The 115,343-nt window shown below is 59.5% G+C and carries 96 protein-coding genes and 6 tRNA genes (2 of these 102 running past the window's edge); 76 read left to right on the top strand and 26 right to left on the bottom strand.

The window, feature by feature from the left end; all coding sequences use genetic code 11:
- The 25 genes from pabC to I9H07_RS15745 form a co-directional block, all read left to right on the top strand.
- A protein-coding gene (pabC, locus tag I9H07_RS15865; RefSeq protein ID WP_236424729.1) for an aminodeoxychorismate lyase crosses the window boundary here: on the top strand, positions 1–183 show its final stretch. Its footprint begins 633 nt before the window's first position; the window shows 183 of its 816 coding nt (coding positions 634–816); the start codon falls outside the window, past its left edge; its stop codon occupies positions 181–183.
- A 3-nt stretch (positions 184–186) separates the two neighbouring features.
- Positions 187–1,314 (top strand): endolytic transglycosylase MltG, encoded by a 1,128-nt coding sequence (gene mltG / locus I9H07_RS15860; RefSeq protein ID WP_236424730.1) that lies wholly within the window; start codon positions 187–189, stop codon positions 1,312–1,314.
- Between the two features lie 19 nt (positions 1,315–1,333).
- The gene (gene tmk / locus I9H07_RS15855) at positions 1,334–1,966 is read left to right on the top strand and encodes a dTMP kinase (RefSeq protein WP_024674350.1); all 633 of its coding nucleotides are present in this window, start codon (positions 1,334–1,336) and stop codon (positions 1,964–1,966) included.
- Positions 1,959–2,945 carry a DNA polymerase III subunit delta' gene (locus tag I9H07_RS15850; protein ID WP_236424731.1) on the top strand — a complete coding sequence of 329 codons (987 nt, stop codon included), beginning with the start codon at positions 1,959–1,961 and terminating at the stop codon, positions 2,943–2,945. The genes tmk and I9H07_RS15850 overlap by 8 nt, the downstream gene beginning before the upstream one ends.
- A gap of 31 nt (positions 2,946–2,976) precedes the next feature.
- Positions 2,977–3,333: a PilZ domain-containing protein gene (locus I9H07_RS15845; RefSeq protein ID WP_236424733.1), complete on the top strand. Its 357-nt coding sequence runs from the start codon at positions 2,977–2,979 to the stop codon at positions 3,331–3,333.
- Between the two features lie 14 nt (positions 3,334–3,347).
- Positions 3,348–4,133, top strand: coding sequence for a TatD family hydrolase (locus tag I9H07_RS15840; protein ID WP_236424734.1), 786 nt, complete (start codon positions 3,348–3,350; stop codon positions 4,131–4,133).
- Positions 4,134–4,489: 356 nt separating this feature from the next.
- The gene (locus I9H07_RS15835; protein ID WP_236424736.1) at positions 4,490–5,140 is read left to right on the top strand and encodes a LysE family translocator; all 651 of its coding nucleotides are present in this window, start codon (positions 4,490–4,492) and stop codon (positions 5,138–5,140) included.
- Positions 5,141–5,216: 76 nt separating this feature from the next.
- Complete coding sequence (locus I9H07_RS15830; protein ID WP_058824716.1) at positions 5,217–5,879, top strand: TetR/AcrR family transcriptional regulator; 663 nt, start codon at positions 5,217–5,219, stop codon at positions 5,877–5,879.
- A 123-nt stretch (positions 5,880–6,002) separates the two neighbouring features.
- Positions 6,003–6,605, top strand: coding sequence for a DUF4823 domain-containing protein (locus I9H07_RS15825; protein WP_024645692.1), 603 nt, complete (start codon positions 6,003–6,005; stop codon positions 6,603–6,605).
- Positions 6,606–6,647: 42 nt separating this feature from the next.
- Positions 6,648–7,208: a DUF1285 domain-containing protein gene (locus I9H07_RS15820; protein WP_058392028.1), complete on the top strand. Its 561-nt coding sequence runs from the start codon at positions 6,648–6,650 to the stop codon at positions 7,206–7,208.
- 85 nt (positions 7,209–7,293) lie between these two features.
- Positions 7,294–8,307: an aspartate-semialdehyde dehydrogenase gene (locus I9H07_RS15815; protein ID WP_236424737.1), complete on the top strand. Its 1,014-nt coding sequence runs from the start codon at positions 7,294–7,296 to the stop codon at positions 8,305–8,307.
- 109 nt (positions 8,308–8,416) lie between these two features.
- Complete coding sequence (locus tag I9H07_RS15810; RefSeq protein WP_236424738.1) at positions 8,417–11,239, top strand: FimV/HubP family polar landmark protein; 2,823 nt, start codon at positions 8,417–8,419, stop codon at positions 11,237–11,239.
- Between the two features lie 159 nt (positions 11,240–11,398).
- Positions 11,399–12,223 (top strand): tRNA pseudouridine(38-40) synthase TruA, encoded by an 825-nt coding sequence (gene truA / locus I9H07_RS15805; RefSeq protein ID WP_236424749.1) that lies wholly within the window; start codon positions 11,399–11,401, stop codon positions 12,221–12,223.
- 60 nt (positions 12,224–12,283) lie between these two features.
- Positions 12,284–12,904 (top strand): phosphoribosylanthranilate isomerase, encoded by a 621-nt coding sequence (locus I9H07_RS15800; RefSeq protein WP_236424740.1) that lies wholly within the window; start codon positions 12,284–12,286, stop codon positions 12,902–12,904.
- Between the two features lie 251 nt (positions 12,905–13,155).
- Positions 13,156–14,076: an acetyl-CoA carboxylase, carboxyltransferase subunit beta gene (accD, locus tag I9H07_RS15795; RefSeq protein WP_024674340.1), complete on the top strand. Its 921-nt coding sequence runs from the start codon at positions 13,156–13,158 to the stop codon at positions 14,074–14,076.
- On the top strand, positions 14,073–15,377 hold the full coding sequence (folC, locus tag I9H07_RS15790; protein ID WP_236424741.1) for a bifunctional tetrahydrofolate synthase/dihydrofolate synthase: 1,305 nt from the start codon (positions 14,073–14,075) through the stop codon (positions 15,375–15,377). The genes accD and folC overlap by 4 nt, the downstream gene beginning before the upstream one ends.
- Positions 15,361–16,023: an SPOR domain-containing protein gene (locus I9H07_RS15785; RefSeq protein WP_236424743.1), complete on the top strand. Its 663-nt coding sequence runs from the start codon at positions 15,361–15,363 to the stop codon at positions 16,021–16,023. Before folC ends, I9H07_RS15785 begins: the two co-directional genes overlap by 17 nt.
- Before the next feature lie 118 nt (positions 16,024–16,141).
- Positions 16,142–16,729, top strand: a complete 588-nt coding sequence (locus I9H07_RS15780) for a CvpA family protein (protein WP_024645685.1) — start codon at positions 16,142–16,144, stop codon at positions 16,727–16,729.
- A 10-nt stretch (positions 16,730–16,739) separates the two neighbouring features.
- Positions 16,740–18,248, top strand: coding sequence for an amidophosphoribosyltransferase (gene purF, locus I9H07_RS15775; protein WP_024674337.1), 1,509 nt, complete (start codon positions 16,740–16,742; stop codon positions 18,246–18,248).
- Positions 18,249–18,268: 20 nt separating this feature from the next.
- Positions 18,269–19,480 (top strand): O-succinylhomoserine sulfhydrylase, encoded by a 1,212-nt coding sequence (locus I9H07_RS15770; RefSeq protein ID WP_024674336.1) that lies wholly within the window; start codon positions 18,269–18,271, stop codon positions 19,478–19,480.
- A complete protein-coding gene (locus tag I9H07_RS15765; protein ID WP_236424744.1) occupies positions 19,477–20,283 on the top strand; it encodes an SDR family oxidoreductase in 807 nt (268 codons plus the stop codon). The genes I9H07_RS15770 and I9H07_RS15765 overlap by 4 nt, the downstream gene beginning before the upstream one ends.
- Positions 20,284–20,432: 149 nt before the next feature.
- A tRNA-Val gene (locus I9H07_RS15760) sits at positions 20,433–20,508 on the top strand.
- 60 nt (positions 20,509–20,568) lie between these two features.
- Positions 20,569–20,645: transfer RNA gene (locus I9H07_RS15755), tRNA-Asp, on the top strand.
- A 115-nt stretch (positions 20,646–20,760) separates the two neighbouring features.
- Positions 20,761–20,837, top strand: a tRNA-Asp gene (locus I9H07_RS15750).
- Between the two features lie 235 nt (positions 20,838–21,072).
- A complete protein-coding gene (locus tag I9H07_RS15745; protein ID WP_236424746.1) occupies positions 21,073–21,891 on the top strand; it encodes a DUF2242 domain-containing protein in 819 nt (272 codons plus the stop codon).
- Positions 21,892–22,255: 364 nt separating this feature from the next.
- On the opposite strand, the gene ilvA is transcribed toward I9H07_RS15745, so the two are convergent.
- The gene (gene ilvA / locus I9H07_RS15740; RefSeq protein ID WP_236433073.1) at positions 22,256–23,770 is read right to left on the bottom strand and encodes a threonine ammonia-lyase, biosynthetic; all 1,515 of its coding nucleotides are present in this window, start codon (positions 23,768–23,770) and stop codon (positions 22,256–22,258) included.
- 116 nt (positions 23,771–23,886) lie between these two features.
- Here ilvA and I9H07_RS15735 point away from each other — a divergent pair, with 116 nt between their 5' ends.
- Positions 23,887–24,222 carry a hypothetical protein gene (locus I9H07_RS15735; RefSeq protein ID WP_235591747.1) on the top strand — a complete coding sequence of 112 codons (336 nt, stop codon included), beginning with the start codon at positions 23,887–23,889 and terminating at the stop codon, positions 24,220–24,222.
- 113 nt (positions 24,223–24,335) lie between these two features.
- On the opposite strand, the gene I9H07_RS15730 is transcribed toward I9H07_RS15735, so the two are convergent.
- On the bottom strand, positions 24,336–25,376 hold the full coding sequence (locus tag I9H07_RS15730; protein WP_236423263.1) for an AraC family transcriptional regulator: 1,041 nt from the start codon (positions 25,374–25,376) through the stop codon (positions 24,336–24,338).
- Complete coding sequence (locus tag I9H07_RS15725) at positions 25,373–26,506, bottom strand: nitrilase-related carbon-nitrogen hydrolase (protein WP_058824449.1); 1,134 nt, start codon at positions 26,504–26,506, stop codon at positions 25,373–25,375. Before I9H07_RS15725 ends, I9H07_RS15730 begins: the two co-directional genes overlap by 4 nt.
- A 205-nt stretch (positions 26,507–26,711) precedes the next feature.
- On the opposite strand from I9H07_RS15725, the gene I9H07_RS15720 reads away from it, so the two are divergent.
- The 5 genes from I9H07_RS15720 (at position 26,712) to I9H07_RS15700 (ending at position 33,907) form a co-directional block, all read left to right on the top strand.
- Positions 26,712–28,751, top strand: coding sequence for an NADPH-dependent 2,4-dienoyl-CoA reductase (locus tag I9H07_RS15720; protein ID WP_236423262.1), 2,040 nt, complete (start codon positions 26,712–26,714; stop codon positions 28,749–28,751).
- A 25-nt stretch (positions 28,752–28,776) separates the two neighbouring features.
- Positions 28,777–29,721 carry a 1-aminocyclopropane-1-carboxylate deaminase/D-cysteine desulfhydrase gene (locus tag I9H07_RS15715; protein ID WP_236423261.1) on the top strand — a complete coding sequence of 315 codons (945 nt, stop codon included), beginning with the start codon at positions 28,777–28,779 and terminating at the stop codon, positions 29,719–29,721.
- 147 nt (positions 29,722–29,868) lie between these two features.
- Complete coding sequence (locus I9H07_RS15710) at positions 29,869–31,206, top strand: MFS transporter (RefSeq protein WP_236423260.1); 1,338 nt, start codon at positions 29,869–29,871, stop codon at positions 31,204–31,206.
- Between the two features lie 212 nt (positions 31,207–31,418).
- Positions 31,419–32,627: an MFS transporter gene (locus I9H07_RS15705; protein ID WP_058824446.1), complete on the top strand. Its 1,209-nt coding sequence runs from the start codon at positions 31,419–31,421 to the stop codon at positions 32,625–32,627.
- A complete protein-coding gene (locus tag I9H07_RS15700) occupies positions 32,627–33,907 on the top strand; it encodes an arsenic transporter (RefSeq protein WP_024675028.1) in 1,281 nt (426 codons plus the stop codon). The genes I9H07_RS15705 and I9H07_RS15700 overlap by 1 nt, the downstream gene beginning before the upstream one ends.
- Here the strand turns inward: I9H07_RS15700 and I9H07_RS15695 are convergent.
- The 3 genes from I9H07_RS15695 to I9H07_RS15685 form a co-directional block, all read right to left on the bottom strand.
- On the bottom strand, positions 33,873–34,856 hold the full coding sequence (locus I9H07_RS15695) for a DUF1853 family protein (RefSeq protein WP_236423259.1): 984 nt from the start codon (positions 34,854–34,856) through the stop codon (positions 33,873–33,875). The two genes, I9H07_RS15700 and I9H07_RS15695, sit on opposite strands and share 35 nt — an antisense overlap.
- An 81-nt stretch (positions 34,857–34,937) precedes the next feature.
- Positions 34,938–35,372 carry a hypothetical protein gene (locus I9H07_RS24930; protein ID WP_327099117.1) on the bottom strand — a complete coding sequence of 145 codons (435 nt, stop codon included), beginning with the start codon at positions 35,370–35,372 and terminating at the stop codon, positions 34,938–34,940.
- Entirely contained in the window at positions 35,369–36,508 is a 1,140-nt protein-coding gene (locus I9H07_RS15685; protein WP_236423258.1) for a polymorphic toxin type 44 domain-containing protein, read from the bottom strand. The genes I9H07_RS24930 and I9H07_RS15685 overlap by 4 nt, the downstream gene beginning before the upstream one ends.
- A 235-nt stretch (positions 36,509–36,743) precedes the next feature.
- Between I9H07_RS15685 and I9H07_RS15680 the strand changes: the two genes are divergently transcribed.
- The 16 genes from I9H07_RS15680 to I9H07_RS15605 all read left to right on the top strand — a co-directional run bounded on the left by I9H07_RS15680 (position 36,744) and on the right by I9H07_RS15605 (position 54,480).
- On the top strand, positions 36,744–37,634 hold the full coding sequence (locus tag I9H07_RS15680; RefSeq protein WP_003382947.1) for an NAD(+) kinase: 891 nt from the start codon (positions 36,744–36,746) through the stop codon (positions 37,632–37,634).
- Positions 37,634–38,605, top strand: a complete 972-nt coding sequence (locus I9H07_RS15675; protein ID WP_058392441.1) for a metallophosphoesterase — start codon at positions 37,634–37,636, stop codon at positions 38,603–38,605. Before I9H07_RS15680 ends, I9H07_RS15675 begins: the two co-directional genes overlap by 1 nt.
- Positions 38,602–39,474 carry a rhomboid family intramembrane serine protease gene (locus tag I9H07_RS15670; RefSeq protein ID WP_025390336.1) on the top strand — a complete coding sequence of 291 codons (873 nt, stop codon included), beginning with the start codon at positions 38,602–38,604 and terminating at the stop codon, positions 39,472–39,474. Before I9H07_RS15675 ends, I9H07_RS15670 begins: the two co-directional genes overlap by 4 nt.
- A 28-nt stretch (positions 39,475–39,502) precedes the next feature.
- A complete protein-coding gene (locus tag I9H07_RS15665; RefSeq protein WP_003368468.1) occupies positions 39,503–39,763 on the top strand; it encodes a YeaC family protein in 261 nt (86 codons plus the stop codon).
- Positions 39,760–40,593: a DUF2797 domain-containing protein gene (locus I9H07_RS15660; RefSeq protein WP_024644796.1), complete on the top strand. Its 834-nt coding sequence runs from the start codon at positions 39,760–39,762 to the stop codon at positions 40,591–40,593. The genes I9H07_RS15665 and I9H07_RS15660 overlap by 4 nt, the downstream gene beginning before the upstream one ends.
- A 12-nt stretch (positions 40,594–40,605) precedes the next feature.
- Positions 40,606–43,272 (top strand): aminopeptidase N, encoded by a 2,667-nt coding sequence (gene pepN, locus I9H07_RS15655; protein ID WP_236423257.1) that lies wholly within the window; start codon positions 40,606–40,608, stop codon positions 43,270–43,272.
- Positions 43,273–43,753: 481 nt separating this feature from the next.
- Positions 43,754–44,404: a YjfI family protein gene (locus I9H07_RS15650; RefSeq protein WP_024675020.1), complete on the top strand. Its 651-nt coding sequence runs from the start codon at positions 43,754–43,756 to the stop codon at positions 44,402–44,404.
- Between the two features lie 26 nt (positions 44,405–44,430).
- Positions 44,431–45,138: a PspA/IM30 family protein gene (locus I9H07_RS15645; protein WP_236423256.1), complete on the top strand. Its 708-nt coding sequence runs from the start codon at positions 44,431–44,433 to the stop codon at positions 45,136–45,138.
- 30 nt (positions 45,139–45,168) lie between these two features.
- On the top strand, positions 45,169–45,723 hold the full coding sequence (locus tag I9H07_RS15640) for a rhomboid family intramembrane serine protease (protein ID WP_058392443.1): 555 nt from the start codon (positions 45,169–45,171) through the stop codon (positions 45,721–45,723).
- Positions 45,724–45,800: 77 nt separating this feature from the next.
- A complete protein-coding gene (locus I9H07_RS15635) occupies positions 45,801–46,466 on the top strand; it encodes a DUF2491 family protein (RefSeq protein ID WP_024675017.1) in 666 nt (221 codons plus the stop codon).
- A 13-nt stretch (positions 46,467–46,479) separates the two neighbouring features.
- A complete protein-coding gene (locus tag I9H07_RS15630) occupies positions 46,480–46,905 on the top strand; it encodes a DUF350 domain-containing protein (protein WP_024644801.1) in 426 nt (141 codons plus the stop codon).
- A 27-nt stretch (positions 46,906–46,932) separates the two neighbouring features.
- Positions 46,933–47,676, top strand: a complete 744-nt coding sequence (locus I9H07_RS15625; RefSeq protein WP_236423255.1) for a DUF1190 domain-containing protein — start codon at positions 46,933–46,935, stop codon at positions 47,674–47,676.
- A gap of 11 nt (positions 47,677–47,687) precedes the next feature.
- A complete protein-coding gene (locus I9H07_RS15620) occupies positions 47,688–48,845 on the top strand; it encodes a glutathionylspermidine synthase family protein (protein ID WP_024675015.1) in 1,158 nt (385 codons plus the stop codon).
- 564 nt (positions 48,846–49,409) lie between these two features.
- The gene (locus I9H07_RS15615; RefSeq protein WP_248957184.1) at positions 49,410–50,765 is read left to right on the top strand and encodes a DUF1329 domain-containing protein; all 1,356 of its coding nucleotides are present in this window, start codon (positions 49,410–49,412) and stop codon (positions 50,763–50,765) included.
- A 244-nt stretch (positions 50,766–51,009) separates the two neighbouring features.
- Complete coding sequence (locus tag I9H07_RS15610) at positions 51,010–52,059, top strand: YCF48-related protein (protein ID WP_236423253.1); 1,050 nt, start codon at positions 51,010–51,012, stop codon at positions 52,057–52,059.
- Between the two features lie 30 nt (positions 52,060–52,089).
- Positions 52,090–54,480 (top strand): efflux RND transporter permease subunit, encoded by a 2,391-nt coding sequence (locus tag I9H07_RS15605; RefSeq protein ID WP_236423252.1) that lies wholly within the window; start codon positions 52,090–52,092, stop codon positions 54,478–54,480.
- A 174-nt stretch (positions 54,481–54,654) separates the two neighbouring features.
- Here I9H07_RS15605 and I9H07_RS15600 read toward each other — a convergent pair whose 3' ends face one another.
- Both I9H07_RS15600 and I9H07_RS15595 read right to left on the bottom strand, forming a co-directional pair.
- Positions 54,655–55,368: a FadR/GntR family transcriptional regulator gene (locus tag I9H07_RS15600; RefSeq protein WP_024675011.1), complete on the bottom strand. Its 714-nt coding sequence runs from the start codon at positions 55,366–55,368 to the stop codon at positions 54,655–54,657.
- Positions 55,369–55,474: 106 nt separating this feature from the next.
- Positions 55,475–57,217, bottom strand: a complete 1,743-nt coding sequence (locus I9H07_RS15595) for an IlvD/Edd family dehydratase (RefSeq protein ID WP_024675010.1) — start codon at positions 57,215–57,217, stop codon at positions 55,475–55,477.
- Between the two features lie 214 nt (positions 57,218–57,431).
- Between I9H07_RS15595 and I9H07_RS15590 the strand changes: the two genes are divergently transcribed.
- The 6 genes from I9H07_RS15590 to I9H07_RS15565 all read left to right on the top strand — a co-directional run bounded on the left by I9H07_RS15590 (position 57,432) and on the right by I9H07_RS15565 (position 62,449).
- Positions 57,432–58,739, top strand: a complete 1,308-nt coding sequence (locus I9H07_RS15590) for an MFS transporter (protein WP_236423250.1) — start codon at positions 57,432–57,434, stop codon at positions 58,737–58,739.
- A 90-nt stretch (positions 58,740–58,829) separates the two neighbouring features.
- Complete coding sequence (gene araD1, locus I9H07_RS15585; RefSeq protein ID WP_236423249.1) at positions 58,830–59,822, top strand: AraD1 family protein; 993 nt, start codon at positions 58,830–58,832, stop codon at positions 59,820–59,822.
- A 147-nt stretch (positions 59,823–59,969) separates the two neighbouring features.
- Positions 59,970–60,254, top strand: a complete 285-nt coding sequence (locus tag I9H07_RS15580) for a DUF5629 family protein (protein ID WP_024675007.1) — start codon at positions 59,970–59,972, stop codon at positions 60,252–60,254.
- Positions 60,255–60,331: 77 nt separating this feature from the next.
- Entirely contained in the window at positions 60,332–61,504 is a 1,173-nt protein-coding gene (locus tag I9H07_RS15575; RefSeq protein WP_236423248.1) for a lactonase family protein, read from the top strand.
- A 176-nt stretch (positions 61,505–61,680) separates the two neighbouring features.
- Positions 61,681–61,875: a hypothetical protein gene (locus tag I9H07_RS15570; RefSeq protein ID WP_024675005.1), complete on the top strand. Its 195-nt coding sequence runs from the start codon at positions 61,681–61,683 to the stop codon at positions 61,873–61,875.
- A gap of 178 nt (positions 61,876–62,053) precedes the next feature.
- Positions 62,054–62,449: a hypothetical protein gene (locus tag I9H07_RS15565; RefSeq protein ID WP_236423247.1), complete on the top strand. Its 396-nt coding sequence runs from the start codon at positions 62,054–62,056 to the stop codon at positions 62,447–62,449.
- A 415-nt stretch (positions 62,450–62,864) separates the two neighbouring features.
- Here the strand turns inward: I9H07_RS15565 and I9H07_RS15560 are convergent, their stop codons facing one another.
- From I9H07_RS15560 to I9H07_RS15510, 11 genes are all read right to left on the bottom strand, one after another.
- Positions 62,865–63,473: a glutathione S-transferase gene (locus tag I9H07_RS15560; protein WP_058392749.1), complete on the bottom strand. Its 609-nt coding sequence runs from the start codon at positions 63,471–63,473 to the stop codon at positions 62,865–62,867.
- On the bottom strand, positions 63,470–67,117 hold the full coding sequence (locus tag I9H07_RS15555; RefSeq protein ID WP_236423246.1) for an SbcC/MukB-like Walker B domain-containing protein: 3,648 nt from the start codon (positions 67,115–67,117) through the stop codon (positions 63,470–63,472). Before I9H07_RS15555 ends, I9H07_RS15560 begins: the two co-directional genes overlap by 4 nt.
- Positions 67,114–68,358: an exonuclease SbcCD subunit D C-terminal domain-containing protein gene (locus I9H07_RS15550; protein ID WP_236423245.1), complete on the bottom strand. Its 1,245-nt coding sequence runs from the start codon at positions 68,356–68,358 to the stop codon at positions 67,114–67,116. Before I9H07_RS15550 ends, I9H07_RS15555 begins: the two co-directional genes overlap by 4 nt.
- 42 nt (positions 68,359–68,400) lie before the next feature.
- Positions 68,401–70,056, bottom strand: coding sequence for a BatD family protein (locus tag I9H07_RS15545; protein WP_236423244.1), 1,656 nt, complete (start codon positions 70,054–70,056; stop codon positions 68,401–68,403).
- Positions 70,053–71,771, bottom strand: coding sequence for a vWA domain-containing protein (locus I9H07_RS15540; RefSeq protein WP_236423243.1), 1,719 nt, complete (start codon positions 71,769–71,771; stop codon positions 70,053–70,055). Before I9H07_RS15540 ends, I9H07_RS15545 begins: the two co-directional genes overlap by 4 nt.
- The gene (locus tag I9H07_RS15535; protein ID WP_058392751.1) at positions 71,768–72,826 is read right to left on the bottom strand and encodes a vWA domain-containing protein; all 1,059 of its coding nucleotides are present in this window, start codon (positions 72,824–72,826) and stop codon (positions 71,768–71,770) included. Before I9H07_RS15535 ends, I9H07_RS15540 begins: the two co-directional genes overlap by 4 nt.
- Positions 72,819–73,313, bottom strand: a complete 495-nt coding sequence (locus tag I9H07_RS15530; protein WP_058392752.1) for a DUF4381 domain-containing protein — start codon at positions 73,311–73,313, stop codon at positions 72,819–72,821. The genes I9H07_RS15535 and I9H07_RS15530 overlap by 8 nt, the downstream gene beginning before the upstream one ends.
- Positions 73,310–74,254, bottom strand: a complete 945-nt coding sequence (locus I9H07_RS15525) for a DUF58 domain-containing protein (protein ID WP_236423242.1) — start codon at positions 74,252–74,254, stop codon at positions 73,310–73,312. Before I9H07_RS15525 ends, I9H07_RS15530 begins: the two co-directional genes overlap by 4 nt.
- Before the next feature lie 4 nt (positions 74,255–74,258).
- Positions 74,259–75,218, bottom strand: coding sequence for an AAA family ATPase (locus I9H07_RS15520; RefSeq protein ID WP_003342804.1), 960 nt, complete (start codon positions 75,216–75,218; stop codon positions 74,259–74,261).
- Between the two features lie 236 nt (positions 75,219–75,454).
- Positions 75,455–76,201: an amidohydrolase family protein gene (locus I9H07_RS15515; RefSeq protein WP_236423241.1), complete on the bottom strand. Its 747-nt coding sequence runs from the start codon at positions 76,199–76,201 to the stop codon at positions 75,455–75,457.
- A 48-nt stretch (positions 76,202–76,249) separates the two neighbouring features.
- Positions 76,250–76,609 (bottom strand): hypothetical protein, encoded by a 360-nt coding sequence (locus I9H07_RS15510; RefSeq protein WP_024675165.1) that lies wholly within the window; start codon positions 76,607–76,609, stop codon positions 76,250–76,252.
- 366 nt (positions 76,610–76,975) lie between these two features.
- Here I9H07_RS15510 and I9H07_RS15505 point away from each other — a divergent pair, with 366 nt between their 5' ends.
- Positions 76,976–81,832 carry an NAD-glutamate dehydrogenase gene (locus tag I9H07_RS15505; protein ID WP_024675166.1) on the top strand — a complete coding sequence of 1,619 codons (4,857 nt, stop codon included), beginning with the start codon at positions 76,976–76,978 and terminating at the stop codon, positions 81,830–81,832.
- A 107-nt stretch (positions 81,833–81,939) separates the two neighbouring features.
- On the opposite strand, the gene mntP is transcribed toward I9H07_RS15505, so the two are convergent.
- Positions 81,940–82,512: a manganese efflux pump MntP gene (mntP, locus tag I9H07_RS15500; RefSeq protein ID WP_024675167.1), complete on the bottom strand. Its 573-nt coding sequence runs from the start codon at positions 82,510–82,512 to the stop codon at positions 81,940–81,942.
- Positions 82,513–82,790: 278 nt separating this feature from the next.
- Entirely contained in the window at positions 82,791–85,400 is a 2,610-nt protein-coding gene (acnB, locus tag I9H07_RS15495; RefSeq protein ID WP_024675168.1) for a bifunctional aconitate hydratase 2/2-methylisocitrate dehydratase, read from the bottom strand.
- A 402-nt stretch (positions 85,401–85,802) separates the two neighbouring features.
- Between acnB and I9H07_RS15490 the strand changes: the two genes are divergently transcribed.
- The 5 genes from I9H07_RS15490 to I9H07_RS15470 all read left to right on the top strand — a co-directional run bounded on the left by I9H07_RS15490 (position 85,803) and on the right by I9H07_RS15470 (position 90,531).
- Positions 85,803–86,273 carry a DUF1289 domain-containing protein gene (locus tag I9H07_RS15490; RefSeq protein WP_007250303.1) on the top strand — a complete coding sequence of 157 codons (471 nt, stop codon included), beginning with the start codon at positions 85,803–85,805 and terminating at the stop codon, positions 86,271–86,273.
- 83 nt (positions 86,274–86,356) lie between these two features.
- Entirely contained in the window at positions 86,357–86,980 is a 624-nt protein-coding gene (locus I9H07_RS15485) for a tRNA-(ms[2]io[6]A)-hydroxylase (RefSeq protein WP_024675169.1), read from the top strand.
- Between the two features lie 151 nt (positions 86,981–87,131).
- Positions 87,132–87,620 carry a MarR family winged helix-turn-helix transcriptional regulator gene (locus I9H07_RS15480; protein ID WP_024675170.1) on the top strand — a complete coding sequence of 163 codons (489 nt, stop codon included), beginning with the start codon at positions 87,132–87,134 and terminating at the stop codon, positions 87,618–87,620.
- A 100-nt stretch (positions 87,621–87,720) separates the two neighbouring features.
- The gene (locus I9H07_RS15475) at positions 87,721–88,929 is read left to right on the top strand and encodes an HlyD family efflux transporter periplasmic adaptor subunit (RefSeq protein WP_236423240.1); all 1,209 of its coding nucleotides are present in this window, start codon (positions 87,721–87,723) and stop codon (positions 88,927–88,929) included.
- A gap of 63 nt (positions 88,930–88,992) precedes the next feature.
- Positions 88,993–90,531, top strand: a complete 1,539-nt coding sequence (locus tag I9H07_RS15470; RefSeq protein WP_236423239.1) for a DHA2 family efflux MFS transporter permease subunit — start codon at positions 88,993–88,995, stop codon at positions 90,529–90,531.
- Positions 90,532–91,206: 675 nt separating this feature from the next.
- Here the strand turns inward: I9H07_RS15470 and lpxH are convergent.
- Entirely contained in the window at positions 91,207–91,953 is a 747-nt protein-coding gene (gene lpxH / locus I9H07_RS15465; protein WP_024673484.1) for a UDP-2,3-diacylglucosamine diphosphatase, read from the bottom strand.
- Positions 91,950–92,453: a peptidylprolyl isomerase gene (locus I9H07_RS15460; RefSeq protein WP_024673483.1), complete on the bottom strand. Its 504-nt coding sequence runs from the start codon at positions 92,451–92,453 to the stop codon at positions 91,950–91,952. The genes lpxH and I9H07_RS15460 overlap by 4 nt, the downstream gene beginning before the upstream one ends.
- Before the next feature lie 208 nt (positions 92,454–92,661).
- Here I9H07_RS15460 and I9H07_RS15455 point away from each other — a divergent pair, with 208 nt between their 5' ends.
- Positions 92,662–94,356 (top strand): glutamine--tRNA ligase/YqeY domain fusion protein, encoded by a 1,695-nt coding sequence (locus I9H07_RS15455; protein ID WP_024673482.1) that lies wholly within the window; start codon positions 92,662–92,664, stop codon positions 94,354–94,356.
- A 19-nt stretch (positions 94,357–94,375) separates the two neighbouring features.
- Positions 94,376–95,758, top strand: a complete 1,383-nt coding sequence (gene cysS / locus I9H07_RS15450; protein WP_236423238.1) for a cysteine--tRNA ligase — start codon at positions 94,376–94,378, stop codon at positions 95,756–95,758.
- 325 nt (positions 95,759–96,083) lie between these two features.
- On the opposite strand, the gene I9H07_RS15445 is transcribed toward cysS, so the two are convergent.
- Positions 96,084–97,934, bottom strand: coding sequence for a sigma-54-dependent Fis family transcriptional regulator (locus I9H07_RS15445; protein ID WP_236533835.1), 1,851 nt, complete (start codon positions 97,932–97,934; stop codon positions 96,084–96,086).
- 300 nt (positions 97,935–98,234) lie between these two features.
- Here I9H07_RS15445 and I9H07_RS15440 point away from each other — a divergent pair, with 300 nt between their 5' ends.
- The 6 genes from I9H07_RS15440 (at position 98,235) to I9H07_RS15415 (ending at position 104,257) form a co-directional block, all read left to right on the top strand.
- On the top strand, positions 98,235–99,329 hold the full coding sequence (locus I9H07_RS15440; protein ID WP_024674133.1) for an ABC transporter ATP-binding protein: 1,095 nt from the start codon (positions 98,235–98,237) through the stop codon (positions 99,327–99,329).
- The gene (locus I9H07_RS15435; protein ID WP_236423236.1) at positions 99,329–100,444 is read left to right on the top strand and encodes an ABC transporter ATP-binding protein; all 1,116 of its coding nucleotides are present in this window, start codon (positions 99,329–99,331) and stop codon (positions 100,442–100,444) included. Before I9H07_RS15440 ends, I9H07_RS15435 begins: the two co-directional genes overlap by 1 nt.
- Positions 100,437–101,303 carry a carbohydrate ABC transporter permease gene (locus I9H07_RS15430; protein ID WP_024674131.1) on the top strand — a complete coding sequence of 289 codons (867 nt, stop codon included), beginning with the start codon at positions 100,437–100,439 and terminating at the stop codon, positions 101,301–101,303. Before I9H07_RS15435 ends, I9H07_RS15430 begins: the two co-directional genes overlap by 8 nt.
- A 10-nt stretch (positions 101,304–101,313) precedes the next feature.
- Complete coding sequence (locus I9H07_RS15425) at positions 101,314–102,114, top strand: carbohydrate ABC transporter permease (protein ID WP_003376266.1); 801 nt, start codon at positions 101,314–101,316, stop codon at positions 102,112–102,114.
- Positions 102,115–102,126: 12 nt separating this feature from the next.
- A complete protein-coding gene (locus tag I9H07_RS15420) occupies positions 102,127–102,399 on the top strand; it encodes a DUF2160 domain-containing protein (protein ID WP_236423235.1) in 273 nt (90 codons plus the stop codon).
- Positions 102,400–102,484: 85 nt separating this feature from the next.
- Positions 102,485–104,257: an ABC transporter substrate-binding protein gene (locus tag I9H07_RS15415; RefSeq protein WP_024674129.1), complete on the top strand. Its 1,773-nt coding sequence runs from the start codon at positions 102,485–102,487 to the stop codon at positions 104,255–104,257.
- Positions 104,258–104,322: 65 nt separating this feature from the next.
- Here the strand turns inward: I9H07_RS15415 and folD are convergent, their stop codons facing one another.
- A complete protein-coding gene (gene folD, locus I9H07_RS15410) occupies positions 104,323–105,177 on the bottom strand; it encodes a bifunctional methylenetetrahydrofolate dehydrogenase/methenyltetrahydrofolate cyclohydrolase FolD (protein WP_058391300.1) in 855 nt (284 codons plus the stop codon).
- Positions 105,178–105,470: 293 nt separating this feature from the next.
- Here folD and I9H07_RS15405 point away from each other — a divergent pair.
- From I9H07_RS15405 to I9H07_RS15395, 3 genes are all read left to right on the top strand, one after another.
- Positions 105,471–105,547, top strand: a tRNA-Arg gene (locus I9H07_RS15405).
- A 51-nt stretch (positions 105,548–105,598) separates the two neighbouring features.
- A tRNA-His gene (locus tag I9H07_RS15400) sits at positions 105,599–105,674 on the top strand.
- A gap of 56 nt (positions 105,675–105,730) precedes the next feature.
- Positions 105,731–105,815 (top strand) — tRNA-Leu (locus I9H07_RS15395).
- Positions 105,816–106,004: 189 nt separating this feature from the next.
- Here the strand turns inward: I9H07_RS15395 and I9H07_RS15390 are convergent.
- Positions 106,005–106,484, bottom strand: coding sequence for a hypothetical protein (locus I9H07_RS15390; protein WP_236423234.1), 480 nt, complete (start codon positions 106,482–106,484; stop codon positions 106,005–106,007).
- A 995-nt stretch (positions 106,485–107,479) separates the two neighbouring features.
- Between I9H07_RS15390 and tig the strand changes: the two genes are divergently transcribed.
- The 6 genes from tig to I9H07_RS15360 form a co-directional block, all read left to right on the top strand.
- Entirely contained in the window at positions 107,480–108,790 is a 1,311-nt protein-coding gene (gene tig, locus I9H07_RS15385) for a trigger factor (RefSeq protein ID WP_024644948.1), read from the top strand.
- Between the two features lie 91 nt (positions 108,791–108,881).
- A complete protein-coding gene (gene clpP / locus I9H07_RS15380) occupies positions 108,882–109,523 on the top strand; it encodes an ATP-dependent Clp endopeptidase proteolytic subunit ClpP (protein ID WP_002552734.1) in 642 nt (213 codons plus the stop codon).
- A gap of 106 nt (positions 109,524–109,629) precedes the next feature.
- The gene (gene clpX / locus I9H07_RS15375) at positions 109,630–110,913 is read left to right on the top strand and encodes an ATP-dependent Clp protease ATP-binding subunit ClpX (protein WP_002552735.1); all 1,284 of its coding nucleotides are present in this window, start codon (positions 109,630–109,632) and stop codon (positions 110,911–110,913) included.
- Between the two features lie 210 nt (positions 110,914–111,123).
- On the top strand, positions 111,124–113,520 hold the full coding sequence (gene lon, locus I9H07_RS15370) for an endopeptidase La (RefSeq protein ID WP_058391302.1): 2,397 nt from the start codon (positions 111,124–111,126) through the stop codon (positions 113,518–113,520).
- 146 nt (positions 113,521–113,666) lie between these two features.
- Positions 113,667–113,939, top strand: a complete 273-nt coding sequence (locus I9H07_RS15365; protein ID WP_002552737.1) for an HU family DNA-binding protein — start codon at positions 113,667–113,669, stop codon at positions 113,937–113,939.
- Positions 113,940–114,145: 206 nt separating this feature from the next.
- A protein-coding gene (locus tag I9H07_RS15360; RefSeq protein ID WP_058391303.1) for a SurA N-terminal domain-containing protein crosses the window boundary here: on the top strand, positions 114,146–115,343 show its 5' portion. The gene runs 686 nt beyond the window's last position; 1,198 of the gene's 1,884 nt are visible here — the first part of the coding sequence; its start codon is at positions 114,146–114,148; the stop codon falls past the right edge of the window.

The raw sequence follows: 115,343 nt of genomic DNA, 5'->3' as shown, positions 1-115,343 counted from the left end.
CTAGGGGTAGCGGTCGACATTCGTGACGTGCATCTCTCCGATCTGGAAACCGCGGACGAGGTGTTTTTGTGCAACAGCGTTTATGGCGTCTGGCCGGTTCGCGGCTTTGCGGCGCTGAACTGGCCGGTTGGTCCGTTGACCCGTAAACTGCAAGGCATCGCTCGCGCCCTTCTGGATATCTGATTCGTGATCCGAAAACTATTGCTGTTGCTGGAAACCGGCATTGTCATTGCGGGCCTTTTGCTCGGCGTTGCGTTCTGGCAGCAGAACAAAGCCTTGAACCAGCCGCTAGAAGTGGCTCAGGAACAGCTGCTGGACGTACCTGCGGGTTCCACACCCACTGGCGTTCTCAATCGTCTGCAGGCCGATGGCGTCATCAAGGATGCTTTCTGGCTGCGCCTCTATTGGCGTTTCAACCTGGCCAACCAGCCGCTGCACAGTGGTGAATACCGCATGGTGCCGGGCATGAACGTAAAAGGCCTGTTCGACGTCTGGAAACGCAAGGAAGTCGTGCAATACAGCCTGACGCTGGTCGAAGGCTGGAATTTCCGTCAGGTTCGCGCGGCGCTGGCCAAACAGGCCAAGCTTGAGCAGACCCTGGCAGGTGTGTCCGACAGCGAGCTGATGGCAAAAATCGGCCATCCCGATGTCTTCCCCGAAGGCCGCTTCTTCCCCGACACCTATCGCTACGTGCGCGGCATGACCGATGCCGAGCTGCTCAAGCAGGCCTACAGTCGTCTTGAAGAAGTGCTGGATGAAGAGTGGAACGCAAGATCGTCAGAGGCGCCGTATTCCAATCCTTATCAGGCGCTGATCATGGCGTCGCTGGTCGAGAAGGAAACCGGCGTGCCTCAGGAGCGCGGTCAGATCGCAGGCGTTTTCGTGCGCCGCCTGAAGCTGGGTATGCAATTGCAGACCGACCCGACCGTCATTTATGGCATGGGCGAGCGCTACAACGGCAAGTTGACCCGTGCCAACCTTAAAGAAGCCACGCCTTACAACACCTACGTGATAGCCGGTATGCCACCGACACCGATCTCGCTGGTGGGGCGCGAAGCGATTCATGCCGCACTGAATCCGGTGGCAGGCAGCAGCCTGTATTTCGTCGCCAAGGGTGATGGCAGCCATGTCTTTTCCGACGATCTGGATGCGCATAATGCAGCCGTGCGCGAGTATCAGCTCAAGCGCCGTACGGATTATCGATCCAGCCCGGCACCCGCACCTGCACCCGCACCCGAAGCTGACCCGACGTCCTCGGAACCACCGCCTGCGACTTCACCGGATGCCCCGCAATCCGGGTCGAATGCGCAATGATGACCATTAAGGATTGCCTGTGACTGGCTTGTTTATCACGCTCGAAGGCCCGGAAGGCGCGGGCAAAAGCACCAACCGCGACTATCTGGCTACCCGACTGCGTGAGCAGGGCGTCGAGGTATTGATGACCCGTGAGCCGGGCGGTACGCCGCTGGCCGAACGTATTCGCGAGCTGTTGCTGGCCCCCAGTGACGAAGCCATGAGCGCCGACACCGAACTGCTGCTGGTATTCGCGGCCCGCGCGCAGCATCTGGCTGAGGTCATTCGTCCAGCGCTGGCGCGTGGCGAGGTGGTGCTGTGTGACCGTTTCACCGATGCTACTTACGCCTATCAGGGTGGTGGCCGTGGCTTGCCTCGCGAGCGCATTGCTGCGCTGGAGCAGTTTGTTCAGGGCGATCTGCGCCCCGATCTGACGCTGGTCTTTGATCTGCCGGTTGAAATCGGCCTCTCGCGCGCAGCGGCCAGGGGCCGACTGGACCGTTTCGAGCAGGAAGGGCGAGCGTTCTTCGACGCGGTTCGCACGACGTACCTGGACCGCGCCAAAGCCGAGCCTGCGCGCTACCGTCTGGTGGATGCGTCGCAGACCCTGGCTGAAGTCCAGGCGTTTCTCGACACATTGCTGCCGCAGTTGCTGGAGCTGCAACGTGGCTGAAGCCTACCCGTGGCAGGCGTCGCTCTGGCAACAGATGGCCGGTCGTGCCCAGCACGCTCACGCCTATCTGCTGCACGGTCCGGCGGGTATCGGCAAGCGCGCGCTGGCCGAGCGCTTGATGGCCAGCCTGCTGTGCAAGACGCCTGTCGGGCTGGACGCCTGCGGGCACTGCAAGTCCTGCCTGTTATTGCTCGCAGGCAGCCATCCGGACAATTACGTGCTGGAGCCGGAAGAGGCGGACAAGCCGATCAAGGTCGATCAGGTACGTGACCTGGTCAGCTTTGTGGTGCAGACCGCGCAGATGGGCGGTCGCAAGGTCGTCCTTGTCGAGCCGGTGGAGGCCATGAACATCAACGCGGCGAACGCCTTGCTGAAAAGTCTCGAAGAGCCGTCGGGCAATACCGTTCTGTTGCTGGTCAGTCATCAGCCAAGCCGCCTGCTGCCCACGGTCAAGAGCCGTTGCGTACAGCAGGCATGTCCACTGCCCGGTGAGCAGATGAGTCTGGACTGGTTGAGCAGCGCGTTGCCCGACTGCACGCCGGACGAACGCATCGAGTTGCTGACGCTGGCCGCCGGTTCGCCGCTGGCGGCCGTATCACTGCACGCCCAGGGCGTTCGCGAGCAGCGTGCGCTGGTGGTCGATGGCGTCAAGAAGCTTCTCAAGCAGCAGCAATCGGCAAGCCAGCTGGCTGAAGGCTGGAAGGACATTCCGCTGTTGCTGTTGTTTGACTGGTTCTGCGACTGGTCGCACCTGGTCCTGCGCTATCAGATGACTCAGGACGAAGAAGGCCTTGGTCTGCATGACATGCGCAAGGTTGTTCAGTACCTGGCGCAGAAGTCATCGCGCGGCAAGGTGCTGGAGATTCAGGACTGGATACTCGCGCAACGACAGAAAGTCATGTCCAAGGCCAACCTCAATCGGGTCTTGCTGCTTGAAGCGCTGCTGGTGCAGTGGGCAGGGCTGCCAGGACAGGCGTAGACTCTGCATTATTAAACGCCGAGGTGTTGTGATGAATGAGCCCCTGAACACAGGTCCACGTAATGGCATCCTGTCCCTGACCATCAAGGACAAGTCCGTGCTGTACGCGGCCTACATGCCATTCATCAGAAACGGCGGGCTGTTCATCCCCACCAGCAAGAGCTACAAGCTGGGCGACGAGGTGTTCATGCTGCTCAATCTGATGGACGAACCCGAGAAGGTCCCTGTTGCAGGTCGCGTGGCCTGGATCACGCCGAAGGGCGCGCAGGGTAACCGGACTGCCGGTGTCGGTGTGCAATTCAATGATGGCGACAACACTGCGCGCAACCTGATCGAAACTCACCTGGTCGGTGCTCTCAAGTCCGACCGTCCAACCCATACGATGTAGATGTGTTTTTACCCATGCTTGTAGATTCCCACTGTCACCTTGATCGTCTCGACCTTACTCAACATGACGGCTCTCTGGATGCTGCGCTTGAAGCAGCGCGGGGCAGGGGTGTCGGGCATTTTCTGTGCATCGGCGTCAGCGCCGACAATGCGGGCGCGGTCAAGGCTGTCGCCGAGCGCTACGCCGACGTCGATTGCTCGGTAGGCATTCATCCGCTTGACGTCAAACCGGGTGAGATGCCGCCGCTGGACTGGTTGCTCAAGGAGCTGGATCACCCGCGTGTGGTGGCGATTGGCGAGACCGGTCTGGATTATCACTACGAGCCTGAAGCGGCCGAGTTGCAGCAGGCGTCTTTCCGGGTGCACCTGGAGGCCGCCAGAATCACCGAAAAACCGGTGATCATCCACACCCGAGGCGCGCGCGCCGACACCTTGAGCCTTTTGCGTGAAGCAGCCTTGCCCCGTGCGGGCGTGCTGCATTGTTTCACCGAAGACTGGGAGATGGCCAAGGTAGCATTGGACCTGGGCTATTACATCTCGTTGTCCGGCATCGTGACCTTCCGCAATGCCGACGCCTTGCGCGACGTTGCCCGGCAGGTGCCGGCCGACCGTCTGCTGGTCGAGACCGATTCGCCGTACCTGGCGCCTATTCCTTACCGCGGCAAACCCAATCTGCCGCAGTATGTGCGCGAGGTGGCCGAGTTTCTGGCCATGCTGCGAGGCGAGTCCTACGAGCGGTTCGCGGAGCAGACCACCGCCAACTTTGCCCGCCTGTTTCCGCTGGCCCATTTGCAGCGCTGAGCAGCAAACCTGGGCGACGGGTAAATCACAGGCAAAAAAAACCCGGATTCTGGGGGGGTGAAGCCGGGTTAAGACCATTAGGAGTAAAACAAAGGCACGCCATCCATTGGTACCTTTACGGGCACGCCATTTGGGGGAATGAGGTGCCAGCGTCTTGAGTATTGCCCAGGATGGCGTCCCGTCCAGTGTCTTCTGTTCGTTTTTTAAACAGTTTTGGAATACTAAAACGCTTCTTGAGTCCTCGATAAACGGATGGAAGCGGGGCAAATTGCGTGCAATTGAAAAAACATCATAGATTCCGGGCGTGTAGCAATTTCGGGCACGCGGCGGTGGTTTGAGTCGGGTTGAGGTTGTCAGTGGAATTTTCCAACGGTTTTTTGTTGAGCCTGTCGTTGTGTCTTGATATCGGTCTGGCGAATATCGCCATGATCACGCTGTCCATGCAGCACGGGTTCGCCAAAGGTCTATGGCTGGGGCTCGGAACCTGCATCGGTGATCTGGCCTACGCGATTCTGGCAATGCTCGGCATGGCCGTGCTGCTCCAGTATGAGACGGTTCGCTTTGTGCTCTGGCTGGGTGGCACGGCTGTACTGGCGTACTTTTGCTTCAAGATGGTGATGAGTGCGAGGACGGTCAGCACGGGCATTGCCGATCAGGATGCCCAATCAGGCGAGTCGGCGCTGAAGCTGTTTCTGCGCGGTATCTTTCTGGCGATGTCCTCGCCCAGCGCCATTCTCTGGTTCGCCGCAGTCGGCGGTGCGCTGATTGCCCGGCAAGGCTCGGATCTGGCCAGCGCATCGACCTTTCTGGCGGGTTTTCTCGTGGCAGGCGTTGTCTGGTCTATTTCCATCTGTGCGCTGGCCCACCAGGGTGGACGCTTCATGGGCGAGCGGATATTGCGCTGGTCTTATATCGCGTCAGCGTTGATATTTGCTTATTTCACACTGTATGTAGTGATCAGCGGATACATGGAGTTTGTCGCCACCGCTCCGGTGCAGGTCGACTAATTCTGATGAATCGTGCAATTTAGCGCCGAATGGGCATAATACCCGGCTTCGATTTCGATCTCTGACAGACCTTCTCATGCAGAAAGAACCTCGTAAGGTCCGTGAATTTCGCCGCCGTGAGCAGGAAATTCTCGACACCGCGCTTAAGCTGTTCCTGGAGCAGGGCGAAGACAGCGTTACCGTCGAGATGATCGCGGACGCCGTCGGCATTGGCAAAGGCACCATCTACAAGCACTTCAAATCCAAGGCGGAAATCTACCTGCGCCTGATGCTCGATTACGAGCGGGATCTGAACGAGCTGCTGCATTCCGCCGATGTCGACAAGGACAAGGAGGCGCTTTCGCGTGCCTACTTCGAGTTCCGCATGCGTGACCCACAGCGCTATAGGTTGTTCGACCGGCTGGAAGAGAAGGTGGTCAAGGGCAACCAGGTGCCCGAGCTGGTCGAAGAGCTGCACAAGATCCGCGCCTCCAACTTCGAGCACCTCACGTTGCTGATCAAGGGGCGCATCACCGAAGGCAAGCTCGAAGACGTTCCGCCCTACTACCATTACTGCGCCGCCTGGGCACTGGTGCATGGCGCGGTCGCGCTGTACCACTCGCCATTCTGGAGCAATGTGCTGGAGGATCAGGAAGGCTTCTTCAACTTCCTCATGGACATTGGCGTGCGCATGGGCAACAAGCGCAAGCGCGACAGCGATACCCCTGTCGAAACCAAGCCTGACCCCGCCGGCCAGTAAGTTGCCAGGCTAGCCTTGAATACCCGCCTCAAGGCTTTTGCAGCCGCCGTGCTGGACATGGCGCGGAAGCTGCATCCGACGACCATTCGCCGGTTTTCCGTCACCGGCATCTGGGAGGGGATAATGCGTAGCCTGGTTCTGCTGCTCGCGCTGTTGGCGCTGAATGGCTGCATGAAAGTCAGTGATATGGGCGAAGGCGTTCGCGAGCAATTCAGCGATGCGGGCCTGCTTGATCACAGCAGCACCCGTCGTACCGCCAACTGGCGTGTGCAGCCTGACTCATTCATTTACATCGCCCAGGGCGCTTTTGTACCTCCCGGCAAAGCCTACCCGCGTCCCAACGTCGTTGCCGAAGAGGCCTTCAAAGGCTTCGTCGAGTACTTCCCGATGGTCCGTCGTGCCCCTGCGCCAATGGGGCTTGATGAAGCCATGACTGAAGCGCGCAGCGCAGGCGCCCATTATCTGCTCTACACCCGTTTCGCCCGGGCTGATGACCGCATCAGCAATTGGGATCAATGGTCCGATCAGGAAGCGGTGGACCGCTTGGGCGTCGACAGCGGCGTCATTCAACTGATGTTGATCGAGACCAGCACACGCTACCTCATCGACAGCGCCCGCATTCGCAGCCGTGGCGGATTGCTGACGCTTTACGATACAAGCCCCGAAGATTTGCTAGGCCCGCCTCTTGAAGACTACGCTCGTACTCTATTGGGCGTGGAACGCTAGAAACATCTGGCGTCCGGCCTTGAACCATCTCGGGAGAGTGGCGTGACCGATTCAAACAAGGCAGGCGATCTTTTCGCACAGATTCCCAAAACCAAGGGGTTGCCGCCTGTTCATCTGTGGAATCCGGATTTTTGCGGCGATATCGATATGCGTATCGCCCGTGACGGCACCTGGTATTACCAGGGCACGCCGATAGGGCGCAAGCCGATGGTCCGGCTGTTCTCGACCATCATGCGACGCGATGGCGATGATTACTTTCTGATCACACCTGTGGAAAAGGTCGGCATCAAGGTGGATGACGCACCGTTTGTGGCGGTCAGTCTCGACGTGCAGGGGGAAGGTGAGGGGCAAGTGCTACGCTTTCTGACCAATGTGGAGGATAAGACCGAAGCCGGGCCCGAGCATCCACTGCGGGTGGTGACGGACCCCGATACCCAGGAGCCTGCGCCTTACGTTCTGGTGCGCAACAACCTTGAAGCACTGATCCATCGCAACGTGTTCTATCAGTTGGTCGAACTGGCGGTTTCCCGTGAAATCGACAGCCAGCGCTGGTTGGGCGTCTGGAGCCACGGGGTGTTTTTCAAGATCGGTCTCGAACCTTGAAATGTCCCGCTGCTCACGTGCTTCAATTGCCTGTCGGCAATACGGCGGTTAAAGTGCCGCTCCCTGATTTTCCTGAGGTTTTTGCATGAGCCAGTCCTTTGATATCGCCGTAGTCGGCGCAACCGGTACTGTCGGCGAAACCCTTGTCCAGGTTCTGGAAGAACGCAATTTTCCGGTCGGTAATCTGCACCTGCTGGCGAGCATCGAATCAGCGGGCCATTCAGTGCCGTTCCGCGGCAAGAATGTACGTGTGCGTGAAGTCGACGCGTTCGATTTCAGCAAAGTCCGGCTGGCCTTTTTCGCTGCCGGCCCCGCGATCAGCCGTAGTTACGCAGAGAAGGCCGTGGCGGCAGGCTGTTCGGTGGTCGACCTGTCGGGCGCGTTCCCGGCCGGGCAAGCGGCCAATATCGTGCCGGAGATCAACGCAGCGCTACTGAGTGCCGGTGGCGCCGGGGTGCATCTGGTGGCCAGCCCGAGTGCTGCTGCCACTGCGGTCGCTCTGGTTCTTGCGCCCTTGCGCGCCATGCTCGATCTGCACAGCGTGTCGGTAACGGCCTGTCTGGCAGTATCGGCGCTGGGCCGTGAAGGCGTGAGCGAACTGGCGCGACAGACCACCGAACTGCTCAACGTACGCCCGCTGGAAACCAGCTTCTTCGACCGTCAGATGGCCTTCAACGTGCTGGCTCAGGTCGGCACGCCGGACGAATCCGGTCACTTGCCGCTGGAGCGGCGTCTGGTGGATGAGCTGCGCGAACTGTTGGCGCAGCCGTCGCTCAAAGTATCTGCCACCTGCATTCAGGTTCCGGTGTTCTTCGGCGACAGTTTCACTGTGGCGCTGCGAACAACAGGTCCGGTCGATCTGGCTGCGGTCAATGCCGCGCTGGAGGCCGCACCCGGTCTTGAACTGGTGGATGCGGGCGATTACCCGACGCCGGTTGGCGATGCAGTCGGCCAGGATGTGGTTTATGTCGGTCGCGTCCGGGGTGGTACAGATGATCCGGAGCAACTCAATCTGTGGCTGACGTCAGATAATGTGCGCAAAGGCGCGGCGCTCAATGCTGTGCAGGTTGGCGAATTGTTGATAAAAGGCTATGTGTAAAAGATACTTGGCAATCATTTGAACAATTGTTTTCGCGGCGACACGCCTTACACCCAAATGCAGGACTACCTCTCCGGATGTCGGAGAATCTTTAAACAAGGGATGGGCTATGGTTCAGGTTCGTAAACTGGTATTAGCAATCGCTGCTGCTTCAGCGCTGTCATCGGGTATGGCGCAGGCGCTGGGGCTCGGGGAATTGTCGGTCAAGTCGACCCTGAATCAGCCATTGGTAGCGGAAATCGAGTTGACCGAGGCGCAGGGGCTTAACGCAACGCAAGTTGTGCCCAGCCTGGCAACCACTGCCGACTTCGCTCAGGCGGGCGTTACGCGTCAGGCATTTCTCAACGACCTCACGTTTACCCCGGTGATCAACGCCAGCGGCAAAAGTGTCTTGCGGATTACGTCCAGCAAGCCGGTGCGTGAGCCCTACGTGAAGTTTCTGGTTCAAGTACTCTGGCCGAATGGCCGGTTGCTGCGTGAATACAGCCTGCTGCTGGATCCGCCGAAGTTCTCGCCAGAGGCTGCGGCCGCTGCGGCGGCACCTGCGCCCGTTGCGGCTCCCGCTCCGGCAGCGCCGGCCCAGTTGGCCACCGTCGCACCGTCTGCAGAAGCCACTGCTCCCGAGGCACCGGCGCCAGCGGCCAGCGGAACAGCATTGCCGCCGCCTGCAACTGACAAGCCGGCGCAATACATCACCGCCAATAACGACACCTTGTGGGAAATTGCCGCGAAGGTGCGCACCGCCGGAACCGTCCAGCAGACCATGCTAGCGATCCAGGCGCTGAATCCGGATGCGTTCATCGGCGGCAACATCAACCGCCTGAAGAAAGGCCAGGTATTGCGTCTGCCGTCGCCTCAGCAGACCACCGCACTGCCACAACCTCAGGCCGTTACCGAAGTTTCCCGGCAGTACACCGAGTGGCGCGGCGGCCGTCGTTCGCCTGCGACCGGTACGCGCCAGGTCGACGCGACCCGTCGTGATCGTGCAGGCGCTGCTCCGTCACGCGTAGACGCCTCGGACAACCTTAGTCTGGTCTCGGCAAACGGCAAGCCCGCCGCCAAAGGCGCAGCAGGTGACGATGCCAGCAACAAGCTGGCGGTCGCTCAGGAGGCGCTCGATACCACGCGTCGTGACAATGCCGAGCTGAAAAGCCGGATGAATGACCTACAAAGCCAGCTCGACAAGCTGCAACGTCTGATCGAGCTGAAAAACGGTCAACTGGCCAAGATGCAGGCCGCTGGCGCAGCGGTGCCGCCTGCAGCTGCAGCTGCCACGCCTGACACGACGACACCGTCGAACGCGGCAGTACCTGCTTCGCTGGTGGATGCCAATGGCGTCCCGATCAAGCCCGCCGGTGAAGTCGCGCCTGAAGATGCCTTGCCAGCGGGAGCCGCTCAGGTGGCAACGCCAGCGGCTGATCAGCCGTTGGCCGTTGAGCCGGTAGTAGCACCTGAAGAAGATGACACGCTGCAGAAAGTCCTTGATAACCCGGTCCTGCTGGGTCTGATCGGCGGTGCGGTGTTGTTGATTCTGGCCCTGCTGTTGTTGTTTCTGGCGCGGCGTCGCGCTGCAAAGGCTGAAGCCGAGAAACACAAGCGCATGGCACGTGCGCTGGCTGAAGAGTCCGAGTTCGTTTCCGATATGGACCTGGACACACCGCAAGCCAGCTTCGACGGGCTTGATGTGCCGCCGCCGAATGTTCGCATGGGCGCTGCCGGTGCGGCAGCTGCAGCCGCGGCGACTCGCGAGCGTCAGGCTGATCCGCTGGTGCAGGCCGAGATTCATATTGCCTACGGGCGCATGAATCAAGCAGTCGAGCTGCTTGAGGAAGCTGTTCAGGAAGACCCGAAGCGCGATGATATTCGCCTCAAGCTGATGGAAATCTACGCTGAACAGGGCAATAACAAAGCCTATGCCGCCCACGAGCGCAAGCTGGTGGCTGCGGGAAAGCGTGAAGCTGAGGTCGAGCAGCTAGAAGAACGTAACTCGACCCTGAAGCCTGCTGCGTCGCTTGCTTCTGAACCTGCTCCGACGCCGTCGGCGGCTCCTGCTGTTGCGGCGGCGGCAGTAGCGGCCAGTGCTGCTGCATTGGCTGCCGAGCTTGATGCCAAGTATGTAGAAGAGCTGCTGGCCGACACCGATGACCAGCCTGAAGAACCGGCGGCTGCACCTGAGCCGCAAGCACCGGCCCCGCTGGTTGCCGAGCCGGTCGCCGAAGCCGATGAGTTCGATCATGATTTTGACTTGAGCCTGGATGAGTTCGAAGAAACGACCGCGCCGGAAGTCTCGACCGTTAACGATCTTGATGACCTGACACTGGACGAGCCGAAAGCGGACTTGCCGATAACAGCCGCTGCGCCTGACGACGAAGCACTGACGTTCGAATCGATCATGCAGCAGCAGGAAGAGGCGCGGGCTGCCGCATCGACTGAAGAGCTGGCCGACTTCGATCTGGATCTATCCGAAGAGGACCCGGCGCTCAGGAACGAAGATGACTTCCTGCTGGGGCTTGGCGACGACTCGCTTGACCTGGGCAAGACCACACCGCCGCCTGTCAGCGACGATCTGGAACTGCCGGAAGATTTCGACCTGTCGCTGGCCGACGAGATTGAAACCGATCAGGCAAGTCAGGCATTCGCCAGCGAAATCGATGACGTCAATGCCGAGCTGGATCGTCTGGCGCAGAACCTTGAGCATCCGCCGCTCGATGAGCCAAGGTTCACCGCCGAGGACGCAGCAGCGCTGGATGACGAGCCCGACTTCGACTTCATGTCCGGTACTGACGAGGCGGCGACCAAGCTTGATCTGGCGCGGGCCTACATCGACATGGGCGATGCCGACGGCGCGCGGGACATTCTCGACGAGGTGGTGACCGAGGGTGACGACAGTCAGAAGACCGAAGCGCGTGAGATGCTTTCGCGCCTGGCCTGATTCAAGCCTGCCAACCTGCAAACGGCCGCTTATGCGGCCGTTTGCCTTTCAAGCGTCCGGCTTGAGTAGCGTGTTTTTTTTGCGACCGTATAATGGCCGACTTTTCGCGAACCGACAGGCTCTACCACATTGGCGAACATAGATAACCCGGCCGCCGAGATGGCAGCCGAGGGCTTTTCCCGAATCGCGCTGGGCGTGGAGTACAAAGGCTCGCGCTATTGCGGCTGGCAACGGCAGGCGTCCGGTGTGCTGACCGTGCAGGAAACCCTTGAAGACGCGCTTTCGAAAGTGGCTGCATCGCCGGTCTCGCTGATGTGTGCCGGGCGCACTGACGCAGGCGTGCACGCCTGTGGGCAAGTGGTGCATTTCGACACACAGGCAGAGCGTTCACTGAAGGCCTGGGTCATGGGCGCAAACATCAACCTGCCTCATGACATCAGCGTGAGCTGGGCCAGGGTCATGCCTGCCAGCTTTCATGCGCGCTTCAAGGCCATCGCTCGCCGCTATCGCTACGTGATCTACAACGATCAGATCCGCCCGGCACATCTGAATCAGGAAATCACCTGGAATCATCGTCCGCTGGACGTCGAGCGCATGGCGCAGGCCGCCCAATATCTGGTGGGGACTCACGACTTCAGCGCCTTTCGCGCGGGTCAGTGCCAGGCCAAGTCACCGATCAAGCAACTGCACCACCTGCGTGTGACCCGTCACGGCAAGATGATTGTGATCGACGTGCGCGCCAATGCCTTCCTCCACCATATGGTGCGCAACATCGCCGGCGTGCTGATGACCATCGGTGCTGGCGAGCGTCCGGTCGAATGGGCGCGTGATGTGCTGGAGAGTCGCGTGCGGCGTACTGGCGGCGTAACAGCCCATCCTTATGGCTTATATCTGGTTCAGGTGGAGTATCGCGACGAATTTCCGCTGCCGGACCGCTACATCGGTCCGCACTTTCTTACAGGCTTCGCAGAACTTGACGGCTGACGACCTGAACAGCATTTGCTAACATCCGGGACTTTCCGAAAGGTCTGAGGTTTTCACCATATGTCAGCCGTTCGCAGCAAGATCTGCGGGATTACCCGCATAGAAGATGCTCTGGCCGCGGTCGAGGCCGGGGCCGACGCCATTGGCCTGGTGTTTTACCCCAAAAGCCCGCGTGCGGTGACGATCCAGCAGGCGCGCGCGATCATTGCCGCCTTGCCGCCGTTCATTACCACCGTCGGCCTGTTCGTCAATGCCAGTCGTTGCGAGCTCAATGAAACGCTGGAGGCTGTTGCGCTGGACCTGTTGCAGTTTCATGGTGATGAAACGCCAGAGGAGTGTGACGGCTATCATCGTCCCTATATCAAGGCCTTGCGGGTCAAGGCGGGTGATGACATTGCCCAGGCGTGCCGCGCTTACCGCAATGCACGAGGCGTGCTGCTCGACACCTATGTCGAAGGCGTCCCCGGCGGCACTGGCGAAACCTTTGACTGGGCGCTGATTCCGGATGATCTGGACAAGCCGGTCATCCTGGCAGGCGGGCTGACGTCGGCCAATGTGGCGCAGGCCATTGCCCAGGTGCGGCCCTATGCTGTGGATGTGAGCGGTGGGGTGGAGAAGAGCAAAGGCATCAAGGATCGCGAAAAGATCCTGGCGTTCATGAGTGCGGTGCAGGGCGTCTGATGTGACGGTTGCGGTTCGGCCGCCGTCCATAAGCCTGTTCCCGCCGCAACAGATGCGGGTCGAATCAAGTAGGCGAGGGTGTCGATGTGCACCGTCGTTGTTGTGAAAAACCGAGGTGAGGGGTGTGCAGGTCAGGCCACAGGTCGATCGCTGCCTCTTCATCATCGTCCATACACGAATTTACCCGAGGGCATGCGACTGGCGTTTAGGCGTCGGCCGTTCGAGCCACACCGGTACTGGAGAAACAAAGCATGAGCAACTGGTTGGTAGACAAACTGATCCCATCGATCATGCGTTCCGAGGTCAAGAAAAGCTCGGTTCCTGAAGGCCTCTGGCACAAATGCCCGTCCTGCGAAGCGGTGCTCTATCGGCCCGAGCTGGAAAAGACCCTGGACGTCTGCCCCAAGTGCAATCACCACATGCGTATCGGCGCGCGCGCGCGTCTGAACATCTTCCTGGATGTCGAAGGCCGTGGCGAACTGGGCGCTGACCTGGAGCCGGTGGACCGTCTGAAATTCCGTGATGGCAAGAAATACAAGGACCGCCTGACCGCAGCCCAGAAGCAGACCGGTGAGAAAGACGCGCTGATCTCGATGAGCGGCACCCTGCTGGGCATGCCGGTGGTGGCTTCGGCATTCGAATTCTCGTTCATGGGCGGTTCGATGGGCGCCATTGTCGGCGAGCGTTTCGTACGTGCCGCCAACTACGCGCTGGAAAATCGCTGCCCGATGATCTGCTTCGCCGCTTCTGGTGGTGCGCGCATGCAGGAAGCGCTGATCTCGTTGATGCAGATGGCCAAGACTTCCGCCGTTCTGGCGCGTCTTCGCGAAGAAGGGCTGCCGTTTATTTCCGTACTCACCGACCCGGTCTACGGCGGCGTTTCCGCGAGTCTGGCCATGTTGGGTGACGTTATTGTCGCCGAACCCAAGGCACTGATCGGTTTCGCCGGTCCGCGCGTCATCGAGCAGACCGTGCGCGAAAAGCTGCCTGAAGGCTTCCAGCGCAGCGAATTCCTGCTGGATCACGGTGCCATCGACATGATCATCGCCCGCAGCGAGCTTCGCCCACGCCTGGGTAACCTGCTGGCGCAAATGATGAATCTGCCTACGCCACGCTTTGTTGCGCCTGTCATCGAGCCGATCGTCGTTCCGCCAGCTCCGGCCTCGATATGACCCCGGCAACCCTGGGCGACTGGCTCGCCTATCTGGAACAATTGCATCCGTCTGCCATCGACATGGGACTGGATCGCTCGCGACAGGTAGCGCAGCAGTTGGGCCTGACCAGGCCTGCACCCAGGGTGATTACTGTTACCGGCACCAACGGCAAGGGGTCAACCTGCGCCTTTATTGCCGCGTTGCTGCAAGCCCAAGGGCTGAAAGTCGGTGTCTACAGCTCGCCGCACCTGATCCGCTATAACGAGCGGGTGAGGGTGCAAGGTGTTGAAGCGACCGATGTCGAGTTGTGCGAAGCCTTCGCGGCCGTCGAAGCCGCACGTGATGGCGTTACCCTGACGTACTTCGAAATGGGCACGCTGGCAGCCTTCTGGCTGTTCGAGCGCGCTCAGCTTGACGCCGTGGTGCTGGAAGTGGGCCTGGGTGGTCGTCTGGATGCCGTGAACCTGATCGATGCGGATTTCGCGCTGGTGACCAGTATCGGGGTCGATCATTCCGAGTGGCTGGGTGATAGCCGCGAATCGGTCGCGTTCGAGAAAGCCGGGATCTTCCGTTCCGGTCGTCCGGCGCTATGTGGCGATCCCGCTCCGCCCTCGCCGCTGCTGGACAAGGCACGTGAACTGGGCTGCCCGCTATTGATGCGTGGTGAGGATTTCGACCTCACGATTGGCCCGGACAGCTGGGACTGGCGTGGCATTGCACGGGGCGAGCAGGTTGAATTGCTCGGTCTGCCGCTGCTTGACCTGCCCATGCAGAACGCCGCGCTGGCCCTCCAGCTGTATGCCCTGATGGGGTATCCGCTACAGTCCGCAGCGCTGGGTCAGGTTCTGGCTCGCACCCGGCTTACCGGGCGGCTTGATCGTCGAGTCGTGCACTGGCAGGGCCAACGCCTCAATCTGCTTCTGGACGTGGGTCACAATCCGCATGCCGCGCAGTTTCTGCACCAGCGTCTGGCGCAACTCCCGGTTGTCGGCAAGCGCCGCGCCGTGTTCGGTCTGCTGAATGACAAGGACCTTGAGGGCGTAGTCGCTCCTCTGTCACCGGTCATTGCCGAATGGGCCGTCGCGCCGTTGCCCACGCCGCGCAGCAGGCCTGCCGAAGAGTTGCAGGCGGCATTGCAGAACCTTGGCGCTCGCGTGACGTCCTATCAGAGTATTGCGCTGGCATTGGAGGCTCAATGCGCGCATGCCACGGCCGATGATGAAATTCTGCTGTTCGGATCTTTTTACTGTGTTGCCGAGGCCCTGGAATGGCTGGCCCTGCACACCGACGAGGAAGCTGCAAATGGCTTTGCTGGATAACGTAGTCAAGCAGCGGATGGTTGGAGCGCTGGTGCTGATCGCTGTGGCAGTCATCTTTTTGCCGATGCTCTTCACGCGTGAAGATGAAACGCGCCATGTGCAGGTCGAAGCGCCTTCGGCCCCTCAGGCACCGGCAGCTTCACAGGTGCGTGTCGATCCTGTGCCGGTTCCGGAGCCACAGGTACTGCCTCAGGAACCCGTTCCTGGCGATAACGACATGGCAGGCAATCAGGCCCCCTCCATGCCGATTGCGCCATCACCCACCCAGTCAGCGCCACCGGCAACTGCTGCGCCAGCGCAGAAGCCGGCAGCCAAACCAGCGCCTGCACCCGCGCCATCTGCTCCGGCCCCAGCACCGGCAGCTCCTGCCAAGCCTGCGGCACCGGCCGGCGTTGATGCCAATGGCCTGTCGATCAGTTGGTCTGTGCAGCTGGCCAGCATGTCCAATCGAGCCAATGCCGATAACCTGCAAAAGACGTTGCGCACTCAGGGTTACAACGCCTATATCCGTACGTCCGATGGCGTGAACCGGGTATTTGTCGGGCCGTTGATCGAGCGTGCAGAGGCCGATCGTCTGCGTGATCAACTGGACAAACAGCAGAAGCTCAAAGGTATTGTGGTGCGCTTTCAGCCTGAACGGGGCTGACCGTCCGGCACCTTGTGCTGTTGCAGTGAAGTAAAATGCCTTTCGCCGGTAATCGCTGCTTACCGGCAGGCGGGCGCTCTGCTAAAATGCGCCGCCTTATCTGTCTGCAGGCTGCAACGTGCCATTTACTCCGGTTGACTGGGCAATTCTGGGAATTGTCGCCATCTCCGCCCTGATCAGTCTGAAACGCGGCTTCGTAAAAGAAGCACTGTCGTTGACGACGTGGATCATTGCAGGCGTAGTGGCCTGGATGTTTGGCGCAGGGCTGTCGCAGTATCTGGTCAATTACATAGAAACACCGTCGGCCCGCGTCATCGCGAGCTGCACCATTCTTTTCGTCGCCACCCTGCTGGTGGGCGCCATGGTCAACTTTCTTATAGGCGAACTGATTCGCGTCACCGGGCTTTCCGGGACCGATCGTTTTCTCGGCATGGTCTTCGGCGCAGCGCGCGGAGGTCTGCTTGTCGTTGTAGCGGTGGGGCTTTTGAGCCTAGGGCCGGTGCAACAGGATCAATGGTGGCAACAGTCCAGGCTGGTACCACAATTTCTCATGGTCGCTGACTGGTCGAAAAACCTGATTCTCGGGATGTCCAGCAAGTGGCTTGCCAGCGGCATCAGCGTTCCCGCTGACCTGCCGTTCAAGGAACAGATCCTGCCGTATACACCACAGCAGGATGTGCTCGGTAAATCCAGTTCCACTAAGTAGGGGTTGTGGCATGTGTGGCATCGTCGGTATCGTCGGCAAGTCGAACGTCAATCAGGCGCTGTATGACGCGCTTACCGTCCTCCAGCACCGCGGCCAGGACGCTGCCGGTATCGTAACCAGCCACGATGGCCGGTTATTCCTGCGCAAGGACAACGGACTGGTGCGTGATGTATTCCATCAGCGCCATATGCAGCGCCTGGTCGGGCACATGGGCATTGGTCATGTGCGCTATCCCACTGCGGGCAGTTCGACTTCGGCCGAAGCCCAGCCGTTCTACGTCAACTCGCCTTACGGCATCACGTTGGCGCACAACGGCAATCTGACCAACGTCGAGCAACTGGCCAAGGAGATTTACGAATCCGACCTGCGCCATGTGAACACCAATTCCGATTCGGAAGTGCTGCTCAACGTCTTCGCTCATGAGCTGGCCGTGCGTGGCAAGTTGCAGCCGACCGAAGAAGATATCTTCGCCGCCGTGACCGACGTACACCATCGCTGCCGTGGCGGTTACGCGGTCGTGGCAATGATCACCGGTTATGGCATCGTCGGTTTCCGTGATCCGGACGCCATTCGTCCTATCGTGTTCGGTCAGCGTCATACCGATGAAGGCGTCGAGTACATGATTGCCTCGGAAAGCGTATCGCTCGACGTGTTGGGTTTCACTCTGATCCGCGATCTGGCACCGGGCGAAGCGGTCTACATCACCGAAGACGGCAAACTGTATACCCGCCAGTGCGCAGCCAACCCGAAATATGCGCCGTGCATCTTCGAACACGTCTATCTGGCGCGTCCGGATTCGATCATCGACGGCATCTCGGTCTACAAGGCGCGTCTGCGCATGGGCGAGAAACTGGCCGACAAGATCCTCCGCGAGCGTCCGGATCACGACATCGACGTGGTCATCCCGATTCCGGACACCAGCCGCACCGCGGCGCTGGAACTGGCCAACCATCTGGGCGTCAAGTTCCGCGAAGGGTTCGTCAAGAACCGTTACATCGGTCGTACCTTCATCATGCCGGGGCAGGCTGCGCGCAAGAAATCCGTGCGTCAGAAGCTCAATGCCATCGAACTGGAGTTCCGTGGCAAGAACGTCATGCTGGTGGATGACTCGATCGTGCGCGGTACCACGTGCAAGCAGATCATCCAGATGGCCCGCGAAGCCGGTGCCAAGAACGTCTACTTCTGTTCGGCTGCCCCGGCAGTGCGTTACCCCAACGTCTATGGCATCGATATGCCGAGTGCTCACGAGCTGATCGCCCACAACCGTACCACTCAGGACGTCGCCGACCTTATCGGTGCCGACTGGCTGGTCTATCAGGACCTCAACGACCTGATCGAGGCGGTCAGCGGCAGCAAGAAGATCAAGATCGACAACTTCGATTGCTCGGTCTTCGACGGCAAGTATGTAACGGGCGATATCGACGAGCATTACCTGAACCGGATCGAGCATGCGCGCAACGATGCCTCCAAGGTCAAGACCCAGGCTGTGAGCGCGATCATCGATCTGTACAACAACTAATCGGACAAGGAGTGGGCGGCATGACTCAGGAATGGGATGCAGGTCGGCTGGACAGCGACCTTGAAGGTGTGGGTTTCGATACCCTCGCCGTACGTGCCGGGCAACACCGCACACCGGAAGGCGAGCATGGCGATCCCATGTTCTTCACCTCCAGCTACGTATTTCGCACGGCGGCCGATGCTGCCGCACGTTTTGCGGGCGAAGTGCCAGGCAACGTCTACTCGCGGTATACCAACCCGACGGTGCGCTCCTTCGAGGAGCGCATTGCCGCTCTGGAAGGCGCCGAGCAGGCTGTCGCCACGGCCACTGGCATGGCGGCGACGCTGGCCGTCGTCATGAGCCTGTGCAGTGCGGGAGACCATGTTCTGGTCTCGCGCAGTGTGTTCGGTTCGACCATCAGCCTGTTCGACAAGTATTTCAAACGGTTCGGCATCGAGGTGGATTACGTTCCGCTGGCTGATTTGAGCGGCTGGGATGCGGCCATCAAGGCCAACACCAAAATGCTGTTCGTCGAATCGCCGTCCAACCCGTTGGCCGAACTGGTGGACATCGCCGGTCTGGCCGAGATCGCGCATGCCAAAGGCACGATGCTGATCGTCGATAACTGCTTCTGTACGCCGGCCTTGCAGCAGCCGTTGCTGCTGGGCGCCGATATCGTCGTGCATTCGGCGACCAAGTTCATCGACGGCCAGGGCCGTTGCATGGGCGGCGTGGTGGCTGGTCGCAGCGAACAGATGAAGGAAGTGGTCGGTTTCCTGCGTACCGCCGGGCCGACGCTCAGCCCGTTCAACGCCTGGATCTTCCTCAAGGGCCTCGAAACCCTGAACCTGCGCATGCGTGCCCATTGCGCCAACGCGCAGGCTCTGGCCGAGTGGCTGGAGCAGCAGGATGGCATCGAGAAGGTTCATTACGCCGGGCTCAAGAGCCATCCGCAGCATGAGCTGGCCCAGCGTCAGCAAAAGGGCTTCGGTGCGGTAGTGAGCTTTGAGGTCAAGGGTGGCAAGGACGGCGCATGGCGCTTTATCGATGCTACGCGCCTGATTTCGATCACTGCCAACCTGGGCGACAGCAAAACCACGATCACTCACCCAAGCACCACGTCTCATGGTCGTCTGGCGCCGCAAGAGCGTGAAGCGGCAGGGATTCGTGACAGCCTGATCCGGGTGGCGGTGGGCCTTGAGGATGTCGCAGACCTTCAGGCGGACCTTGCACGAGGTCTGGCCGCGTTGTGAGTGACACAGCGAGTGCTGGAACAGGCCAGGAGTGGGCTCTGAAATTTGCTGGTACCCACAATGGCCGCGTCGCGCTGGTGACCGGTGCCGCTCGCGGCATCGGGCTCGGCATTGCCGCATGGCTGATTGCCGAGGGCTGGCAAGTGGTCCTGACCGATCTGGATCGGGCCCGCGGCGCGAAGGTCGTCAAGGTGCTGGGCGACAATGCCTTGTTCATCGGCATGGACGTCGCCATTGAAGATCAGGTCGCAGCAGGGGTGGCCGAAGTGCTCAGGCAGTTCGGTCGTCTGGACGCCCTCGTGTGCAATGCAGCGATCGCCGATCCGCATAACACCACGCTGGAAAGCCTTGAGCTGTCGCACTGGAATCGGGTGCTGGCCGTCAATCTGGGTGGGCCGATGCTGCTGGCCAAGCATTGTGCGCCCTACCTGCGCGCGCACTGCGGCAGCATCGTCAACCTGACGTCCACGCGAGCCAGCCAGTCCGAACCGGATACCGAGGCTTATGCGGCCAGCAAGGGCGGTCTGATGGCCCTGACGCATGCACTGGCGATCAGCCTGGGGCCCGAGATTCGGGTCAATGCTGTCAGCCCTGGCTGGATCGATGCGCGCGCTCCGTCGCTGCGTCGTGCCGAACCGTTATCAGACACCGATCATGCCCAGCACCCTGCGGGCAGGGTAGGGACGGTAGAAGATGTTGCGGCGATGGTGGCCTGGTTGCTGTCGCGCAATGCAGGTTTCGTCACCGGTCAGGAATTCGTCGTCGACGGCGGGATGACCAGAAAGATGGTCTATGCCGAGTAGTTTCGAACGGCGTGCTGCGATTGGCTCTGTGCTGTGCTTTTGATGTGTGGTAAGGGTTTTGCGATTGAGGCAGTTTTTTAAAAAACTTCAATCAGGCTATTGACTTAGGTTCGTTAGGTGCGTAAATTTCGCGGCCTCAACGAAGCAAAGGGTGATTAGCTCAGCTGGGAGAGCAGCTGCCTTACAAGCAGCGGGTCGGCGGTTCGATCCCGTCATCACCCACCATCGTTGAGTTTGGAAGCTGAAGTTCGAGGGCTTTCATATGCAGCAAACAGTACACAATGCGCAGCGGTAGTTCAGTCGGTTAGAATACCGGCCTGTCACGCCGGGGGTCGCGGGTTCGAGTCCCGTCCGCTGCGCCATATTTGTACAGATCGGGTTCGCCGGGTCTGCGATTGAAAAGCTCAAGGGCCTTTTAGTCACATGTACAGGAAGCAACCTATATCAGGTTTGTTTCAAACAGGTTTACAGCGATACGCAGCGGTAGTTCAGTCGGTTAGAATACCGGCCTGTCACGCCGGGGGTCGCGGGTTCGAGTCCCGTCCGCTGCGCCATACACCGCCTCAAGGCCCTTGAACTCCTTGAAGCAAACAAAAAAGCGACCCCAGGGTCGCTTTTTTGTTGTCTGCGTTTTGACCGATTGCGAACCGGGTCATGCCGCCCGATCAGGTAACGTAGCCAAATCCTTTTGAACTGTACGTTGATACCACGTCTTCCTTGTTGCAGACTTACCGCCATTTCCCCAGTTCGCAGTCTTGCTGGCAGACCTTTCCTCCCTCAGGATTTTCGATGTTTAAGCTATTGAACCTTCGTACCGCATTCTGGGCCGCTGTCCTGCTGACAGCCGCCGGCTGTTCATCGCCGAAACAGGCGATTTATGATCACGAACACTTTGACGACGCTGGAACGTTCTCGCGCAGTTATCCCGCGACCGACCTGGCGTATTGCGAGGCAGGGCGCCGTGCCTTGCTGAGCCAGGGCTATATCATCACCAGCAGCGATCCGAAGATGGTCAGCGGTCGCAAGAGCTTTCAGCAGACCGGTGATACCCATATCGAAATCAGCTTCAATCTGGTCTGTGCAGCCGACATGAAAGATGGCAATTCCACCATGTTCGCCAACGCCTTGCAGGACCGTTATGCGCTGAAGAAGACCAATAACTCGGCAAGCCTGGGGGTCGGGGTGCTGGGTTCTGTGTCGATGCCAATCGGCTCTACGGATGATTCGATGGTCAAGGTTGCCAGCGAAACCGTGTCGTCGGCGAAGTTCTATGAGCGTTTTTTCGGTCTGGTGGAAAACTTCCTGCCGCCAGAAGTGAAAAAGGCTGCGCACATTGTAGAGAAGCCTAAAGCGGAGCTGGGTGTTCCTGATGCAGCACCGGCTGCTGCGGAACCGGCCAAAGCAGTAGAGCCTGCCAAACTGGCCCCGGAGACCAAGGAGTCGACCCACAAGGCTGAGCCTGCTGCAGAAGCCACCACGCCGCCTGCCGCAAGTGAGCCGATGCCTGCGCCAGTCGAGCCTGCATCGTTCAAGGCAGAAAGCGTCGACACACCAGCGGCTGAGCCGGTAGAAAGTCCGGCGCCGACCGAGACTGCGCCAACGCAGTGATGAAATACACCCGCCCTTGAATGCGCGCCACGGCGCAGATGGGTGACGCAGAGCGTCACCCAAGGCATTCCCGCGCTGGAGCGCTCATCGTTATGCACACATCTCGTGGGAGCGAGCTTGCTCGCGAAGACGGTATTTCAGACGGCGTGTTTTCGGCGACTATACCGGCCCTTTCGCGAACAAGTTCGCTCCTACGGCCTACGGCCAGAATCAAAAGCGGACTTATATAACACTGAGCGCTGGAGCGCTCATAGCTATCGTGCCGACGCTCCGCGTTGGCATGCATTTTCTGGACGCTCTGCGTCCTCTTGCGACGTGCAGCGTCGTGAACTCCATTCGCGCGGAGCGTGAGATATCCGCGGCCTCAGCCCAGAAACAACCGATACGCCGGGTTCTCGCTTTCATCCCAGTACGGGTAACCGATTTCGTCCAGCGCTGCGCCCACCAGATGCCGCTCTTCCTCAGGCACGACCAGTCCGGCAACCACCCGGCCATCTGCCGCGCCGTGGTTGCGATAGTGGAACATCGAGATGGTCCAGCGACCGCCCAGGCGGTTGAGGAAGTTGAACAGCGCACCCGGCCGCTCCGGAAATTCAAAGCGCAGCACCACTTCATCATCGACCCGCTCGGCGTGCCCGCCGACCATGTGGCGGATGTGCAGTTTGGCCAGCTCGTTATCGGTCAGGTCCAGCACCGGAAAGCCTTGCCCGGTCAGGCTGGCAATCAGTGCGCTGCGCGGATCGTTTTCCGGATGGGTCTGCACGCCGACGAAGATGTGCGCTTCACGGTCGGTGTGGTAGCGGTAGTTGAATTCGGTGATCTGGCGCTTGCCGATGGCCTCGCAGAACGCCTTGAAGCTGCCCGGCTGCTCGGGAATGGTCACGGCGATGATCGCCTCACGCCCTTCGCCCAGCTCGGCGCGCTCCGCCACGTGGCGCAGGCGGTCAAAGTTGACGTTGGCCCCGGAATCAATCGCCACCAGCGTCTGGCCAGTCACGCCACGCTGCTCGACATACTTTTTGATACCCGCGACGCCCAGCGCACCGGACGGTTCGGTGATCGAGCGAGTGTCGTCGTAGATGTCCTTGATCGCCGCGCAGATCTCATCGGTGCTGACCGTGATCACTTCATCGACGTAATGACGGCACACTTCAAAGGTGTGATAACCGATCTGCGCCACTGCCACGCCATCCGCAAACAGCCCGACCTGGCTCAGCACCACGCGCTCACCCGCCGCCATCGCCGCTTGCAGGCAGTTCGAATCATCCGGCTCGACGCCGATGACCTTGATCTCCGGGCGCAGGTATTTCACATACGCCGCAATACCCGCAATCAAACCGCCACCACCGACCGGCACGAAGATCGCATCCAGTTGCCCCGGCTGCTGACGAAGGATTTCCATCGCCACGGTGCCTTGCCCGGCAATGGTGTCCGGGTCGTCATACGGGTGGATATAGACGAAGCCGTGCTCATCGACCAGTTTTAGCGAGTAGGCCAGCGCTTCGGGGAACGAATCGCCATGCAGCACCACCATGGCGCCACGCGAGCGCACGCCCTCGACCTTGATCTCAGGCGTGGTGCGCGGCATGACGATGGTTGCGAGGATGCCCAGTTCACGTGCCGCCAGCGCCAGCCCTTGGGCATGGTTACCGGCCGACGCCGTGACCACGCCGCGTGCTGCTTCTTCTGCGCTCAGTTGCGCAAGCTTGTTGTAGGCGCCGCGAATCTTGAACGAGAACACCGGCTGCAAGTCTTCGCGCTTGAGCAACACCTGATTGCCCAGCCGCTCGGAGAGCTGGCGAGCGCCTTGCAGCGGCGTTTCGATAGCCACGTCGTAGACGCGGGAGGTGAGGATCTTGCGTACGTAATGGTTGAGCAGATCAGTCATCGCATCGATCCTTCAAACACTGCCCCTCAGGCATGCACGGTGCCATGACAGGCAGCACACCGATTATTCGGTTCAGGGAAGGGGCGATAGGGCGAAGGATGGTGATCATGTCTGGCTCCTGGCTGAATAATGTTGCCCGGGAGACAGAAAAAACCCGCCTCCAGGGCGGGTTTTTTTGCAAACGTCGGCTAACCCGCCATGACTGGAATGACGGTAATAATAATCTGGCCGAGGTGTTGCTGAATGAGGTTCATGAACTGGAGGGTAGGGCGGTGCAGGCAGGCAAGTCAAGCGCGGCGGTAGATATCGAGCTGCATAACCGTCCTGAATCCGCAGAAGATATTTTCGTCTGTTTGATGGGGATCAACATTTTTGTTTCACATTGGCACTTTAATGTTGATCTTGCGGTCAGTTATTCCAGCTTTGATTATCAAGCGCATTGAATCAGCCAGAGGGCAAGAAAATGGACGAATACCAGGAAGAACTACTTGAATACCGAGCATCGGAACTGGACCCGGTAGAGCCTGCCGACGACGCTACCGAACTGTGAACGGCTTCAGGCGCTTTGGCGCTGGCTGCGGCGGAACTCTCCCGGAGTCTGCCCGTTCCAGCGTTTAAAGGCGCGTTGAAAGGCCTCGGCCGAGGCGAACCCCAGTAGATAGGCGATCTCCCCGAACGCCAGTTCGGTGTCGCGGATATAGGTCATTGCCAGATCACGCCGCGTGTCATTGAGCACTGCCCGAAATTGCGTCCCTTCTTCGGCCAGCTTGCGGCGCAGCGTCCAGGTCGGCAGTTTGAGCCTCGCCGCCACTTCCTCCAGATCCGGTTCCCTGCCGCCATTCAGCAACGGCCCGAGTAATTGAATGATGCGCTCACGCAGGCTGCGGGTACGGGTCAGCTGTTCAAGTTCTCTTTCGCACAATTGCAGCAGATGCCGCCAGGTACTCGGGCAGTGATCCGGGTTGCGCAACGCAAGGCTCGCCTGATCCAGACGCAGTTGATTGGTGGTCATGCCAAACAGGACGGGGTTGTCACTCAGGCTGGCGTACAACGCCTCGTAGGCAGGCGCCTGGAACTCGATTTCCATGCGTTGCGCGCGTACTTCGCAGCGGGCCAGCGCTGACAGTTGAGCGAGCCAGCCGCTCAGAATCGAGTCCACCACAAACCGGTTGTAAGCGTTGTAGGGGCTGATGGAATAAAAGCGCATGCACGCGCCTTCAGCATCCTCGTCAAAGCTCGACTGACCGCGATAGTTGGAACCATACAAGGCTTCAAAACGGATCAGGGCACGTGCCGCCTCGCGCACCGTGGGTGCCTGCGCGGCGGTGACGCCTGCAAGGCCGGCCTGCGCGAAACGGCTGAGCTGGCCCATGCGCAATCCCAGTCCGGGCTGGCCGGTCAGTTGAATGGCGGCATGGCCCAGGCGCATGTAACGCGGGATCGACAGTCGCGCCCCGGCCTCGCTCAGGCGCGCAGGATCAAGTCCGAATTGCTCCAGGAGCGGGTTCGGGTCGCGATCGAAGCTGCTGACCGCATCGGTCAGGCTCTGGATAAACCCCACCGACAGATCACCCAGGCGCAGGGTCTGCATCGTCAAAGCCAGAGGTTGATCAGGCGAGCGCCATCGGTAGCGCTGTTTTCCGGCGGCTGTTCGGCTATGGTCTGCCCGCCACGGCTGGCAAAGCTCTGCCCGTAGACGCCCTGATTCCAGAACTGCCCGCGCATGAATACGCTGATGCCCGCCTGCGCCGTGTTCTGCGGCAAACGTCCGGTCAGCGTCAAGCGATGCCAGGCATCACCTTCGCTGGGGTTCTCGTTTGCGATCTCGATGGCCGAGTGGCGGGGCGCGTGCCACGGCTCGTACCAGGCGGTCTTGCCGATCACCAGAGCAGGCACTGCAATCAGCTCGGCCCCGCTCTTGTTCAGCCGCGTGTAATTGTCCGGGTACCAACTGTCGCTGCCGATTAGCACGCCAAGACGGCCGGCCGGTGTATCGATGACCTGCAACGGCGCATCACGCTCGGCGCGTACATAACGCTTCTGATGACGATCCGGATACAGCTGACGTTGCGGCTGGCCAAGCGGTTTGCCGTCGCTGCCGAACGTCACGTTGCAGTTGTAAAGCGCGCCATTGCCGACCTTCAATTGCCCGTTCTCGACGCTGGGCTCCGGCAGCACTATAGAGCCTGCCACCAGTGTGACGCTGAATTCCCTGGCCAGCCCGCCAAACAGCGCCTGATAGTCTCGCGCCATGGCGTGGGCCTTGAGGCGCAGGTGCGCGTCGTCCTGCCGGTTTCTGCCTTCGGCGCCCAGCAGCGCGGTGATGAATTGCACCGGGTTGCTCCAGGACAGCCAGTCCATCGCTTCTTCTACAGTGGTCGCTTGATAGAGCTGGTCTTTTTCGCCGCTGGCAAACAGCCAGGTGCCGATATGCTCCGGCAGGACCACCACTGTTCTGGAATTCAGCAGCCCGAAATCGCGGGCCTGTTGCAGATAGGCCGCCAGCTTGCGGTGCAGCCGCTCGGTGTTCTGATAGTCCGTGGGAAACAGTTGCGGTTCGATGCCCAGCAGATTGCCACGCTCGCTGGGTTCGCCTTCGTTGACAGCAAGACGGATGCGCAGATCGGACAGGTAGTGACCTGCCGGACGTTGTTCGGTCCAGACGGCATAACTGACAAGGCTGGCCACGCCGATGAGGACAAGGCAGATGGCGAAGAATTTGCGCATAGAGGGCTGGGCGGCTGCCATCGGTAAATGATCGGCTAGGGTAGGACGACCTCGGCCGCTTGCCAAGTGCCGCTGCGCGTTTGGATCAATAACTTGTCACTTTCGGTCATTGAGTGTGGCTGAGCTGCTCTTTACTGTGGACTTATTAAACAGAGGGCTCGCAGAGGTCCCTGTTTCCCCGTGATTGACCTGATGGAGTCTTGCGATGACCGCCGCTCATTACCCGCACCTGCTGGCCCCTCTTGACCTGGGCTTCACGACCTTGCGCAATCGCACGCTGATGGGCTCGATGCACACCGGTCTTGAGGAGCGGCCAGGCGGCTTCGAGCGGATGGCCGCGTACTTTGCCGAGCGCGCGCGCGGCGGTGTCGGGCTGATGGTCACTGGCGGGATCGCGCCCAACGAAGAAGGTGGCGTGTACGACGGCGCGGCTAAACTCACCAACGCCGAAGAGGCAGACCGCCACCGCATGGTCACTCAGGCTGTCCACGAGGCGGGCGGCAAGATATGTTTGCAGATCCTGCATGCCGGTCGTTATGCCTACAGCCGCAAACAGGTGGCGCCGAGTGCCATTCAGGCGCCGATCAACCCGTTCACGCCGCGCGAGCTGGACGAGGAGGGCATCGAAAAGCAGATTGCCGATTTCGTGACCTGTTCGACTCTCGCCCAGGCTGCCGGTTACGACGGTGTCGAAATCATGGGCTCGGAAGGCTATTTCATCAATCAGTTCCTGGCCGCCCATACCAACCACCGAACCGATCGCTGGGGCGGCAGCTATGAAAACCGCATGCGTCTGGCGGTCGAGATCGTGACGCGCGTGCGTGCGGCAGTGGGGGCGGACTTCATCATCATCTTTCGCCTGTCGATGCTCGATCTGGTAGAGGGCGGCAGCTCCTGGGAAGAAATCGTCCAGTTGGCCAAGGCCGTCGAGCAGGCCGGTGCGACGCTGATCAACACCGGCATCGGCTGGCATGAAGCGCGCATTCCGACTATCGCCACCAAAGTACCGCGTGCGGCGTTCAGCAAGGTCACGGCCAAGCTGCGGGGTTCGGTGCGCATTCCCCTGATCACCACCAACCGCATCAATACCCCGGAAGTCGCCGAACGTATCCTCAGCGAAGGCGACGCCGACATGGTGTCGATGGCACGTCCGTTTCTGGCCGACCCGGAGTTCGTCAACAAGGCGGCCGCTGGCCGCGCCGAGTTGATCAATACTTGCATCGGTTGCAATCAGGCCTGCCTCGACCACACGTTCGGCGGCAAGCTGACCAGTTGCCTGGTCAACCCGCGTGCCTGCCACGAGACCGAGCTCAATTACCTGCCAACCCTGCAAATCAGAAAAATTGCCGTGGTGGGCGCGGGGCCTGCCGGTCTGGCGGCTGCGACCGTGGCCGCACAACGTGGGCACGAGGTGACACTGTTCGATTCGGCCAGTGAAATCGGCGGGCAGTTCAACATCGCCAAACGTGTGCCGGGTAAAGAGGAGTTTTCCGAGACCCTGCGTTACTTCCGCAACAAGCTTGAGGAAACCGGTGTGCACGTTCGCCTTGGCACCCGTGTAAAAGCCGATGATCTTCTGGCGGCGGGCTTCGACGAAGTGATTCTGGCCACGGGCATCGCACCGCGTACCCCGGCCATCCCCGGCATCGATCACCCCAAGGTGCTGAGCTACCTGGATGTGATCCTGCAGCGCAAACCGGTCGGGCATAGTGTGGCGGTGATTGGTGCGGGCGGTATCGGTTTTGATGTGTCGGAGTTTCTCGTGCATCAGGGCGTTGCCACGAGTCTGGACCGCGAAGCTTTCTGGAAGGAGTGGGGCATCGACACGACGCTGCAGGCGCGCGGCGGCGTGGCTGGCATCAAACCCGACGTGCATGCTCCGGCCCGCCAGGTGTTCCTGCTGCAACGCAAGAACACCAAGGTCGGCGATGGTCTGGGCAAGACCACCGGCTGGATTCATCGCACTGGCCTGAAGAACAAGCAGGTGCAGATGCTCAACAGTGTTCACTACCTGAAAATCGACGATGCCGGGTTGCATATTCGCATCGGCGACGAGGGCGAAGAAAAGCTGCTGCCGGTGGACAACATCGTTATCTGCGCGGGGCAGGACCCGCTGCGTGAGCTGTATGACGACTTGATCGCGGCCGGGCAGAGCGTGCATCTGATCGGCGGCGCAGACGTCGCTGCCGAACTCGACGCCAAGCGCGCTATCGATCAGGGATCGCGTCTGGCCGCTGCGCTCTGAGTCCGCTTGCCGGTAAACTGCGTGGATGATTTCCGACGCCCTTTGCTGGCAGCCCGCTGCTCCGTTGCAACGCATGAACCTGCCCTGGCTACAAGAAGCCGGGGTTGAGGTGGCTGTCCTGCGTCTGGACCAGATCGACCCGCTGATCAGCGGCAACAAATGGTTCAAGCTCAGCGAGCACCTGACCGACGCGGTCGAGGTGGGTGCCAAGGGACTGATCAGCCTGGGCGGCGCACATTCCAATCATCTGCATGCCTTGGCAGCAGCGGGCAAGCGCTTCGGCTTCCCGACCGTTGGCCTGTTGCGTGGTCATGCTCAGCAAACGCCCACGGTGCTCGATCTGCAAGCCTTTGGCATGCAATTGCACTGGCTGGGTTATGCGGGTTATCGAGCGCGGCATGCTGCGGATTTCTGGCAGCCCTGGCAGGCGCTCTATCCCGAGCTTTATCCGATACCCGAAGGCGGCGGCGGGCTCGCCGGTGCCCGGGGCTGTGCCAGGTTACGGGGCATGGTCAACGATCAGCTTGAGCCACTTGGCTGGGATGACTACCACGGCTGGTGGCTGGCTGCCGGGACCGGCACTACCGTTGCCGGTCTGCTGCTGGCAGAGGCGGGCGCGCATCCGGTGTATGGCGCCATGGCGGTGCCGGACGATCATGGTGTGGCGCAGAACATCGTTGCGGTGCTGAACGAGGCCGCAGCACCGCACGTGACCCCGTTGGCTGACCTGCCACCGGCCTGCGTTCTGTTTGACGCCAGCCGGGGCGGCTTTGCCAGAACCGATGCCGCCTTGCTCGACTTCATTGCCAGTAGCGAAGTGCAGAGCGGCATACCGCTCGAGCCTTTGTACACCGGCAAGGCGCTGCTGACCCTGCGTGATGAAGTGCAGGCCGGGCGATTCGAACCCGGTACCCGCCTGATCTTTATCCACACCGGCGGCCTGCAAGGTCGACGGGCAATGGGGCTGTAAGCCTCGCGGCAGAGCTTCTGGCATGAATTCTGCGCGGACAGGTGACGAGACGTCGGCCCTGAGTACGCAGACGACACTTCTGGAGTGAGGTGTTCGGGTCGCGGTCTCGATAATCGAGCCATCCCAGATCAAAATGCCGAGGTCAGCATGACAACCACCGCCGCAGAACACGTCGATCCTGCCACGCTGAAGAAAGTCATCGTCGCCGCTGCCATTGGCAACTTTGTCGAATGGTTCGATTTCGCCGTCTATGGTTTTCTGGCCACCACCATCGCTCTGCAATTCTTTCCCAGCGGCGACAGCAGTGCCGCGTTGTTGAAGACCTTCGCGGTGTTTGCCGTGGCCTTTGCCTTCCGGCCGCTGGGCGGGATCTTCTTCGGCATGCTGGGTGACCGGATCGGCCGCAAGAAAACCCTCGCCATGACCATCCTGCTGATGGCCGCAGCGACCACGCTGATCGGTCTGCTGCCGACGTACGCAGCGATTGGCGTGATGGCGCCGATTCTGCTGACCCTCATTCGCTGCGCCCAGGGTTTCTCGGCGGGCGGCGAGTATGCGGGGGCCTGTGCGTATCTCATGGAGCATGCGCCGCGTACGCAGCGGGCCTGGTACGGCAGTTTCGTTCCGGTTTCGACGTTCTCTGCGTTCGCCGCCGCTGCCGTGGTCGCCTATGCCCTGGAGTCGTCACTGTCCACCGAGGCCATGGGCAGTTGGGGCTGGCGCTTGCCGTTCCTGATCGCCGCGCCGCTGGGGCTGGTGGGTTTGTATCTGCGCTGGAAACTTGATGAAACTCCGGCGTTCCAGGCGGTTGCTCAAGAGCACGCGGTGGCTCACTCGCCGCTCAAGGACACCTTGCGTCATCACGCGGCCGCCATGGGGTGCCTGGGGGCGTTCGTGTCGCTGACGGCGCTGTCGTTTTATATGTTCACCACTTATTTCGCGACCTACCTGCAAGTGGCTGGCGGTTTGAGCCGGGCGACGGCGCTGCTGGTGTCGTTGATCGCCCTGGCATTTGCCGCCGCTCTCTGTCCGCTGGCCGGTGCTTATTCGGATCGGGTAGGGCGTCGTATGACGATGGCCAGCGCCTGCATTCTGCTGATGATCGTGGTGTTGCCGTCCTTCCTGATGGCCAGTTCCGGCTCGTTCATCGCCTCGATCATCGGCGTGATGCTACTGGCCGTGGGCGCCGTACTGTGCGGCGTAGTGACGGCAGCACTGCTGTCGGAAACGTTCCCGACCCGCACCCGCTACACGGCGTCGGCGATCACCTACAACATGGCCTACACCCTGTTCGGCGGCACCGCGCCGTTGATGGCGACCTGGCTGATCAGCGTCACCGGCAGCAACCTGTCACCGGCGTTCTACCTGATTGCCGTGGCCGTGCTGGCGATGGCGGGTGGTCTGGCGTTACCGGAAACCTCGAAGATTTCGTTGCATGACGTGCCGGTTGCGGGAGAGGGGGCAGCGGTGGGTTCAATGGCGTGAGCGCAGTCGTCGGCCGACCTGTCGTTCCTCACGCTCCCGCGTGGGAATGCCTTGGGTGACGCTCTGCGTCACACGCCTGCCCGTAAGCAAAAACGCAACAAAACGTGGCACAGTTGCCCCGAAAAATGGCACATTGGCGCGCCCTGGCACGTGAGACACATTTTGTAATCATCCGCCCGGGGAGACCCGCAAACCTTTTACGGATGAATTTCATGGCGACCAGCGCTCAGCCCGCTACCGCGACGGCCTCGACCACCCCGCAAGCCAGCCCTCTGGTGATGCGCATCATCGGTGCGGTGGCGCTCGCGCACCTGATCAACGACCTGATCCAGGCCATCCTTCCGTCGATCTATCCGATGCTCAAGGCCAGCTATGACCTGAGCTTCACCCAGATCGGCCTGATTACCCTGACGTTTCAGATCACCGCATCGCTGTTACAGCCCTGGGTGGGTTACTACACCGACCGTCATCCCAATCCGCTGGTGCTGCCTTTAGGTTCGATCTGCACCCTGATCGGCATCGTGATGATGTCGATGGTGGGCAGTTTTCCATTGATCCTGTTGGCGGCGGCGCTGATCGGCATCGGTTCATCGACCTTTCACCCGGAAGCCTCGCGTATTGCCCGGCTGGCATCCGGTGGCCGTTTCGGTCTGGCGCAGTCGACCTTTCAGGTGGGGGGCAACACCGGCACAGCCATTGGTCCGCTGCTGGCGGCGGCGATCATCATTCCGTTCGGGCAGGGCAATGTGGCCTGGATCGGGCTGTTTGCGCTGTTCTCCCTCGGCTTGCTGTATGCGATCAGTCGCTGGTATCGCGCGCACCTTAATCTGTTCAAGCTCAAGGCCGGTCAGGCAGCCACCCACGGGCTGTCAAGGAACCGCGTGATTGCCTCGCTGGCCGTGCTGGCTTTCCTGGTGTTCTCCAAGTTTTTCTACATGACCAGCCTGACCAGCTACTTCACGTTCTACCTGATCGAGAAGTTCGACCTGTCAGTCGCCAGCTCGCAGTTGCACCTGTTTCTGTTTCTTGGCGCAGTGGCCGCCGGGACCTTTTTCGGTGGCCCGATTGGCGACCGCATAGGCCGCAAGGCAGTGATCTGGTTTTCGATCCTGGGTGCTGCGCCGTTCACCCTGGCGCTGCCGTATGCGGATCTGTTCTGGACCAGCGTACTCAGCGTGATCATCGGCTTCGTGCTGGCCTCGGCGTTTTCCGCCATCGTGGTGTACGCCCAAGAGTTGGTGCCAGGCAACGTGGGCATGATCGCCGGGATCTTCTTCGGCCTGATGTTCGGCTTCGGCGGCATCGGTGCAGCCTTGCTCGGCTACCTGGCTGACAGCCACGGCATCCTGTTCGTCTACCAACTGTGTTCTTACCTGCCGCTGCTCGGCATCTTCGCCATTCTTCTGCCCCGGACTAAATAATGCTGATCGCAACGCTGATCTTCCTGTTTACCATCACACTGGTTATCTGGCAGCCGAAAGGGCTTGGCGTTGGCTGGAGCGCGGTGCTCGGAGCTGCTCTGGCGTTGCTGACCGGCGTGGTGCACCTGAGTGACATCGCCGTCGTGTGGGGCATCATCTGGAACGCCACTGCCACGTTCATTTCGCTGATCATCATCACCTTGTTGCTGGACGAAGCAGGTTTCTTCGCTTGGGCAGCCTTGCATGTGGCGCGCTGGGGCAAGGGTAACGGGCGGCGTCTGTTTGCCTTGTTCGTGCTGTTTGGTGCGCTGGTGTCGGCGCTGTTCGCCAACGACGGAGCGGTGCTGATCCTCACGCCTATTGTCATCGCCATGATGCTGGCGTTGCGCTTTTCTGCTGCATCGACCCTGGCGTTCGTGATGGCGGCAGGGTTCATTGCCGACACCGCGAGCCTGCCGCTGGTGGTGTCGAATCTGGTGAACATCGTTTCGGCGGACTATTTCAAGATCGGCTTCAATCGGTATGCCGCAGTCATGGTGCCGGTGAACCTGGCCAGCGTTGCCGCCACGCTCGCTGTGCTGATGTGGTACTTCCGCCGCGATATTCCCAGCCAGTTCGAACCCGAGCATCTGGACAAGCCCGAGACGGCTATCCATGACCGGTCCACGTTCCTGGCCGGTTGGGCGGTGCTGCTGATTCTGCTGGTGGGCTGTTTTGCCCTTGAACCGCTGGGCATTCCGATCAGTGCGATCTCGTCGGTGTGCGCATTGTTGCTGCTGGCCATCGCGGCAAAGGGCCACACCATCAAGACGCGCAAGGTGATGAAAGAAGCACCGTGGCACATCGTGGTCTTTTCGCTGGGCATGTACCTGGTGGTGTATGGCTTGCGTAACGCCGGGCTGACCGATTACCTGGCCAACCTGCTGGACTGGTTCGCGGGCTACGGTATCTGGGGCGCGGCAATGGGCACCGGCGTGATGACGGCATTTTTGTCGTCGATCATGAACAACATGCCAACGGTGCTGATCGGGCTGTTGTCCATCGACGCAAGTCATGCCAGTGGGGCGATTCAGGAAGCCATGATTTATGCCAACGTGATCGGCAGCGATCTGGGGCCGAAAATCACGCCGATCGGCAGCCTGGCGACCTTGCTCTGGTTGCATGTGCTGGAGCGCAAGGGCATCACCATCAGTTGGGGTTACTACTTCAAGGTCGGTATTGTGCTGACCGTTCCGGTCCTGCTGATCACGCTGGCGGCGCTGGCGCTGCGACTGGGTTGAAGGCATGACTGGTGTCGGCCAGATTCGGCCACATGTCCGACACCAGAAACAGCCGCTCGGCTTCTTCCCAGTGGCCATCGGGATTCTGCCTCAGGCGCACCAGCAACTGGGCGGGGGCCAGCGGATCGAGTTCTGCCAGCCATTCGCCTAATTGCTCGTTGCTCCAGGCTTCGCTGTAAAGTGCTGGCGCGAGCCAGGCATGGCGGGGCAGCGGTTGCCAGCGGCCGGGCTCGCTTTGTGCCAGAAAGGCTTTCCAGTCGCGCTGATGCAACCAGCGACCCTTGAGGTGATGTGGATGAACGCCTGCGGGTGATTCGCAGGAACCGGGCCACGGATACAGCAAGTAGCCGCCCAGCCACAACTGCGCACTGAACGCCTCGACACCCAGCTCTGCCAGCGCCGCACGACTTTCCGGGCGGGCCGACATGGGCAACTGATGCTGGCTCAGGTGCGTGAGCTTGCGGTCCAGCCGATCATTGCAGCCCGGTCCCAGCCACTGCTCCGGGTTGCAGCCGTCTCCGTCCTGTGGCCCGAGGTACAGCTTGATTGCCAGCTCGACGTGATGCACGCCTTCGCGATCACGCAGCAGCAGGTCGAGTTCGCCGAGGGTCTGGCTGCCTAGCCTTATCGGCAGGTTGGCAGCAATGATCTCGACGCCCGGCGCATGCTGCGCCGCGAACTGCCAGAGCCGCTCGTAATAGCGCCCCAGCCGCCGCGTGGTTGCCAGCGCCAGCCACGCTTCCAGTGGCCTGCTGTCTCGATCGAGCTGCCAGAGAAAATTCGCCAGTCGCTGTGGCTCCTGCACCCAGTCACTGCCCGCCAGCGGATGGCGTTGCGGCCAGGGCGCGACGTCGAGCATGGGCGGCGCCAGAATCACCCAGGCAAGGTCGCGCACTTCCGGATGTCGCAATTGACGGGGCAGGTCGGTCAGGCTGGGGAATAGAGTCATGTGCCGAGGATAGCGTGAGTTGAGGTGCAGCAGTGGGCTGATGTGCCTGTGAGCTGGCTGTGAAAGTGAAAAGATGTGGTGCTAGGCGGCGGGCCTGGTCCCTCCGAGAAAATCGAACTCCTCGCCGGGGCAAGGTGTAAATCTCTTAACGTCCGTTGCTCCCTTTGCGTTTAAGTCGATGCGGCCGTTGGCATCAATATGGATTGTGGTAGTTGGCCATTTCGGATCAATGTTCACGCAACCGCTGATGCCTGCGTTGTCCCACCATTGGAAATACATGAAAAAATCTCTTTTTTGAAATATGTGGCCGGTATCCGAGGTTGCTCCGCCAGGCGACATACCCCCTCTACTTATACGGTGATCTGTGATCCATGTATAACGAAGTCCTCCGGGCGCTTTATCTGAATAGTAAACCCTTACTTCGGGGATTGCGAAATCCCAAAGTGCCAGGATGAAAAAAATGGCCGTTAGCCTTGGGGAACGAATTATTAAATTTAATATGATTTTTCGATTCATCTATTGCTCTTTTTTATAGACTTGTCAAAGCATGTGTGCAATCTCAGTGCGTCTCCCCATTGATCGTTATGGACACTTAGAACTGCCTTCATTATTTCGCTGGCCTGAACTGCGCCTTCTGGGGATTGGCGATGTAGCGATATACCAATGCCAATAGATATCCGGTCAGGGTCATCGTCCCAAGCTCTCAGGCCCGCAATACCTTCTGAGGGCGCTGGCCATGGTTTCTCTATCGGGTTTTTAGCTTTTACCAATATCTCCGACGCTATTTGCTCTAATCCTGCGCCATCCAGAAGTACACTTTCCGAAAAGCCCGCAGCCATTCCAATATAGCCATAGTGAATATTCGACCAGATGTCATAGTAGTAACTGTACTTGCCTTGTTTATGGCGAGTGTCGTTGTTAAATTTTTCCAGTATTTTGGGCTTATGATCCCACTCCCTGTTCTGTCCCACTTTTTCCGTCCATATAGCCATCGCCGCCGCTGTATTCGCCGCCGCAATGGTCTGTGGGTTGTTCTGCGCGCCAAGCTGCGCGTACCACGGCAGCTCCATCCATTTACGGGTTTCCTCTGCAGCGTCGTAGTTCAGCAGTTTCTTCAATTTCTGAACCGTCGGGTGCAGAAGGTTTCGGTTCATTTCGTCAGCGATGTAGCGGGCCAGTTCTTCCATCTGATCCGGGTGATTGCAGACCGGGTCTGTGGTCGTGCTGGAAGCGGCGGGCGAGAACAGCGCTTCGGCGGCACTGGCTTTCTCGTGCAACTCGGGATCGGCCACCAGCTGATCCAGCTTCAGTGCGTCCAGCGAGCCATCGGAGCGAAGGATGCCGAGTCTGGAGAAGTCGATGGCCGGACCTGCCGCAGCGCCGAAGTCGAAGCCGCCACCCACATCAAGGCTGCCGGAAATGATCGTTCCGCCATGGCTGGTCGGGCTGCCCAGATGGGCCATCGGCCGACCGTTGATGATGATCGCCGGAAAGCCGGTGACGATCAGCGCACCACAGGCACATAGATCGCCTACTCTGGCGGCGGACATGCCGTTGATCAGGGTATCGGAAGACGCTGTGACAATCGGTGTCGAACCATGGCCCGGCAACGGGCAGAGGTGCATGTCGCCCTGGCGGGCTGAGGGAATCATGCGTCGTCCTTAGGTGTCTTGAAAACGGACGAAGCTAATGAATATCTTCTGCTGGGTATGTAAGGCGATTCCGGGGTTTTTGAAGGAATCTGCTCATTTATTCAGGATCAATCGGCTGATTGAAAAGCCTGGCCATAAGCGCCTTTCGCTTGAACATGGCTTGCCGGTTTGCTGCTGGCGGGCCGTTTCGCCCATAATCGCCTTTTAAGTCGTCTCGAACCGCAGCAGGAGCCCCATGGAGCAATTTCGCAATATCGGCATCATCGGCCGCCTGGGCAGTGTGCAGGTGCTCGACACCGTTCGCCGACTCAAGAGATTCCTGCTGGATCGGCATCTGCACGTCATTCTCGAAGAGACGATTGCCGAAGTGCTGCCGGGTCACGGCTTGCAGACCTCGTCGCGCAAGATGCTCGGTGAAGTCTGTGACATGGTCATCGTGGTCGGTGGCGACGGCAGCCTGTTGGGCGCGGCGCGTGCGCTGGCCAGGCATAACGTACCGGTGCTGGGCATCAACCGTGGCAGCCTGGGGTTTCTGACCGACATTCGTCCCGACGAACTGGAGGTCAAGTGCGCTGAAGTGCTCGACGGACATTATCTGGTCGAGAACCGCTTTCTGCTGCAAGCCGAGGTACGTCGCCATGGTGAGGCCATCGGCCAGGGCGATGCGCTCAATGACGTGGTGCTGCACCCCGGCAAGTCGACGCGGATGATCGAGTTCGAAATCTACATCGATGGCCAGTTCGTGTGCAGCCAGAAGGCCGACGGCCTGATCGTGGCCACACCGACCGGCTCGACGGCTTATGCGCTGTCTGCGGGCGGGCCGATCATGCACCCCAAGCTCGACGCTATTGTCATCGTGCCGATGTACCCGCACACGCTGTCCGGTCGGCCCATCGTGGTGGACGGCAACAGTGAGCTGAAAATCGTGGTGTCAAAGGACATGACCATTTATCCGCAGGTGTCCTGTGACGGGCAGAATCACTTCACCTGCGCGCCGGGCGACACCATTACGGTCAGTAAGAAGCCGCAGAAACTGCGCCTGATTCATCCGCTGGATCACAACTATTACGAAGTCTGCCGCACCAAGCTCGGCTGGGGCAGCAGGCTCGGCGGCGGGGGCGATTAATGCTCGATCCGGCGCGTGGCTACGATCTGATCGGTGACGTGCACGGGTGTGCCCATACCCTCGAGCACTTGCTGGAGCTTCTCGGTTACCGTTTGCAGGCTGGCGTGTGGCGCCACCCTGAGCGCGTCGTGATTTTTCTCGGTGACATTATCGACCGTGGCCCGTTTATCCGCGAGTCGCTGCATATTGTCCGCGATATGGTTCAGGCCGGTCAGGCCCTGTGCCTGATGGGTAACCATGAGTTCAACGCGCTTGGTTGGGTCACCCCGGCCTTGCCTGAAAGCGGCCATGAGTTCGTGCGCGAACACACGCCGCGTCATGCCCGGTTGATCGGCGAGACGCTGGCGCAGTTCGAGCGTTACCCGGATGAGTGGCGCGAGTTCGTCAACTGGTTCTATGAATTGCCGTTGTACATGGATGCCGGGCGTTTCCGGGTGGTGCATGCCTGCTGGGATGCGACCCTGATCGACCCGTTGCGCAGCCTTTACAGCAACGGTTGCATCGACAAAGCCTTTGTTCAGGCCTCGGCAACGCCCGGCAGTTTCGCCAGCAATGTGTTCAACCGTCTGCTGCGCGGCACCGACATGCGCTTGCCGCACGGCCTGACGCTGACCGGCGGCGACGGCCTGACGCGCGAGTTCTTCCGTACCAAGTTCTGGGAAGATGACCCGCAGACCTACGGCGACGTGGTGTTCCAGCCCGACGCATTGCCCGAGGGCGTGGCCAAGACGCCGTTGTCCACGTCCGAAAAGAATGCACTGCTGCGCTATGGCATCAACGAGCCGCTGCTGTTTGTCGGTCACTACTGGCGCAGTGGCCTGCCGGCACCCATCCGCCCGAATCTGGCCTGCCTGGATTACAGCGCCGTGCTCTACGGCAAACTGGTCGCCTATCGGCTGGATCAGGAAACACAGGTCGATCCGGATAAATTCGTCTGGGTCGATGTTCAGCGTCCCGAGGTTTCACAATGAGTCCCGTTGCCGTTCTGCGTTTGCCGCTGACCACCGATCTGAGCGGGTTTGTCCGCCTGTTGCAGCGCTTGCAGATCCCTCATCGGGTCAGCGAAGAAGTCGGTGAGCAGGTGCTGTGGGTGCCGGATACCGGGCGGCTGGCCGATGACGTACGTGAGCTGTATGCGCGCTTTCCGGACGGTGACGAGAACGTTCAACTGGCGGATGCCAGCCAGGCACCAAAGTACACACCACCGGGCCTGATCGAGCAATTGCGCAGCAGCCCGGTGACGGCGCTGGTGTTGCTGGTCACTTTGCTGGTAGCCGGCCTGACGCTGCTGGGTGACAACCTGGAAGCCATTCGCTGGCTGACCTTTCAGGATTTCCGGATCAATGGCGAGTACGCGACGTTTTTGCCGTTGTCTGAAACTCTTGCGTCCGGGCAATGGTGGCGCATCATTTCGCCGATGCTCATACATTTCGGCATCCTGCACCTGGCCATGAACGGCATGTGGTTCTGGGAGCTGGGCCGACGTATCGAAATTCGCCAGGGCAGCCTGACGTTGCTGTTGCTCACACTGCTGTTTTCGGCGGTTTCCAACTACGTGCAATACCTGTTCAGCGGCCCCAGCCTGTTCGGCGGACTGTCTGGCGTACTGTACGGGTTGCTCGGCCATTGCTGGATCTTCCAGATGCTGGCGCCCAACCCGGTTTACCGTCTGCCGCGTGGCGTGCTGATCATGATGCTGATCTGGCTGGCGCTGTGCCTGTCTGGTCTGGTGAGCATGCTGGGCTTCGGCGAAATCGCCAACGGCGCGCATGTCGGCGGGCTGGTCATCGGCTGTATCACCGGCTTGCTGGGTGGTGCGCTTGCGCGCCGTAGAGCCTAGAATTCCCCGCTATTTTCTGGAGTGCGCCATGTCGTCTTTTATAGAAATGATCGAAAACATCACCCCGGATATCTACGAAAGCCTGAAGCTGGCTGTGGAGATCGGCAAATGGTCCGACGGTCGCAAGCTGACTCAGGAACAGCGTGAACTGTCGTTGCAGGCGCTGATCGCCTGGGAAGCGCAGAACCTGCCGGAAGACCAGCGCACCGGCTACATGGGGCCGCAGGAATGCGCCTCCAAGTCCGCGCCGGTGCCTAATATCCTGTTCAAATCGGATGCTATTCATTGATCGAACTTGGTCGCGGAGCAGTCAACAAAATGTTGGCGCGTCAGGATGACGCGTCGTTCGTGCAATACGCTTTTCGCCTGGGCGACACCGAAATTGCGGTCAACCCGCTGATCGGCAAGACGCTGCGTCTGGAATTTCTCGGCGCTATTCATTGCAGCCATTGCGGGCGCAAGACCAAGTCCAGCTACAGCCAGGGTTATTGCTACCCGTGCATGCTCAAACTGGCGCAGTGTGATCTGTGCATCATGAGCCCGGAAAGATGTCATCACGATCAGGGCACCTGCCGCGATCCGGCGTGGGGCGAGCAATTCTGCATGACCGATCACATTGTCTATCTGGCCAACTCGTCAGGCGTGAAAGTCGGTATCACCCGTGCCACGCAATTGCCGACCCGCTGGCTGGACCAGGGCGCCAGTCAGGCACTGCCGATCATTCGCGTGGCGACCCGCCAGCAGTCGGGTTTTGTTGAAGACCTGCTGCGCAGTCAGGTCGCTGACCGCACCAATTGGCGTGCCTTGCTCAAGGGTGACGCGCAGCCCGTCGATCTTAAGGCCATTCGCCAGGAGCTGTTCGACAGTTGCGGTGCGGGGCTGCTCGGATTGCAAGAACGATTCGGTCTGCAGGCCATCCAACTGCTACATGAGGCCGAGCCTGTCGAGTTTCGTTACCCGGTCGAGGCGTACCCGACCAAGATTGTCAGCTTCAATCTGGACAAGAACCCGATTGCCGAGGGCACGCTGCTGGGGATCAAGGGCCAATACCTGATTTTCGACACTGGCGTGATCAATATTCGCAAGTACACGGCCTATCAACTGGCCGTGCATCAGTAAAAGGATTCCAGCATGCGCACCGAACAACCGAAAATGATTTATCTGAAGGATTATCAGGCTCCCGAGTACCTCATCGATGAGACAAACCTGACCTTCGAGCTGTTCGACGATCACTCGCTGGTCCACGCGCAACTGGTGATGCGCCGGAACCCGGAGCGCGGCGCAGGTCTGCCGCCGCTTGTGCTGGACGGCCAGCATCTGGAACTGGTCTCGGTAAAAATGAGCGACATCGAGCTGAGCGCGGCGGATTACCAGCTGACAGAAGATCACCTGACCCTGCATCCACAGGCTGAAAGCTTCACGGTCGACAGCACCGTGCGCATCCATCCTGAAACCAATACCGCACTGGAAGGCCTGTACAAGTCCAGCGGCATGTTCTGCACCCAGTGCGAGGCCGAGGGCTTCCGCAAGATCACCTATTACCTCGACCGCCCCGACGTGATGAGCAAGTTCACCACCACGCTCAGCGCCGACAAGCAAAGCTTCCCGATTCTGCTGTCCAACGGCAACCCCGTGGCCAGTGGCGAAGAAGAGGGCGGTCGGCACTGGGCGACCTTGGAAGACCCGTTCATGAAACCGGCCTACCTGTTTGCGCTGGTGGCCGGTGATTTGTGGTGCATCGAAGACACCTTTACCACCATGAGCCAGCGGGAAGTGACCCTGCGCATTTACGTCGAGCCGGAAAACGTCGACAAGTGCCAGCACGCCATGACCAGTCTGAAAAAGTCGATGCGCTGGGACGAAGAAACCTACGGCCGCGAGTACGACCTGGACATCTTCATGATCGTCGCAGTCAACGATTTCAACATGGGCGCAATGGAGAACAAGGGCCTCAACATCTTCAACTCCAGCGCCGTGCTGGCCCGTGCTGAAACGGCTACCGACGCCGCGCACCAGCGCGTCGAAGCGATCGTCGCCCACGAATACTTCCACAACTGGTCGGGCAACCGCGTGACCTGCCGTGACTGGTTCCAGCTGTCGCTCAAGGAAGGCTTCACGGTCTATCGCGACGCCGGTTTCTCGGCCGACATGAACTCGGCCACGGTCAAGCGTATTCAGGACGTCGCTTACCTGCGTACCCACCAGTTCGCCGAAGATGCTGGCCCGATGGCCCACGCCGTGCGCCCGGACAGCTTTATCGAAATTTCCAACTTCTACACCCTGACCGTGTACGAGAAGGGTTCGGAAGTGGTCGGCATGCTCCACACCCTGCTGGGTGCCCAAGGCTTCCGCAAAGGCAGCGACCTGTATTTCGAGCGCCACGACGGCCAGGCCGTCACCTGCGACGATTTCATCAAGGCCATGGAAGACGCCAACGGCGTTGACCTGACCCAATTCAAGCGCTGGTACAGCCAAGCGGGTACGCCGCGTCTGGCGGTCAGCGAGTCGTATGACGCCGCTGCGAAAACCTACAGCCTGACCTTCCGCCAAAGCTGCCCGAGCACACCGGGGCAGCCGGGTGATCAAAAGCAGCCGTTCGTGATCCCGGTCGAGCTGGGTCTGCTGGACAGCAAAGGCGGCGAGATTGCTTTGCGTCTGGCAAACGAAGCGTCCGCAAGCGGCACTACGCGGGTGCTGGCGGTGACCGAAGCCGAGCAGACGTTCACCTTTGTCGATATCGCTGAAAAGCCGTTGCCTTCGTTGCTGCGCGGCTTCTCTGCACCGGTCAGACTGAGCTTCCCGTATGACCGCGATCAACTGATGTTCCTGATGCAGCACGACAGCGACGGCTTCAATCGCTGGGACGCGGGTCAGCAACTGTCGGTTCAGGTGTTGCAGGAACTGATCGGTCAGCATCAGCAAGGTCAGCCACTGGTCATGGATCAGCGTCTGATTACTGCGCTGGGCACTGTGCTGGCGGATGAGCAACTCGATCAGGCCATGGTCGCAGAAATGCTGTCGCTGCCGGGCGAGGCTTATCTGGCCGAAATCAGCGAAGTGGCGGACGTCGATGCCATTCACGCGGCTCGTGAGTTCGCGCGCAAGCAACTGGCTGATGCGCTGTTCGACAGCCTGCTGGCCCGATACCAGGCCAATCGTGAAGTGTCCAAGGCCACGCCTTACGTTGCCGAGTCTGCGCACTTCGCCCGTCGTGCCTTGCAGAACATCGCCTTGTCGTACCTGATGCTCAGCGGCAAGCCGCAGGTGCTGGCGGCCACCATCGACCAATTCGACACCAGCGACAACATGACCGAACGCCTGACCGCACTGGCCGTGCTGGTCAACTCGCCATTCGCCGAAGAGCGTGACAAGGCGCTGGCAGTGTTTGCCGAGAACTTCAAGACCAATGCGCTTGTGATGGATCAGTGGTTCAGTGTTCAGGCGGCCAGCACCCAGCCGGGCGGCCTGCAACGCGTGCAGGAATTGATGAAGCATCCTGCGTTCAGCATCAAGAACCCGAACAAGGTCCGCGCCCTGATCGGTGCGTTTGCCGGGCAAAACCTGATCAACTTCCACGCGGCGGACGGCTCCGGCTACCGCTTCCTGGCAGACCTGGTGATCGAGCTGAACGCCCTGAACCCGCAAATCGCCTCTCGCCAACTGGCGCCACTGACTCGCTGGCGCAAATACGACAGCGCCCGTCAGGCGCTGATGAAAGCCGAGCTGGAACGCATCCTCGCGTCCGGCAAACTGTCAGCGGATGTGTACGAAGTGGTGAGCAAAAGTCTGGCTGAATGAGGGTTGCCCAACGCCTGACAGGCACTTGTGAGAAAAGCGCTGTCCGCTGATGCGGACAGCGCTTTTTTGTTCGTGCCACGCAATCATGCTTTTGATTATGCCCGGAGGGCGTAGGAACGAACTCGTTCGCGAAGATAGTGAATGACTATCGTGCCAATGCTCCGCATTGGCATGCATTGGGTGCCGCTCCGCGTCACGAAATGCGCTGCCACGCGGAGTGCTAATCGTTATACACAAATCCGCTTTTGATTCTGGCCGTAGGCCATAGGAGCGAACTTGTTCGCGAAAGAGCAGGTGTTCTCCGAAAATGCATTGTCTGAGCTACCGTCTTCGCGAACAAGTTCGCTCCTACGCCCTTCGGACAGAAGCAAGATGACGATATCCGCTGCCGAAAAAACTCACATGTGATGTGTATCTATCCTTGAATGCATCTGCTACGTTGCTCATCTGACTCACGGCCAGCAGCAGGAGGGAAGCGCTGATGCCTCGTAAAAAACAGGGTGACGCAGCAGTCCCGGCCAAGACGACTAAAAGCTCCACCGATTACATGCGTGAAATGCGTCTGCGACTCAAGGACGCCGGCCTGGTCAAGCGGGAATTCTGGATTCGGCCCGAGAATGTCGATGCCCTGCGTGGCATTGAAAAAGCGTTAAGACAGCCCTTTCTGGGCAAGAGGATCAAATTGGAGGATTTCATGACCGAGAACACCCACTGGACCATCAGCTCACTGCAGAAGGCTCTGTCCGAACTGGAGCTGGTGACGAACGGGAAAATCGAGCTCGACGTGACCGAAGGCGATGCATCAGGCATCAGGCTGACCATGGCCGAGTACGGCGACCTGCCGATTTACATTGCGGTGGAAGGCGAGCAGATTCTGGCTGACGCGACCCTGATCGAAGTCAACAAGGTCAAGAACGTGCAGGCATTCAACGACGTTGTGCTGCGCAGTCGTGACCTGTTTCCACTGTCCTCGGTCGGCATCGAAAAGCTCGGTGGCGATCAGGAAGTCTACTGCCTGTTCGGCGCACTGAGCGCCGCTTCGTCGCTCACCGTGATCGTGCAGGAAATCCTCACCCTCGCGGATAACGTGATACGTGCGGCCGACGCTTTTGAAGATCATTTCATCTACTGAACAGCGCTGTCAGGCGGAGAACATTCATGACTACGAGTATCTGGAAAAAACTGGTGACTGCCGTTCGTGGTGGCGCTTCCGAAGTGGGCGAGTCGATTGCTGACGCCAATGCCATCCGCATCCTGGACCAGGAAATCCGCGACGCCGAGAACGCGCTGGTCAAAGCGCGTGACGGGCTGATCACCATCAAGGCCAAGCACAAGCTGTCGGCTCAGCGTCTTGAAGAACATGCCACCAGCATTGCCAACTGGGAAGGCCGCGCCATGCAGGCGCTGAACAAGGGCGAAGAGGCCCTGGCGGTGGAATGTGCGAACAAGATTGCCGAGATCGAAGCCCTGCGTGATCAGGAGCAGGAACTCGCCGAGCAGTTCAACAAGCAGGTCGGTCTGCTGCAGGAGCAGGTGATCAAGGCCGAGTCACGCATCAAGAGCCTCAAGCAGCAGGTCGAGATGGCCAAGGCCCGCGAGACTGTGCAACGGGCGCGGGTCGCGACCGCCACTGCTACCGGTGGCGCCAGCGGTGCCGTGGAAACCGCCGTCGGTTCGCTGGCGCGCCTCAAGAAGCGTCAGGACGAACAGGATGCCAAACTGGAAGCGGCTGAAGAACTGGCCAGCCAGTCCAGCGGCAGCGACCTTGAGCGTCGTCTGCAAGACGCCGGAATCGGTGCCAAAAGCGGCGGCGCGGAAGACGTGCTGGCACGTTTGAAAGCCAAGAATCAGACGCCTGCCCAATAAGCATCGCGAGAAGCCTGGCGAGGGTCGGCAATGGAGTTTTCAAAACGACTCAAGGTCATCCTCGCCTTGTCGGCAGTGCTGATTGTGGTGCAGGCAATCAACTCGATCACCGGCAATGGTCTGGTGCATTTCGGTATTATTCCGCGCAACCTGACCGGGTTGCGCGGCATTGTGTTTGCGCCTTTTCTGCACGGTTCGATTCAGCACTTGCTCAGCAATCTGTTGCCGTTCATTGTGCTGAGCTGGCTGGTAGCCACCGAGGGCGTCAGGCGTTATGCGTGGGTCGCCGGGCTGATTTGCCTGCTGGGCGGGCTGTTGGTCTGGACCTTCGGCCGCAGCAATATTCATGTCGGCGCAAGCGGCCTGATCTTCGGCCTGTGGGCTTATCTGCTGGCGCGGGCGTGGTATCAGCGCAGCATCGCCAGCGTGTTGCTGGCGCTGATTGTGCTGGCCGGTTACAGCGGGTTGATTTTTGGCTTCGTGCCGGCGGCGGGTGTTTCGTTTGAATCACACATCGCCGGGGCGATTGCCGGTATGTGTGTGGCGTGGCTGATGCACTCCCGGGCATTGCTGGCAGCGAAGTGAGCCAGTCCGGCAAACCGTGTATGTACGCCGCTTAAAAAGGCCTATATCGCCTCCAGTCGTCTTCAAGGAAATGCACTATGAGTTGGTTCAAACGTGCCATGGGTCTGGAAGCCCCCAAGGCATCAGGTCGTGATGGCGAAAATACGCTTGGCACAGCCAGTCCGTTAGGGCTGGCATCGGGCCGCATGCTGTGCCTGGACAGTTCATTGAAACTGTTGCTCGACGGCTATTCGGAAGTGGTGATCCCGGCAGATGAAAAAGTCTGGGCGGTGGGGCGTGTCGATCTTGGTCAGTCGATGACCCTTCACCGTTTCTACCTCGATAACGAGGACTATTTCCTGCAAGTGGTCAGCAATGGTCCGAATCCGGAAGACGTCCAGGACATCATCCTGTTCGGCTACTACAGCGCCGTGCCTATCACCAGCAAGGACGAGTTGCTGCGCCTGACCGGCCCGTCGTCGAAGATCGGTCTGCCGACCTACGAACACGATGGCGAGGTATTCGAACGACAGTGGGGCACTGCGCCGGGACAGACCGAACTGACGCCACTGGATGAAGACATCGTCAGCCCCGACGCTGCTTATCGGGTCAAACACCTGAGCATGCTGTACGCCCGCGACACAGGCCTTATAAACCGCCGCGAGTTTCTGCTTTTTTCGGTAGAAGAAGACGAAGAGGGCAGCATCACGCTCACCACGGCGGTTGGCATTACGCTGCAATCCACTGATATCAACGTTCTTTGACAAGGAAATCATCATGATCGACGCGCTGCGTATGTCGCTCAATGCCACCGCTGTGTTCGGCTTCGTTATGTACATCCTGGTGGCGGCGATTCTGTTCGCCCTGTTCCAGTTCATCTACAGCAGGATCACGCCGCACAAGGAATTCGCGCTGATCCGGGAGAACAACAGCGCTGCGGCGGTGGCTCTGGGTGGCTCGCTGATCGGCTTCGCGTTGCCGGCCAGCAACATCATCAGTTACAGCATCAGCATTCTGGACGTGATTGTCTGGGTGGTGATTGCGGCCGTGGTCCAGTTGCTGGCGTTCGGCGTCACCAGTCTGGTGCTCAAGGGCCTTTCTGCGCGCATCGCCAAAGGCGAGCTGGCAGCAGCCATCTACTCGGCCAGCGTCGCCATCAGCGTCGGTCTTCTCAACGCAGCCTGCATGACCCCATCGGTCTGACGGCAGCCTTGAACAAGGAGACTCACGATGAGACGTAGTTCAGTAAAACTGGTGCTCGCCAGTACGCTTCCCCTGGCCCTCGCCGCGTGTGGTCCGTCTGAAGACAAGGACACGTTCAACGCCAAGGCCAACTTCAGTTCGGTGCAGGAATGCGTCGATGCCAAGGTGCCGGTGAATGTCTGTTCGGATGCCTACATGCAGGCGCTTTCGGATCATCGCCGCATAGCGCCGACCTACGATGACAAGGCGTCCTGTGACGCGGACTTCGTGCCGGATTATTGCCAGGTCACCTCTGACGGCAAGTACATGCCCAAGCTGGGCGGCTTCGAGCTGGGCTTCTCCGGACGTGTGCCCAAAGACGCGCTGGACAAGGCCAATCAGGAAGTTGCCCAGTCCGCTCCGGCAGGCATGAGCGGCACCACCGGGCTGATGGCTGGCCTGCTGATCGGCAATCTGCTCAGCAACGGTTTCGGCAACAACCGCTATTACTCGCAGCCCATTTACCAGACGCGTGATGATCGCGGCGGTTATTACAGCTCGTCGTTGCCCAGCCAGATCGACCGTGGCAAGACGTTTGGCCGTTCGACCCAGGCGCAATCCAGCCCGGACCGCAGCTATGGCAAGAGCACGCTGGGGCGCAATCTGGGCAGCTCGGGTTCTGGCTCCTCGTCGGTGTCATCGACCATTTCGCGTGGTGGGTTCGGCAGCCAGGCCTCGGCCCGCAGCGGCTGGGGTGGCAAGAGCAGCGGCAGCAGCAGTTTCGGAGGCTGACGGAGCGGTCCATGAAGAAGATCAGCATCGAAGAACGTCCGGACTGGCGCACGACTGCCGAGCGCGAGGGTTTCAACTTCCACACGATCGATGGCGAGCGCTACTGGGATGAGCGCGGGTATTACCTGTTCACCGAACAGCAGATTACCCGGGACCTTGAAGCGCCGACCCAGGCGCTGCACCAGATGTGCATGGATGCCGTGGCGCGAGTGGTGGACAGCGAAGAGTTGTTGCACCAGCTGGCGATTCCGGAAGCGTTTTTCGATGTGATTCAGGCGTCCTGGAAGCAGGGGCATCCGCATCTTTACGCACGCTTTGATTTTGCCTATGACGGTACGGGTCCGGCAAAGATGTACGAGATCAATGCCGACACACCGACCAGCCTGATGGAAGCCGGGGCGTTTCAACTGCTCTGGCTCGAAGAGCAGATGGCGCGCGAGGTTTTGCCTGCACATGCCACCCAGTTCAATTCGATTGCCGAGGATCTGGTTCGGGCGTTCGCCGAGTTTCCAGGGCAGAGCCCGTTCTATTTTTCGGCCATGTCCGGTTCCGTCGAGGACCGCGGCACAACCGACTTCCTGCGGCGCATGGCTGCCCACGTGGGCATCGATGCCAGGCATATCGACATCGAAGACATCGGGCTGGATGCCGAAGGGCGGTTTGTCGACCTGCAAGGGCGCTGGATCGAACGCCTGTTCAAGCTGCATGCGTGGGAACACATCTTTCACGAGGAATTCGGCAAGCATGTGCCCGCCAGTGGCACCCAGTTCGTTGAGCCTGCCTGGAAGGCGATTCTCAGCAACAAGGGCATATTGCCGTTGTTGTGGCAGTTCAACGAAGGGCATCCGAACCTGCTGCCTTCGCACATCGATCGAGACGTTACCAGACCCGTGCCCAAAGGGTGGGTGCGCAAACCGTACTTTTCCCGCGAGGGCGCCAACATCGAGATGCGCACGCCCGGCGACCAGGTCATTGCCGTCGACGGGCCTTACACCGATGCGCCGTATATTCTTCAGGCGTACTCGCCGCTCCCGAAATTCGGTGACAGCTACACGCTGATCGGCTCCTGGGTCATCGGCGATCTGGCATCCGGGATCGGTATCCGCGAAGACGATAGCCTGATCACCAAAGACACCAGCCGGTTCCTGCCGCACGTCGTCATCGACTGAGCCACCCCATTGCCTGCCTATAAGGTGTTACTTGCAGTTTGCCAGTAACACCTCCGCTGTTACTGCCAGTTTTTATTTCGGTATTTTATAGGTTTGTCATTAAGTCCATGCCTGACAATCGAACAGGTTTTATGGCCGGTAGTGTGGATAAACCAGTTTGAATAACCGTTTGTCATGACGCGTGCTGAAGAGTGTGCTTGATAACGGCCTTAATCTGTTTGTTTCCTTGTGTTGGCATTTGCGTTGCACTGTAATCGCCGCTGTAGGCTGTGTCGGGCAAATACGGGGCGCTTTGGTTTGGCCCGTGCTTAAGCGGTTTTAATGTGATGATCTATACGGGATAGTTTCCTACACGTCTGGATTCCACTGTCTTACAGTTTATTCCTGCGATCCAACAGGGCTCGTAGGGGAATACATGTGCGCTGAATATTTTATTCTGGCGTTTCAACAGACTGACAATCGCCCTGCGCATTATCTCGATAATAAAAACGCCGTTTACAACGGGAACACTATTGGCCGGGGCGTCAGACCGTCGTTCCGTGCCACGCATGCAAGGAGAGCAACATGCTCATGAAACAACTGATGGGGATCGCGTTGTCGTTAATGCTCGCGATCAACACCAGCCAGGGTGCTGACGTTATGCTGCCCGAAGGTCCATTGACTCCGCTGGGGGGCGAGAGGGCGGGCAATGCATCCGGAACCATACCGGCCTGGAACGGCGGAATCACGGAGCCGCCGCAGGGATATAAAGGCTCCGGTAGCCGCCATGTCGATCCTTATGCCGGCGACGAGCCGTTATTCACCATCACCCGCGCCAATCTGGACCAGCACCGTGAGCATTTGACGCCGGGGCAGGTGGCGATGTTTGAAACCTATCCCGCTACCTATCAGATGCCGATCTACCCGCCCCATCGCTCCGCATCAGCGCCGCAGTGGGTCTATGACAACACCCGACGAAATGCCGGGACAGCACGGCTGATCAGTGGTGGTAACGGATTTGTCGACGCGTATGGTGGCATTCCGTTTCCCGTTCCGAAAAAAGGCATTCAGGCCATCTGGAATCACATTGCCCGGTATCGTGGGCATTACGTGGTAAGACGCGCGTCCGAGGGGGTCGTGCAACGCAACGGAAGTTACAGCCTGGTCACCGCTCAGCAAGAAGTGCTGTTTCGCTTTTATGATCCCCGCGGAAGTTTTGCCAGTCTGGACAATGTGCTGTTCTATTACCTGTCGTTTTCTCACAGCCCGGCGCAATTGTCCGGCTCTGCCGTGTTGATACATGAAACGCTCGATCAGGTGCAGGAGCCGCGCCTGGCCTGGGCTTATAGTGCTGGACAACGCCGCGTGCGCCGCGCGCCGAGCCTGGCTTACGACCTGCCGGTGCCTGCTGCCGATGGCTTGCGCACGGCAGACGACACCGACATGTTCAATGGCTCGCCAGATCGCTACGACTGGAAGTTGCTGGGCAAGCGCGAGGTTTATATTCCCTACAACAACTATCGGATTTCCAGCCCTGATATCAGTTATCGGCAATTGCTGCAGGCGGGCCACCTCAACCCGGTCTACACCCGGCATGAGCTGCACCGGGTCTGGGTGGTCGAGGGTACGCTCAAGCTTTCTTCGCGGCATGTGTACTCGCGGCGCACGCTGTACCTGGATGAGGACAGCTGGCAGGCGGCAATCGTCGATCAATATGACGGGCGCGGCCAGTTGTGGCGGGGCTCCATGGCCTACCTGAAGAACTACTATGAGCTGCCGGCCATCTGGTCGGCGCTGGATGTCTTCCACGACTTGCAGGCCCGCCGTTATCACGTTCAGAACCTGGACAATCAGGAGCCGCACACCAGTGATTTCGGCCAGCCTGTGCCTGGCGTCAACGCGTTCGAACCCGCTGCATTGCGCCGTCAAAGCATGCGCTGAAACGCTGTCATCGACAGGCCGGGGGATCTGTCAGGTCAGTTTTCGTATCAGGCCCGCTGATGACTCATCAATCACGCCCGCGTGCTTAACAAAAGATAACGACATGTCGATTGTCAGGCATTTGCAAAGCTGCCTAGGATGGCCGTGCTTCCAGAAAGGCAGGGCCAGAGGAGTTGCGGGCGTCCTGGTCGATACAGACGGGTTGAATCGGCACCCGATAACAATAAAGAAAGGGGAGAACGTCATGCATGAGCCTTTCCAGTGGCGCGCCCGGTTATGCGCGGGCCTGTCCCTGACGATTCTGATGGGCTGCCCGCTCGCTGCCGGGGTGGCGATGGCGTCTGATCCGGCACCTGTGGCGGCGAGCGTCGCCGATACGTCCGGTTACGCCATTGAATCGGCAAAGGCCGCTCGGGGTCTGCTGCTGGATGTCGCTCATGCCGGTGCCCGGCTGGTGGTGGCAGGTGATCACGGACACATTCTCTATTCCGACGATCAGGGCAAAACCTGGCTTCAGGCCCGTGTGCCGACCCGGCAGTTATTGACCGCCGTGTTTTTCGTGGACGAGCAGCACGGCTGGGCAGTGGGCCACGATGCACAGATTCTGGCCAGCAGCGATGGCGGCAAGAGCTGGAGCAAGCAGTTCGAAGACCTGAAGCGCGAAGCACCGCTGCTGGATGTCTGGTTCAAGGACCTCGACAACGGCTTCGCCATCGGTGCCTACGGTGCGCTGCTCGGCACTCACGATGGTGGTCAGCATTGGGAGGATGTCAGCGACCGGCTGGACAACGAGGACCAATACCACCTGAACGGCATTGCGCAGGTAAAGGACGCAGGCCTGTTCATCGTCGGTGAGGCGGGCAGCATGTTTCGCTCCAGCGACGACGGGCAAACCTGGGAGAAGCTTGACGGCCCCTATCAGGGCTCGCTGTTTGGCGTGACGGGTACGGCGCAGCCTTCGACATTGCTGGCCTATGGTTTGCGCGGCAACCTGTTTCGTTCCAGCGACTTCGGCGACAGTTGGCAGCCGATAGAACTCAAAGGCGCACGCGGACCGCTGGAATTCGGTCTGGCCAGCGCCACGCTGATGGCCGATGGCTCGCTGGTGCTGGTCGGCAATGGCGGCAGCGTGATGCGCAGCACCAATGACGGCGAAACCTTCGAGGTGTTCAATCGTCCCGACCGCATCTCGTTGGCGGGTGTTACTGCCAATCAGCAAGGCAACCTGATTCTGGTAGGGCAAGGTGGCGTGCGCGTGACCTCGCCGACGGGCGCGGAAACGACCCAACAATAATAAGACCTTTCAGGGCGGGGACATTCAGGTATGGGCAATCTTCAACACGCGGCACATTCAGATGAAAAGGCAAGCTTCCTCGAACGCCTGATTTTCAATCATCGTCCGGCGGTGATTGTTCTGTGCCTGCTGACGAGTGTCTTTCTGTTCTGGCAAGCCCTGCAGGTCCGGCCTTCCACCAGTTTCGAGAAAATGATTCCGCTGTCACATCCGTTCGTTCAGAACATGATGACCCATCGCAACGAGCTGGCGAACCTGGGCAACACCGTGCGCATCTCCGTCGAGGCGCTGGACGGTGACATTTTCTCCAAAGCGTACATGGAGACCCTGCGCCAGATCAGTGACGAAGTCTTTTACATTCCCGGCGTGGACCGCTCCGGGCTCAAGTCATTGTGGAGCCCCAGCGTGCGCTGGACCGAAGTGACCGAGGAGGGCTTCGCGGGGGGCGAGGTCATTCCGCAAAGTTACGACGGCTCGGAAGCCAGTCTCGATCAACTGCGTAACAACGTGCTCAAGTCCGGGCAGGTCGGGCGGCTGGTGGCCAATGATTTCAAATCGAGCATCATTGATGTTCCGCTACAGGAAGCCTACCCGGACCCTGCGGACCAAGGCAGATTACTGGCGCTGGACTACCAGCAGTTCTCGCATCAGCTTGAAGAAAAGATTCGCGACAAATACCAGGCGCAGAACCCGGATATCAGGATTCACATTGTCGGTTTCGCGAAAAAGGTCGGCGACCTGATCGACGGCCTGTTCATGGTTGTGATGTTCTTTGGCATCGCTTTCCTGATCACATTGGTGTTGCTGATCTGGTTCACACGCTGTATCCGCAGCACCATTGCCGTCCTGAGCACCACGCTTATTGCGGTGATCTGGCAACTGGGCCTGATGCACGTGGTGGGGTTCGGCATTGACCCGTATTCGATGCTGGTGCCGTTTCTGATTTTTGCCATCGGTATTTCCCACGGCGTGCAGAAAATCAACGGCATCGCGCTGCAATCCAGCGAAGCCGAGGACGCGCTGACAGCCGCACGTCGCACGTTCCGCCAGTTGTTTGTGCCGGGCATGATCGCGATTCTGGCCGATGCGGTCGGCTTCATCACGCTGCTGATTATCGACATCGGAGTGATTCGCGAGCTGGCCATTGGCGCGTCCATCGGCGTTGCGGTGATCGTGTTCACCAACCTGATCCTGCTGCCGGTGGCGATTTCCTACGTTGGCATCAGCAAAAGGGCGGTCAGCCGCAGCAAGCAGGATGCGGTGTCCGAGCATCCTTTCTGGCGTCTGCTGTCGAACTTTGCCAGCGCCAGAGTCGCGCCCGTGTCGATTGTGCTGGCCCTGCTGGCCTTCGGTGGCGGGCTTTGGTACAGCCAGCACCTGAAGATCGGCGATCTCGATCAGGGGGCACCGGAGCTGCGCCCTGACTCGCGCTACAACCAAGACAACGCGTTCATCATCAATCACTACTCCACCAGCTCGGATGTGCTGGTGGTCATGGTCAAGACCCCGCCCGAAGGCTGCTCGGCGTACCCGACCCTGTCGGCGATCAACGAGCTGGCGTGGAAGATGGAAAACACCCAGGGCGTGCAGTCGGCCATTTCGCTGGTGACGGTTTCCAAACAGGTGATCAAGGGCATGAACGAGGGCAATCTGAAATGGGAGAGCCTGTCGCGCAACAAGGACGTGCTGAACAACTCCATCGCGCGTGCCGACGGTCTGTACAACACCGACTGCTCGCTGGCACCGCTGCTGGTGTTCCTCAACGACCACAAGGCTGAAACCCTGGACCGCGCGGTGCATGCCGTGCAGGACTTCGCCAGACAGAACGACAAACCGGACATGCAGTTCCTGCTGGCCGCCGGCAATGCGGGGATCGAGGCGGCGACCAACGAGATCATCAAACAGTCCGAGCTGATCATTCTGGTGCTGGTCTACCTTTGCGTGGCCGCCATGTGCATGATCACCTTCCGCTCCTGGGCGGCGACGCTGTGCATCGTCCTGCCACTGGTACTGACCTCCGTACTGGGTAATGCGCTGATGGCGTTCATGGGCATCGGCGTCAAGGTCGCGACCCTGCCGGTGGTGGCGTTGGGCGTGGGGATCGGCGTTGATTACGGCATCTACATCTACAGCCGTCTGGAAAGCTTCCTGCGCGCCGGCCTGCCGTTGCAGGAAGCGTATTACCAAACCCTGAAATCCACCGGCAAAGCCGTGCTGTTCACCGGCCTGTGCCTGGCCATCGGCGTGTGCACCTGGATCTTCTCGGCGATCAAGTTCCAGGCCGACATGGGGCTTATGCTGACCTTCATGCTGCTGTGGAACATGTTTGGCGCGCTATGGCTGCTGCCCGCGCTGGCGCGGTTCCTGATCAAGCCGGAGAAGATGGCAGGCAAGGTAGGCAATTCACTGTTTTCGCATTAAGCCCGCTATGGGGGTGGGCCAATGCTCCGCGCAGGCATGCCGTTTGCTATTTCTGGAGGCTGTACCGGCCTCTTCGCGAACAATACGGAACGCCGCCCCGGTCACTCCCGCGAAGACTTATGTATAACAACGAACGCTGGAGGGTGCGGAACGAGAAAAGCGCTTGGGGTAACCCTACGCTCCGCCCAGCACCACACTCAGCGCATTGCGCGCATCATCCAGTTGTACCAGCGAAGCATGGCGTGCGCCGAGGGCGTCGCGGTTCTGGATGGCGGTGAGAATGGCTTTGTGGCGGGGCATGGCCAGCTCGTGCAGGTTGGGGCGTTTGTTGGAGTATTTGAGCGCTTCGCGCAAGGCCAGTGACAGCATGTTGCACAGGTGCGCAAGCAGGTCGTTATGCGTGGCATCGGCGATGCGGCTGTGGAAGTCGAGGTCCGGTTGCAGCAGGTCTTCCGGGGTCGGAGCCGCTTCCATGCGCAGGTAAGCTTCGTGAATCGACTCGATCTCTTCGTCGGTGGCGTGTTGCGCGGCCAGTGCCGCAACGGCCGGTTCGATTACCGCACGCACGCTGGTCAGCAGGTTGAAAAATTCGTTCTGCGGCGAGCTTTGCATCACCCAATGCAGCACATCCGGATCCAGCAGGTGCCATTCGCGGCGAGCCTTGACCACCGTGCCGACACGCGGCCGCGAATAGACCAGCCCTTTGGCCACCAGAACCCGCGTGGCCTCACGCAAGACCGGCCGGCTGACGGCGTATTCTTCGCAGAGCAGCGCCTCGGCAGGCAGCTTTTCATCAGGCTTGAAGCGGCCGGATACGATCTGCATGCCCAGTTCCTGGACGATGCGGGCGTGCATGCTTTTTCGGTCGGATGGCTTTCGATAATCCATGGGAACGCTGGTCGGTCCTGGCGGTAGTGGCTGGGCATCATACCATCGCGTAACACTTACGGCGGTCGCCAAAACAAGGGACCGCCGCTTCTTTTAGTGCAACTAACTAGTGCGAGTGGCGGGGCACTTCGGAACCTCTACAGCCGACCAGGAAGTCGAAATCGCAGCCCTGATCGGCCTGCATGACTTTGTCGACGTACAGTTGGCGATAACCGCCGAGCAACAGCTGCGGTGGGGCTTGCCATTCTGCCAGGCGTGCGGCCAGTTCAGCTTCCGGGATGTCCAGATGCAAACGTCCGCTGGCGCAGTCGAGCTCGATCCAGTCGCCTTCCCTGACCACGGCGAGCGGACCACCGGCGGCCGCTTCTGGCGCGACGTGCAGCACCACCGTGCCGTAGGCCGTGCCGCTCATGCGTGCGTCGGAAATACGCACCATGTCCGTGACGCCCTGAGCAAGCAGTTTGGCCGGCAGGCCCATGTTGCCGACTTCGGCCATGCCCGGGTAACCCTTGGGGCCACAGTTCTTGAGGACCATCACCGAGCTGGCGTCGATGTCCAGGTCCGGATCGTTGATCCGCGATTTGTACATCTCGAAATTCTCGAACACCACCGCACGGCCACGATGCTGCATCAGTGCCGGTGTGGCGGCCGAAGGCTTGAGCACAGCGCCAAGTGGCGCAAGGTTGCCGCGCAGCACACAGATGCCGCCGTCGGCGCGAATCGGGTTGTCCAGTGCGCGGATCACTTGATCTTCGCCATAGATCGGAGAGTTGCAGGTGTTCTCGCCGATGCTCTTGCCGTTGACCGTCAGCGCATCAGGGTTGGGCAGCAGGTTGGCTTCGTTCATGCGCCGCAGTACCGCTGGCAGGCCACCGGCGTAATAGAACTCTTCCATCAGGAAGCGCCCGGAAGGTTGCAGGTCAACGATGGTCGGCATGCCCCGGCCCATGCGGGTCCAGTCGTCCAGGTCCAGGTCGACGCCGATGCGCCCGGCAATGGCTTTCAGGTGAATCACGGCGTTGGTCGATCCGCCAATCGCTGCGTTGACCCGAATGGCGTTTTCAAACGCCGCCTTGGTGAGAATCTTCGACAGGCGCAGGTCTTCGCGGACCATGTCGACGGCCCGCATGCCGGACATGTGCGCCAGCACGTAGCGTCGCGAATCCACCGCAGGAATGGCCGCGTTATGTGGCAACGAAGTACCCAGCGCTTCGGCCATGCAGGCCATGGTCGAGGCTGTGCCCATGGTGTTGCAGGTGCCAGCCGAGCGTGACATGCCGGCTTCGGCGGAGAGAAACTCGTCCAGGCTGATGGTCCCGGCTTTGTAGGATTCGTGCATCTGCCAGACGATGGTGCCTGCGCCGATGTCCTTGCCTTCATGCTTGCCGTTGAGCATCGGCCCGCCCGTCACCACGATGGCGGGGATGTCGCAACTGGCAGCGCCCATCAACAGGGCAGGGGTGGTCTTGTCGCAACCGGTCAGCAGTACTACGCCATCGATGGGGTTGCCGCGAATCGCTTCTTCAACGTCCATGCTCGCCAGGTTGCGAGTAAACATGGCCGTAGGGCGCAGGTTGGATTCACCGTTGGAAAACACCGGAAACTCGACCGGCCAGCCACCCGCTTCGATCACGCCACGTTTGACGTGTTCGGCTATCTGCCGGAAATGCGCGTTGCAAGGGGTCAGCTCCGACCAGGTATTGCAGATGCCGATAATCGGCTTGCCTTGAAACTGGTGGTCGGCAATGCCCTGATTCTTCATCCAGCTGCGGTACATGAAGCCATTCTTGTCGGCGGTGCCAAACCACTGGGCAGAACGGAGGGTCGGTTTTTTATCGGAGTCAGACATGATCGGCTCTCTTATTGTAAGACTTAATGGCGATACTGCTGGGTAAGGTAAGCCTAAAAAACGCGCATTGGAAGAGTTGGCAGATCAAATAGTATTACTATATAGTCGATTGTAGACGAGGGATCATCCTGGCGCATTTGGCAGCGTTATTCAGCACCGGGCACAGAGGTGATCTCCGCAGGTTCCATAACAAAAACAATGGGAGACCGCCTACATGAGCCAGGAACTGCGGCTTATACGCCGCATCACGTTCAAACTGATTCCTTTCCTCATCCTGCTGTACCTGATCGCTTATGTGGACCGCTCTGCCGTGGGCTTTGCCAAGCTGCACATGGGCGCAGACATCGGTATCGGCGACGCCGCCTACGGGCTGGGTGCCGGGCTGTTCTTCATCGGTTACTTTCTGCTGGAGATCCCAAGCAACCTGATGCTCGAGCGCTTCGGCGCTCGTCGCTGGTTCGCGCGGATCATGATCACCTGGGGCGCGATTACCATCGGCATGGCCTTTGTGCAGGGGCCGCACAGTTTCTATGTGATGCGTTTTCTGCTCGGCGCAGCCGAAGCGGGGTTCTTTCCCGGCGTGCTGTACTACATCACCCAATGGTTTCCGGTTCGCCATCGCGGCAAGATCCTTGGCCTGTTCATCCTCTCGCAACCCATCGCCATGATGATCACCGGGCCTGTTTCCGGCGGCTTGCTGGGCATGGACGGCGTGCTCGGCCTGCACGGCTGGCAGTGGTTGTTCATTGTCATCGGCACCCCGGCGATTCTGCTCACCTGGCCGGTACTGCGCTGGTTGCCGGATGGTCCGCAACAGGTCAACTGGATGGATCAGGCCGAAAAAGACTGGCTGACCGGAGAGCTGAAAAAAGACCTGGAAGCATACGGCCAGACCCGTCACGGTAATCCGCTGCATGCCCTGAAAGACAAACGTGTGCTGTTGCTGGCGCTGTTCTACCTGCCGGTGACCTTGAGTATCTACGGCCTGGGCCTGTGGTTGCCGACGCTGATCAAGCAGTTCGGTGGCAGCGACCTGACCACCGGTTTCGTGTCTTCGGTGCCTTACATCTTCGGCATCATCGGCCTGCTGATCGTGCCGCGCAGTTCCGACCGCCTCAATGACCGTTACGGACATCTCGCTGTGCTTTACGTGCTGGGTGCCATCGGGCTGTTTTGCAGTGCCTGGCTGACCCTGCCGGTGGCGCAACTGGCTGCGCTGTGTGTCGTGGCCTTCGCGTTGTTTTCCTGTACGGCGGTGTTCTGGACGTTGCCGGGACGTTTCTTCGCCGGTGCCAGCGCAGCGGCGGGTATCGCGCTGATCAATTCGGTCGGCAATCTGGGCGGCTACATCGGGCCGTTCGTGATCGGTGCATTGAAGGAAATGACCGGCAGCCTGGCGTCGGGTCTGTACTTCCTTTCCGGTGTCATGGTGTTCGGGCTGCTGCTCACCGGCATCGTTTATCACGTGCTGGAACGCAAGCACGTGCTGCCGGCAGACGAGTTCGCGGCGAGCGCCAGGTGAGTGCCAGGTGAGGCAGATGCAAGCTGCGAGCTTCAAGCGGCAAGAAGAAGCCGACCTTGGCGTTTTCAATGAGTGTGTAAGGAGAATTTCATGCGGTTAGTACAGTTTGAATTGAGCGACGGTCAGCGCCGGGTGGGGTTGGTTGACGGTGATCAGGTGCGTGAAGTCCAGGGTGTCGAAAGCGTTCGCGAGCTGGCGCTGGCGGCGATCGAAGCAGGTTCTGCTCTGGCGCAGCAGGTCGAGCAGCGTGGCGTTGGCGAAACCCATGACTACTCGCAACTGCTTCAGGAGCTGCGGATTCTGCCACCGCTCGATCATCCTGATCCGGCGCACTTGCTGGTCAGTGGCACCGGGCTGACTCACCTGGGCAGCGCGTCGGCGCGGGACAAGATGCATCAGCAGTCCGGTGACGAAGCGGCGATGACCGATACCATGCGCATCTTCAAGTGGGGCGTTGAAGGCGGCAAGCCAGCGGCGGGGCAGGCGGGTGTGCAGCCAGAGTGGTTCTATAAAGGCGATGGCAGCATCGTTGTGCGTCCCGGGCATTCATTCTCGCTGCCGCCCTTCGCCGAAGATGGCGGGGAAGAGCCGGAGCTGAGCGGGCTGTATGTGATCGGGCATGATCGCAAGCCCTATCGCCTGGGTTTTGCTATCGGTAACGAGTACTCCGACCACGTCATGGAGCGTCGCAATTACCTGTACCTGGCACACTCGAAACTGCGTGCCTGCTCGTTCGGGCCGGAGCTGCGCGTAGGTGATCTGCCGCAAAGCCTGTCGGGCACCAGCCGCATCTGGCGCGATGGCGAGGTGCTGTGGGAGAAGGAATTCCTCAGCGGCGAGGCGAACATGTGCCACAGCCTGGAAAACCTTGAGTACCACCACTTCAAGTACGCCCAGTTCCTGAGGCCGGGGGACGTGCATGTGCATTTCTTTGGCACTGCGACCCTGTCTTTTGCCGACGGCGTGCGCACTCGTCCGGGTGATCGCTTCGAAGTCAGTCAGGCCGAATTCGGCCAGCCGCTGGTCAACGGCCTCGCCCCGAGCGAGCCGGTGTTTCAGCCGGGCGGGATCGGCAGGTTGTGAGGTGAAGGGTGATCATGCCAGCGCTTCGCGTTGGCATGCCGCTCTGGACGCTATGCGTCCACTCCTGACTGTGTGACGGCGATCATCGGTGTATCTGCGCCTGCCTTTTGCCCTATCATTCGCGCTTTTACAGGCCGGATACCCCTCATGACTACATCGCCAACCACACTGCTCGCCGCCCTCGAAGCCACCACCATGCTGGAAATCGACGGTCTGCACGCCTGGGACTTCTCTCTGGGCGATGAGCTGAACGTCGAATGCATGGACGGCCGCGAGCGCAAGGTATGGCGTTTCACCAAAGCGCAGGTCGACGCTGCGACCTTCGACCAATCCCTGCAAAGCTGGGTGATCAACGATGGCAATGCCGATCACCGGATCATCTGCCTGGACGCCTTTACCCCCTCAGATGAAGATGATTCCGCGCAGGATTGATTAAATGCGGGCTGGCGCTGTCATAGACCTGACTGTGCCCTGACAGGCATCAATAACCTCAACAAAAGGGATGCCCCATGCCCCATAAATTTCTGCCATTGCTGGCGATTGCCAGTGCCATGAGCGCGTTTACCCTGCAGGCCCAACCCATGCCCGAGACTGAATTGCTGATGGGTTCCTACACGCAAGGAAAGAGTGAAGGGATCTACCGGTTTGCCTTCAACAGCGAAACCGGAATGATCGATGCCAAGCCGCTACAGGTCATCAAAACCGAAAACCCGTCCTGGCTGACGTTGTCCAGAGACCAGCGTTATCTGTTCGCGGTCAATGAGAACGGGCCAGGCCAGAAAGACGTAGTCGGTAAAGTCAGCAGCTTTGCGATCGACCCGAAAACCCGTCAGATCACACCGATCAGTCAGGTGCAAAGCCGCGGTGAAGAACCGACGCACTCCAGCCTGAGCTACGACGGTCGCTATCTGTTCGTTGCCAACTACGCCGTAAATCCTGATCCGGGTGGCGCACTGACAGTGCTGCCAGTGGGCAAGGATGGCAAGCTGAGCGAGGCCGTTCAGGTCCTGCCGCTGGGCCCCGGAAGCAAGGTCAACCCCGAGCGGCAGATGTCGTCACATGTGCACCTCGCCGTACCGACCCCGGATGACAAGTACGTGGTGACTGCCGACCTGGGTGCCGACAAGCTGTTCGTGTATCGCTACGACGCGAGCCAGCCCAAGCCATTGCAGCCGGCCAAGGAGCCGACCGTGCAGTTGCCAGGTGGTACCGGGCCACGTCATACCCTGTTCAGTGCCGATGGCAAGCATGCCTGGTTGGTGCTGGAAATGACCGCTCAGGTCGCAGTGTTTGACTACCATGACGGCAGCTTCAAGCAGACCCAACTGGTCGATATGAAGAACAAGGGTGTGGAGCAGAAAAACGGCGGCGGCGCGTTGCACACCTCACCGGATGGCAAGTTTCTGTATGTGACCAATCGGGGCGATGCGAATCAGGTCGTGGTGCTCCGGATCGACCAGGCCAGCGGCAAGCTTGAAGAGATCCAGCGTCGTTCCCTTGAAGGCAAGGAGCCACGCGAGTTCGCCTTTGATCCAACCGGCAAGTTCATGCTGTTTGCCAATCAGAAGAGCGATCAGATCGTGACTGTGCGTCGCGATCCGCACAGCGGGATGATCGGGGACACGGTGCAGAAACTGGATGTGGGTGCACCGTCGTATCTGCGTTTTTTGACTGACAAGTAAAGTGCAACGGCTTCAGCCCGCCATAGGCAAGGGCTGGAGTCGTTATCATTCTTGATGATATGGGTTAGTGCTACAAAAGATTTCTGCTGAAGCCCCCTCGGGCGTACGTTTGAGTCACGGCCAAGACGGCCAGGATTTCAAACCAACGTACACACAGACAACGAGGGGTGACCGACATGAACTTCAATCTTTTCTCCATCATCGCTGCATCAGCTATCTCGGCAAGCGTCGTTCTTCCGGCCAGCGCCAGTGTGGAAGTGAACGACAAGAAAGCCCACGCCGCTCAGACCTACACTGCGACCTACACCACCAAATACCTGCAACAGAGCGCCAACTTCTACGCGGCACTGGATCATAAAACCGCCCAGTGATTCATTAGTCGTCACGCTTTCGCGAGCATGTTCGCCCACACAGGTCCTGCGACCACTGCCCACTGCGCGGCAGACCCTGCAGCGACTGCCAGGCGAGCCTGTTCGCGAAAGCGCTGATGGCGGCGACGCGTTTACTCCTGGAAAAAGAGACATCTGCCCAGTGAGTGTAGGAGCGAACTTGTTCGCGAAGACGGCCGTTCAGACGCTACATTGCGCTGAATTTAATGCCCCTTTCGCGAACAAGCGAAACGTCGCCCGGTTCGCTCCTACGCCCTTGCGGGCAAAATCAAAAGCTGAGTCTTTTCGCGAAAGCGCTGATGGCGGCGACGCGTTTACTTCTGGAAAAAGAGGCGTCTGCTCAGTGGATGTAGGAGCGAACTTGTTCGCGAAGGCGTTCGTTCAGACGCTACATTGCGCTGAATTTAATGCCCCCTTTCGCGAACAAGCGAAACGTCGCCCGGTTCGCTCCTACGCCCTTGCGGGCAGAATCAAAAGCTGGAGTCTGTTCGCGAAAGCGCTGATGGCGGCGACGCGTTTACTTCTGGAAAAAGAGGCGTCTGCTCAGTGGATGTAGGAGCGAACTTGTTCGCGAAGGCGGCCGTTCAGACGCTACATTGCGCTGAATTTAATGCCCCCTTTCGCGAACAAGTTCGCTCCTACGCCCTTGCGGGCAGAATCAAAAGCTCGAGCCTGTTCGCGAAGGAGGCCGTTCAGACGCTACATTTCGCTGAGTTTAATGCCCCTTTCGCGAACAAGCGAAACGTCGCCCGGTTCGCTCCTACGCCCTTGCGGGCAGAATCAAAAGCTGGAGTCTGTTCGCGAAAGCGCTGATGGCGGCGACACACTCGTGTTTATCGCACTCAATAAGGTGGTGAATATAATTGCTGTTGCCAAATAGGGGAATTTACATGGAGTTAAGCGGGTAACACGGATGTTCATTTGCATCTCACGCCGTTATCGGTAATGCGTGACTTAATAAGTCGTCGTTCTCATGACGCCTTGATGCTCATCACAGCTGCAAATAACTCAGACTGCAATAACCGCTGCAACCAGGCTCGCAGGGCAGGGTACGGGCTTTGTTCGAACCACTCCTGATCAACAAAGCAAAACTGCCGTATGAAAGGGACAATGGCGATGTCGGCCAGCGTCAGGTGTTCGCCGGCCAGAAACCTTTGCGGTTGCAGTCGGTTTTCCAGGGTTTGCAGGAACACTTCGCCCTGCTCGCGATAATGTTGCGGTAAATGTTCGGGGTAGCGCACCGAATATTTATAGCGGTCCAGATGCAGCTTGAAGACCTCATCATTCTCTGTGATCAACGCAGCGATTTGCGTTGCCCCTTGGGGATCATTCGCCAGTAGCCAGTTATCAGGGTCTTGTTGGGCAAGTGCCCAGTGCATGATGTCCAGGCTTTGCTCGATGACCCGGTCTTCAAGCGCCAGAACCGGGACGGTGCCCTTGGGAGATCGCGCGAGCATCTCGGCGGGCTTGGCTTTCAGGCTGACTTCGTGGATGTCCACCGTGCAGCCTGCGTAATGCAATGCCATGCGTGCACGCATGGCATAGGGGCAACGGCGGAATGAGTACAGCACCGGCGTCATGTGCTGCCCACCTCAATCGTACTCAACCCATTGCCCTGACGACGCACTCTGATCTGCACTGGAATCCGCTCGTGCATTTCCTGTACGTGGGAGATCACGCCGACCTTGCGGCCCTGTGCCTGCAAGCCGTCCAGTGCGTCCATGGCCAGTTGCAGCGATTCCGGGTCCAGGCTGCCGAAGCCTTCGTCGATGAACAGCGATTCGATGCGCAAGGTGCTGGAGGCCATTGACGCCAGGCCCAGTGCCAAGGCCAGCGAGACGAGAAAGGTTTCGCCGCCTGACAGCGAATGCACCGAGCGCAGTTCGTCGCCCATCTCGGTGTCCATGACCAGCAGCCCGAGCATGCTGCCGCCGCGTTTCAGGCGGTAGCGTCGCACCAGTTGCCTGAGTTGTGCGTTGGCGTGATGGACCAGCAGGTCGAGGTTATAAGCCTGAGCGATCTTGCGAAACCGGTCGCCCTCGGCCGAGCCGATCAGTGCCGCCAGTCTCGCCCAGCGCAGGTACTCGCTGTTGGCATCAGTGATGCGAGCCTGAAGTTCGCTGTTGGCATTGCGACGGCGCTGATCTTCACTGAGTTCAGCGCGCAAGTCAGCACACTGCTGTTCGCTGTGTGTCAGCTGTTCCTGAACCACCAGCAGATCGGCCGCCAGTTGTTGGTTGTCGCTCAGGTCGCTGTGTTGCGCCTGATGCTGTTGCAGGCGCTGGTCACGTTCCTGCAGCAACACGTTGGCCTGTTCAAGCGCTTTCTCCGCAGCCTGTAGTTGCTCGCGCAGTTGCTCAATCTGCGCGTCATCGTAAGTCAGCAGGGTGTCGAGTGCGGCGTCGTCCAGCTCTGGGTGCTGAGCGCGCCACGCGCTGATCTGTGCGTCGAGTTCCGTCACTTCTTGCCGCAAGGCTTGCTGCTGTTGCTGGCCCGACTTGAGTTCGGCAGCTATTTGAATCAACTGGCTTTGAATAGCCTGAAGTGCCTGGGCCGCCGACGTTTCGGTTTGTCGGGCCTGCTCAATGGCGTTTTCCAGCGCCTGTTGCCAGTGTTCGGCAGTCGCATGCTCGCCCAGCAGATCGGCCAGTGTCTGCTGACGGGCTTGCTGCTGTTCGCCGAGACGGGTGAGGTCAAGGGCCAGCTCGGTCTGGCGTTGCAGGCGGGCTTGCTGTTCGATCTGTTCCTTTTCGATCTTCTGCTGGCGTTCGTGTTGCTCCTGCTGCTCCTCGCTTTGCTGTTCCAACTGATCCAGCCGCTGAGTCACTTGCTGTTCGAGTTGCATGACCGTCGCCGAGGCGTCGCTGCGCAGGCCTTCCAGCACCTGCGGCGAAACCAGCGGGGTGAACGCCGTCAGTTCCTCTTCCAGCCGCTGCTGATCAGCGTCCAGTTGCTTGAGCTGTTCGGCGACGTGGCCTGCGGCAGCCTGGCTGGCATCTGTTGCAGTCTGCAGTTGCTGCTGCAAGCGGGCCGCGTCTTTCTGCAGGGTCAGCAAGGCCTCCTGGCGTTGCTCGTCACGGGCGATGACTTCGTTCAACTGGCTCAGTTGCTGGCTCAACCAGCCGTCGCGTTTATCAGCGTCGCGGTCCAGCAATTGAGCGGTGAGCGGATGGGCATCAAGGTCCGGCGCGAGGGTCTGATGACGCTGCATGAGCTGATCGTGCTGGCGCAGCAGTTCTTTCTGCCGGGCGATCACGCCGCCGACCTGTTCACGCAACTGATTGCGCTGCTCGGTCAGCAGGTCCACGGCCTTCTGCGCGCTGGCCTGCTCGTTGTCGTCGTGTTGCGTGAGGCTTTCCAGCAACGCTTCCGGCTGATGCCACGGATGCTCAACACTGCCGCAGACCGGGCAGGGCTGGTCATCCTGCAACTGCACGCGCAGTTCCTCGACGCTGGCACTGCGCGCCAGACGCTGACGTTCCAGCAGTTGCCGGGTGACGCTCAGGGTCTGCTCGGCGACGGCCAGTTCGTCACGAACCCGGAGGCCTTCACTGTTGAGCTGTTCGCGCTGCTGCTGGGCACTGTGCTGTTGCTGTGCCAGATCAGCCAGCTGGCGGTCGATGTCCTGTTGGCTGGCCCACAGACGCGCCAGCGCTTCGAAAGCACGTTGTTGCTTGCGATTGTCCTGCAACAGGCTGCCGAGAATCTGCAGCTGCTCGGTCACCGCCTCGACTTCGCAATCGGCTTCCCGATAGAGCAATTCCAGTGCGTTGCGCTGCTCGGTCAGTTGCTGATCGGCTTGGCTGGCGCGCTGTTGCAAAGCAGGCAGTTCGCGCTGCCCGTGCTTGAGGCGATTGGCGATCAGGGTCAGTGATTTCAGACGGTCACGCCACGCGCTCCATGCCTGGGCCAGCGGTGCCAGCTCGCTGCTGTGTTGCAGCTGTTCGGCGATGCGTTCAAGGCGCTGCGCAACCTGTTGCTGCTGGTCGAGCAAGGTTTGCAGGCTGGCCTGACCCTGGGCGCACAGTTGTCCGGTGTGCTGATGCAGATCAGCCGCCTTGGCCAGCTCCTGAGCCAGGTGATTCAGGGTGTTCTGCGCGTCAAACGCCTGTTGCAGCAGCGGTTTCGCGCTGCCGTGCGTTTGTTGGGCCGTCAACAGGCTGGCTTGCGCTTCTGTGCGGCGGGTTTCCAGTTGTTGCTGTTGGCTCTGCAGCAAAGTCTGCTGTTGCTGATGCTGGCTGATCTGTTCGGCCAGCGGGGTGAGTTGCGCGCTCAGGGTCACACGCCGGGCAAAGCGATGACGCTGCGGGCCCAGACGTTCCAGTTGCGCAAGCGTCTGCCGCTGACTGCTCAACTCGTCCCAGGTCTGCTGCGCCCGGGTCAGGCTTTCCTGAGCCGCGAGGTGTTCGTCACGCAGGCGATGCAGTTCGATCAGCCATTGCTGCTTGAGCTCCAGTTGCCGTTGTTGCGTCTGACGGGCTTTGAGCTGCTGCTGGGCATCGTCGAAGCGCTGTTCGAGTTCAGCCAGTTGTTCCGGGGCCAGCGGAACGATGTTGCTGGCCTGCGCGGTCAGGGTTTTCAGCGCTTCTTCGGCTTCCTTGCTCTTGCTGTAGGCGCGCCGACCGAGCTGGCTGTAGATTGCGGTGTTGGTCAGCTTTTCCAGCAGCTCGCTGCGTTCTTTGTCATCGGCCTTGAGGAAGGCGCTGAACTCGCTCTGGGCGAGCATCACGGCCCGGGTGAACTGTTCGAAGTTCAGGCCCAGTCGGCTCTCGATCAGTTGTTCGAATTCACGCTTGCTCTGGTTGCTGAGGACTTGCTCGCTGTCCAGATCGGTGAGGGTCTGGCGGCTGGCCTGGAGCTTTTTGGTGGCGTTGTCCCGCGCGCGATTGGTTTCCCAACGCGCACGATAGCGACGCTGGTCGATACCGATGAAATCCACTTCGGCATAACCGCTGCCGGTGCCGCGCCGCAACAGGGTGCGCGGGTCGCTGGTACTGATGTCGCCGTCGATGTCCGGCACTTTGGACTGGCCGATATTGCTCAACCGAGGGATCGCTCCGAACAGCGCCAGGCACAGGGCGTCGAGCAAAGTGCTTTTGCCCGCGCCGGTCGGGCCGGTGATGGCGAACAGCCCGGCACTGGCCAGCGGCTCAGCAGTGAAATCCAGTTCGAACGGGCCTGCCAGTGAGGCGAGGTTTTTCAGGCGAATGGCAAGAATCTTCATGACTGTTCGCTCTCCTGCTGGACTTCACGCAGCAGTGTGGCGAAATCGGTGAGGGTCTGTTCGTCCACCTCGCTGCCGTAGTTGTCCAGCCAGGCGCGGCTGAACAATTCCTGCGGGCTGAGTTGGTCCAGTTCGATCAGTGCCGCGTCGCCATCACTGCCATCGGCACTGCCTTTACCGGCGTATTCAGCGCCGATGCGCACCAGCCGCACAGCCTTGCCTTGCAGCGCGGTTTCGATCTGGTTGCGCAGGTCCGGTTGCGGTTCATCAAGACGCACGCGCACTTCCAGCCACGGCTGACGATCCGGATCGGCCAGCAGGTCGACATTCGGTAGCGCCTTGAGCTGCACCAGCAGTTCGGCCAGCGGTGCGGGCCCGAGGCGTTGCAGGTTGACAGCGCGGGGGATCAGCAAGGGCTCGACGCTGGACAGGGTTTCGCCATCGCAATTGATTTCCAGAATCTGATGCTGGTAGCCGATTTCCGAAAACGACAGCGGGATCGGTGAGCCACTGTAACGAATGCGCTCTTCGCCATTGACCCGTTGCGGCTTGTGCAAATGGCCCAGCGCGACATAGGTGATGCTCGGCCCGAACAGGCTGGCGGGCAGGGCTTCGGCGTTGCCGATGATCAGGCTGCGTTCGGAGTCTTCCGAGACCGAGCCGCCTGCCATGTGCGCATGGCTGATGGCGATCAGGGCCTGACCCGGCTGGCGCTTGGTATTGGCTGCTTCGATCAGCAGTTCATGCACCCGGCCGATGCCGCGCAGGTAGTCATCGCCCAGGGTCGGCCCCGTCACTTCGGCGGGGCGCAGGAAGGGCAGCGCCAGGCACCAGGCCTGGATGTCGCCCTGCGCGTCGGGCAGCGGCAGCAACAGGCGTTCGACATCCAGTACGCCATCGTTCAGCCACATCACTCGGCCCAGTGCGTGGGTGCGCAAACGGCGCATCAGCGGGGCAGGCAATTCTATGCGTGAGCCTGAGTCATGGTTGCCGGCGATCATCACGATGGTCAGCAACGGCTGTTGCTCATGGGCGTTGACGATGAAGTCGTACAGGCGTTCCTGGGCTTTGACCGGCGGGTTGACGGTGTCGAAGATGTCGCCCGCGATCAGCAGCACATCGGGCTGTCGTTCGGCCAGGCGGGCCAGCAGCCAGGTCAGGAAGCAGGCGTGTTCGAAGTCCCGCTCCTGGCCGTGCAGGTTCTGACCCAGGTGCCAGTCAGAGGTGTGAAACAGACGCATGGGTTTACCTTGTCGTGAAAAGGGAATGCCTGCCCTGCATCCTTACTTGGGATACAGCGGCGGCAACCCGGCATCGCCTGCCGGGTCCTGAATATGTTCGGCGGCGGGCAGTTTGCGCACGGCACGCCACAGGTCCTGGCCCAGCCACAGCTTGCCGGTCTCGCTGTACAGTGCGCCGTTCAGGCCATCCAGTGCATCGGACAGCGGCACAAAGCGTGCAGCCATTTCAGCCAGGGTTTCCGGCTGCTGACGGGCCCAGGCATCGAGTGCCTGACGAGTGCCTTGCGGGTCATTGACCATGCAGGCACGCTTGAGGTCATCCAGCACGGTACGCGGGCTTGGCCCGGTCTGCACGGTGCGGGCGATTGCCGGTTGTCCACGTGCGCGCCACCATAGACCGAAACCCAGCAGCGTGGTGCAGGCAAACAACAGGGTGCTCGCCTGCCATGGCCAGACCGGCGGACCGATCACGGTGACGCCACTCATGTCGCTCACCGGGGTGTCGACCGCCAGACCGGGGTTGTTGCTGATCTGCAAGGTACGCGCAGGCAGGCTGGTGTGTTCCAGATAATCTTCGTGGGTGTTCCACCAGGTCACTTCGACCGCTGGCAGATCGATTGCCCCGGCGCGACCCGGCACCAGCGCCTCGCGTTCTTCGCGTGTGCCGATCAGGCCACGCTCGCTGGGCAGGTTACGCAACTGAGGCTGATCAGGATAACGCCGCAGACCGGGCACTTCGGTGGCGGGCAGCGGCGGCAGTTGCGCTCCGGCCAGCCCCTCGGCCTTGAGTGTCAGGGTACGGGTCAGCGAATCACCGACCTGAGTACTGCCGGGCTCCGGGCTCCAGTTTTCTTCAAGGCTGATACTGCGCGCGGGCAGCCACGGGGTGTCGGCCGGATAGTTGGCAGGTTTGGGCTTGACGGTCAGCGTCACTTCTGACGATTTGACCCGCATCAGTTTGCCCGGCTGCGGGCCAAACGGGTTGGCATCATGCCCCTGCGTGTTGTCCGCAGGTGGCTGCACCAGTGTCGCGCTGAAGACCTGCGCCGGGATGATCAGCGCGCCACTCTGCTGTGGATAAATCGCGTAGCGTGTTTCGATCACCCCATGGCGCACGCCATTGATCAGCTTTTCGTAAGTACGCGGATCGCCCAGTTTTTCGACCCGGGCATCCGGCACTTGCAACGGGCTCAGGCTGCTGTCGTCGAACAGCGACACCGAATGGTAGACGCGCAAGGTCATCACAGCCTGCGCCTGAACATAGACACTGTCCTGATCCAGGCTCGCCTCGATGAAGATCGGCGCCAGTTGACTGCCGGGCTCTTTGGCTTCGCTCTGCACAACCTGCAAGGTCAGCGGCTGGCTTTTCAATTCACCCAGTTGCAGGGCCGGGATCACCACACTGCCGGTTTCCCGCGGCAGCAGGGTGACGATCCAGCGCGTGGTGGCCTGGCTGTTGCCGTCGAGTGTTTTCAGGCTGTTGAGCTGACGCGTGTCACGCACCTCGAAACTGCCCTCCAGAACGCTCATGTCAGGCTTGCCGAACTGGGTGACGTCGTCGGTTTCCAGCGTCAGTTCGACGGTTTCGCCCGCATTCAGACGCGTGCGATCAACGCTGGCCGTCAGCTGTGCAGCCTGCAACGACATGGCGACCAGGGCCAGCAACAGGCCGGTCAATAGGGTGTACACGCGACTCATCGGGTCTTTTCCTGATGTTGCTGTTCATAGCGGAACTTACGCCGCAGCAGTTCGCCCGGATCGTCCGGAATCTGTCTCAGCCATTGTTCCAGTTCCTGACGTCGCTCACCGGTGATCGAACTGTCGGCGGGCTGGATCGGCGGGCGAGTGGTTTGTTCATCGTCCGTCGAATTCGCCGACGTGGCCTGACCGCTGGTGTCCGGCGGCAGGCTTTCGCTGGTGCCGGTCTGATCGGACCGCGACGGGTTCTGCTCGGCGGGCGAGGCGCTGCTGTTCGGGTCCTGTGACGCTTGCTGGCCTTCCTCGCCTTGATCCGCTTTGCTTTGCTCGTCCTGCGCGGGCTTCTGCACCTTGGCCTCATCCAGCAGACTTTGCACCAGCGCCCGATTGCTCAGCGCGGCGGGGAAGTCGGGCTGGCGATCCAGCGCCTGCTCATAGGCATCCAGTGCCGCTTCCAGCTCGCCACTGCGGGCCAGAGCATTGCCACGATTGTAGTGATCAGCGGCGCTGTTGCCCTCGGCGAAGTGCTGCGCGGCGCTGGCATAGTCTCCCGCCTCGTAAAGCGCGACGCCTTTCCAGCGAGCATTTTCAAAGCGCTGCGCCGCCTCGGCCGGTCGGTGTTGTTCCAGCAGACGCTGGCCCTGTTGGTCGGGGCGCAGCCACAGGTCCTGAAACTCAAAGGCCTGGCTGGTTTGCGGAAACATGAACAGCAGTGGCAGGCACAACAGCCAGCCACGTCGCCCGCCCAGCGCAGCGATCAGCAGCAACGGCAGCAGGAACCAGTGGCCCTGATCGGCCCAGGTATCGAGTTGCACAATCTGGCCATCGTTGCGCAGTTGCCGAGGCGTGGCCAGCAGGCCGAGACTGTTCAGGTCTTCTTCATCGGCGCGTGCCTGACGATAGCTGCCGCCGACCTGATCAGCAAAGTCGCTGAGGCTGCTGCTGTCCAGACGTGGCACCAGAATCGCACCCTGGTCGTCCTTGAGCAGGCTGCCGTTTTCCTGAGTCACGGGCGCACCTTCAGCGGTGCCGACGCCCAGAATCAATAGCGGCGGCGATTGCCCGCGCAACGCTTCACGGATGCCCTGACGCTCCTGCTCACTCAGCGAGGAAGTGATCAGCAGAATGCGGCCCTGACCCAGCGCGCCCTGTTTGAGCAGGTGCAATGCCTTGTGCACCGCCAGATCAGCGCGCTGGCCGGTCAATGGCATGATCGACGGCCTGATGGCTTCCAGCAGGTTATGGCTGGTGACCAGATCATCGGAAAGCGGCACCAGCGTGTGCGCGCTGCCCGCATACACGACAACTGCCGTCTGCGCATCGCTGCGTTTCTGCAACAGGTCCAGCAGTTTGCGTCGGGCCTGCTCCAGGCGTGTGGGCGGTGTATCGGTGGCGAGCATCTGCGGCGTGAGTTCGAGGATCACCACCAGCGGGTCGACTGGTTTCTGGCTGATCTGTTCGACACGCTGCCAGCTTGGGCCGAGCAGCGCAAACACGGCCAGCAACCAGGCCAGACCAAGCGCGATCCACGGCAGCTTGCTGTTGCCGCCGCGGCCGCCATTGAGCAGCACGGCATGAAAGTGGGTCGGCAGCAGCATCTGCCAGCGCCCGGCGCGTTTCTGCCGGTGCCAGAGTCGCCAGATCAGCAGGGCCAGCAATGGCACGATCAGCAGCCATAACGGGCGGAACCAGTGCGGCCAGAGCGCAGCGATCATCGTGACCTCCAGAGTCGCTCGAGACGCTCACGCCAGCGGATGGCACGCAACTGCGTGAGCAGGCGCTGCACCGCGTTGTTCGGCCACAGCTCGCGCAGCACCAGCAGAACACTGAGCAGCAGGGCGGCAGCCAGTGGCCACTGATAAAGCACCTGCGCCGGACGGGCCTGAGTGGGCTGCTGCGCGACAGGCTCCAGCGCGTCCAGAGTGGCGCGGATCTTGTCCAGTTCGGCACCGTCGCGCGCGCGAAAGTACTGCCCGCCGCTGAGGCTGGCGATGTCTTTAAGCGTCGGCTCGTCCAGATCCAGGCTCGGGTTCAGCCCCAGCACGCCTTGAAGACCGTTTTTATCAGGGTCCGAGCCGATGCCGATAGGGTAGATTTTAACGCCTTCTTCAGCGGCCAGGCGTGCGGCGGTGATCGGGTCGATCTGCCCACCGTTGTTGGCGCCGTCAGTGACCAGCACCAGCACCCGACTGTTGGCCGGGCGCATGCGCAGGCGTTTGAGCGCCAGGCCGATGGCGTCGCCAATGGCGGTGTTCTTGCCCGCGATACCGATCCTGGCCTCGTCCAGCCAGACCCGCACGGTGCGCCGGTCGTAGGTCAACGGCGCCTGCAGGAAGGCCTGGGTGCCGAACAGGATCAGGCCGACCCGGTCGCCCTTGCGGCCTTCCAGAAAATCGCCGAGCAAGTGCTGAACCAGCACCAGTCTGCTGACTTCATCGTTGTTCCACTGCATGTCCGGGTAGTCCATCGAGCCGGACACATCGACCGCCACCAGCAGGTCACGACCGCTGGCGGCTACGGGCAGCGGCTCGCCCAGCCATTGCGGGCGCGCACAGGCGATCAGCAATAACAGCCAGATCAGGATGACTGGCGCACGTTGTCGCCAGACGGGCAGATTGGCCTTGGCGCGGCGGCCGCTCAGCCCTTCGAGTTCACTGAGGAAACTGACCTTGAGTGCGGGTTCGCCGCTGTCGGCGACCGGCAGCAGCACTCGCATCAGCCAAGGCAAGGGCAGCAGGATGAAGACCCAGGGCCAGGCAAATTCAAACATGTTTGCGAATCCAGGTATCGACCGCCTGGGTCAGCCCGGTGATGGCCTTGTCGTCCAGTTTGCACTCGGGTTTGTAGGCGCCCTCGACCAGAATCATCCAGCGCGTCAGCCCGGCGGCGGGGCAGCGATTGTCGAGGAACGCCAGCCATTTCCGGCCATTGAGCGTATGGCTCTGGCTGTGTGGATAGTGATTACGGCACAGGCGTTTGAGCAGGCCGTTGATCTGCTGCAGCCAGGCACCGGCCGGTGCACCATCATAGGGTTTGGGCAGGCTGGCAAGCTCGGCCAGGGCGGCGACGCGCACTGGGTCCAGAGGTTGTTCGCTGCGGCTTTTGCTGGCCTTGACCGGTAACAGCACGCGCAGACGCCACAGGCCCCAGGCCGCCAGGGGAATAAGCAGCAACAGCAGCCACCAGCCTGGGGCGGGCGGCCAGAAACCGACCGCCTCTGGGGCAATCAGCGGCTGTAGCTGATCCAGCGGGTTCATTTGCGCTTCACCGGGCGCTGGAGATTCAGGTATTCACGCAATTGTTCGACCAGCTCGGCCTGGGTGCTCAACGGCATGAGCAACACCCGCAGTTTCTGCGCCAGCCGTTCCCAGCGCGCAGAGCGGTCTTCGCCCTGTTGCCGATAGGCCCGGCGCAACTCGGGGTTGAGGGTGTCGAGCTCCAGTTGCGCATCGCGTTCGGCAAAGCGCAGCAGGCCTGCAGCGGGCAGGGCGCGATCCAGCGGATCGGAGATCGGCAGCAACAGCAGGTCACTGTGGCGCGACAACAGGCTCAGCTGTTGCTCGGCGGCATCGGACAGGGCGCGTTCGTCGCACAGCACGATCACCAGGCTGCCGGGGCGCAGCACTTCACGAGCGCGGCGCAGCGCCGTACCAAAGGCATCGCGATCTGCCGGTATTTCGGTGTGCAGTGACTGATTGACCCGCACCAGACGGTTGAGCAGTTGCAGCAGGCTCTGTTTGCTGCGGCGCGGCTTGATTTCGTAGTGTTCGTTATCGCCGAATACCAGTCCGCCGACCCGATCATTGTGCTCGAGTGCCGCCCAGCCGATCAACGCGGCAGCCTGAGCAGCCAGCACTGACTTGAACATCAGCCCGGAGCCGAAAAACAGCCGACGGCTTTGCTCCACCAGGATGAAAATCGGCCGTTCACGCTCTTCGTGGAACAGTTTGGTGTGCGGTTCCTGGGTGCGGGCGGTGACACGCCAGTCGATGCTGCGCACATCGTCGCCGGCCTGATAGACCCGAACCTGATCGAAATCCACACCACGCCCGCGCAGCTTGGAATGGTGCAGGCCGATCAACGGGCTGCGTCGGCTCGGGGTTGAAAACAGCTGCACTTCCCGCACCCGATGACGCATCTCGATCAGCTCGCTGAGGCTGACACGAATGCCCGGCTGGGGGATCAGGAAGGGTTGCATGGGGTCAGGCGACGGCCACGACGTCAAGGATGCGCTGGATCACGCGGTCCTGATCGATCCCGGCGGCTTCGGCCTCGAACGACAGAATGACCCGGTGGCGCAGCACATCGAACAGCACCGCCTGAATGTCCTCGGGGCTGACAAAGTCGCGTCCGGCCAGCCAGGCGTGGGCACGGGCGCAGCGATCCAGTGAGATGGAGCCGCGCGGGCTGGCCCCGTAGGCAATCCATTCGGCCAGTTCGGGGTCGAACTTGGCCGGGGTCCGGGTGGCCATGACCAGTTGCACGAGGTATTCCTCGACGGCATCGGCCATGTACAGACCGAGGATTTCCTTGCGTGCGGCAAAGATCGCCTGTTGGCTGACGCGGCGCTCAGGCTTGGTTTCGCCGTTGAGCGCTTCGCCGCGGGCCTGCTGGAGAATCTTGCGTTCGACGGCAGCGTCTGGAAAACCGATCTTGACGTGCATCAGAAAACGGTCGAGCTGGGCTTCGGGCAACGGGTAGGTGCCTTCCTGCTCGATAGGGTTCTGGGTCGCCATGACCAGAAACAGCGGCGACAGGTCGTAGGTGCTGCGCCCGACACTGACCTGACGCTCGGCCATCGCTTCGAGCAACGCCGACTGGACCTTGGCCGGCGCGCGGTTGATTTCGTCAGCCAGCACCAGGTTGTGGAAGATCGGCCCTTGCTGGAACACAAAGCTGCCGGTTTCCGGCCGATAGATTTCAGTGCCGGTAATGTCGGCAGGCAGCAGGTCGGGGGTGAACTGGATGCGGTGGAACTGCGCCTCGATGCCTTCGGCGAGTTCCTTGATGGCTTTGGTCTTGGCCAGGCCGGGCGCGCCTTCGACCAGCATATGGCCATCGGCGAGCAGGGCGATCAGCAGGCGTTCGATCAGCTTTTCCTGGCCAAGGATTTGCGTTGAAAGAAATGTTCGCAGCGCAATCAGCGCTTCACGATGTTCCATCGGGGACGTTTCCTGGCAGGGTAATCAGCTATGTCCGGTGACCGCTGAGCTGGGGGCGATACTTTAATCCATCCAGGCCGGTATCGACTAACGGCTAGAGCACTTTTTATTGCATTTAGAGAGGCGTAGGTCAGTTATTAGGGAATTGTCCTACATGTTCTGTCTGCATTCATGTAGGACGTGGCAGGTGCGCAGGCGTCTTCACGCCGTTTTCAGGTGACGACCTTTGACGATGATCAAAGACGATAAAACTGCGCTGCGTTATCCCACAGCGCCTGACGTGCGCCATGTTCCCCAAGCGCATCGATCAGCAAGTCGACGTCGTCGGCCTGAAATGGGCGCGGTGCCCGGGTTGAGGGCAGGTCGCTGCCGAACATCAGGGCGTTCGGGTTGGCGGCGTAAATATCCCTGAGCGCTTCGCGGACCGGGAAGTCCACACGCCCGAAACCGCAGGCCTTGATTTTCGCGCCCCGTTCCGCCAGACGCAGCACTGAAGGCAGGCCTTCGGCGCTCAATCCCAGATGATCGATGCTGATTGCGGGCAGTTTGTGCAGGCGGGTTTCGATGTCGGCCAGCTCTCGCGAGTCGATGTAAAGCTCCGCATGCCAGCCCACGCGCTCATGCACGCGCAGCGCAAGGGCTTCCAGTTGGTCGAGTTGCTCCGAACCGCCGCGCTTGAGGTTGAAGCGCAGGGCGCGTACACCGGCAGCATTCAGGGCGTCCAGTTCTTCATCGGTAACGCTTGTGGGCAACTGGGTCACGCCGACAAACCCAGGGCCCAGTTTGGCAAGGGCGTCCAGCAGATAGCTCTGATCGAAGCCTTGAAAGGAGCCGGACACCACCGCACCGCCCGCAACGCCCAGCGGTTTGACCACCGAAAGATACTCGTTGACGCCGAACGGCTCGGGTAGAAAGCCGTTGTTGGCGATCAGCGGAAAATGCGGGTCGATGATGTGGCAGTGGGCATCGAAAATGGTGTTCATGTCGAGCTCCTTGGTGTCGAAAAAACTCACTCTACCGGCTTTTGTCCCTCAAGCGATTTCGCTGACATATTCGCCCACATTTTCCATGATGATCTGCAAGGTTCGGTGAACCTCCGGCAAGTCATCCGCGTCTGTGGCGTGGACGATTTCGAAGTGCGCATGGCCGTTCAGTTGCTTCGCATCTGCCGGGTCGATTTCCACCAGCAGACGCTGGGCGCTGACGCTGACCTTGAGGCTGGACACGGTATGGGAGGTGTCATCGCCGATAGTGATTTCCACCTCGTTTTCATCCGGAAAGCGGGTCAGGGAAAACAGGTCGCCACCTGCGCCGTGGCAGCAGAGCAGCGCCATATTGTCGTATTCATCGTCACAAGCGTTGGCAATGAGCGTGGCGGTCTTGATTTGCATAGGGTTTCCAGTGCGGTAGCGAAAGCGTGAAATGGATTTTGCCAGCACCGGGCCTGAATTGTCGCCCGGCATTGGCACCATGGTGCGGATTTTAGCGCGGGCTGATGACCGAATATGTCGCAGCCTCGTAAGCAGTGTGCGCTCAGCTCTCGTTAAGCTGCATGACAGACGAGTGGTGTAGGGTGTCACCCATGCGTCCAGGTTTTTTTATCCGGAATTCAAATGTGACTACCCTGACACAGCAGGCGTTAGTACTTTAGCTTTACACTCGATCAGGAGGTGTCCGCGCAATTGAGTGCGAGGACAGCCCCGGTCTCAACACCTTCTTCAAGCCTCCCCAATAAAAGCCAAAGCGGAGTACCACAGATGGCGTTCTTCACCGCAGCCAGCAAGGCCGACTTCCAGCATCAACTGCAAGCGGCACTGGCTCAGCACATCAGCGAACAGGCACTGCCACAAGTGGCGCTGTTCGCCGAGCAATTCTTCGGCATCATTTCTCTGGACGAACTCACCCAGCGTCGCCTGTCCGATCTGGCAGGTTGCACCTTGTCTGCCTGGCGTCTGCTGGAGCGTTTCGAACATGCTCACCCGCAGGTGCGGGTCTACAACCCCGATTACGAGCGTCACGGATGGCAATCGACTCACACTGCCGTTGAAGTGCTGCATCACGACCTGCCGTTTCTGGTCGACTCTGTCCGTACCGAACTGAATCGCCGCGGCTACAGTATCCATACCCTGCAAACCACTGTGCTCAGCGTGCGCCGCGGCGCAAACGGCGAACTGCTGGAACTGCTGCCTAAAGGCGCGACCGGCGAAGACGTGCTGCAGGAATCGCTGATGTACCTGGAGATCGACCGCTGCGCCAGCGCCAGCGAGTTGAACGTGCTGGCTCGCGAGCTGGAGCAGGTACTCGGCGAGGTGCGGGTCGCGGTCGAAGATTTCGCGCCGATGAAAGCGCGTCTGCACGATCTGCTGGCGAGCATCGATGCCAACCAGTCCAATACCGATGAGCAAGAGAAGGCCGAGATCAAGGTCTTCCTGCAGTGGCTGGTAGATAACCACTTTACCTTTCTGGGCTACGAAGAGTTCGAAGTCCGCACTGACGCCAATGGCGGCCAGCTGGTCTACGACGAATCGTCATTCCTGGGCCTGACCCGCCTGCTGCGTCCGGGGCTGAGCCACGAAGACCTGCACATCGAAGACTACGCAGTGAAATACCTGCAGGAGCCGGTGCTGCTGTCGTTCGCCAAGGCCGCGCATCCGAGCCGCGTACACCGTCCGGCTTACCCGGATTACGTGTCGATCCGGCAGATCGATGCGTCGGGCAAGGTCATCAAGGAATGCCGTTTCATGGGCCTGTACACCTCGTCGGTGTATGGCGAGAGCGTGCGGCAGATCCCGTACATCCGGCGCAAGGTCGCAGAAGTTGAACGCCGTTCCGGTTTCGATGCCAAGGCGCACCTGGGCAAGGAGTTGGCGCAGGTGGTCGAAGTGCTGCCACGCGACGACCTGTTCCAGACGCCGGTGGACGAATTGTTCACCACCGTCATGTCCATCGTGCAGATTCAGGAGCGCAACAAGATTCGCGTGTTCCTGCGCAAAGACCCGTACGGCCGTTTCTGCTACTGCCTAGCCTACGTGCCGCGTGACGTGTACTCCACCGAAGTGCGGCAGAAGATCCAGCAGGTGCTGATGGATCGCCTGAAGGCCAGCGACTGCGAGTTCTGGACGTTCTTCTCTGAATCGGTGCTGGCGCGGGTGCAGCTGATTTTGCGGGTCGACCCCAAGGTCAACCTGGAAATCGACGTTGCCCAGCTGGAAAACGAAGTCATTCAGGCCTGCCGTTCGTGGAAGGACGATTACGCCAGCCTGGTCGTGGAAAGCTTCGGCGAAGCGCAGGGCACCAACGTGCTGGCCGACTTCCCGAAAGGCTTCCCGGCCGGTTATCGCGAGCGTTTTGCTGCGCATTCGGCAGTGGTCGACATGCAGCACGTACTCAGCCTGAGCGAAGCCAATCCGCTGGTGATGAGCTTCTATCAGCCACTGGCCGGTGATCGCCAGCAGCTGCATTGCAAGCTGTATCACGCCGACACGCCGCTGGCGCTGTCCGACGTGTTGCCGATCCTGGAAAACCTCGGCCTGCGTGTGCTGGGCGAATTCCCGTACCGCCTGCACCATGCCAATGGCCGTGAGTTCTGGATTCATGACTTCGCCTTTACCTACGGCGAAGGCCTGAGCCTCGACATTCAGCAGCTTAACGACACCTTGCAGGACGCTTTCGTGCACATCGTGCGCGGCGATGCGGAAAACGATGCGTTCAACCGTCTGGTGCTGACTGCCGGTCTGCCGTGGCGTGACGTGGCGCTGCTGCGGGCTTATGCGCGCTACCTGAAGCAGATTCGTCTGGGCTTCGATCTGGGCTACATCGCGACCACGCTGAACAACCACACTGACATTGCCCGCGAGCTGACGCGGCTGTTCAAGACCCGTTTCTATCTGGCGCGCAAGCTCGGTTCCGACGATCTGGACGACAAGCAACTGCGTCTGGAGCAGGCGATTCTGACCGCGCTGGACGACGTTCAGGTGCTCAATGAAGACCGCATTCTGCGTCGTTATCTGGACCTGATCAAAGCCACGCTGCGCACCAACTTCTATCAGGCCGATGCCAATGGCCAGAGCAAGAGCTATTTCAGCTTCAAGTTCAATCCGCGCCTGATTCCCGAGCTGCCCAAGCCGGTGCCGAAGTTCGAAATCTTTGTGTATTCGCCGCGTGTCGAAGGCGTGCATCTGCGCTTCGGCAACGTGGCGCGTGGCGGCCTGCGCTGGTCGGACCGCGAGGAAGACTTCCGGACCGAAGTCTTGGGTCTGGTAAAAGCCCAGCAGGTGAAAAACTCGGTCATCGTACCGGTCGGTGCCAAAGGCGGTTTCGTACCCCGTCGCCTGCCAACCAACGGCAATCGTGACGAAGTACAGGCCGAGGCAATCGCTTGCTACCGCATCTTCATCTCGGGCCTGCTGGACATCACCGATAACCTCAAGGAAGGCGTGCTGGTGCCGCCGGTCAATGTGGTGCGCCACGATGACGACGACCCGTACCTGGTGGTGGCTGCCGACAAGGGCACCGCAACCTTCTCCGACATCGCCAACGGCATTGCCATCGACTACGGCTTCTGGCTGGGTGATGCGTTCGCGTCCGGCGGTTCGGCCGGTTACGACCACAAGAAGATGGGCATTACCGCCAAGGGCGCATGGGTCGGCGTGCAGCGTCACTTCCGCGAGCGCGACATCAACGTGCAGCAGGACAGCATCAGTGTGATCGGTATCGGCGACATGGCCGGTGACGTATTCGGCAACGGCCTGTTGATGTCCGACAAGCTGCAACTGGTCGCAGCGTTCAACCACCTGCACATCTTCATCGATCCGAATCCGGACCCGGCGACCAGCTTTGTCGAGCGTGAGCGCCTGTTCAATCTGCCGCGTTCGTCCTGGACCGATTACGACACCAGCATCATGTCCGCTGGCGGCGGGATCTTCCCGCGCAGCCTGAAGAGCATCGCCATCACCGAGCAGATGAAGACGCGCTTCGATATCAAGGCCGACAAACTGACCCCGACCGAACTGCTGCACGCGCTGCTCAAGGCGCCAGTCGATCTGTTGTGGAACGGCGGCATCGGTACGTACGTCAAGTCCAGCGAAGAGTCGCATGCCGATGTGGGCGACAAGGCCAATGATGCGTTACGTGTCGACGGCAACGAGCTGCGCTGCAAGGTGGTGGGCGAGGGCGGTAACCTGGGCATGACCCAGCTGGGCCGTGTCGAGTTCGGCCTGAATGGCGGCGCGACCAACACCGACTTCATCGACAACGCCGGTGGTGTTGACTGCTCCGACCATGAAGTGAACATCAAGATCCTGCTCAACGAAGTGGTGCAGGCCGGTGACATGACTGAAAAGCAGCGTAACCAGCTGCTCGAAAGCATGACCGACGAAGTGGGCCACCTGGTGCTCGGCAACAACTACAAGCAGACCCAGGCACTGTCGCTGGCAGCACGCCGCGCCTACGAGCGGATTGCTGAATACAAGCGTCTGATGAGCGATCTGGAAGCACGTGGCAAGCTGGACCGCGCCATCGAGTTTCTGCCTGCCGAAGACCAGATCGCCGAGCGGGTTGCCGCCGGTCATGGCCTGACCCGTGCCGAGTTGTCGGTATTGATCTCGTACAGCAAGATCGACCTCAAGGAAGCTTTGCTGGAGTCCCGCGTACCGGATGATGATTATCTGACGCGAGACATGGAAACCGCTTTCCCGCCGTCATTGGGTGCCAGGTTCTCCACGGCCATGCGTGGCCACCGTCTGAAGCGCGAAATCGTCAGCACCCAGATCGCCAACGACCTGGTCAATCACATGGGCATCACTTTTGTGCAGCGGCTCAAAGAGTCGACGGGCATGAGCGCTGCTGCTGTGGCCGGTGCTTACGTGATCGTGCGTGACATCTTCCACCTGCCGCACTGGTTCCGTCAGATCGAGGCGCTGGACTACAAGGTTTCGGCTGAAATCCAGTTGGCACTGATGGATGAGCTGATGCGTCTGGGGCGTCGTGCCACGCGCTGGTTCCTGCGCAGCCGTCGCAACGAGCTGGATGCCGGTCGTGATGTGGCGCACTTCGGTCCGCACCTCGCCGCGCTGGGTCTCAAGCTCGACGAACTGCTGGAAGGTCCGACACGTGAGGTCTGGCAGACTCGCTATCAGGCCTATGTGGAAGCGGGTGTGCCGGAGTTGCTGGCGCGTATGGTTGCCGGGACCACGCACCTGTACACGCTGTTGCCGATCATCGAAGCCTCCGACGTCACCGGGCAGAATGCTGCCGACGTGGCCAAGGCGTACTTCGCGGTGGGCAGCGCGCTGGACATTACCTGGTACTTGCAGCAGATCAGCAGCCTGCCGGTGGAAAACAACTGGCAGGCCCTGGCGCGTGAAGCGTTCCGTGACGATGTCGACTGGCAACAGCGGGCGATCACTGTGTCGGTTCTGCAAATGGCTGACGGCCCGTCGGACATCGAAGAGCGTCTGGCCCTGTGGCTTGAGCAGCATGCACTGATGGTCGAGCGCTGGCGCGCCATGCTGGTGGATATCCGAGCAGCGAGCGGCACCGATTACGCCATGTACGCGGTCGCCAACCGCGAGTTGCTGGACCTGGCCATGAGCGGGCAGGGCATCACTGTGTGATGCGTTGATCGCCTGGCAACAGGCTGCATCACTGGCTGCAGAAATAAAAAACCGCATCGAAAGATGCGGTTTTTTTGTGTCTGCGTTTACAGGCTTGAGGCTATGGATCAAGCCGCCGCTGACAAATGCTCATAGAGAATGGTCGCGCCAACCACGATCAGCACGATGCCGCCGATAATTTCAGCACGCTTGCCAACCATGGTGCCCAGTACCCGGCCGAGCATCACGCCAATGGTGACCATCACGGTGGTGGCCAGGCCGATCGCCAGCGCCGCGACCATGATATTGACGTCGACAAACGCCAGGCCTACGCCGACCGCCAGCGCATCTATGCTGGTTGCGAACGCGGTGACGGCAAGAATCCAGAAGGAGTGCGAGCCGGGTTTTTCCTGCTCTTCCTCGTCGTCATGCTTGAGGCCGTTGTAGATCATGTGCAGGCCGAGCACCAGCAGCAGCGTGAAGGCGATCCAGTGGTCCCAGCTTTCAGCGAAGCGGGCGGCTACCTGGCCAATGCCCCAGCCGATTACCGGGGTGATGGTCTCGATGGCACCGAAAATCAGACCAGTGCGCAACGCTTCGATAAAGCGCGGTTTATGCAGGCTTGCTCCTTTACCAAGGGCCGCAGCAAAGGCGTCCGTGGACATGGCAAGTGCGAGAAAGAGGAGGGAAATCGGGTTCACGGTTATATCCAGTCGGGCTATGAGTCAACGACGCAACCACACGCCCGACTTTAGGCATGGATGCATCGTTGGTCTCGCCAACCAGAAGGTGTTCGCACCACGGCATGCTGCCGAGAATGTTGATACGAACGCTCAGTGACCGGGGTCAAGAGCAGGCTACTCCCCAACAAGGGCCGCCACTATAGCCATGTAAATGTGAAAAATATATGTACGGGAATGCTCGAAAGCAAAAAAACCCCATCACGAGGATGGGGTTCTTTTAACGCTGGGTACTGTGCTTACACTTGCAAGGCCGGAATGTTGGCGTTTGCAGCGGCTTCACGGAACTCGGCGATCTGATCGAAGCTCAGGTAGCGGTACACGTCCGCTGCCATGGTGTCGATCTGGTTGGCATAGCCCATGTACTCTTCGACGGTCGGCAGACGACCCAGAATCGAAGCGACGGACGCCAGCTCGGCCGAAGCCAGGTAGACGTTCGCGCCGTCACCCAGGCGGTTCGGGAAGTTACGGGTCGATGTCGACACAACGGTCGAATTCGGTTCTACACGAGCCTGGTTACCCATGCACAGCGAGCAGCCCGGCATTTCCATGCGTGCGCCAGCCTTGCCGTAGATGCCGTAGTAGCCTTCTTCGGTCAACTGGTGAGCGTCCATCTTGGTCGGTGGCGACAGCCACAGACGCGTTGGCAGCTGACCCTTGACCTGATCCAGCAGTTTGCCGGCAGCGCGGAAGTGACCGATGTTGGTCATGCACGAACCGATGAACACTTCGTCGATCTTCTCGCCAGCAACGCTGGACAGCAGACGGGCGTCGTCTGGATCGTTTGGCGCACAGAGCACAGGCTCTTTGATGTCGGCCAGGTCGATTTCGATGATTTCAGCGTATTCGGCGTCAGCATCGGCAACCATCAGCTCAGGGTTGGCAACCCAGGCTTCCATCGCTTGGGCGCGACGTTCCAGGGTACGCGCATCGCCGTAGCCTTCGCCGATCATCCAGCGCAGCAGGGTGATGTTCGAGTTCAGGTATTCGATGATCGGCTCTTTGGCCAGCTTGATGGTGCAACCGGCAGCGGAACGTTCGGCCGAGGCGTCGGACAGCTCGAAAGCCTGTTCGATGCTCAGGTTGTCCAGGCCTTCGATTTCCAGGATGCGGCCGGAGAAGGCGTTCTTCTTGCCTTTCTTCTCGACGGTCAGCAGGCCAGCCTGAATCGCGAAGTAAGGAATGGCGTGAACCAGGTCACGCAGGGTGACGCCCGGTTGCATCTTGCCTTTGAAGCGCACCAGGATCGATTCCGGCATGTCCAGCGGCATGACGCCGGTGGCAGCGGCGAACGCGACCAGACCGGAACCGGCCGGGAACGAGATGCCCATCGGGAAACGGGTGTGCGAGTCACCACCGGTACCGACGGTGTCCGGCAGCAGCATGCGGTTCAGCCAGCTGTGGATGATGCCGTCGCCCGGACGCAGGGAAACGCCGCCGCGGGTCATGATGAAGTCAGGCAGGGTGTGGTGGGTAGTCACGTCGATCGGCTTTGGATAGGCCGCAGTGTGGCAGAAGGACTGCATCACCAGATCGGTCGAGAAGCCCAGGCACGCCAGGTCTTTCAGTTCATCACGGGTCATTGGACCGGTGGTGTCCTGAGAGCCGACGGTGGTCATCTTCGGTTCGCAGTAAGTACCTGGACGAACGCCTTTGCCTTCCGGCAGGCCGCACGCCTTGCCGACCATTTTCTGTGCCAGGGTGAAGCCCTTGCCGGTGTCGACAGGAGCTTCTGGCAGTTTGAACAGATCGGTAGGGCCCAGGCCCAGTTCGGCACGTGCCTTGTCGGTCAGGCCGCGACCGATGATCAGCGGAATACGGCCGCCAGCGCGAACTTCGTCGAGCAGCACCGGGGTCTTCATTTCGAAGGTGGTGATGACTTCATCGCTGTCGTGCTTGCAGACTTTGCCCGCGTAGGGGTAAACGTCGATCACGTCGCCCATGTTGATGTTCGAGACGTCGAATTCGATGGGCAGAGCGCCCGCATCTTCCATGGTGTTATAGAAGATCGGAGCGATCTTGCTGCCGAAGCAGAAACCACCGGCACGCTTGTTCGGTACATAAGGAACGTCGTCGCCGAAGAACCACAGTACCGAGTTGGTCGCCGATTTACGCGAGGAACCTGTACCGACCACGTCACCGACGTAGGCGATAGGGAAACCCTGGCCGCGCATTTCTTCGATCTGCTTCATCGGGCCGATGGAGCCCTGTACGTCTGGAACGATGCCTTCGCGGGCCATTTTCAGCATGGCCAGGGCGTGCAGCGGGATATCCGGGCGCGACCAGGCATCAGGTGCCGGGGACAGGTCGTCGGTGTTGGTTTCGCCCGTTACCTTGAAGACACGCAGGCTGATCTTGTCGGCCAGGGTCGGACGCTTCTTGAACCACTCGCCGTCAGCCCAGGACTGCACGACTGCCTTGGCGTGAGCGTTGCCGTTCTTGGCTTTTTCGGCCACGTCGTGGAAGGCGTCGAACATCAGCAGGGTGTGCTTGAGCTGTTCGGCAGCGACCGGCGCCAGCGTGGCGTCGTCGAGCAGTTCAACCAGCGTGACGATGTTGTAACCGCCCTGCATGGTGCCCAGCAGTTCGGTCGCGCGCTTTTTGTCGATCAGGGGAGAAGTGGCTTCGCCCTTGGCCAGGGCAGACAGAAAACCGGCCTTGACGTAGGCAGCTTCGTCAACGCCTGGTGGAATGCGGTTGGTGATCAGGTCGACAAGGAAAGCTTCTTCGCCAGCCGGGGGATTTTTCAGCAGCTCGACCAGGCCTGCAGTTTGTTCGGCGTTAAGCGGCTGGGGCACGATACCCTGGGCGGCACGCTCTTCGATGTGTTTACGGTAGGCTTCAAGCACAGTATTAACCCTCATCAGTGGTCCCAAATGGGTGTCCGGGACGCTCATCCAGAAATCGTCCGCGCCCACGCAAGGCTTATTGAACCTTGTTGGCAGGGTGTCGGCGATTCCTAACAGAAGCTGTTTTCAAAGTTTTACGCCTGCAGAACGGGGGGATGAGCGGTCGACACGGCCATTCGTGATGAGGGAATGGCCTGTCGACGCCGCGCTGCGGGGTTAACCTGACTGTGCTCGTGACGCTTTGAAAACAGCTTCCAACGGACATTGGCGCCTTAAAAGGCTCGCTGATTCTACGCCAAAACTTCGTCAAAGGTAAGTTAGCCCCTACATCTTCAGGGGTGAACTTGCTTAGACAAAGGGCTAACATACCCGCTTGTTTCGCCTTCCCCAGTCCTGCCTGACATGCCTGATTACATCATCAAGACACCTTGCGTCGGCCTTTGCTCCACTGTTTACGGGGATCTGGTGTGCCGTGGCTGCAAACGCTTCCATCACGAGGTCATCCATTGGAATGGCTACAACGAAGATGAAAAAAGAGCGGTGTGGCTGCGTCTGGAGCAATTGCTGGTTCAGGTGATGACCGCCAAGCTTGAAATCTTCGATGCCGACAAGCTGCGCATGCAGCTCACCCAGCGCAAGATCCGCTTCGTGCCGCATCAGTCCGAGTATTGCTGGGCCTATCAGTTGATCGCACGCGGCGCGCGGGTCATCAGTCAGGTCGAGGCCTACGGTTTCGTGTTGTTGCCGGAGTTTCGTGACTGGACGTTGCCGGAGCTGCGCGACGCGATCGACCGAGAGTTCTTCCTGCTGTCCGAGGCGCACTATCAGCGCTACATCGCGCCAGGCTTCTTAAAAGATGCATTTGGCGCCTGACTGGCCGCTGTGCATTTGTGTCGCGAGTCCCCGGTGCTGCTCGTATAATGCCGGACCTTGCCTCTTCGTCATTCTGTGAGCTTATGTACCCGATCCCTGAAATCGAAGCCTTTCTGCTCTGCCGCACGCCCGACAGCTGGGTTCAGGCTGCACTGCGCAACCTGGACATCCTGTTGATCGATCATGCGAACAACGAGAAGAAGGCCGCCGGGGCCGCGTTTCAGTTCATGTTCCAGTACAACGACAAATTCGACCTGCTGAGCAAGATGTCGCGTCTGGCCCGCGAAGAGCTGCGCCATTTCGAGCAGGTGATCAGCATCATCCGCAAGCGCCAGATCCCGCTGGTCAATATCAGCTCGGCACGCTACGCCGGAGCGTTGCGCAAACTCGTGCGCAATCACAACCCGTACCGGCTGACCGACGCGCTGATCGTCGGCGCTATCGTCGAGGCGCGCTCCTGCGAGCGTTTCGCTGCGCTGGTGCCGCACCTGGATGAAGAGCTGGCGAAGTTCTACGGCGGCCTGCTGAAGTCCGAAGCGCGGCATTTTCAGGACTACCTGAAGCTCGCCTACAGCTACGGCGACAAGGCCGATATCGATGCCAAGATCGAAGAAATCCGCCTGGCCGAGCGCGAGCTGATCGAAAGCCCGGACGAAGAGTTCCGTTTTCACAGCGGCGTACCTGCTGAGGTGCCTGCCGCTGCCTGATTGCTCGCACACGCTTCACAAAAAACGACCGCCTCACCAGCAGTCGTTTTTTTATGGGCTTTTAGTAAGCAAGCTAATAAATGCTTTGACAACGGCTGCCTAGGCAGTAATATTTTGTAATCACTGCTTAAGCAGCTATCCGGGTAAGTCCTTGAAACATTTCAGTCCCGAAAATTTCGATTCCACCCTGATCGGGTTGCTGGTCGGTCGAACCAATGCGCTCAAAGACCGCATGCTGGACAAGTATCTGCTGCCTTATGACGTGACCTTTGCGCAGTTCAAGGTGCTGATCATCATTGCCCAGTTCTCCACCGATACCCCAGTGGAATTGTGTCGGCACCTGTCGCTGGACAGCGGCTCGATGACTCGCATGCTGGACCGTCTGGAGCAGAAAGAGCTGATTGTGCGGACGCGTTCGGCAACGGATCGTCGTCAGGTTCGCCTCGCGCTGACCGAGCAGGGGCAGACGCTTTCCGATCTGTTGCCGCAGATCGGTGCCGACGCCATGAACGATATTTTCGCCCCGCTGGACGTGGAGGAGGTTGCGGCGCTGCAACGCATTCTGACCAAAGTGCTGGTGGCCGCAGATGACCACATCACGCTCACTCGCTTGAGCTTCAATCCCAAAGCCAAAGGCTGAACGGTACGACATCGCGAGCATGCGCAAGCCTGCTAACCGCCCACCGCCCTGAAAGGGCGTTGGCAACTGTCCAGCCGTCGCTGACTACAAGGTAATCGTCATGGCCACTGCCGCCACTGAAAACACATCGGAAACGTCGCAAAAGAAAGACGCCAACCCCGGCAAGCGCAGGTTTCTGCTGATCGTGCTGGCGATCATTGTCGTGCTTTGCGGCCTGGGCATCTGGGCCTGGTATGAGGTATACGGGCAATGGAGCGAGGAAACCGACGATGCCTACGTGAACGGCAACGTGGTCGAGATCACGCCGCTGGTGACCGGGACGGTCATCAGTATTGGTGCCGATGACGGCGATCTTGTGCACGAAGGGCAGGTTCTGCTCAAGTTCGACCCGAGTGACGCCGAGGTTTCGCTGCAAAGCGCCGAGGCCAATCTGGGCAAGGTTGTACGTCAGGTGCGCGGTCTGTACAGCAACGTTGATGGCATGAAAGCGCAACTGGCCGCGCAGCGTACCGCGGTGCAGACCGCTCAGGACAACTATAACCGTCGCCGTAGTCTGGCGGCGGGCGGCGCGATTTCGCAGGAAGAGCTGTCCCATGCCCGAGACAGTCTGACCAGTGCGCAAAGCGCCTTGAACAGCCTTCAGCAGCAGTTGAGCACCAGCGTGGCGCTGGTCGATGACACCGTTGTGTCCTCGCATCCCGACGTCAAGGCCGCGGCGGCTCAATTGCGTCAGGCGTATCTGGCCAATGCACGCTCCACGCTGGTAGCGCCGGTTACCGGTTATGTGGCCAAGCGCACCGTTCAACTGGGGCAGCGCATTCAACCAGGCACCGCGACCATGGCGGTCATCCCGCTGGATCAGTTGTGGATCGATGCCAACTTCAAGGAAACCCAACTGGGCAAGATGCGCATCGGTCAGCCGGTAGAAATCAGCTCTGACCTGTACGGCAGTGATGTGAAGTACAGCGGCACCATCGACAGCCTGGGCGCTGGCACCGGCAGTGCCTTCGCATTGTTGCCTGCACAGAATGCGACCGGTAACTGGATCAAGATCGTCCAGCGCGTGCCGGTGCGGGTGCATATCAACCCGGAAGAACTGGCGAAGCACCCATTGCGGGTCGGCCTGTCGACCACCGTTGAAGTCAATCTGCATGATCAGAGCGGTCCGGTGCTGGCGCAGCAGCCACGCAAACAGGCGGCTTTCAGCACTCAGGTCTACACCGAGCAGTTGGCCGATGCCGACGCGCTGATTACCCGTCTGATCCACGACAACAGTGCTTCCGGCGGCAAGACGTCCGCGCAGCGCTGAAACGCCAATCCGTGAACCCTGGCCCACAGGCCGGGGTGCCGCACTTGTTTTCAGGGATTCGCGATGAGCAACAATGCCCCCGCTTCTTTCACCCCGCCAAGCCTGTTGCTGTGCACCATCGGCCTGTCGCTGGCGACGTTCATGCAGGTGCTCGACACCACCATTGCCAACGTCGCGCTGCCGACCATCGCCGGCAACCTGGGGGTCAGCTCGGAGCAGAGCACCTGGGTGATTACCTCGTTTGCAGTCAGTAACGCGATTGCCTTGCCGCTGACTGGCTGGCTGAGTCGGCGCTTTGGCGAGGTCAAACTGTTTCTGTGGGCCACCATCCTGTTCGTGATGGCTTCGTTTTTGTGCGGTATTTCCCAATCCATGCCAGAACTGGTTGGCTTTCGGGCACTGCAGGGCATGGTGGCCGGGCCGCTGTATCCGATGAGCCAGACCCTGCTGATTGCGGTGTATCCGCCTGCAAAAAGGGGGATGGCATTGGCATTGCTGGCCATGGTCACGGTGGTTGCGCCGATTGCCGGGCCAATTCTTGGCGGCTGGATCACTGACAGTTACAGCTGGCCGTGGATCTTCTTCATCAACATTCCCATCGGCCTGTTCGCGGTACTGGTGGTGCGCTCGCAAATGGCCAAGCGGCCGGTCAGTACCGCGCGGCAGCCGCTGGATTACATTGGTTTGCTGGCGTTGATCGTCGGCGTCGGCGCGTTGCAGGTTGTGCTCGACAAGGGCAATGATCTGGACTGGTTCGAATCGACCTTCATTATATCCGGATCGCTGATTTCGCTGGTTGCGTTGACGTTCTTCGTGATCTGGGAAATGACCGACAAGCACCCGGTCGTCAACCTGAGGCTGTTTGCCTACCGCAATTTCCGGATTGGTACGCTGGTCATGATCGGCGGTTATTCGGGCTTTTTCGGCATTAACCTGATACTGCCGCAGTGGTTGCAGACCCAAATGGGCTATACCGCGACCTGGGCCGGGCTGGCCGTGGCGCCGATCGGTATCCTGCCGGTGCTGATGTCGCCCTTCGTCGGCAAGTACGCGCACAAGTTCGACCTGCGCCTGCTGGCAGGGCTGGCGTTTCTGGCCATGGGCCTGAGCTGCTTCATGCGTGCCGGCTTCAACACCGACGTGGATTTCGAGCACGTGGCCATGGTGCAGTTGTTCATGGGCATCGGCGTGGCGCTGTTCTTCATGCCGACCTTGAGCATCCTGCTCTCCGACTTGCCGCCTGACCAGATCGCCGATGGTTCGGGGCTGGCAACCTTTCTGCGGACCCTGGGCGGCAGCTTCGCGGCGTCGCTGACCACCTGGATCTGGATTCGTCGGGCCAACCAGCACCATGCTTACCTGAGCGAAAACATCAGCACCTTCGACCCCGCCACCCGCCACGCCCTCGACAGCCTGGGGGGTGCCAGCCCGCAGGCCTATGCGCGGCTGGAGCAGACCCTCAACGCACAGGCCTACATGATGTCCACGGTGGATTACTTCTACTTGCTGGGCTGGATATTCGCGGGGCTGATTCTGCTGGTCTGGCTGGCCAAACCCCCATTCGCCGCCAAGGCCGGGCCTGCGGCAGGGGGAGGGCACTAGATTCCTATGCGCCTATCTGAATCATGCGTTTAGCCAAACTGCTCTAAAGCGCTTTTTCAACCGCGATGGCACTGACATCGCATCACCGCCGTGTGACGCAGAGCGTCACGAACTGCATGCCCACGCGGAGCGTGGGCACGATAGTCAACCACCGTTATGCCCTGCACGCAGCCGCTGCCAACGCAGCGCTTTTCCACCGCGATGGCACTGTTGACACAGAGTGCGACGTAAGTGACGGCTGAGTCCTGACGCTGATCCGGGGGTAGCCTGGCAGGACGCCAGGCTAGCCGCACCGGGCCATGGATGGCCCGTTGCGGCGACCCCTGGATCAGCGTCAGGGCGAAGGGACCCGACGAAGTCGGGCCGGAAACGGAGCTGGGACTTTGCCTACTTTGGTCCCTCAAAGTAGGGCGCCGTAAGGGCGCAACGGTGACCTGAGCCGAACCCCGATCCATCTGATGCGCAGAGCAGCCGTGTGACGCAGAGCGTCACGAAAGGCATTACCACGCGGAGCGTGGGAACGAGAATCTGAGCCGACCCCCAGTCCACCTGATGCGCAGAGCAGCCGTGTGACGCAGAGCGTCACGAAAGGCATTACCACGCGGAGCGTGGGAACGAGAATCTGAGCCGAACCCCGATCCACCTGATGCGCAGAGCAGCCGCGTTCCCGCGCCATCAATTCAACAGCGCAGTCGTCTCGGGCACAAAGTCGAACGAACTCAGATTGAATCCCTGCCCGTCCACCTGCAGCACCCAGCCCTGACGATCCCAGTCACCCAGCACAATGCGTCTGGCCGCCTGATCGCCGATCTGCAACTTATGAATCGCCGGGCGATGGGTATGGCCGTGAACCAGCGTACGCACGCCGAACTGCTGCATGATCCGCGGCACTTCATCCGGGGTCACGTCGACAATGTCATTGGCTTTCATGCTGGTTTGCGCACGGCTTTCGTTACGCAGCTTGCGCGCCAGCTTGTGGCGCGTGCTCAGTGGCAGGTGGCGCAGGATAAAAAGCGTCAGCGGATGGCGCAAATAGCGGCGCATCCGGATATAGCCTTCATCGCGGGTACACAGGCTGTCGCCGTGCATCAGCAGCACTGGCTCACCGTTCAACTGCACGACACTGGGATCGCTCAACAGCGTGCAACCCGCTGCCTTGCAAAAGCCCTTGCCGATCATGAAGTCGCGGTTGCCGTGCATCAGAAAAATTCGAGTGCCGCTGTCGCTCAATGCGCGCAGGGCCTTGCAGATTGAAAGCTGGAACGGCGACATCGCATCGTCGCCGATCCAGACTTCAAAGAAATCTCCGAGAATGTACAGCGCCTCGGCGGTGCGGGCGCGGCCGGCAAGGAGATCCAGGAACGCCCGGGTAATGTCCGGGCGCTCCTGTTCAAGATGCAGATCGGAGATCAGCAGTATCACTCAATGATCTCGGCTTTCTCGATGATCACGTCGTCTACCGGCACATCCTGGTGACCGGATTTGCTGGAAGTCGGCACGCCTTTGATCTTGTCGACCACGTCAGTGCCTTCGATCACTTCGGCGAACACCGCATAACCCCAACCCTGAACGGTCTTGGCGCTGTGGTTCAGGAAAGCGTTGTCAGCCACGTTGATGAAGAACTGCGCGGAGGCCGAATGCGGCTCCATGGTACGGGCCATGGCCACGCTGTACTTCTTGTTCGGCAGGCCGTTGTCGGCTTCGTTCTGGATGCTCGGGCGCTTGTCTTTCTTTTCTTTCATGCCTGGCTCGAAACCGCCGCCCTGGACCATGAAGTTGCCGATGACACGGTGAAAAACCGTGTTCTCGTAATGGCCGGCGTTAACGTATTCGATGAAGTTGGCTACAGTCAGCGGAGCCTTTTCTGCGTTCAGTTGCAGAACGATGTCGCCGTGGTTGGTGGTCAGCTTTACTTTGGACATATGGAAAGTCGCTCTCTTGGCAGGTATGAATGGTCGTAGTATGACCCTGACGCGCAGTTTACAGGCGAGGTTACATTTTTCCCCGCTTTTGCAGCTTTTATACCGTCAAATACGCAGTCTGTTGTCAGGGGCTTGACCGCTTCGGCTATGATAAGCGCTTTGATTTAGTCGGCCTACCCTGGCCGCGCACAGTATGCCCAAGGATCTTATGAGCAAGCCCACTCCAGAACCCGCTGCCAATTCAAAGGCAGGCCCAGCCGTACCGACCAATTTCCTGCGTCCGATCGTGCAGGCCGACCTGGATTCGGGCAAGCACAGCAAAATCGTGACCCGTTTCCCGCCGGAGCCCAATGGCTACCTGCACATCGGTCATGCCAAGTCGATCTGCGTGAATTTCGGTCTGGCCAAAGAGTTCGGTGGCGATACGCACCTGCGTTTCGACGACACCAACCCGGCCAAGGAAGACCAGGAATACATCGACGCCATCATGAGTGACGTCAAATGGCTGGGCTTCGAATGGGCCGGTGAAGTGCGCTACGCCTCGCAGTATTTCGATCAGTTGCACGACTGGGCTGTCGAGCTGATCAAGGCAGGCAAGGCCTATGTGGACGACCTGACCCCGGAGCAGGCGCGCGAATACCGTGGCACCCTGACCGAGCCTGGCAAGAACAGCCCGTTCCGTGAGCGCAGCGTCGAGGAAAACCTCGACCTGTTCGCGCGCATGAAGGCTGGCGAATTCGAAGACGGTGCTCGCGTACTGCGCGCCAAAATCGACATGGCCTCGCCGAACATGAACCTGCGTGACCCGATCATCTATCGCATTCGTCATGCCCATCACCACCAGACGGGCGACAAGTGGTGCATCTACCCGATCTATGACTTCACCCATGGTCAGTCGGATGCCATCGAAGGCATCACCCACTCGATCTGCACCCTGGAGTTCGAAAGCCATCGTCCGCTGTATGACTGGTTCCTCGACAACCTGCCGGTGCCGTGCAAGCCGCGCCAGTACGAGTTCTCGCGCCTGAACCTGAACTACACCATCACCAGCAAGCGCAAACTCAAGCAACTGGTTGACGAGAAACACGTCAATGGCTGGGACGATCCGCGCATGTCGACGCTGTCAGGCTTCCGCCGTCGCGGCTACACACCCAAGTCGATTCGCAATTTCTGCGAAATGATCGGCACCAACCGTTCCGACGGCGTGGTCGATTTCGGCATGCTCGAATTCAGCATCCGTGATGATCTCGACCACAGCGCCCCGCGTGCCATGTGCGTGCTGCGTCCTCTGAAAGTCGTGATCACCAATTATCCGGAAGGCCAGGTCGAGAAGCTGGAGTTGCCGCGCCATCCGAAAGAAGACCTCGGCGTACGCGAGCTGCCGTTCTCGCGGGAGATCTACATCGACCGCGACGATTACATGGAAGAGCCGCCGAAAGGCTACAAGCGTCTGGAGCCGAATGGCGAAGTGCGCTTGCGTGGCAGCTATGTGATTCGTGCCGACGAAGCCATCAAGGATGCCGACGGTAATATCGTCGAACTGCGTTGCTCCTACGACCCGGACACCCTGGGCAAAAACCCTGAAGGCCGCAAGGTCAAGGGCGTCGTGCACTGGGTGCCAGCGGCAGAGAGCGTGGAATGCGAAGTGCGTTTGTATGATCGCCTGTTCCGCTCCGCCAACCCGGAGAAAGCCGAAGACGGTGCAAGCTTCCTGGACAACATCAATCCGGACTCCCTGCAAGTACTGACCGGTTGTCGTGCCGAGCCTTCATTGGGGCAAGCGCAACCGGAAGACCGTTTCCAGTTCGAACGCGAAGGTTATTTCTGCGCGGACATCAAGGACTCGAAACCTGGTCGACCCGTCTTCAACCGCACGGTGACGTTGCGGGATTCCTGGACCTGAGATGTCTGAGGGGCAGATAGTGCTTTCTATTTACAACACGCTCACCAAGAGCAAAGAAGTCTTCAAACCGCTGGATGGCAACAAGGTGCGCATGTACGTCTGCGGGATGACCGTGTACGACTACTGCCACCTGGGCCACGGCCGCAGTATGGTGGCGTTCGATCTGGTGACCCGCTGGCTGCGTTTCAGCGGGTATGAGCTGACCTACGTGCGCAACATCACTGACATCGACGACAAGATCATCAATCGTGCGCGTGACAACGGTGAGTCGTTCGACGCGCTGACGGCACGCATGATCGATGCGATGCATGAGGACGAGGCGCGCCTCAACATCCTCAAGCCGGACATGGAGCCGCGTGCCACCGATCATATTCCCGGCATGCACGCGATGATCCAGACCCTGATCGACAAGGGCTATGCCTATGCGCCGGGCAACGGCGATGTGTATTACCGGGTCGGCAAGTTTCAGGGTTACGGCAAGCTGTCGCGCAAGAAGATCGAAGACCTGCGCATCGGCGCGCGCATCGAAGTGGACGAGTCCAAGGAAGACCCGCTGGATTTCGTGCTCTGGAAAGGCGTCAAGCCGGGCGAGCCGAGCTGGGAATCGCCGTGGGGCGCCGGGCGTCCGGGCTGGCACATCGAATGCTCGGTGATGTCGACCTGCTGCCTGGGTGACACGTTCGACATTCATGGTGGCGGCAGCGATCTTGAATTCCCGCACCATGAAAACGAAATCGCCCAGAGCGAAGCGGCCACTGGCAAGACCTACGCCAACGCCTGGTTGCACTGCGGCATGATTCGCATCAATGGCGAGAAGATGTCCAAGTCCTTGAACAACTTCTTCACCATTCGTGACGTGCTGGAGAAATACCACCCGGAAGTGGTGCGCTACCTGTTGGTGTCGAGCCATTACCGCAGCGCGATCAATTATTCCGAAGACAGCCTGCGCGAGTCGAAGGCAGCACTGGAGCGTTTCTATCACGCGCTCAAGGGCTTGCAGGTTGCCGAGCCTGCGGGTGGCGAGGCGTTCGTCGAGCGTTTCAGCGCTGCGATGAATGACGACTTCGGCACGCCGGAGGCCTGTGCCGTGCTGTTCGAGATGGTCCGTGAGATCAATCGCCTGCGCGAATCCGATGTCGCCACAGCGGCGGGTCTAGCGGCGCGTTTGAAGCAGTTGGCCAGTGTGCTGGGTGTGCTGCAGCTGGAAGCCGATGATTTCTTGCGCGCAGGCGCTGAAGGGCGGGTCGATGCAGCTGAAGTGGAAGCGCTGATTCAAGCGCGTCTGGCAGCGCGTGCAGCGAAAGACTGGGCCGAATCCGACCGGATCCGCGACCAGATCACCGCCATGGGCGTGCTGCTGGAAGACGGTAAAGGCGGCACGACCTGGCGTCTGGCGGACTGATGAAGGCAGGCTGATTTTGATTCTCGTTACCACGCTCTGCGTGGTAATGCATTTCGTGACGCTCCGCGTCACATTGCAGTCATGGCGAATCACTCAATCCAGACCGAGATACAGGCAGCATCCAAGCCTGAGCCTGCGTTGCGACTGACACCGCGCCAGGCTGAAGATTTGTGACGCGGAGCGTCACCCAAGGCATTCCCACGCTGGAGCGTGCGGAACGAGAGGTGTTCTAAAGAATACCTCTCGTTCCCATGCTCCGTGTGGGCACGCTGCTCTCGAAGCTCTGCGTCCGATCCTCGATGTCCGGCCTGGCGAGCGTCAAAAACTAAACAATCCGCTGTTCCCGCAACCGCTTGTACAGGGTATTGCGGCTGACCCCCAGGCGTTTGGCCAGTTGTGAAATATTGCCGCCCGCTGCTTGAAACAGCTGGCTCAGGTCTTCCGTTGAGGCGAGGCGTGCGGGGTCATGGGCTTTTGCAGGTTCCCGGCATTCCTCATTTTTGCTGGCATCAAGCAGAAAGTCTTCTGGCAGGTGTTCGCTGCTGATCGGTTGTTCGTCTGCCAGCGCCAGCGCGACTTGAATCACGCTGTTGAGCTGGCGCAGGTTCCCCGGCCACGGGTGGCGTTCGAACAGCTCAAGCACTTCTCTGGAGAATCCCGCCCGTTGCTGAGGCTCGCGGTGACGTTCCCAGATACGCTGGATCAAGGCATGTTGATCGGTGCGCTCGCGCAAGGGCGGCAGTTCGATGCTCAGGCCGCTGATCCGGTAATAAAGATCCTGACGAAAATTCCCCGCCAGTACCTGCTCGCGCAGGCTGCGATTGGTAGCAGAGATCAGCCGTATGTCCACCGGGTACAGTTCGCTGCTGCCCAGCGGCTGAACGCAGCGCTCCTGCAATACGCGTAACAGGCGCGCCTGTACCGGCATCGGCATGTCGCCGACCTCATCGAGAAACAGCGTGCCTTTATCGGCCTTGCGAATCAGGCCGATACTGCCTTTCTGGTTAGCACCGGTGAACGCGCCTCGCTCATAGCCAAACAGCTCCGCCTCGACCAGTTCGGCCGGGATCGCCGCGCAGTTGACGGCGATCAAGGGTTGGCTGGCGCGTGAACTGGCCTGATGCAGCGCCTTGACGAACACCTCTTTACCAACACCGGTTTCACCGTGAATCAGCAGCGGGATGTCTTTTTCCAGTAAGCGCTGAGCTTGCAACACGGCTTTCTCGACTTTCGCGTCGCCCAGGCTGATTGCCTCCAGGCCAAGGCTTCTTGGCACAGCAGGTGCCTGAACAGGCTGAACACTGTGCAGTCTGAGCGGCTTGCGCGTCGGCCGTTTCAACAGGCATTGAAAGCGATTGTTGCCAAACGCATGCAGCGCAAACGGCCGCGCTTCAGTCTCGCTGAGCAATTGCAGGATCGGGCACTTGAACAGTGTTTCGATGTTGACCCCTGCCAGCCTGGCCCCCAACAGATTGTCGGCACGCCGGTTGGCGCAAAGAATCCGGCCGCTTTCATCAAAAATCAGCAAACCCGCCCACTGGCTGTCGAGGTTGTTCAGGCCGGTATTGAAGATCAGCTGGAAATGGCTGTCGCGGAACTGATCGAGGATCAGGCGGTTTTCTACCGACTGGCTCATCATCTTGACCATGCCCAGCGTGTGCGTGGGCGGCAGGAAGCTGTCACTGGACACATCCAGCACCGCGATAATGCGTCGCTCGGCATCGAAAATAGGTGAGGCAGATCCGGTCATGAAGCGATTGGCCTTGAGGAAATGCTCATCCGGTTCGATGTGAATGGCCTGCTCGCAAGCCAGTGCGGTGCCGATGGCGTTGGTGCCTGTACCGCGTTCGCTCCAGCTGGCACCGGCCATGAAGCCTTGGGTCTGCGAAGACTCGACAAAACGCTGAGTACCCCACGACTTGAGCAACTGGCCCTGAGGGTCGGCTAGCAAAATCAGGCAGTTGGAGTTGCTGAGAATGTTTTCATAGACCGGCAGCACCTCTTGATGGGTGGTTTGCACCAGCCCGTGATGGCGCTCCAGCAGGCGGGAAACCTCAGCGCCTGGCAACTGGCCAAACGACGGGCGCGTCTGATGGCTGAGACCGAAGTCCCGGCAGCGGGTCCATGAATCCTGAATGATGATGTCGTGAGCAAGCGAAGCGCTGGGTTGAGACATGAGGATGCCTGCGAATATGACGTGTTGTTTTTGTTTTTAGGTCCCGTCGGCGTGACCATCCTTGCCCGCAACGTGTGTCCAGTGTCGTTCAGAATTGCTCAAAGTCAATGTTCATTTTGTTCAGTTGTTCATTACTTACTGTTCATTTTTGTTCAACTGTGAAATGGCGTTCAGCCCCTGAATACGGGCGAACGCTCTGTTTCGGGCCTTGGCTCGAATATCAATGATCTGGCACGAATGTCGCTATCTGTAATCAGTCACGCATTCACCCTTAAGAAAAAAACAACAAAAGGGCACGCCATGTCACTCACGCTGGAGCATGTCAGTCGCGCAGTCGATGGCCAGATCTGGATCGACGACGCTTCCTTGAGCTTTGAGCCGGGATCATTCAACGTTTTGCTCGGGCGAACCCTGTCCGGCAAGACCAGCCTGATGCGCCTGATGGCCGGGCTGGACAAGCCCGATACCGGGCGCGTCCTGATGAACGGGGTCGATGTCACGCAACGACCGGTTCGTCTGCGCAACGTCTCGATGGTCTATCAGCAGTTCATTAATTACCCCAGCATGACGGTGTTTGAAAACATCGCATCGCCCCTGCGTCAGGCCGGCCTTTCCAAAGAGGTCATCCACAGCCGCGTGCAGGAAACCGCGAAGATGCTGCGCATCGAAAAATTCCTGCAACGCCATCCACTTGAATTGTCCGGCGGGCAGCAACAGCGCACGGCAATGGCCAGAGCACTGGTCAAGGACGCCGAGCTGATTCTGTTCGACGAGCCGCTGGTCAACCTTGACTACAAGCTGCGTGAAGAGCTGCGTCAGGAAATGCGCGAGCTGTTTGCGGCCCGTCATACCATCGCGATTTATGCCACCACTGAGCCCAATGAAGCGCTGGCGCTGGGCGGGACCACCACCATCCTGCATGAAGGACGGGTAGTGCAGAGCGGCAAGACCCCTGAGGTCTACCACCGGCCGGCCACGGTGCTCGCCGCCGAACTGTTCTCCGAGCCGCCGATCAACCTGATGCCTGGGCGTATCGAAGGCAATGAGGTCAGTTTCGCCAACTTTGTGCATTTCCCGCTCAACGTCGACCTGCGCGCAGTTGGCGATGGGGACTACCGCTTCGGCGTGCGCCCCAGTCACCTGAGCCTGGTGCCTTCCAACGACGACGACCTGGAACTGGCGGTCACTGTCGAGCTGGCGGAAATCAGCGGCTCGGAAACCTTCCTGCATGTGCGCAACGAGCTGTTCTCCCTGGTCCTGCATTTGCCGGGGGTGCATGCCTACGATGTTGACGCGCCGATCCGGGTGTACATCCCGACTCACAAATTATTCGTATTCGATCAGCAGGGCGGCCTGATTCAGGCACCGGGCCTGCGCATGGCGAGGGTTGCCTGATGGCCGAGATCCGCTTGCAGAACCTGGCGCACAGCTACAGCGCCAAACCCGGTCCGGACGATTATGCGATTCGGGAAATGAGCCATGTCTGGGAGCAGGGCGGCGCTTATGCGCTGCTCGGGCCGTCCGGCTGCGGCAAATCGACCTTGCTCAATATCATTTCCGGCTTGCTCAGTCCGTCTCAAGGACAAGTGCTGTTCGATTCCAAAGTGGTCAACGAACTGCCCCCCGAGCGCCGCAACATCGCCCAGGTTTTTCAGTTTCCGGTGATCTACGACACCATGACCGTGTTCGATAACCTGGCTTTCCCGCTACGCAACCAGGGCATGGACGAGGCAAGGATTCTCACCAAGGTCAACGAAATCGCCGACGTGCTGGACTTGCAGCCGCTGCTGAAAAAGAAAGCGCGCAACCTCTCGGCGGACGAGAAGCAGAAGGTGTCCATGGGGCGCGGGCTGGTGCGCGACGACGTTTCAGCGATTCTCTTCGATGAGCCGCTGACGGTTATTGACCCCCACCTGAAGTGGAAGCTGCGCCGCAAGCTCAAGCAGATTCACGAGCAATTCAACATCACCATGGTCTACGTCACCCACGATCAGCTGGAGGCGTCGACCTTCGCCGACAAGATTGCGGTGATGTACGGCGGACAGATCGTGCAATTCGGCACGCCCCGTGAGCTGTTTGAAAAGCCTTCCCACACGTTTGTCGGCTATTTCATTGGCAGCCCCGGCATGAATCTGATCGACGTCACGCCTCAACCGGGCGGAGTCGGTTTTGCCGACATTCACTTGCCGCTGCCTGAGTCGTTGCAGGACAAGCTCGCCAGTACCTCGTGGAAAAGTCTGAAAGTGGGTATTCGTCCAGAGTTCGTGCACGTCTGGGACGGGCCTTACGACGAAGCGATGTGCGCCGATGTCACCTACGTGGAAGACCTCGGCACCTACAAGATCATCACCCTGAAACTGGCCGGACAACTGTTGAAAGTGCGCCTTCAGGAAGACAAACCGGTGCCGCAAGGTCAGGCCTGGATCAGTTTTCCCGGGCAATGGCTGATGCTGTATGCCGACGATTACCTGCTTGAAGCCGCTCCTGTGAGTGAGGTGCCCCATGCGTAAGGTGCAGAACAACAAGGCCTGGTGGCTGGTGATGCCGGTGTTTCTGCTGGTGGCCTTCAGCGCCATTATCCCGATGATGACCGTGGTCAACTATTCGGTGCAGGACATCTTCGACCAGTCCAGCCGCTACTTCGTCGGCACCGACTGGTTCAGGCAGGTTTTGCAGGACCCGCGTCTGCACGACTCGCTGCTGCGCCAGTTCATTTACTCGGGTTGCGTGCTGCTGATCGAAATCCCGTTGGGCATTGCGATCGCCCTGACTATGCCCACCAAGGGTCGCTGGTCGTCGTTGTGCCTGATCGTGATGACCATTCCGCTGCTGATCCCCTGGAACGTGGTCGGCACCATCTGGCAGATATTCGGCCGGGGCGATATCGGGCTGCTGGGGTACACGCTGAACAACGTGCTGGGTATCAACTACAACTACGCGGCGAATGCCTCGGATGCCTGGGTGACGGTGTTGATCATCGACGTCTGGCACTGGACTTCGCTGGTGGCGCTGCTCTGCTATTCGGGGCTGCGGGCTATCCCTGATGTGTATTACCAGGCCGCGCGTATCGATCGTGCGTCCGGCTGGGCGATCTTCCGACACATCCAGTTGCCGAAGATGAAGAGCGTGCTGCTGATCGCGGTGATGCTGCGCTTCATGGACAGCTTCATGATCTACACCGAGCCGTTCGTGCTGACGGGAGGTGGTCCGGGCAACTCGACGACCTTCCTCAGTCAGACGCTGACGACCATGGCGCTCGGCCAGTTCGACCTCGGGCCAGCGGCGGCATTTTCGCTGGTGTACTTCCTGATCATTCTGTTGGTGTCATGGGTGTTCTACACCGCCATGACCCACGGCGAAAAGAATTGAGGGCCTGGTCATGAGTCTGCGCAAAATCATACCGCTATGGATTTATCTGCTGTTCCTGCTGGTGCCGATCTACTGGCTGGTCAACATGTCGTTCAAGACCAATACCGAGATTCTCGGCGGACTGACGCTGTGGCCGCAGGATTTTACCCTGGCCAACTACAAGGTGATTTTCACCGACGAGAGCTGGTACAGCGGCTATCTTAATTCGCTGTACTACGTGTGCTTGAATACCGTGATTTCGCTGAGCGTCGCGCTACCGGCAGCTTATGCGTTTTCACGCTATCGTTTCCTCGGCGACAAGCACCTGTTCTTCTGGTTATTGACCAATCGCATGGCACCACCGGCTGTGTTCCTGCTGCCGTTTTTCCAGCTGTACTCGTCCATCGGGCTGTTCGACACGCACATCGCCGTAGCGCTGGCGCACTGTCTGTTCAACGTCCCGCTGGCGGTGTGGATTCTGGAGGGCTTCATGTCCGGTGTTCCCAAGGAAATCGACGAAACGGCCTACATCGACGGTTACAGCTTTCCCAAGTTCTTCGTGAAGATTTTCATTCCGCTGATTGGCTCGGGAATAGGTGTTACTGCATTTTTCTGCTTCATGTTTTCCTGGGTCGAGTTGTTGCTGGCGCGCACCCTGACGTCGGTCAACGCCAAGCCGATTGCGGCGGTGATGACGCGCACGGTGTCGGCATCGGGTATCGACTGGGGTGTGCTGGCAGCGGCGGGAGTACTGACTATCCTGCCGGGCATGCTGGTGATCTGGTTCGTTCGCAATCACGTGGTCAAGGGCTTTGCCCTTGGCCGTGTCTGAGGAGTCGAGAAAATGGAGTGGATGTCCTGGACACTGCCAACGGCGGCTTTCTTCATCAGTATCGGGTTGTTGCTGTTGGGCATGACCGTATGGGAGCTGCGCTCGGCGAGTATCGAGCGCCGTGGTTTTCTACCGATTGTCACCACGCGTGGCGACCGTTTGTTCATCGGGCTTCTGGGCAGCGCGTACCTGCACCTGCTGGTGATCGGCGCGACTGACTGGAATATATGGATCGCCTCAGGGATCTCCCTGGTGTGGTTGTTGGTGGTGATGCGTTGGGGTTAGAGGGCGGCCGGACGCGATTGCCAGGGTGATCCGGTCGGCAGTATTCGAAAAGCGGGACTACATAAAAGCAACACTGGAGATGACTATGTTCAATAAGAAAAACAAGCTGCAACATAGCGTGACGCTGGCAACCATGATCATGCTCAGCGGTTTGAGTGTGTCGGCATGGGCAGATCAGTACGAGGATGCGGCGAAGAAGTGGGCGGCGAGCGAGTTCAAGCCGAGCACGCTTTCCGATGCCGAGCAGTTGAAAGAACTGGAGTGGTTCATCAAGGCGGCAGAACCGTTCCGGGGCATGGACATCAAGGTGGTGTCGGAAACCCTGACCACCCATGAATACGAGTCAAAAACCCTGGCCAAGGCGTTCACTGAAATCACCGGTATCAAAGTCACTCATGACTTGCTGCAGGAAGGTGATGTCATCGAGAAGCTGCAAACGGCCATGCAGTCTGACAAGAGTATCTACGACGGCTGGGTCAATGACTCGGACCTGATCGGCACGCACTTTCGCTACGGCAAGGCCATGTCCCTGACTGACCTGATGGCCAGCCCGGAAGGCAGTAAAGTCACTTCGCCAACGCTGGACCTGAAAGACTTCATCGGTACTTCGTTTACTACCGCACCTGACGGCAAACTGTATCAACTGCCCGACCAACAGTTTGCCAACCTGTACTGGTTCCGTGCCGACTGGTTCGAACGTCCTGATCTGAAAAAGAAATTCAAGGACAAATACGGCTACGAGCTGGGCGTCCCGGTCAACTGGTCGGCGTATGAAGACATCGCCAAGTTCTTCAGCGAAGACGTCAAGGAAATCGACGGCAAGAAAGTCTTTGGCCACATGGACTATGGCAAGAAGGACCCCTCGCTGGGCTGGCGTTTCACCGACGCCTGGTTCTCCATGGCCGGCAGTGGCGACAAGGGCTTGCCTAACGGCTTGCCAGTGGACGAATGGGGCATCCGTGTCGAGGACTGCCATCCGGTCGGTTCCAGCATTACCCGTGGTGGCGATACCAACGGGCCGGCTGCGGTCTTCGCGACCCAAAAATACATCGACTGGCTGAAGGCCTATGCACCGCCAGAGGCTGCGGGCATGACGTTCTCCGAGTCCGGTCCGGTGCCGTCCCAGGGTAACGTGGCGCAGCAGATCTTCTGGTACACCGCCTTTACCGCTGACATGACCAAGCCGGGTCTGCCGGTCATGAACGCCGACGGCACGCCGAAGTGGCGCATGGCACCTTCGCCAAAAGGTCCGTACTGGAAAGAAGGCATGAAGCTCGGCTATCAGGACGTAGGTTCGTGGACTTTCCTCAAGTCCTCCGACGAGAAAAAACGTCTGGCAGCCTGGCTGTACGCACAGTTCGTGACCTCGAAAAGTGTTTCGTTGAAGAAAACCATCGTCGGCCTGACGCCGATTCGCGAGTCGGACATCAACTCCAAGGAGATGACCGCGCTGGCGCCTAAACTCGGTGGTCTGGTGGAGTTCTATCGCAGCCCGGCCCGCGTTCAATGGTCGCCTACCGGCACCAACGTGCCTGACTATCCGAAACTGGCACAACTGTGGTGGAGCCACGTAGCCGAGGCGGTGACCGGCGAGAAAACCGCCCAGCAGGCGCTGGACGGTCTGGCCAAGGATCAGGATGCAATCATGACGCGCATCGAGCGTTCCAAGGTTCAGGACGCCAGCAAGTGTGCGCCGAAGATGAATCCCGAGACGTCGGCAGAAGAGTGGTACTCCAAGGCCGAGCAGAGCGGTGGCAAGTTCCTCGCTCCGCAACGCAAGCTGGCTAACGAGAAGCCGAAGGGTGAAACCATCGCCTACTCTGACCTGCTGAAAAGCTGGGAAGCGGCCAAGAAGTAAGTCTTTTCGGGAATAAAAAAACGGCACCCTCAGGTGCCGTTTTTTATGGGAGCGGAACAGGCCGATCAGTCGTGCAGGGTTTCTGCCGCATACAGCGTGTTCTCCAGCAGGCATGCGCGGGTCATCGGGCCTACGCCGCCTGGAACCGGAGTGATCCAGCCAGCGCGGGGCAGGGCGGTGTCATACACCACGTCGCCCACCAGCTTGCCATCGTCCTGACGATTGATACCGACATCGATCACGATAGCGCCTGGCTTGATCCATTCACCTTTGACCAGGCCCGGCTTGCCAGCGGCAACCACCACCAGATCGGCACGGCCCACATGGCCGGCCAGATCCTTGGTGAAGCGGTGGGTGACCGTGACGGTGCAGCCCGCCAGTAGCAACTCCATGGCCATCGGGCGGCCAACGATATTGGATGCGCCAACGACGACAGCGTCCAGCCCGTACAGGTCGACGCCGGTGCTTTCCAGCAGGGTCATGATGCCTTTCGGCGTACACGGACGCAGCAGCGGAATGCGCTGGGCCAGACGGCCGACGTTATACGGATGGAAACCGTCCACATCCTTGTCCGGGCGAATGCGCTCCAATAGCAGCGAGGCGTCCAGATGGGCCGGCAATGGCAGTTGCAGCAGGATACCGTCGACAGCGGCGTCTTCATTGAGACGGTCGATCAGCTCGGTCAACGCAATCTGGGTGGTGTCGGCGGGCAAGTCATAAGCCTGGGAGATAAAGCCGACTTCCTCGCAGTCCTTGCGCTTGTGCGAAACGTAAACCTGGGAGGCGGGGTCGCTGCCCACCAGAATCACCGCGAGGCCCGGCGTACGCAAGCCTTGCTGGCTACGTTCGGCGACACGTTTGGCGATCTGCTGGCGCAGGCTGGCGGCGATCGCTTTGCCGTCGATTAGTTTTGCAGTCATGACGCGTGATTAACCATCGAGAGGAAATAAAATGAGCGCGCATTCTCGCATGACATGGCGCGAGGGCAAAGGCGCATGCACTGGATATTCAGCTAACTCCTTTATCTAGCTGAATTTTTTTCAAAAAAAGGTTGACGACCCCAGGGGCCGTCTATAAGATTCGTCGCACTTGCCGGGCAGAGCCCAGCACTGGTTAAGCTAGCACTGGTTGATTCGGTCAGGCAGAGTTGCAAATCAGCTCGGTGTGATTGAAAGCCTTTTAGTTTGTTCTCGCAAGAATACAAATTATATAAGTGCCCGTAGCTCAGCTGGATAGAGCATCCGCCTTCTAAGCGGATGGTCGCAGGTTCGAGTCCTGCCGGGTGCGCCATTCAAGGCAGCTTTGGCACAGCAAGTAAGATATACCGTCACGCGCAATATGGTGGGCGTAGCTCAGTTGGTAGAGCACAGGATTGTGACTCCTGCGGTCGTGGGTTCGAACCCCATCGTCCACCCCATATTAAGAAGGGCGCCAGATTCATAGTCTGGCGCCTTTGCTTTAACAGTTTGAAATGCGGATGTGGTGGAATTGGTAGACACACTGGATTTAGGTTCCAGCGCCGCAAGGTGTGAGAGTTCGAGTCTCTCCGTCCGCACCAGATGTACTTTCGCCGGGTTGCATTGAGCGCCGCGAAAGCCAAAAGAAGCCCGCCTAGTGCGGGCTTTTTGTTGCCCCGGGTTTTGTATTTCGGTGATTTGAAGATTTTTGAGCGGCAGCGTCGCGAGCAGGATGCTCCTGCTCACGCCGCGATGTGCTGGTGTCTCAAGGCTGGAAGCGGTTTTTCTGATTATTCAATAACCAGCAATACCTTGGCCTGGCACAGGAGAGACGAGTTCGCTCCAGGGATCTCGATGACTACGCTGTAACCGCCGGATTCCATCGAGGATAAATCTGCCGTGAACGAAAAGCCTGATTTCAAGAGTTTTTCATTGTTATAGGTCTTTACCAGGTCAATGCGATCAACGATGGCGGGGTTCTTGAATATGGCAGGAGTTCCCTTGTAGCCAGTCAGGCGAAGTCTCATTTCCTTTGGGGCCTCCTGGTTGGCAGTGTCGATCGCCCAACCGTTGAACACGGCGACGCCTCGCGGTACATAAATACTCGCTCCTGTCTTTCCGGAGATCGTGTCAATAAAGCATTTGTCTGATGAGTAATAAGTAGTCTTGGTGGTTGCTGCGCTTCCCTGGCTTCCTTCTTTATCATTGCACCCGGTCATTGTTGCTGAAGCTATAGCCAGAAAACTGAATGCAGCAATCATCTTGTACATGGTTTTTCCTGAGAGGTATCAATGTGTGTAGGGCATTGATTTGTTGAATATTTAACGCTCTACCCTGCTATCGACGCAGCGCGAAATTTTACGACTCGCCGATCGCGCGGGTCTTTGTCCTTGCTACTGGAATCTGGGCGGATTATGTAGCGGTTGACAGTGCCGTACAAGGCGCCGCCTTGAGTGCAAGAAGTCCCCGGCGCTTCCTTTTCCCCCATGCAGGAGTATTCGGCCAGGCGCTCTGTTCTGGGATGTTGCCGTTCCTTTCTGCAGTGCGCGGTGCTTCTATCGCTGCGTTTGGCGTGTGTAAAACCTGGCAGGCACAGACGATTTCTCTGGTTGGAGGTGGCATTCGATTACACATCGGCGTCGTATTCGGTACACACCTTCTGGCAACTGAACAAAGGACTTATTTGCATAAGAAATTGTCAGCCCCGTCAAATGCTTGCAATGGGTGGCGCGTCACCGCCACGTTGTGTACGATGCGCGCCGGGTTGAATCAGGCTGGAAGCTGCCTGGCGCCTTTGAATCAGCGCATCAAAAAGTGCATTGATTTCAGGTGTCAAGGCTGGAGCCTGGCGTGGCAGGTGTCTGGAGATTTCGTTTTGTACTCTCCGTTCGCCATGACACATGTGACGTCGAGTGAGCGCTCGGGTCGCGAGAAAGGAGCCGCCTCGAGCGGTTTTTTTGTTTCAGCGTATTCGCTTTACCGTCTCGCTGGTCGACTGGCCTTTTCGCCGTCGGTCGAGTGGGGCGCGCTACATGGACGGGGTCGGTCGTCTCCGGTGCTGATGCTTCTTTATATAGAAGCCGTGCCAGACGCGTCGCCGAGGGTGCAAGGCGCTGTTCTTCCTTGCGCCGCTGCGCTCCGCTTTCGTCCTATAAATCCGCCCTTTTTCAGTAGGGTGACTTCTTGAGTATGACCCACTAGAATGCATGCCCTTGATTCTGGGGTCGGAAACGGCCGGCTAACGTCTGTGCAACGAGGAATATCCATGCAAGTTTCTGTTGAAAACACTTCCGCTCTTGAGCGCCGCATGACCATTGGCGTGCCCGCCGAACGCATCGAGACTGAAGTCAACAAGCGTCTGCAGCAGACCGCGCGTAAAGCCAAGATCCCGGGCTTCCGCCCAGGCAAGGTGCCTATGAGCGTGATCCGTCAGCGTTACGAAGACGGCGCACGTCAGGAAGCGCTGGGCGATCTGATTCAGGCTACCTTTTACGAAGCTGTGGTTGAGCAGAAGCTGAACCCGGCCGGTGCTCCTGCTGTAGAGCCCAAGTCCTTTGAAAAGGGCAAAGATCTGGAATACGTGGCTACTTTTGAAGTATTCCCGGAATTCACCGTTGCCGGTTTCGAGACCATCACGGTAGAGCGTCTGTCCGCCGATGTGGCTGACAGCGACCTGGACAACATGCTGGAAGTGCTGCGCAAGCAGAACGTCCGTTTTGAGGTGACCGATCGCGCCGCCCAGAACGAAGACCAGTTGAACATCGATTTCGTGGGCAAGGTCGACGGCGAAGTCTTCGCTGGCGGTTCTGCCACCGCTACCCAGCTGGTTCTGGGTTCCGGCCGCATGATCCCAGGCTTCGAAGACGGGCTGGTTGGCGCCAAGGCCGGTGAAGAGCGCGTGCTGAACGTGACCTTCCCGGAGGACTATCAGAACCTCGAACTGGCTGGTAAAGCCGCCGAGTTCACCGTGACGGTCAATACCGTTTCCGAGCCAAAGCTGCCTGAGCTGAACGAAGAGTTCTTCAAGCAGTTCGGTATCAAGGAAACCGGCATCGAAGGCTTCCGCACCGAAGTTCGCAAGAACATGGAGCGCGAGCTGCGTCAGGCGATCAAATCCAAGGTCAAGAATCAGGTGATGGACGGTCTGCTGGCCGCCAACCCGATCGAAGTGCCTAAAGCGCTGCTGGAAAACGAAGTCAATCGTCTGCGCGTTCAGGCTGTTCAGCAGTTTGGTGGCAACATCAAGCCTGACCAGCTGCCGGCCGAGCTGTTCGAAGAACAAGCCAAGCGTCGCGTCGAGCTGGGCCTGATCGTTGCCGAGGTGGTCAAGCAGTTCGACCTCAAGCCTGATGACGCTCGCGTGCGTGAGATGATCCAGGAAATGGCGTCCGCTTATCAGGAGCCGGAGCAGGTTGTGGCCTGGTACTACAAGAACGAGCAGCAAATGAACGAAGTACGTTCTGTTGTGCTTGAAGAGCAAGTTGTAGATACTGTTTTGCAGAAAGCTAGCGTGACCGACAAATCGGTCTCCTACGAAGAAGCTGTCAAGCCGGTGGAAGCTCCAAAAGCCGACTGATTTCTCTTTTCGTGCGAAAACACCCACAAGCCAGCCTTCGCGCTGGCTTGTGCGTATTCAAGACTCGACTATTTGGGAGTGAATGCAGGACATGTCCCGCAATTCTTATATTCAGCAGAACTCTGACATCCAGGCCGCTGGCGGCCTGGTCCCGATGGTTATCGAGCAGTCCGCCCGTGGCGAACGCGCCTATGACATCTATTCGCGCCTTCTCAAGGAGCGAGTCATCTTTATGGTTGGTCCGGTAGAGGACTACATGGCCAACCTTATCGCGGCGCAACTGCTTTTCCTTGAAGCGGAAAACCCGGACAAGGATATCCATCTTTACATCAACTCACCGGGCGGTTCGGTGACTGCAGGCATGTCGATCTACGACACCATGCAGTTCATCAAGCCCGACGTTTCGACCATCTGTATCGGTCAGGCGTGCAGCATGGGTGCATTCCTGCTGGCAGGTGGTGCAGAAGGCAAGCGTCATTGCCTGCCCAACTCGCGGATGATGATTCACCAGCCGCTGGGCGGTTTCCAGGGTCAGGCGTCGGACATCGACATCCATGCCAAGGAAATCCTGCACATCCGTCACCGTCTTAACTCGTTGCTGGCGCATCACACCGGCCAGAGCCTCGAAACCATCGAGCGTGACACCGAGCGTGACAACTTCATGAGCGCAGAGCGTGCGGCTGAATATGGCCTGATCGATTCTGTGATCAACAAGCGTCAAATGCCTGCCTAAGCGGCTCAAAATGTAGGGGGTCGGCATAACCGACCGCCTGCGGACTTGAAAAAGCCCGCAATAGCCTTCATCTTGTGTTGCAAGCCTACCGGATTGGATCGATCGAATGACTGACACCCGCAACGGCGAGGACAACGGCAAATTGCTCTATTGCTCCTTCTGTGGCAAAAGCCAGCATGAAGTGCGCAAATTGATTGCCGGCCCCTCGGTCTTTATCTGCGACGAGTGCGTCGACCTGTGCAATGACATCATCCGCGAGGAGGTGCAGGAAGCACAGGCAGAAAGCAGCGCGCATAAATTGCCTTCGCCTAAAGAAATCAGCGGCATCCTTGACCAGTACGTCATCGGTCAGGAACGTGCCAAAAAGGTTCTCGCGGTAGCGGTGTACAACCACTACAAGCGCCTGAACCAGCGTGACAAGAAAAACGACGATGTCGAGCTGGGCAAGAGCAACATCCTGCTCATCGGCCCGACGGGTTCCGGCAAGACGCTGCTGGCCGAAACGCTGGCTCGCCTGCTCAATGTCCCGTTCACCATCGCTGACGCCACCACCCTGACCGAAGCCGGTTACGTGGGTGAGGACGTCGAAAACATTATCCAGAAGCTGTTGCAGAAATGTGATTACGATGTCGAGAAGGCCCAGATGGGTATTGTCTACATCGATGAAATCGACAAGATTTCGCGCAAATCCGACAACCCTTCGATTACTCGTGACGTGTCCGGCGAAGGCGTGCAACAAGCCTTGCTGAAACTGATCGAGGGCACCGTGGCTTCCGTTCCGCCTCAGGGCGGGCGCAAGCATCCACAGCAGGAATTCCTGCAGGTGGACACGCGTAACATCCTCTTTATTTGCGGTGGTGCCTTCTCGGGCCTGGAAAAGGTCATTCAGAACCGTTCCACCCGTGGCGGCATCGGCTTCAACGCCGAAGTACGCAGCAAGGAGGAGGGCAAGAAGGTGGGCGAATCCCTGCGTGAAGTCGAGCCTGACGATCTGGTCAAGTTCGGTCTGATCCCGGAATTCGTGGGCCGTCTGCCGGTGCTCGCCACGCTAGACGAACTGGATGAGGCTGCTCTGATCCAGATCCTCACCGAGCCGAAGAACGCGCTGACCAAGCAGTACGCCAAGCTGTTCGAGATGGAAGGCGTGGACCTCGAGTTCCGCACCGACGCGCTGAAATCGGTTGCCCGTCGTGCGCTGGAGCGCAAGACCGGTGCCCGTGGTCTGCGTTCGATTCTCGAAGGCGTGCTGCTCGACACCATGTACGAGATCCCGTCGCAAAGCGATGTGAGCAAGGTGGTGATCGACGAAAGCGTTATCGACGGAACGTCCAAGCCGTTGCTGATCTACGAGAACAGCGAGCCGCCTGCCAAGGTAGCTCCTGACGCGTAAACCACAGTTGTGCGTTTGCGTGTGAAGTGACACGAAAGGGGGCCCTTGAGGTCCCCTTTTGCATTTTCAGTCAGTTCATTCGTCTTGTATGAAGAATCTGATCTTGGCGGGGCGTTTCACTAGAGCTTGTTTTTTTTGAACACTACCCCCATCTTGGCTTCAAGCTAATTCCATCTGTCCCGGCCGATTGGCCGCTGTAGAGGCGAAATCATGAAGACCACTATTGAATTGCCTCTTTTGCCATTGCGTGATGTCGTGGTGTATCCGCATATGGTTATCCCGCTGTTCGTGGGGCGCGAGAAGTCTATCGAAGCCCTTGAAGCAGCGATGACAGGCGACAAGCAGATCCTGCTGCTTGCGCAAAGAAACCCGGCTGACGACGATCCTGACGAAAAGGCGTTGTACAGCGTAGGAACAATTGCGACTGTCCTGCAGTTGCTCAAGCTGCCTGATGGCACGGTCAAGGTGCTGGTCGAGGGTGAGCAGCGCGGCTCGGTTGAGCGCTTCATCGAAGTCGATGGCCATTACCGTGCCGACGTAGCGCTGATCGACGAAGTCGACGCGCCGGATCGTGAGTCCGAAGTCTTTGTGCGCAGCCTGCTGGCTCAGTTCGAGCAGTACGTGCAGTTGGGCAAGAAGGTCCCTGCAGAAGTCCTGTCGTCGCTTAACAGCATCGATGAGCCTGGTCGCCTGGTAGACACCATGGCAGCGCACATGGCGCTCAAGATCGAGCAGAAGCAGGAAATACTCGAGATTATCGACCTGTCGGCCCGTGTCGAGCACGTGCTGGCCCTGCTGGACGCTGAAATCGATCTGTTGCAGGTCGAAAAACGCATTCGCGGTCGCGTCAAAAAGCAAATGGAACGCAGCCAGCGCGAGTACTACCTGAATGAGCAGATGAAGGCCATTCAGAAAGAACTGGGCGATGGCGACGAAGGCCACAACGAAATCGAAGAGCTGAAAAAGCGCATCGATGCGGCCGGGCTGCCAAAAGACGCGCTGGCCAAGGCCACTGCCGAGCTGAACAAGCTCAAGCAGATGTCGCCGATGTCTGCCGAAGCGACCGTGGTGCGCACTTACATCGACTGGCTGGTTCAGGTGCCGTGGAAGGCACAGAGCAAAGTGCGTCTGGACCTGGCGCGTGCTGAGGCGATTCTCGACGCTGACCATTACGGTCTTGACGAGGTCAAGGAACGTATCCTCGAATACCTCGCTGTGCAGAAGCGCGTGAAGAAAATTCGCGGTCCTGTGTTGTGCCTGGTAGGGCCGCCCGGTGTGGGTAAAACCTCTCTGGCAGAGTCGATTGCCAGTGCGACCAATCGCAAGTTTGTACGTATGGCACTCGGTGGCGTGCGCGATGAAGCCGAGATTCGGGGTCATCGTCGAACTTATATCGGTTCGATGCCAGGAAGATTGATTCAAAAGATGACAAAGGTGGGCGTTCGCAACCCGCTGTTCCTGCTCGATGAAATCGACAAGATGGGCAGCGACATGCGTGGCGATCCTGCTTCGGCGCTGCTTGAGGTGCTTGATCCCGAGCAGAACCATAATTTCAACGATCACTACCTGGAAGTCGACTACGACCTCTCGGACGTGATGTTTCTCTGCACCTCGAACTCGATGAACATCCCGCCGGCGTTGCTGGACCGGATGGAAGTCATTCGCTTGCCGGGCTACACCGAAGACGAAAAGATCAACATCGCCGTCAAATACCTCTCGCCCAAGCAGATTCAGGCTAACGGCCTGAAGAAAGGCGAGATTCAATTCGACGAGGAAGCGATCCGCGACATCATCCGTTATTACACCCGTGAAGCGGGCGTGCGCGGACTGGAGCGGCAGATTGCCAAGGTTTGCCGCAAGGCAGTCAAAGAACACACGATGGAAAAACGTTTCTCCGTGCACGTCACGGCGGAGATGCTTGAGCACTTCCTGGGTGTGCGTAAATTCCGCTACGGCCTCGCCGAGCAGCAGGATCAGATCGGTCAGGTAACCGGGCTGGCGTGGACGCAGGTGGGCGGTGAGTTGCTGACCATCGAAGCCGCCGTTGTGCCGGGCAAAGGGCAGTTGATCAAGACCGGTTCGCTGGGCGATGTGATGGTCGAATCCATCACCGCTGCACAGACCGTGGTGCGCAGCAGGGCCCGTAGCCTGGGCATTCCAGCGGATTTCCACGAGAAACACGACACGCATATTCACATGCCTGAAGGGGCAACTCCGAAGGACGGTCCAAGCGCAGGCGTGGGCATGTGTACTGCTCTTGTATCGGCACTCACACAGATTCCGGTGCGTGCGGATGTGGCGATGACCGGTGAAATCACCCTGCGCGGACAAGTGCTGGCGATTGGTGGTTTGAAGGAAAAACTGCTCGCGGCGCATCGCGGCGGCATCAAGACAGTGATCATTCCGGAAGAGAATGTGCGTGATTTGAAGGAGATTCCTGACAACATCAAACAGGATCTGCAGATCAAGCCCGTTAAATGGATTGACGAAGTCCTGCAAATTGCGCTGCAATACGCGCCGGAGCCGTTGCCGGATACAGCTACCGATCTGGTCGCAAAGGACGAAAAACGCGAGACTGACTCTAAGGACAGAATTAGCACGCATTAAGACTGGACAGGCTTCCTTGACAGCTTTTTAGAGCCCTTGTTATAAAGCGGCTCTTTAAAGCAATCACTGGCAAGCCTTCCTGCGCTCGTTTTGCTTAACACCTAAAACTTAGAAACGTACTCAAAATAGAGATAAGGGGACTTAGAGTGAACAAGTCGGAACTGATTGATGCTATCGCTGCATCTGCTGATATCCCGAAAGCTGCTGCTGGCCGCGCGCTGGACGCAGTGATCGAATCCGTCACTGGCGCTCTGAAGGCTGGCGACTCGGTTGTTTTGGTTGGCTTTGGTACGTTCTCCGTGACTGATCGTCCTGCTCGCATCGGTCGTAATCCTCAGACCGGTAAAACGCTGGAAATCGCTGCTGCTAAAAAACCAGGTTTCAAAGCCGGTAAAGCCCTCAAAGAAGCTGTCAACTAAGCCTCTCGATGCCTTTGCCCGCTGGGTCGGACCAGGTCTGATCCAGTAGCGGAGCGGTGGTGCATTCGGTTGCAACACCGAAGGGTTCGAGCCCTCCCGCTTCGTAAGTTACGAGAAGGCGCATCCTCGGATGCGCCTTTCTTCTATCCGCTTTCTACCCACGCTCCGCGGTTGGTTAGTCAGTACCACCGTTTTGGGGGACGCAAATGCTGCAGAACATCAGGGACAATTCACAAGGCTGGATTGCCAAGACAATTATCGGAATCATCATCGCCTTGATGGCCTTCACCGGCATTGAGGCGCTGTTTACCGCTACCAGCAACAAGCAGAACGCAGCTGAAGTCAACGGCGAGGACATTTCTCAGAATGAGTTGAGTCAGGCTGTCGACATGCAGCGTCGTCAGTTGGCTCAGCAGCTCTCGCAGCAACTGGGCAAGGATTTCGATCCTGCCATGCTGGATGAAAAGCTGTTGCGTGATTCGGCACTCAAAGGCCTGATCGATCGCAAGCTGCTGCTGCAGGGTGCAGCCGACGCCAAATTCTCGTTTTCCGAAGCAGCGCTGGATCAGCAGCTGTTGCAGACGCCTGAGTTCCAGGTCGATGGCAAATTCAGTGCTGACCGTTTCGATCAGGTGATTCGTCAGCTCGGTTACAGCCGTCTGCAGTTCCGCCAGATGCTGGGTCAGGAAATGCTCATTGGTCAGGTACGTGCGGGTGTTGCGGGCAGTGCCTTCGTCACCGACGCACAGGTTGAAGCCTTCGCCCGTCTGGAAAAGCAGACGCGTGATTTCGCTTCGCTGACCCTGCCAGCCGATCCGTCGGCAGTCAAAGTGACTGACGATGAAGTCAAGGCCCACTACGACCAGCATGCCAAGGAGTTCATGAGCCCTGAGCAGGTCGTGCTTGATTACATCGAGTTGAAGAAATCGTCTTTCTTCGACAAGGTTCAAGTCAAGGACGAGGACTTGCAGGCGGCTTATCAGAAAGAAATCGCCAACCTCTCCGAACAGCGTCGTGCAGCGCACATTCTGATCGAAGTGAACGACAAGCTGAACGATGAGCAGGCCAAGGCGAAGATTGAAGAAATTCAACAGCGTCTGGCCAAGGGTGAAGATTTTGCGGCGCTGGCCAAGGAATACTCGCAGGACCCTGGCTCGTCGAACAAGGGCGGTGACCTGGGCTACGCAGGCAAGGGCGTCTATGATCCGGCTTTTGAAGACGCGCTGTATGCGTTGAACAAGGACCAGGTTTCGCAGCCGGTACGTACCGACTTCGGCTGGCATCTGATCAAGCTGCTGGGCGTTGAAGCGCCTTCGGTGCCGACTTTCGCCAGTCTCAAGGACAAGCTGACCACTGATCTCAAGTCGCAGCAGGTCGAGCAGAAGTTTGTCGAAGTGACCAAGC

This window comes from Pseudomonas syringae (assembly GCF_023278085.1).
Taxonomy (GTDB): domain Bacteria; phylum Pseudomonadota; class Gammaproteobacteria; order Pseudomonadales; family Pseudomonadaceae; genus Aquipseudomonas; species Aquipseudomonas syringae_Q.
This window is presented reverse-complemented; position numbering and strand designations above follow the sequence as displayed.

Excerpts from the sequence above, each read along its gene's own strand:
- I9H07_RS15550 (WP_236423245.1), bottom strand. The coding sequence starts at position 68,358 with ATGCGTCTGTTTCACACCTCTGACTGGCACCTGGGTCAGAACCTGCAC.
- I9H07_RS15720 (WP_236423262.1), top strand. The coding sequence starts at position 26,712 with ATGACCGCCGCTCATTACCCGCACCTGCTGGCCCCTCTTGACCTGGGC.
- I9H07_RS15570 (WP_024675005.1), top strand. The coding sequence starts at position 61,681 with ATGAACTTCAATCTTTTCTCCATCATCGCTGCATCAGCTATCTCGGCA.
- I9H07_RS15675 (WP_058392441.1), top strand. The coding sequence starts at position 37,634 with ATGCTCGATCCGGCGCGTGGCTACGATCTGATCGGTGACGTGCACGGG.
- I9H07_RS15645 (WP_236423256.1), top strand. The coding sequence starts at position 44,431 with ATGACTACGAGTATCTGGAAAAAACTGGTGACTGCCGTTCGTGGTGGC.
- I9H07_RS15725 (WP_058824449.1), bottom strand. The coding sequence starts at position 26,506 with ATGCGCAAATTCTTCGCCATCTGCCTTGTCCTCATCGGCGTGGCCAGC.
- I9H07_RS15515 (WP_236423241.1), bottom strand. The coding sequence starts at position 76,201 with ATGAACACCATTTTCGATGCCCACTGCCACATCATCGACCCGCATTTT.
- I9H07_RS15420 (WP_236423235.1), top strand. The coding sequence starts at position 102,127 with ATGGAGTGGATGTCCTGGACACTGCCAACGGCGGCTTTCTTCATCAGT.
- I9H07_RS15825 (WP_024645692.1), top strand. The coding sequence starts at position 6,003 with ATGCGTAGCCTGGTTCTGCTGCTCGCGCTGTTGGCGCTGAATGGCTGC.
- I9H07_RS15415 (WP_024674129.1), top strand. The coding sequence starts at position 102,485 with ATGTTCAATAAGAAAAACAAGCTGCAACATAGCGTGACGCTGGCAACC.
- I9H07_RS15815 (WP_236424737.1), top strand. The coding sequence starts at position 7,294 with ATGAGCCAGTCCTTTGATATCGCCGTAGTCGGCGCAACCGGTACTGTC.
- I9H07_RS15580 (WP_024675007.1), top strand. The coding sequence starts at position 59,970 with ATGACTACATCGCCAACCACACTGCTCGCCGCCCTCGAAGCCACCACC.
- I9H07_RS15715 (WP_236423261.1), top strand. The coding sequence starts at position 28,777 with ATGATTTCCGACGCCCTTTGCTGGCAGCCCGCTGCTCCGTTGCAACGC.
- I9H07_RS15575 (WP_236423248.1), top strand. The coding sequence starts at position 60,332 with ATGCCCCATAAATTTCTGCCATTGCTGGCGATTGCCAGTGCCATGAGC.
- I9H07_RS15520 (WP_003342804.1), bottom strand. The coding sequence starts at position 75,218 with ATGGAACATCGTGAAGCGCTGATTGCGCTGCGAACATTTCTTTCAACG.
- clpP (WP_002552734.1), top strand. The coding sequence starts at position 108,882 with ATGTCCCGCAATTCTTATATTCAGCAGAACTCTGACATCCAGGCCGCT.
- folD (WP_058391300.1), bottom strand. The coding sequence starts at position 105,177 with ATGACTGCAAAACTAATCGACGGCAAAGCGATCGCCGCCAGCCTGCGC.
- I9H07_RS15635 (WP_024675017.1), top strand. The coding sequence starts at position 45,801 with ATGAGTTGGTTCAAACGTGCCATGGGTCTGGAAGCCCCCAAGGCATCA.
- I9H07_RS15475 (WP_236423240.1), top strand. The coding sequence starts at position 87,721 with ATGGCCACTGCCGCCACTGAAAACACATCGGAAACGTCGCAAAAGAAA.
- I9H07_RS15735 (WP_235591747.1), top strand. The coding sequence starts at position 23,887 with ATGTCTGGCTCCTGGCTGAATAATGTTGCCCGGGAGACAGAAAAAACC.
- I9H07_RS15665 (WP_003368468.1), top strand. The coding sequence starts at position 39,503 with ATGTCGTCTTTTATAGAAATGATCGAAAACATCACCCCGGATATCTAC.
- I9H07_RS15460 (WP_024673483.1), bottom strand. The coding sequence starts at position 92,453 with ATGTCCAAAGTAAAGCTGACCACCAACCACGGCGACATCGTTCTGCAA.
- I9H07_RS15540 (WP_236423243.1), bottom strand. The coding sequence starts at position 71,771 with ATGATCGCTGCGCTCTGGCCGCACTGGTTCCGCCCGTTATGGCTGCTG.
- I9H07_RS15705 (WP_058824446.1), top strand. The coding sequence starts at position 31,419 with ATGGCGACCAGCGCTCAGCCCGCTACCGCGACGGCCTCGACCACCCCG.
- I9H07_RS15505 (WP_024675166.1), top strand. The coding sequence starts at position 76,976 with ATGGCGTTCTTCACCGCAGCCAGCAAGGCCGACTTCCAGCATCAACTG.
- I9H07_RS15560 (WP_058392749.1), bottom strand. The coding sequence starts at position 63,473 with ATGACGCCGGTGCTGTACTCATTCCGCCGTTGCCCCTATGCCATGCGT.
- araD1 (WP_236423249.1), top strand. The coding sequence starts at position 58,830 with ATGCGGTTAGTACAGTTTGAATTGAGCGACGGTCAGCGCCGGGTGGGG.
- I9H07_RS15710 (WP_236423260.1), top strand. The coding sequence starts at position 29,869 with ATGACAACCACCGCCGCAGAACACGTCGATCCTGCCACGCTGAAGAAA.
- I9H07_RS15670 (WP_025390336.1), top strand. The coding sequence starts at position 38,602 with ATGAGTCCCGTTGCCGTTCTGCGTTTGCCGCTGACCACCGATCTGAGC.
- I9H07_RS15830 (WP_058824716.1), top strand. The coding sequence starts at position 5,217 with ATGCAGAAAGAACCTCGTAAGGTCCGTGAATTTCGCCGCCGTGAGCAG.
- I9H07_RS15685 (WP_236423258.1), bottom strand. The coding sequence starts at position 36,508 with ATGATTCCCTCAGCCCGCCAGGGCGACATGCACCTCTGCCCGTTGCCG.
- purF (WP_024674337.1), top strand. The coding sequence starts at position 16,740 with ATGTGTGGCATCGTCGGTATCGTCGGCAAGTCGAACGTCAATCAGGCG.
- I9H07_RS15435 (WP_236423236.1), top strand. The coding sequence starts at position 99,329 with ATGGCCGAGATCCGCTTGCAGAACCTGGCGCACAGCTACAGCGCCAAA.
- I9H07_RS15620 (WP_024675015.1), top strand. The coding sequence starts at position 47,688 with ATGAAGAAGATCAGCATCGAAGAACGTCCGGACTGGCGCACGACTGCC.
- I9H07_RS15555 (WP_236423246.1), bottom strand. The coding sequence starts at position 67,117 with ATGAAGATTCTTGCCATTCGCCTGAAAAACCTCGCCTCACTGGCAGGC.
- I9H07_RS15440 (WP_024674133.1), top strand. The coding sequence starts at position 98,235 with ATGTCACTCACGCTGGAGCATGTCAGTCGCGCAGTCGATGGCCAGATC.
- I9H07_RS15390 (WP_236423234.1), bottom strand. The coding sequence starts at position 106,484 with ATGTACAAGATGATTGCTGCATTCAGTTTTCTGGCTATAGCTTCAGCA.
- I9H07_RS15630 (WP_024644801.1), top strand. The coding sequence starts at position 46,480 with ATGATCGACGCGCTGCGTATGTCGCTCAATGCCACCGCTGTGTTCGGC.
- tig (WP_024644948.1), top strand. The coding sequence starts at position 107,480 with ATGCAAGTTTCTGTTGAAAACACTTCCGCTCTTGAGCGCCGCATGACC.
- I9H07_RS15545 (WP_236423244.1), bottom strand. The coding sequence starts at position 70,056 with ATGAGTCGCGTGTACACCCTATTGACCGGCCTGTTGCTGGCCCTGGTC.
- I9H07_RS15640 (WP_058392443.1), top strand. The coding sequence starts at position 45,169 with ATGGAGTTTTCAAAACGACTCAAGGTCATCCTCGCCTTGTCGGCAGTG.
- I9H07_RS15680 (WP_003382947.1), top strand. The coding sequence starts at position 36,744 with ATGGAGCAATTTCGCAATATCGGCATCATCGGCCGCCTGGGCAGTGTG.
- I9H07_RS15625 (WP_236423255.1), top strand. The coding sequence starts at position 46,933 with ATGAGACGTAGTTCAGTAAAACTGGTGCTCGCCAGTACGCTTCCCCTG.
- I9H07_RS15615 (WP_248957184.1), top strand. The coding sequence starts at position 49,410 with ATGCTCATGAAACAACTGATGGGGATCGCGTTGTCGTTAATGCTCGCG.
- I9H07_RS15525 (WP_236423242.1), bottom strand. The coding sequence starts at position 74,254 with ATGCAACCCTTCCTGATCCCCCAGCCGGGCATTCGTGTCAGCCTCAGC.
- accD (WP_024674340.1), top strand. The coding sequence starts at position 13,156 with ATGAGCAACTGGTTGGTAGACAAACTGATCCCATCGATCATGCGTTCC.
- pepN (WP_236423257.1), top strand. The coding sequence starts at position 40,606 with ATGCGCACCGAACAACCGAAAATGATTTATCTGAAGGATTATCAGGCT.
- I9H07_RS15535 (WP_058392751.1), bottom strand. The coding sequence starts at position 72,826 with ATGTTTGAATTTGCCTGGCCCTGGGTCTTCATCCTGCTGCCCTTGCCT.
- I9H07_RS15600 (WP_024675011.1), bottom strand. The coding sequence starts at position 55,368 with ATGGATTATCGAAAGCCATCCGACCGAAAAAGCATGCACGCCCGCATC.
- I9H07_RS15770 (WP_024674336.1), top strand. The coding sequence starts at position 18,269 with ATGACTCAGGAATGGGATGCAGGTCGGCTGGACAGCGACCTTGAAGGT.
- lon (WP_058391302.1), top strand. The coding sequence starts at position 111,124 with ATGAAGACCACTATTGAATTGCCTCTTTTGCCATTGCGTGATGTCGTG.
- I9H07_RS15845 (WP_236424733.1), top strand. The coding sequence starts at position 2,977 with ATGAATGAGCCCCTGAACACAGGTCCACGTAATGGCATCCTGTCCCTG.
- I9H07_RS15610 (WP_236423253.1), top strand. The coding sequence starts at position 51,010 with ATGCATGAGCCTTTCCAGTGGCGCGCCCGGTTATGCGCGGGCCTGTCC.
- I9H07_RS15800 (WP_236424740.1), top strand. The coding sequence starts at position 12,284 with ATGTCAGCCGTTCGCAGCAAGATCTGCGGGATTACCCGCATAGAAGAT.
- I9H07_RS15590 (WP_236423250.1), top strand. The coding sequence starts at position 57,432 with ATGAGCCAGGAACTGCGGCTTATACGCCGCATCACGTTCAAACTGATT.
- folC (WP_236424741.1), top strand. The coding sequence starts at position 14,073 with ATGACCCCGGCAACCCTGGGCGACTGGCTCGCCTATCTGGAACAATTG.
- truA (WP_236424749.1), top strand. The coding sequence starts at position 11,399 with ATGGCAGCCGAGGGCTTTTCCCGAATCGCGCTGGGCGTGGAGTACAAA.
- I9H07_RS15470 (WP_236423239.1), top strand. The coding sequence starts at position 88,993 with ATGAGCAACAATGCCCCCGCTTCTTTCACCCCGCCAAGCCTGTTGCTG.
- I9H07_RS15810 (WP_236424738.1), top strand. The coding sequence starts at position 8,417 with ATGGTTCAGGTTCGTAAACTGGTATTAGCAATCGCTGCTGCTTCAGCG.
- I9H07_RS15840 (WP_236424734.1), top strand. The coding sequence starts at position 3,348 with ATGCTTGTAGATTCCCACTGTCACCTTGATCGTCTCGACCTTACTCAA.
- I9H07_RS15700 (WP_024675028.1), top strand. The coding sequence starts at position 32,627 with ATGCTGATCGCAACGCTGATCTTCCTGTTTACCATCACACTGGTTATC.
- I9H07_RS15425 (WP_003376266.1), top strand. The coding sequence starts at position 101,314 with ATGAGTCTGCGCAAAATCATACCGCTATGGATTTATCTGCTGTTCCTG.
- I9H07_RS15530 (WP_058392752.1), bottom strand. The coding sequence starts at position 73,313 with ATGAACCCGCTGGATCAGCTACAGCCGCTGATTGCCCCAGAGGCGGTC.
- I9H07_RS15605 (WP_236423252.1), top strand. The coding sequence starts at position 52,090 with ATGGGCAATCTTCAACACGCGGCACATTCAGATGAAAAGGCAAGCTTC.
- I9H07_RS15490 (WP_007250303.1), top strand. The coding sequence starts at position 85,803 with ATGCCTGATTACATCATCAAGACACCTTGCGTCGGCCTTTGCTCCACT.
- I9H07_RS15745 (WP_236424746.1), top strand. The coding sequence starts at position 21,073 with ATGTTTAAGCTATTGAACCTTCGTACCGCATTCTGGGCCGCTGTCCTG.
- I9H07_RS15485 (WP_024675169.1), top strand. The coding sequence starts at position 86,357 with ATGTACCCGATCCCTGAAATCGAAGCCTTTCTGCTCTGCCGCACGCCC.
- I9H07_RS15595 (WP_024675010.1), bottom strand. The coding sequence starts at position 57,217 with ATGTCTGACTCCGATAAAAAACCGACCCTCCGTTCTGCCCAGTGGTTT.
- I9H07_RS15455 (WP_024673482.1), top strand. The coding sequence starts at position 92,662 with ATGAGCAAGCCCACTCCAGAACCCGCTGCCAATTCAAAGGCAGGCCCA.
- I9H07_RS24930 (WP_327099117.1), bottom strand. The coding sequence starts at position 35,372 with ATGAATCGAAAAATCATATTAAATTTAATAATTCGTTCCCCAAGGCTA.
- I9H07_RS15695 (WP_236423259.1), bottom strand. The coding sequence starts at position 34,856 with ATGACTCTATTCCCCAGCCTGACCGACCTGCCCCGTCAATTGCGACAT.
- I9H07_RS15785 (WP_236424743.1), top strand. The coding sequence starts at position 15,361 with ATGGCTTTGCTGGATAACGTAGTCAAGCAGCGGATGGTTGGAGCGCTG.
- I9H07_RS15650 (WP_024675020.1), top strand. The coding sequence starts at position 43,754 with ATGCCTCGTAAAAAACAGGGTGACGCAGCAGTCCCGGCCAAGACGACT.
- I9H07_RS15510 (WP_024675165.1), bottom strand. The coding sequence starts at position 76,609 with ATGCAAATCAAGACCGCCACGCTCATTGCCAACGCTTGTGACGATGAA.
- I9H07_RS15445 (WP_236533835.1), bottom strand. The coding sequence starts at position 97,934 with ATGTCTCAACCCAGCGCTTCGCTTGCTCACGACATCATCATTCAGGAT.
- I9H07_RS15430 (WP_024674131.1), top strand. The coding sequence starts at position 100,437 with ATGCGTAAGGTGCAGAACAACAAGGCCTGGTGGCTGGTGATGCCGGTG.
- clpX (WP_002552735.1), top strand. The coding sequence starts at position 109,630 with ATGACTGACACCCGCAACGGCGAGGACAACGGCAAATTGCTCTATTGC.